This window comes from Pseudoalteromonas sp. AWM4_233, from assembly GCF_056158285.1.
On sequence record NZ_JBSWSZ010000001.1, the window covers coordinates 2,592,938 to 2,708,280 of the forward strand.

The 115,343-nt window shown below is 41.5% G+C and carries 95 protein-coding genes and 11 tRNA genes (1 of these 106 cut by a window edge); 36 read left to right on the forward strand and 70 right to left on the reverse strand.

The window, feature by feature from the left end:
- Positions 1–8: 8 nt before the first annotated feature.
- From pyrH to rpsB, 3 genes are all read right to left on the reverse strand, one after another.
- A complete protein-coding gene (pyrH, locus tag ACXAC4_RS11585; RefSeq protein WP_421963076.1) occupies positions 9–746 on the reverse strand; it encodes a UMP kinase in 738 nt (245 codons plus the stop codon).
- 149 nt (positions 747–895) lie between these two features.
- Complete coding sequence (gene tsf, locus ACXAC4_RS11590; RefSeq protein WP_058030521.1) at positions 896–1,747, reverse strand: translation elongation factor Ts; 852 nt, start codon at positions 1,745–1,747, stop codon at positions 896–898.
- 103 nt (positions 1,748–1,850) lie between these two features.
- Positions 1,851–2,579: a 30S ribosomal protein S2 gene (rpsB, locus tag ACXAC4_RS11595; RefSeq protein ID WP_349286406.1), complete on the reverse strand. Its 729-nt coding sequence runs from the start codon at positions 2,577–2,579 to the stop codon at positions 1,851–1,853.
- A 264-nt stretch (positions 2,580–2,843) separates the two neighbouring features.
- Here rpsB and map point away from each other — a divergent pair, with 264 nt between their 5' ends.
- The gene (gene map / locus ACXAC4_RS11600) at positions 2,844–3,632 is read left to right on the forward strand and encodes a type I methionyl aminopeptidase (RefSeq protein WP_349286407.1); all 789 of its coding nucleotides are present in this window, start codon (positions 2,844–2,846) and stop codon (positions 3,630–3,632) included.
- Positions 3,633–3,689: 57 nt separating this feature from the next.
- On the opposite strand, the gene ACXAC4_RS11605 is transcribed toward map, so the two are convergent.
- Complete coding sequence (locus tag ACXAC4_RS11605; RefSeq protein ID WP_475161732.1) at positions 3,690–3,899, reverse strand: hypothetical protein; 210 nt, start codon at positions 3,897–3,899, stop codon at positions 3,690–3,692.
- A gap of 241 nt (positions 3,900–4,140) precedes the next feature.
- On the opposite strand from ACXAC4_RS11605, the gene glnD reads away from it, so the two are divergent.
- Together glnD and dapD are read left to right on the forward strand one after the other, a co-directional pair.
- Positions 4,141–6,759 (forward strand): [protein-PII] uridylyltransferase, encoded by a 2,619-nt coding sequence (glnD, locus tag ACXAC4_RS11610; protein WP_475161735.1) that lies wholly within the window; start codon positions 4,141–4,143, stop codon positions 6,757–6,759.
- Between the two features lie 8 nt (positions 6,760–6,767).
- Positions 6,768–7,595 carry a 2,3,4,5-tetrahydropyridine-2,6-dicarboxylate N-succinyltransferase gene (gene dapD / locus ACXAC4_RS11615; protein ID WP_138481242.1) on the forward strand — a complete coding sequence of 276 codons (828 nt, stop codon included), beginning with the start codon at positions 6,768–6,770 and terminating at the stop codon, positions 7,593–7,595.
- A gap of 71 nt (positions 7,596–7,666) precedes the next feature.
- Here dapD and ACXAC4_RS11620 read toward each other — a convergent pair whose 3' ends face one another.
- The 4 genes from ACXAC4_RS11620 to ACXAC4_RS11635 are packed head-to-tail and all read right to left on the reverse strand — an operon-like array spanning position 7,667 to position 9,772.
- Complete coding sequence (locus tag ACXAC4_RS11620) at positions 7,667–8,254, reverse strand: hypothetical protein (protein ID WP_475161738.1); 588 nt, start codon at positions 8,252–8,254, stop codon at positions 7,667–7,669.
- A 1-nt stretch (position 8,255) separates the two neighbouring features.
- Positions 8,256–8,696 (reverse strand): flavodoxin, encoded by a 441-nt coding sequence (locus tag ACXAC4_RS11625; protein ID WP_475161740.1) that lies wholly within the window; start codon positions 8,694–8,696, stop codon positions 8,256–8,258.
- Positions 8,696–9,430: a tRNA pseudouridine(65) synthase TruC gene (gene truC, locus ACXAC4_RS11630; RefSeq protein ID WP_404393955.1), complete on the reverse strand. Its 735-nt coding sequence runs from the start codon at positions 9,428–9,430 to the stop codon at positions 8,696–8,698. The genes ACXAC4_RS11625 and truC overlap by 1 nt, the downstream gene beginning before the upstream one ends.
- A gap of 12 nt (positions 9,431–9,442) precedes the next feature.
- Positions 9,443–9,772 carry a YqcC family protein gene (locus ACXAC4_RS11635; RefSeq protein ID WP_475161742.1) on the reverse strand — a complete coding sequence of 110 codons (330 nt, stop codon included), beginning with the start codon at positions 9,770–9,772 and terminating at the stop codon, positions 9,443–9,445.
- A 137-nt stretch (positions 9,773–9,909) separates the two neighbouring features.
- Between ACXAC4_RS11635 and ACXAC4_RS11640 the strand changes: the two genes are divergently transcribed.
- The 3 genes from ACXAC4_RS11640 (at position 9,910) to ACXAC4_RS11650 (ending at position 12,490) form a co-directional block, all read left to right on the forward strand.
- A complete protein-coding gene (locus ACXAC4_RS11640) occupies positions 9,910–10,938 on the forward strand; it encodes a DUF3549 family protein (RefSeq protein WP_475161744.1) in 1,029 nt (342 codons plus the stop codon).
- On the forward strand, positions 10,938–11,240 hold the full coding sequence (locus ACXAC4_RS11645) for a DUF3301 domain-containing protein (RefSeq protein ID WP_058030532.1): 303 nt from the start codon (positions 10,938–10,940) through the stop codon (positions 11,238–11,240). The genes ACXAC4_RS11640 and ACXAC4_RS11645 overlap by 1 nt, the downstream gene beginning before the upstream one ends.
- 800 nt (positions 11,241–12,040) lie before the next feature.
- On the forward strand, positions 12,041–12,490 hold the full coding sequence (locus tag ACXAC4_RS11650) for a hypothetical protein (RefSeq protein WP_475161746.1): 450 nt from the start codon (positions 12,041–12,043) through the stop codon (positions 12,488–12,490).
- Between the two features lie 793 nt (positions 12,491–13,283).
- On the opposite strand, the gene ACXAC4_RS11655 is transcribed toward ACXAC4_RS11650, so the two are convergent.
- On the reverse strand, positions 13,284–13,934 hold the full coding sequence (locus ACXAC4_RS11655; protein WP_475161747.1) for a GNAT family N-acetyltransferase: 651 nt from the start codon (positions 13,932–13,934) through the stop codon (positions 13,284–13,286).
- Between the two features lie 245 nt (positions 13,935–14,179).
- Here ACXAC4_RS11655 and ACXAC4_RS11660 point away from each other — a divergent pair, with 245 nt between their 5' ends.
- Both ACXAC4_RS11660 and ACXAC4_RS11665 read left to right on the forward strand, forming a co-directional pair.
- Positions 14,180–14,443, forward strand: a complete 264-nt coding sequence (locus ACXAC4_RS11660; RefSeq protein ID WP_475161748.1) for a hypothetical protein — start codon at positions 14,180–14,182, stop codon at positions 14,441–14,443.
- 2 nt (positions 14,444–14,445) lie between these two features.
- Entirely contained in the window at positions 14,446–15,219 is a 774-nt protein-coding gene (locus ACXAC4_RS11665) for a Zn-ribbon-containing protein (protein WP_138481257.1), read from the forward strand.
- A 71-nt stretch (positions 15,220–15,290) separates the two neighbouring features.
- On the opposite strand, the gene syd is transcribed toward ACXAC4_RS11665, so the two are convergent.
- Positions 15,291–15,830 carry a SecY-interacting protein gene (syd, locus tag ACXAC4_RS11670; RefSeq protein WP_475164107.1) on the reverse strand — a complete coding sequence of 180 codons (540 nt, stop codon included), beginning with the start codon at positions 15,828–15,830 and terminating at the stop codon, positions 15,291–15,293.
- A gap of 60 nt (positions 15,831–15,890) precedes the next feature.
- On the opposite strand from syd, the gene queF reads away from it, so the two are divergent.
- Positions 15,891–16,736: an NADPH-dependent 7-cyano-7-deazaguanine reductase QueF gene (gene queF, locus ACXAC4_RS11675; protein ID WP_475161752.1), complete on the forward strand. Its 846-nt coding sequence runs from the start codon at positions 15,891–15,893 to the stop codon at positions 16,734–16,736.
- Positions 16,737–16,813: 77 nt separating this feature from the next.
- On the opposite strand, the gene ACXAC4_RS11680 is transcribed toward queF, so the two are convergent.
- Genes ACXAC4_RS11680 through ACXAC4_RS11695 form a run of 4 tightly spaced genes read right to left on the reverse strand, consistent with a single transcriptional unit; the run spans position 16,814 to position 24,003 of the window.
- On the reverse strand, positions 16,814–17,698 hold the full coding sequence (locus ACXAC4_RS11680) for a peptidylprolyl isomerase (RefSeq protein ID WP_475161754.1): 885 nt from the start codon (positions 17,696–17,698) through the stop codon (positions 16,814–16,816).
- A 4-nt stretch (positions 17,699–17,702) separates the two neighbouring features.
- A complete protein-coding gene (locus ACXAC4_RS11685; protein WP_475161757.1) occupies positions 17,703–18,533 on the reverse strand; it encodes a substrate-binding periplasmic protein in 831 nt (276 codons plus the stop codon).
- Positions 18,530–22,282 carry a translocation/assembly module TamB domain-containing protein gene (locus tag ACXAC4_RS11690; RefSeq protein ID WP_475161759.1) on the reverse strand — a complete coding sequence of 1,251 codons (3,753 nt, stop codon included), beginning with the start codon at positions 22,280–22,282 and terminating at the stop codon, positions 18,530–18,532. The genes ACXAC4_RS11685 and ACXAC4_RS11690 overlap by 4 nt, the downstream gene beginning before the upstream one ends.
- Positions 22,282–24,003 carry an autotransporter assembly complex protein TamA gene (locus ACXAC4_RS11695; RefSeq protein WP_475161761.1) on the reverse strand — a complete coding sequence of 574 codons (1,722 nt, stop codon included), beginning with the start codon at positions 24,001–24,003 and terminating at the stop codon, positions 22,282–22,284. Before ACXAC4_RS11695 ends, ACXAC4_RS11690 begins: the two co-directional genes overlap by 1 nt.
- Positions 24,004–24,141: 138 nt before the next feature.
- On the opposite strand from ACXAC4_RS11695, the gene ACXAC4_RS11700 reads away from it, so the two are divergent.
- Positions 24,142–24,474 (forward strand): ribonuclease E inhibitor RraB, encoded by a 333-nt coding sequence (locus tag ACXAC4_RS11700; RefSeq protein WP_421963105.1) that lies wholly within the window; start codon positions 24,142–24,144, stop codon positions 24,472–24,474.
- A gap of 200 nt (positions 24,475–24,674) precedes the next feature.
- Here ACXAC4_RS11700 and ACXAC4_RS11705 read toward each other — a convergent pair.
- From ACXAC4_RS11705 to ACXAC4_RS11775, 15 genes are all read right to left on the reverse strand, one after another.
- Positions 24,675–24,761, reverse strand: a tRNA-Leu gene (locus tag ACXAC4_RS11705).
- Between the two features lie 40 nt (positions 24,762–24,801).
- A tRNA-Cys gene (locus ACXAC4_RS11710) sits at positions 24,802–24,875 on the reverse strand.
- Between the two features lie 18 nt (positions 24,876–24,893).
- Positions 24,894–24,969 (reverse strand) — tRNA-Gly (locus ACXAC4_RS11715).
- Positions 24,970–24,997: 28 nt separating this feature from the next.
- A tRNA-Gly gene (locus ACXAC4_RS11720) sits at positions 24,998–25,073 on the reverse strand.
- 33 nt (positions 25,074–25,106) lie between these two features.
- Positions 25,107–25,182: transfer RNA gene (locus ACXAC4_RS11725), tRNA-Gly, on the reverse strand.
- 31 nt (positions 25,183–25,213) lie between these two features.
- A tRNA-Gly gene (locus ACXAC4_RS11730) sits at positions 25,214–25,289 on the reverse strand.
- A 22-nt stretch (positions 25,290–25,311) separates the two neighbouring features.
- Positions 25,312–25,398, reverse strand: a tRNA-Leu gene (locus tag ACXAC4_RS11735).
- 31 nt (positions 25,399–25,429) lie between these two features.
- Positions 25,430–25,505: transfer RNA gene (locus ACXAC4_RS11740), tRNA-Gly, on the reverse strand.
- A 98-nt stretch (positions 25,506–25,603) separates the two neighbouring features.
- Positions 25,604–25,690 (reverse strand) — tRNA-Leu (locus ACXAC4_RS11745).
- A gap of 34 nt (positions 25,691–25,724) precedes the next feature.
- Positions 25,725–25,798 (reverse strand) — tRNA-Cys (locus tag ACXAC4_RS11750).
- A 14-nt stretch (positions 25,799–25,812) separates the two neighbouring features.
- A tRNA-Gly gene (locus tag ACXAC4_RS11755) sits at positions 25,813–25,888 on the reverse strand.
- A 168-nt stretch (positions 25,889–26,056) separates the two neighbouring features.
- Complete coding sequence (pgsA, locus tag ACXAC4_RS11760) at positions 26,057–26,602, reverse strand: CDP-diacylglycerol--glycerol-3-phosphate 3-phosphatidyltransferase (RefSeq protein ID WP_404393913.1); 546 nt, start codon at positions 26,600–26,602, stop codon at positions 26,057–26,059.
- A gap of 41 nt (positions 26,603–26,643) precedes the next feature.
- Positions 26,644–28,467 (reverse strand): excinuclease ABC subunit UvrC, encoded by a 1,824-nt coding sequence (gene uvrC, locus ACXAC4_RS11765; RefSeq protein ID WP_475161768.1) that lies wholly within the window; start codon positions 28,465–28,467, stop codon positions 26,644–26,646.
- A 9-nt stretch (positions 28,468–28,476) separates the two neighbouring features.
- Positions 28,477–29,127 (reverse strand): UvrY/SirA/GacA family response regulator transcription factor, encoded by a 651-nt coding sequence (uvrY, locus tag ACXAC4_RS11770; protein ID WP_058030543.1) that lies wholly within the window; start codon positions 29,125–29,127, stop codon positions 28,477–28,479.
- 184 nt (positions 29,128–29,311) lie between these two features.
- Positions 29,312–30,460 (reverse strand): dicarboxylate/amino acid:cation symporter, encoded by a 1,149-nt coding sequence (locus ACXAC4_RS11775; protein ID WP_138478035.1) that lies wholly within the window; start codon positions 30,458–30,460, stop codon positions 29,312–29,314.
- A gap of 210 nt (positions 30,461–30,670) precedes the next feature.
- On the opposite strand from ACXAC4_RS11775, the gene ACXAC4_RS11780 reads away from it, so the two are divergent.
- The 4 genes from ACXAC4_RS11780 to ACXAC4_RS11795 all read left to right on the forward strand — a co-directional run bounded on the left by ACXAC4_RS11780 (position 30,671) and on the right by ACXAC4_RS11795 (position 36,109).
- Positions 30,671–33,010, forward strand: a complete 2,340-nt coding sequence (locus tag ACXAC4_RS11780) for a DUF5916 domain-containing protein (RefSeq protein WP_475161774.1) — start codon at positions 30,671–30,673, stop codon at positions 33,008–33,010.
- Between the two features lie 141 nt (positions 33,011–33,151).
- Positions 33,152–34,120, forward strand: a complete 969-nt coding sequence (gene cysK / locus ACXAC4_RS11785) for a cysteine synthase A (RefSeq protein ID WP_130256988.1) — start codon at positions 33,152–33,154, stop codon at positions 34,118–34,120.
- A 123-nt stretch (positions 34,121–34,243) separates the two neighbouring features.
- Entirely contained in the window at positions 34,244–35,131 is an 888-nt protein-coding gene (locus ACXAC4_RS11790; protein WP_475161780.1) for a substrate-binding periplasmic protein, read from the forward strand.
- 123 nt (positions 35,132–35,254) lie between these two features.
- Positions 35,255–36,109 carry a Tim44 domain-containing protein gene (locus ACXAC4_RS11795; RefSeq protein WP_475161781.1) on the forward strand — a complete coding sequence of 285 codons (855 nt, stop codon included), beginning with the start codon at positions 35,255–35,257 and terminating at the stop codon, positions 36,107–36,109.
- A gap of 188 nt (positions 36,110–36,297) precedes the next feature.
- On the opposite strand, the gene ihfA is transcribed toward ACXAC4_RS11795, so the two are convergent.
- The 6 genes from ihfA to ACXAC4_RS11825 form a co-directional block, all read right to left on the reverse strand.
- Positions 36,298–36,594: an integration host factor subunit alpha gene (ihfA, locus tag ACXAC4_RS11800; RefSeq protein WP_058030549.1), complete on the reverse strand. Its 297-nt coding sequence runs from the start codon at positions 36,592–36,594 to the stop codon at positions 36,298–36,300.
- A 2-nt stretch (positions 36,595–36,596) separates the two neighbouring features.
- Complete coding sequence (pheT, locus tag ACXAC4_RS11805) at positions 36,597–38,984, reverse strand: phenylalanine--tRNA ligase subunit beta (RefSeq protein WP_475161784.1); 2,388 nt, start codon at positions 38,982–38,984, stop codon at positions 36,597–36,599.
- Between the two features lie 13 nt (positions 38,985–38,997).
- The gene (gene pheS / locus ACXAC4_RS11810; RefSeq protein WP_058030551.1) at positions 38,998–39,978 is read right to left on the reverse strand and encodes a phenylalanine--tRNA ligase subunit alpha; all 981 of its coding nucleotides are present in this window, start codon (positions 39,976–39,978) and stop codon (positions 38,998–39,000) included.
- A gap of 83 nt (positions 39,979–40,061) precedes the next feature.
- Complete coding sequence (gene hda, locus ACXAC4_RS11815) at positions 40,062–40,772, reverse strand: DnaA inactivator Hda (protein ID WP_349286470.1); 711 nt, start codon at positions 40,770–40,772, stop codon at positions 40,062–40,064.
- On the reverse strand, positions 40,769–41,824 hold the full coding sequence (locus tag ACXAC4_RS11820; RefSeq protein ID WP_475161789.1) for a DUF2066 domain-containing protein: 1,056 nt from the start codon (positions 41,822–41,824) through the stop codon (positions 40,769–40,771). The genes hda and ACXAC4_RS11820 overlap by 4 nt, the downstream gene beginning before the upstream one ends.
- Positions 41,825–41,889: 65 nt before the next feature.
- A complete protein-coding gene (locus tag ACXAC4_RS11825; RefSeq protein ID WP_138478047.1) occupies positions 41,890–43,083 on the reverse strand; it encodes a sensor domain-containing diguanylate cyclase in 1,194 nt (397 codons plus the stop codon).
- Positions 43,084–43,244: 161 nt separating this feature from the next.
- Here ACXAC4_RS11825 and ACXAC4_RS11830 point away from each other — a divergent pair, with 161 nt between their 5' ends.
- Positions 43,245–43,685, forward strand: coding sequence for a VOC family protein (locus tag ACXAC4_RS11830; protein WP_475164113.1), 441 nt, complete (start codon positions 43,245–43,247; stop codon positions 43,683–43,685).
- Positions 43,686–43,705: 20 nt separating this feature from the next.
- On the opposite strand, the gene ACXAC4_RS11835 is transcribed toward ACXAC4_RS11830, so the two are convergent.
- The 14 genes from ACXAC4_RS11835 to sbnA form a co-directional block, all read right to left on the reverse strand.
- Positions 43,706–44,959: a hypothetical protein gene (locus ACXAC4_RS11835; RefSeq protein ID WP_475161794.1), complete on the reverse strand. Its 1,254-nt coding sequence runs from the start codon at positions 44,957–44,959 to the stop codon at positions 43,706–43,708.
- Between the two features lie 327 nt (positions 44,960–45,286).
- A complete protein-coding gene (greA, locus tag ACXAC4_RS11840; protein WP_130256981.1) occupies positions 45,287–45,763 on the reverse strand; it encodes a transcription elongation factor GreA in 477 nt (158 codons plus the stop codon).
- 114 nt (positions 45,764–45,877) lie between these two features.
- Complete coding sequence (gene carB / locus ACXAC4_RS11845; RefSeq protein WP_475161797.1) at positions 45,878–49,096, reverse strand: carbamoyl-phosphate synthase large subunit; 3,219 nt, start codon at positions 49,094–49,096, stop codon at positions 45,878–45,880.
- A gap of 16 nt (positions 49,097–49,112) precedes the next feature.
- Entirely contained in the window at positions 49,113–50,246 is a 1,134-nt protein-coding gene (gene carA / locus ACXAC4_RS11850) for a glutamine-hydrolyzing carbamoyl-phosphate synthase small subunit (RefSeq protein WP_138568079.1), read from the reverse strand.
- A 211-nt stretch (positions 50,247–50,457) separates the two neighbouring features.
- A complete protein-coding gene (gene dapB / locus ACXAC4_RS11855) occupies positions 50,458–51,264 on the reverse strand; it encodes a 4-hydroxy-tetrahydrodipicolinate reductase (protein WP_475164115.1) in 807 nt (268 codons plus the stop codon).
- Between the two features lie 325 nt (positions 51,265–51,589).
- Positions 51,590–53,689, reverse strand: a complete 2,100-nt coding sequence (locus tag ACXAC4_RS11860; RefSeq protein ID WP_475161799.1) for a TonB-dependent receptor — start codon at positions 53,687–53,689, stop codon at positions 51,590–51,592.
- A gap of 49 nt (positions 53,690–53,738) precedes the next feature.
- Positions 53,739–54,152: a hypothetical protein gene (locus ACXAC4_RS11865; protein ID WP_475161802.1), complete on the reverse strand. Its 414-nt coding sequence runs from the start codon at positions 54,150–54,152 to the stop codon at positions 53,739–53,741.
- A gap of 71 nt (positions 54,153–54,223) precedes the next feature.
- Positions 54,224–55,402, reverse strand: a complete 1,179-nt coding sequence (locus tag ACXAC4_RS11870; protein ID WP_475161804.1) for a type III PLP-dependent enzyme — start codon at positions 55,400–55,402, stop codon at positions 54,224–54,226.
- Complete coding sequence (locus ACXAC4_RS11875) at positions 55,399–56,172, reverse strand: HpcH/HpaI aldolase family protein (RefSeq protein ID WP_475161807.1); 774 nt, start codon at positions 56,170–56,172, stop codon at positions 55,399–55,401. Before ACXAC4_RS11875 ends, ACXAC4_RS11870 begins: the two co-directional genes overlap by 4 nt.
- Positions 56,165–59,581: an IucA/IucC family protein gene (locus tag ACXAC4_RS11880; protein ID WP_475161809.1), complete on the reverse strand. Its 3,417-nt coding sequence runs from the start codon at positions 59,579–59,581 to the stop codon at positions 56,165–56,167. The genes ACXAC4_RS11875 and ACXAC4_RS11880 overlap by 8 nt, the downstream gene beginning before the upstream one ends.
- Entirely contained in the window at positions 59,578–60,771 is a 1,194-nt protein-coding gene (locus tag ACXAC4_RS11885) for an MFS transporter (protein WP_475161810.1), read from the reverse strand. The genes ACXAC4_RS11880 and ACXAC4_RS11885 overlap by 4 nt, the downstream gene beginning before the upstream one ends.
- Positions 60,758–62,431: an IucA/IucC family protein gene (locus ACXAC4_RS11890; RefSeq protein WP_475161811.1), complete on the reverse strand. Its 1,674-nt coding sequence runs from the start codon at positions 62,429–62,431 to the stop codon at positions 60,758–60,760. Before ACXAC4_RS11890 ends, ACXAC4_RS11885 begins: the two co-directional genes overlap by 14 nt.
- 229 nt (positions 62,432–62,660) lie before the next feature.
- Positions 62,661–63,674, reverse strand: a complete 1,014-nt coding sequence (gene sbnB / locus ACXAC4_RS11895) for a 2,3-diaminopropionate biosynthesis protein SbnB (protein WP_475161813.1) — start codon at positions 63,672–63,674, stop codon at positions 62,661–62,663.
- A gap of 14 nt (positions 63,675–63,688) precedes the next feature.
- Positions 63,689–64,672, reverse strand: a complete 984-nt coding sequence (gene sbnA / locus ACXAC4_RS11900) for a 2,3-diaminopropionate biosynthesis protein SbnA (RefSeq protein WP_475161814.1) — start codon at positions 64,670–64,672, stop codon at positions 63,689–63,691.
- 419 nt (positions 64,673–65,091) lie between these two features.
- Here sbnA and ACXAC4_RS11905 point away from each other — a divergent pair, with 419 nt between their 5' ends.
- On the forward strand, positions 65,092–66,405 hold the full coding sequence (locus ACXAC4_RS11905) for a Na+/H+ antiporter NhaC family protein (RefSeq protein ID WP_475161817.1): 1,314 nt from the start codon (positions 65,092–65,094) through the stop codon (positions 66,403–66,405).
- Positions 66,406–66,718: 313 nt separating this feature from the next.
- Positions 66,719–67,498: a nucleoside-binding protein gene (locus tag ACXAC4_RS11910; RefSeq protein WP_475161818.1), complete on the forward strand. Its 780-nt coding sequence runs from the start codon at positions 66,719–66,721 to the stop codon at positions 67,496–67,498.
- On the opposite strand, the gene ACXAC4_RS11915 is transcribed toward ACXAC4_RS11910, so the two are convergent.
- Positions 67,495–68,178: a hypothetical protein gene (locus ACXAC4_RS11915; protein ID WP_475161821.1), complete on the reverse strand. Its 684-nt coding sequence runs from the start codon at positions 68,176–68,178 to the stop codon at positions 67,495–67,497. The two genes, ACXAC4_RS11910 and ACXAC4_RS11915, sit on opposite strands and share 4 nt — an antisense overlap.
- A 106-nt stretch (positions 68,179–68,284) precedes the next feature.
- Positions 68,285–69,835 (reverse strand): AbgT family transporter, encoded by a 1,551-nt coding sequence (locus tag ACXAC4_RS11920; RefSeq protein ID WP_421963124.1) that lies wholly within the window; start codon positions 69,833–69,835, stop codon positions 68,285–68,287.
- A 190-nt stretch (positions 69,836–70,025) separates the two neighbouring features.
- Here ACXAC4_RS11920 and ACXAC4_RS11925 point away from each other — a divergent pair, with 190 nt between their 5' ends.
- Positions 70,026–70,880: an HDOD domain-containing protein gene (locus ACXAC4_RS11925; protein ID WP_475161822.1), complete on the forward strand. Its 855-nt coding sequence runs from the start codon at positions 70,026–70,028 to the stop codon at positions 70,878–70,880.
- Positions 70,881–71,057: 177 nt separating this feature from the next.
- On the forward strand, positions 71,058–73,031 hold the full coding sequence (locus ACXAC4_RS11930) for a collagenase (RefSeq protein ID WP_475161825.1): 1,974 nt from the start codon (positions 71,058–71,060) through the stop codon (positions 73,029–73,031).
- A gap of 78 nt (positions 73,032–73,109) precedes the next feature.
- On the opposite strand, the gene ACXAC4_RS11935 is transcribed toward ACXAC4_RS11930, so the two are convergent.
- The 6 genes from ACXAC4_RS11935 to fadI form a co-directional block, all read right to left on the reverse strand.
- The gene (locus tag ACXAC4_RS11935) at positions 73,110–73,559 is read right to left on the reverse strand and encodes an MBOAT family O-acyltransferase (RefSeq protein ID WP_475161828.1); all 450 of its coding nucleotides are present in this window, start codon (positions 73,557–73,559) and stop codon (positions 73,110–73,112) included.
- Positions 73,560–73,663: 104 nt separating this feature from the next.
- The gene (locus ACXAC4_RS11940) at positions 73,664–73,939 is read right to left on the reverse strand and encodes a YfcL family protein (RefSeq protein WP_138562204.1); all 276 of its coding nucleotides are present in this window, start codon (positions 73,937–73,939) and stop codon (positions 73,664–73,666) included.
- An 8-nt stretch (positions 73,940–73,947) separates the two neighbouring features.
- A complete protein-coding gene (locus ACXAC4_RS11945) occupies positions 73,948–75,075 on the reverse strand; it encodes an ATP-NAD kinase family protein (protein ID WP_475161831.1) in 1,128 nt (375 codons plus the stop codon).
- A complete protein-coding gene (locus ACXAC4_RS11950; protein WP_475161833.1) occupies positions 75,065–75,634 on the reverse strand; it encodes an elongation factor P hydroxylase in 570 nt (189 codons plus the stop codon). The genes ACXAC4_RS11945 and ACXAC4_RS11950 overlap by 11 nt, the downstream gene beginning before the upstream one ends.
- A 192-nt stretch (positions 75,635–75,826) precedes the next feature.
- Positions 75,827–78,064 carry a fatty acid oxidation complex subunit alpha FadJ gene (gene fadJ, locus ACXAC4_RS11955; protein WP_475161835.1) on the reverse strand — a complete coding sequence of 746 codons (2,238 nt, stop codon included), beginning with the start codon at positions 78,062–78,064 and terminating at the stop codon, positions 75,827–75,829.
- Positions 78,064–79,374 carry an acetyl-CoA C-acyltransferase FadI gene (fadI, locus tag ACXAC4_RS11960; protein ID WP_138562208.1) on the reverse strand — a complete coding sequence of 437 codons (1,311 nt, stop codon included), beginning with the start codon at positions 79,372–79,374 and terminating at the stop codon, positions 78,064–78,066. Before fadI ends, fadJ begins: the two co-directional genes overlap by 1 nt.
- A 302-nt stretch (positions 79,375–79,676) precedes the next feature.
- Between fadI and ACXAC4_RS11965 the strand changes: the two genes are divergently transcribed.
- From ACXAC4_RS11965 to ACXAC4_RS12000, 8 genes are read left to right on the forward strand one after another with little or no spacing between them, the layout of a single operon-like run.
- Positions 79,677–80,633 (forward strand): AAA family ATPase, encoded by a 957-nt coding sequence (locus tag ACXAC4_RS11965; RefSeq protein WP_475161839.1) that lies wholly within the window; start codon positions 79,677–79,679, stop codon positions 80,631–80,633.
- A gap of 2 nt (positions 80,634–80,635) precedes the next feature.
- Positions 80,636–81,583 (forward strand): DUF58 domain-containing protein, encoded by a 948-nt coding sequence (locus tag ACXAC4_RS11970; RefSeq protein ID WP_349286472.1) that lies wholly within the window; start codon positions 80,636–80,638, stop codon positions 81,581–81,583.
- Positions 81,584–81,586: 3 nt separating this feature from the next.
- Positions 81,587–82,021 carry a DUF4381 domain-containing protein gene (locus ACXAC4_RS11975; RefSeq protein ID WP_475161841.1) on the forward strand — a complete coding sequence of 145 codons (435 nt, stop codon included), beginning with the start codon at positions 81,587–81,589 and terminating at the stop codon, positions 82,019–82,021.
- On the forward strand, positions 82,014–83,012 hold the full coding sequence (locus ACXAC4_RS11980; RefSeq protein WP_475161842.1) for a vWA domain-containing protein: 999 nt from the start codon (positions 82,014–82,016) through the stop codon (positions 83,010–83,012). Before ACXAC4_RS11975 ends, ACXAC4_RS11980 begins: the two co-directional genes overlap by 8 nt.
- A 2-nt stretch (positions 83,013–83,014) precedes the next feature.
- Positions 83,015–84,901: a vWA domain-containing protein gene (locus ACXAC4_RS11985; protein ID WP_475164116.1), complete on the forward strand. Its 1,887-nt coding sequence runs from the start codon at positions 83,015–83,017 to the stop codon at positions 84,899–84,901.
- Positions 84,895–86,526 carry a BatD family protein gene (locus ACXAC4_RS11990; RefSeq protein WP_475161844.1) on the forward strand — a complete coding sequence of 544 codons (1,632 nt, stop codon included), beginning with the start codon at positions 84,895–84,897 and terminating at the stop codon, positions 86,524–86,526. Before ACXAC4_RS11985 ends, ACXAC4_RS11990 begins: the two co-directional genes overlap by 7 nt.
- 53 nt (positions 86,527–86,579) lie before the next feature.
- Positions 86,580–87,095, forward strand: a complete 516-nt coding sequence (locus tag ACXAC4_RS11995) for a sigma-70 family RNA polymerase sigma factor (protein ID WP_475161848.1) — start codon at positions 86,580–86,582, stop codon at positions 87,093–87,095.
- Positions 87,095–87,808, forward strand: a complete 714-nt coding sequence (locus tag ACXAC4_RS12000) for a DUF3379 family protein (protein ID WP_475161850.1) — start codon at positions 87,095–87,097, stop codon at positions 87,806–87,808. Before ACXAC4_RS11995 ends, ACXAC4_RS12000 begins: the two co-directional genes overlap by 1 nt.
- Before the next feature lie 54 nt (positions 87,809–87,862).
- On the opposite strand, the gene ACXAC4_RS12005 is transcribed toward ACXAC4_RS12000, so the two are convergent.
- Positions 87,863–89,395 carry a M17 family metallopeptidase gene (locus ACXAC4_RS12005; protein WP_475161851.1) on the reverse strand — a complete coding sequence of 511 codons (1,533 nt, stop codon included), beginning with the start codon at positions 89,393–89,395 and terminating at the stop codon, positions 87,863–87,865.
- Between the two features lie 73 nt (positions 89,396–89,468).
- On the reverse strand, positions 89,469–91,160 hold the full coding sequence (locus ACXAC4_RS12010) for a carbon starvation CstA family protein (RefSeq protein ID WP_475161853.1): 1,692 nt from the start codon (positions 91,158–91,160) through the stop codon (positions 89,469–89,471).
- Positions 91,161–91,468: 308 nt separating this feature from the next.
- Here ACXAC4_RS12010 and ACXAC4_RS12015 point away from each other — a divergent pair, with 308 nt between their 5' ends.
- Together ACXAC4_RS12015 and ACXAC4_RS12020 are read left to right on the forward strand one after the other, a co-directional pair.
- Positions 91,469–92,842, forward strand: coding sequence for a dihydroorotase (locus tag ACXAC4_RS12015; RefSeq protein WP_475161855.1), 1,374 nt, complete (start codon positions 91,469–91,471; stop codon positions 92,840–92,842).
- A 124-nt stretch (positions 92,843–92,966) separates the two neighbouring features.
- Positions 92,967–93,344 carry a hypothetical protein gene (locus ACXAC4_RS12020; protein ID WP_475161857.1) on the forward strand — a complete coding sequence of 126 codons (378 nt, stop codon included), beginning with the start codon at positions 92,967–92,969 and terminating at the stop codon, positions 93,342–93,344.
- A gap of 49 nt (positions 93,345–93,393) precedes the next feature.
- On the opposite strand, the gene dinB is transcribed toward ACXAC4_RS12020, so the two are convergent.
- Together dinB and ACXAC4_RS12030 are read right to left on the reverse strand one after the other, a co-directional pair.
- Positions 93,394–94,464 carry a DNA polymerase IV gene (gene dinB / locus ACXAC4_RS12025; protein ID WP_475161858.1) on the reverse strand — a complete coding sequence of 357 codons (1,071 nt, stop codon included), beginning with the start codon at positions 94,462–94,464 and terminating at the stop codon, positions 93,394–93,396.
- A 182-nt stretch (positions 94,465–94,646) separates the two neighbouring features.
- The gene (locus tag ACXAC4_RS12030) at positions 94,647–95,636 is read right to left on the reverse strand and encodes an alpha/beta hydrolase family protein (protein ID WP_475161863.1); all 990 of its coding nucleotides are present in this window, start codon (positions 95,634–95,636) and stop codon (positions 94,647–94,649) included.
- Between the two features lie 130 nt (positions 95,637–95,766).
- On the opposite strand from ACXAC4_RS12030, the gene ACXAC4_RS12035 reads away from it, so the two are divergent.
- The 4 genes from ACXAC4_RS12035 to ACXAC4_RS12050 all read left to right on the forward strand — a co-directional run bounded on the left by ACXAC4_RS12035 (position 95,767) and on the right by ACXAC4_RS12050 (position 99,274).
- Positions 95,767–96,816, forward strand: a complete 1,050-nt coding sequence (locus ACXAC4_RS12035; RefSeq protein ID WP_475161866.1) for a sensor histidine kinase — start codon at positions 95,767–95,769, stop codon at positions 96,814–96,816.
- Positions 96,807–97,496 carry a LytR/AlgR family response regulator transcription factor gene (locus ACXAC4_RS12040; RefSeq protein ID WP_475161870.1) on the forward strand — a complete coding sequence of 230 codons (690 nt, stop codon included), beginning with the start codon at positions 96,807–96,809 and terminating at the stop codon, positions 97,494–97,496. Before ACXAC4_RS12035 ends, ACXAC4_RS12040 begins: the two co-directional genes overlap by 10 nt.
- A 90-nt stretch (positions 97,497–97,586) precedes the next feature.
- Positions 97,587–98,639, forward strand: a complete 1,053-nt coding sequence (locus ACXAC4_RS12045; RefSeq protein WP_475161872.1) for an aldo/keto reductase — start codon at positions 97,587–97,589, stop codon at positions 98,637–98,639.
- A gap of 128 nt (positions 98,640–98,767) precedes the next feature.
- A complete protein-coding gene (locus ACXAC4_RS12050; protein ID WP_475161874.1) occupies positions 98,768–99,274 on the forward strand; it encodes an NUDIX hydrolase in 507 nt (168 codons plus the stop codon).
- A gap of 66 nt (positions 99,275–99,340) precedes the next feature.
- Here the strand turns inward: ACXAC4_RS12050 and ACXAC4_RS12055 are convergent, their stop codons facing one another.
- Together ACXAC4_RS12055 and ACXAC4_RS12060 are read right to left on the reverse strand one after the other, a co-directional pair.
- Entirely contained in the window at positions 99,341–99,523 is a 183-nt protein-coding gene (locus tag ACXAC4_RS12055) for a hypothetical protein (protein ID WP_475161876.1), read from the reverse strand.
- Positions 99,524–99,726: 203 nt separating this feature from the next.
- On the reverse strand, positions 99,727–102,645 hold the full coding sequence (locus ACXAC4_RS12060; RefSeq protein ID WP_475161877.1) for a M14 family metallopeptidase: 2,919 nt from the start codon (positions 102,643–102,645) through the stop codon (positions 99,727–99,729).
- Between the two features lie 323 nt (positions 102,646–102,968).
- Between ACXAC4_RS12060 and ACXAC4_RS12065 the strand changes: the two genes are divergently transcribed.
- Complete coding sequence (locus ACXAC4_RS12065; protein WP_475161879.1) at positions 102,969–103,715, forward strand: hypothetical protein; 747 nt, start codon at positions 102,969–102,971, stop codon at positions 103,713–103,715.
- Positions 103,716–103,950: 235 nt separating this feature from the next.
- Here ACXAC4_RS12065 and ACXAC4_RS12070 read toward each other — a convergent pair whose 3' ends face one another.
- The 4 genes from ACXAC4_RS12070 to ACXAC4_RS12085 all read right to left on the reverse strand — a co-directional run bounded on the left by ACXAC4_RS12070 (position 103,951) and on the right by ACXAC4_RS12085 (position 105,758).
- A complete protein-coding gene (locus tag ACXAC4_RS12070; RefSeq protein WP_475161881.1) occupies positions 103,951–104,283 on the reverse strand; it encodes a hypothetical protein in 333 nt (110 codons plus the stop codon).
- A gap of 52 nt (positions 104,284–104,335) precedes the next feature.
- Positions 104,336–104,692, reverse strand: coding sequence for a hypothetical protein (locus ACXAC4_RS12075; protein WP_475161882.1), 357 nt, complete (start codon positions 104,690–104,692; stop codon positions 104,336–104,338).
- Positions 104,693–104,796: 104 nt separating this feature from the next.
- Entirely contained in the window at positions 104,797–105,135 is a 339-nt protein-coding gene (locus tag ACXAC4_RS12080; RefSeq protein ID WP_475161884.1) for a hypothetical protein, read from the reverse strand.
- Between the two features lie 278 nt (positions 105,136–105,413).
- Positions 105,414–105,758, reverse strand: a complete 345-nt coding sequence (locus ACXAC4_RS12085; protein WP_475161886.1) for a DUF5992 family protein — start codon at positions 105,756–105,758, stop codon at positions 105,414–105,416.
- 680 nt (positions 105,759–106,438) lie between these two features.
- Here ACXAC4_RS12085 and ACXAC4_RS12090 point away from each other — a divergent pair.
- Together ACXAC4_RS12090 and ACXAC4_RS12095 are read left to right on the forward strand one after the other, a co-directional pair.
- The gene (locus tag ACXAC4_RS12090) at positions 106,439–107,350 is read left to right on the forward strand and encodes a formylglycine-generating enzyme family protein (protein ID WP_475161888.1); all 912 of its coding nucleotides are present in this window, start codon (positions 106,439–106,441) and stop codon (positions 107,348–107,350) included.
- The gene (locus tag ACXAC4_RS12095; RefSeq protein WP_475161891.1) at positions 107,350–107,691 is read left to right on the forward strand and encodes a hypothetical protein; all 342 of its coding nucleotides are present in this window, start codon (positions 107,350–107,352) and stop codon (positions 107,689–107,691) included. Before ACXAC4_RS12090 ends, ACXAC4_RS12095 begins: the two co-directional genes overlap by 1 nt.
- An 18-nt stretch (positions 107,692–107,709) precedes the next feature.
- Here the strand turns inward: ACXAC4_RS12095 and ACXAC4_RS12100 are convergent, their stop codons facing one another.
- From ACXAC4_RS12100 to ACXAC4_RS12110, 3 genes are all read right to left on the reverse strand, one after another.
- On the reverse strand, positions 107,710–108,576 hold the full coding sequence (locus tag ACXAC4_RS12100; protein ID WP_475161896.1) for an immunity 49 family protein: 867 nt from the start codon (positions 108,574–108,576) through the stop codon (positions 107,710–107,712).
- Positions 108,577–108,715: 139 nt separating this feature from the next.
- Positions 108,716–113,575: a DUF637 domain-containing protein gene (locus ACXAC4_RS12105; protein ID WP_475161898.1), complete on the reverse strand. Its 4,860-nt coding sequence runs from the start codon at positions 113,573–113,575 to the stop codon at positions 108,716–108,718.
- Positions 113,572–115,343 carry the 3' portion of a hypothetical protein gene (locus ACXAC4_RS12110; protein ID WP_475161901.1) on the reverse strand. It continues 1,249 nt past the right edge of the window, so only the last 1,772 of its 3,021 coding nucleotides appear in the window; the start codon falls outside the window, past its right edge; its stop codon occupies positions 113,572–113,574. Before ACXAC4_RS12110 ends, ACXAC4_RS12105 begins: the two co-directional genes overlap by 4 nt.

A 115,343-nucleotide genomic window follows, 5' to 3' on the forward strand; every position in this document is an offset into this window, starting at 1 on the left:
TTTGTAGATTATTCAGCTACTTGTGAAGAAATAAGGGTACCCTCTTCTTCACCCATGATAACGCGTTTAAGCGCACCAGGTTTATTCATGTTGAATACACTTAAAGGCATATTGTGGTCACGAGCTAGCGTAAATGCAGCTAAGTCCATAACCTTTAATTCTTTGTCGATCACTTCATTATAAGATAAATGACGGTGAAGTGTCGCATCTGGATTCTTCACCGGGTCGTCGCTGAATACACCGTCAACTTTTGTTGCTTTGATTACTGTATCCGCTTCAATTTCGATACCGCGTAAACACGCTGCAGAATCTGTTGTGAAGAATGGGTTACCTGTACCAGCAGAGAAGATCACTACGCGGCCAGACTTTAGTAAGCTAATTGCTTCAGCCCAGTTGTATGCATCACATACACCATTAAGTGGAATAGCAGACATAAGACGTGCGTTTACAAATGCACGATGAAGTGCGTCACGCATTGCTAAACCATTCATTACAGTTGCTAGCATACCCATGTGGTCGCCAACTACGCGGTTCATGCCCGCTTCAGCTAATGAGCCACCACGTAAGAAGTTACCGCCACCGATAACTAAACCTACTTCTACGTCGAGTTCTACAAGCTCTTTGATTTCTTGCGCCATACGATCCAATACTTTTGGATCAATACCAAAGCCTTCGTCTCCCATTAAAGCTTCACCGCTTAATTTAAGAAGAACGCGTCTAAAAACAGGTTTTCTATTCGTAGTCATAATCTCAGGGCCATATGTAAAAGTGGGGATAAAAAATAACCGCGCTTATGAAACTCATAAATGCGCGGTTATTCTAAAGAATTTTCAGCATTGAAGCAAAAGCAAATGCTGCCTAAATGTGGCTTTTTGCCTCTGCTTCATGAGTAAAATTACTCGCCTTTAGCTGCTGCGATTTGCGCTGCAACTTCTGCTGCGAAATCTTCTTCTTTCTTCTCGATACCTTCACCAACTTCTAAACGGATGAAGTTAGAAACTGAAGCGCCTTTCTCTTTAAGGAATTCGCCAACAGATTTCTTAGGTTCCATGATGAACGCTTGACCAGTAAGAGAGATCTCACCAGTGAACTTCTTCATACGACCTACAACCATCTTCTCAGCGATTTCTGCAGGCTTACCTTCGTTCATAGCGATTTCAACTTGAACTGCTTTTTCTTTTTCAACAACTTCAGCTGGAACGTCTTCAGGGTTAACGAAGTCAGGCTTAGAAGCAGCAACGTGCATAGCAACGTGCTTAAGTGTTTCTTCGTCAGCATCACCAGTAACAACAACACCGATACGGTCGCCGTGACGGTACGCAGAAAGTTTGTCACCATCGATGTACTCAACGCGACGAACGTTGATGTTTTCACCGATTTTAGCAACTAGAGCAACACGAGTTTCTTCGAACTGAGCTTTAAGAGCTTCGATATCACCTTTTGACTCAACAGCAGCGTCAAGTACAGTGTTAGCGAAACCTAGGAAGTTTTCGTCTTTAGCAACGAAGTCAGTCTGACAGTTAACTTCTAGAAGTGCAGCAAAACCTTCGCCTTGCTTGATTAAGATTGTACCTTCTGCAGCGATGTTACCCGCTTTCTTAGCAGCTTTAGCAGCACCACTCTTACGCATGTTTTCGATCGCTAGCTCGATATCACCGTTAGTTTCAGTTAGTGCTTTTTTACAATCCATCATGCCAGCGCCAGTACGCTCGCGTAATTCTTTAACTAGGGCAGCAGTTACAGCCATTAGTATATCCTCAAATATGAAGTTTTTTTCGGGGTGCGGAATGACCGCTCTTCAAGAATATCAAGCCTTCATCTTATTTTGATGAAGGCTTGATGACAGCTAATTACTCAGCTTCTACGAAATCGTCGTTTTCAGCTTGTGCAACGATGTTGCTTTCACGACCTTCAGTGATAGCAGTTGCAACAGCACCAGTGTAAAGCTGGATAGCGCGGATCGCGTCATCGTTACCTGGTACGATGAAGTCAACACCGTCTGGGTTTGAGTTAGTATCAACTACAGATACTACTGGAATACCTAGGTTGTTTGCTTCACGGATAGCGATGTGCTCGTGGTCAGCGTCGATTACAAAGATAGCGTCAGGAAGACCGCCCATGTCTTTGATACCACCAAGGCTCTTCTCAAGCTTTTCCATTTCACGCGTCTTCATTAGCGCTTCTTTCTTAGTAAGCTTTTCGAAAGTACCGTCTTGGCTTTGAGCTTCAAGGTCTTTAAGACGCTTGATTGATTGACGAACTGTTTTCCAGTTAGTCAACATACCACCTAACCAACGGTGATTTACGTAGAACTGCTCACTTTGAAGAGCTGCTTCTTTAACTGCTTCGCTTGCAGCGCGCTTAGTACCTACGAAAAGGATTTTGCCTTTGTTAGATGCAACGTTCTGTAAGAACTTAAGTGCATCGTTGAACATAGGAACAGTTTTTTCTAGGTTGATGATATGAACGCGGTTACGTGCACCGAAGATGAACGGCTTCATCTTAGGGTTCCAGTAACGTGCTTGGTGACCGAAGTGAACACCAGCTTGAAGCATATCGCGCATTGAAACGTTTGCCATTTTAATTTCCTCTATTATTTAGGGTTAGGCCTCCACATATCCCATAGCACCAACACGTAATATATAATTACCTGCACCCAAGTGTATGTGTCGATATGTGTGTGTGTTAATATAAAAAGTATGTTTGTCTTAACTACAAACTATCTTGAAAGATAAATTTGTAAAAAGACGGCGCGCTTTATACCATATTAAAGCGCCAGATTCAACGATACGACTAAAATTTGTGCGTTATTGCAAAGTGAAAAATTAACGATTGGAGCCTCAATGAGTGCAGTGATTAAAACCCCTGAAGAAATCGAAAAAATGCGTGTTGCCGGTCGCTTAGCGGCTGAAGTCTTAGAGATGATTGAACCTCATGTTAAGCCTGGGGTAACAACTGAAGAGCTAAACACCATTTGTCACAATTATATTGTTGACGTTCAAGATGCGGTGCCTGCACCTCTAAACTATCATGGTTTTCCAAAATCAATTTGTACTTCAGTAAACCATGTAATTTGTCACGGTATCCCAAATGACAAGCCTCTAAAAGACGGCGATATCATCAATATCGACATTACCGTGATCAAAGATGGCTACCACGGCGATACCTCGAAAATGTTTCATGTTGGTACGCCAAATATTCAAGGCAAACGCTTAGCCCAGATCACACAAGAAAGCTTATACCTTGCAATTAAAATGGTTAAGCCAGGTGTGCGTTTGGGTGATATCGGCGCTGCGATTCAAAAATATGCTGAAGGCTTTAGCTATTCTATTGTTCGTGAATATTGCGGCCACGGTATTGGTGCTGAATTTCACGAAGAGCCACAGGTTATGCACTATGGTAAACCTGGTACGGGCGAAACACTTAAAGCTGGTATGTGTTTAACAATTGAACCTATGGTGAATGCCGGTAAGCGTCAATGTAAACTACTTAAAGACGGTTGGACGGTTGTCACTAAAGACCGTAGCTTGTCAGCTCAGTGGGAGCATACTTTGCTTGTTACTGACAATGGTGTTGAAATTTTAACACTCCGTAATGATGAGACGATAGATCGTGTAATAGAACACAATTAAGATTTATTGTTCTAATACTATAAATGCCAACTTAAAAAGTTGGCATTTTTTAGGATTTTATAAATCTAAGAAGCCTGTTCCTTCACATTTTCCTGAGACTCGGATCCTTTTAAATTCACCGCCTTCAAAATAAACATAATAAAGCACTGATCTATCACAAATATAAGAACCACCACTTGGTAAAGCAATAGACTCACCAATAGGCGCAAGTGATGCAGAAATAAATGTTATTGAGGCAATTAAGCAAGTTTTAAATGTATTTTTCATGTCTTTTCCTTGTTGTTCATTAAAACCAATCTAATAAAAACATATAAAAAACAAACTATCAACAATCTGTAAACAATAACACCCCAAACTAAAATCGCTTTATCGCTTTTGAATTTAAGGCCGTTTAAGAACTAAACGTTCAGTATTGTTCTAAGCTACATAACTCGCAATTCACAGCAACTTAGTGTAAAACTTACAAAGCGCTCATCAATTCATTTGATAAAAAAATCAGGGATTTTCCGTGGCATTACCCAATAAATTAAAAACGCTTCTTGATTCAGCTAGCACGCTCGACGATTTTAAAGATTGCTCCGCTTTTTTCTATAAATGGCTCGGCAATGAATTCTCAAAGCAACCTGTAAAACACCTCATTCGCGCCCGTGCCGAATTTGTCGATTTACTGCTGCAAAAGCTTTATGTCATTACCAGCTTAAACAAACATGATGATATCGCGCTAATCGCGGTTGGCGGATATGGTCGAGGTGAGCTGCACCCTTATTCGGATATCGACTTTTTATTACTGGTTCGTTCAGAGCCCAATGAAGAGTTAAAAGAGTCGCTTGGTCAGTTTGTTACCCATTTATGGGATCTGGGTTTAGAGATAGGCCACAGTGTTCGTACACATGAACAAGTATTAGAACAAAAAAAGCAAGACGTACACTTCACCACCAGCTTACTTGAGTGCCGCTTAATTAGCGGTAATGAGTTAGAGTTTGAACGCCTCAAAAGCCACATTATTGAAACACCTATCTGGCGATCAGAAGAGTTCTTTATCGCCAAAGTAGATGAGCAAAAAATTCGTCGTAAAAAATGTCATGGTACGGCGTACAACCTCGAGCCCAATGTAAAAGAAAACCCGGGTGGTTTGCGTGACCTGCAAACCATTTTTTGGGTAGCAAAAAAACACTTCCATGCAGAGACACTTCGAGAACTCATCAGCCACGGTTATCTAACCCATGAAGAATATCAAGAGCTACTCGAATGTATCGAAAACCTCTGGAATATTCGTTTTGCACTACACCTTGCAGCTGGCAGAAACGAAAACCGCTTATTGTTTGACTACCAACCTCATGCAGCAGAATTATTAGGCTTTGGCTCTGAGGGTAAAGCGTCTGTTGAACGCATGATGAAGCGTTTATTTCGAATCATGAGCCGTGTTCGCGAAATGAATCAAATGCTACTGTCATATTTTGAACAAAGTATCTTGGTTGACCAAGTTAACCACCAACCTCAACCGCTCGATAAAAACTTTGAGCGCGTGGGTAATCGCATCCAAGTCACCGACCCTTCAGTATTCTTTAAACGTGAGCATATTTTTGTGTTATTTGAGCATATTGCTGATAACCCTGAAATCACTGATATTGAGCCCAACACACTAAGAACCATGCGCCAAGTCCGCCGTCGTCTACTTGGTGATTTACAAGATTACGCAGGGTGTAGAGATGCCTTCTTACGCTTAATCAAACACCCTAATGGCATGGGTCGAGCGTTCACCCTGATGCACAAGCACGGCATTATTGCGGCCTATTTGCCTCAGTGGCGTAATATCTTTGGGCAGATGCAATTCGACTTATTTCATGCCTACACCGTAGATGAGCATACTCATAAACTAATAAATAATATTTATAAGTATTTCGATAAAAGTAAGCAAAAAGATTTTCCTATTTGCTCAGCAATTGTCACTGGCATGGACAAACCTGAGCTACTTTACCTTGCTGGTATTTTCCATGATATTGCCAAAGGCCGCGGTGGCGACCACTCAGAGCTAGGCGCTGTTGATGCAAGTACCTTTTGTAAAGTACATGGCTTTAGTAATTCAGAGGCGCGTTTAGTCGCTTGGCTGGTTGAAAATCACTTATTAATGTCGGTCACGGCGCAACGAAAAGACATTAATGACCCTGATGTGATTGCAGAGTTTGCATCTCGCGTTAAAAATGAACGCCAACTAGATTATTTATATTGCTTAACTGTTGCCGATATTCGGGCCACCAATGACAACCTTTGGAATGATTGGAAAAATACCCTGCTACGTGAACTGTATTTGCATACACAACGCGCTTTGAGAGCAGGTCTTGAAAACCCAATGGACATGCGTGACCAAATTCGCGATAAAAAGCAACAAGCCAAGCAGCGCCTCATTGAACTTGGTTTTGAAGAGAGCCAGATTGACTTTATTTGGTCTCGTTTTAAAGCGAACTACTTTACTGGATTCAGTGAGCAGCAAATTTCATGGCAATCTGAGCACTTACTCAAAGTAAAAGACCTCAATGACTTTAGCGTGATTGTTGGCGAGAAGCCGCTTCATGGTGGCACGCAGGTGTTTGTTTATAGCCCTTACGAAGCCAGTTTATTTGCCAAATTAGTCAGTGTTATTGGCTCTAAAAAAGCACAAATTCAACACGCACAAGTCATGACGACTAAAGATGGCTTTGTAGTCTTTAACTTCGTAATACTCGAACAAGACGGCGATCCTGTTTCAGTGAATCGTGCCCGCTCTATCCGTAAAGGCATTGAGTCTTTACTTCAAGATCCGAAGAAAAAGATCAGAGTGAAGAAGAACCGCTCTCACCGATTTAAAGATTTTAATATCAAGCCCAAGGTGATTGTGCGCCCGCATGCGCGTGAAAATCGTAGCCTCATTGAAATTCAAGCCATCGATATTCCGGGGCTTTTAACTAAAATAGCCGAAGTATTTCAGGCTAATTCACTGCATATTCATGCCGCACGTATTACAACGGTCGGCGAGCGTGCAGAAGACTTTTTTGTTATTTCAAATAAAGATTATCAAGCCCTCGATGAAGAACACAAAGCTGCGCTTCAACGAGACTTAATGAAAAAATTAAACGCAGAAACAAATTAGAGGAAACTATGTCAGATTTAAAAACCATCATTGAACAAGCATGGGAGCAACGTGATGGCATTACTCCTACACAAGTAAGCGACGAAGTTAAAGATGCAATCATTCAATCTCTTTCATTGCTAGATTCTGGTGCTGCGCGAGTTGCAGAAAAAATCAGTGGTGAATGGGTTGTGCATCAGTGGCTTAAAAAAGCGGTACTGCTGTCTTTCCGTATTCGTGATAACCAACCAATGAACGATGGCGTAAACCAGTTTTATGACAAGGTGCCACTTAAATTTTCTGACTACACGCCAGAGCAATTCCAACAAGGCGGTATGCGCGTAGTACCAAACGCTGTAGCACGTCAGGGCAGCTTTGTAGGTAAGAACGTGGTACTTATGCCTTCTTATGTGAATATTGGTGCATACGTTGATGAAGGCACCATGGTTGATACATGGGCTACTGTTGGTTCATGTGCACAAATTGGTAAAAACGTGCACCTTTCTGGTGGTGTTGGCATTGGTGGTGTATTAGAGCCATTACAAGCAAACCCAACCATCATCGAAGATAACTGTTTTATCGGTGCACGCTCTGAAATCGTTGAAGGCGTCATTGTTGAAGAAGGCGCAGTAATTTCAATGGGCGTATACATTTCTCAAAGTACGCGTATTTACGACCGTGAAACAGGCGAAATCCACTATGGTCGCGTACCAGCAGGAGCAGTAGTTGTACCAGGTTCATTACCTAGCAAAGATGGCTCACACAGCCTTTACGCAGCAATTATCGTGAAGAAAGTTGACCAGCAAACACGTGAAAAAGTAGGTATTAACGCACTACTTCGCTCTGTAGATGAGTAGTCAATAAAGAATTTAAAAGGCCGCAAATCAATGACGATTTGCGGCCTTTTTTATTCGATTTTATGGAGTGATTAGTTACAACTTAAACCTTGAAGATCATACTGCTTAAACTGTCTTTGGTTGTCTGCTGTAAAGCTGATGGTGAGTTGCTCTAACGGCTCATAACTTTCAATGGCTAATGCTTTACCAAGCCAAGGCTCTTTTATAACCGATAACAACTCGTAAAACCCAAGCCCTCTATCGCACATAATATTAATATCGTGATATGCAGTCAGTAACTTACCCGGTGCTTGGCTTTGGATACTGATATTGGCTTGCTCAATGTAGTTATCTGCTTTGGTGCCATTAAAAACATAATAAACCGATGTGATACTGAGCATAATGACTTGTACAGAGGCAACAAACATCAAAGGCAATACTGCCAGTTTCACCTTGCTACTCACTTCATTATATTTCACAAAGTAAATCAGCAGCCAACAACCAGCAATGACCATGGCTAATTTCAGCGGCACTAAAAACACGCTGAGATAGTACATGAGCTTTTCACTGCCCCACTTTAAGCCAAATGCATTTTCAAACCAGCTACTCTCAATTGCTGGCAGCACAATTAAAATACTGCTGAGTAATAATACCCATTTAAATTGTTGTAACTTCGACATATTAAAGGGTTTTCTGCCACTCTGTTAGCCAAGTTTCAACCACTTCCCATGGTTCAAAATACTCACACGCATCGACATCTAAACGCGGTGAAGTTTGCTCAGCATTCAATTCTTTTAACAGGGCATCGACCTGCTTGCCCGCACCACAATAGGTATCACCGTAGCTTGAGTCGCCCAAGGAGATCACTCCCGCTTTTTTGCCTGTTAACATTGGCGACTGACTCCTCAGCTGCATAATCAATGGCTCAATGTTATCAGGCAGATCGCCAGAGCCTGTGGTCGAGGTAATAAACAAAGCCACTTCAGCGGCTTTTACATCATCGATGCTTGCGCTTTCAAACAAGCTCACTTGATGTGACGCTGACAAAACAGTTTGCACCTGTTCAGCTAAATTCTGTGCATTGCCATACACACTGCCTACAAAAATTGAAATTAATGCCATTATTGATAATCCTGTTCGCTGCTGGGCCACCCCAACTGCGCACAGATATTTAGCATCTCTTCGCCTAGGTTAGCCCGAATGGTAATTTCTTGTTTTGTATAAGGATGAACAAACTTTAACCGAGTTGCAAATAACATTAAGCGCTGCAAGCCAAAATGCTCATAAAAAAAGTGATTATGCTTGTTATCACCATGGTTCACATCACCCAAAATCGGATGTGCTAAATGCTTTAAATGACGGCGAATTTGATGTTTTCGGCCGGTTTTAGGAAAACACTCCACCAGCGAATAGCGAATGCTCGGGAACTTACCGAACGGAATAGGCAAACTTGCCTGATATAAACAGTTAAACTCTGTTTGCGCTTCTTGCGGTGCTTTATCTTGATCGGCAAATTTGTCAGCTATTTTATCTAAATGTTCTTTTAATGGTCTGTCTAAATAAACATGCTCCGGCGCAAAGCCCCTCACCAGTGCCAAATAGCGCTTTTCGATTTTGCCCTCAATGAATACTTGATTCATGTCTCTGGCTGCTTCTGAGCTCAATGCAAACAACAAAATACCACTGGTAGGTCGGTCTAATCGATGCACCGGAAATACGTGCTGACCGAGCTGATCACGCAACATTTGCATGGCAAATTGGGTTTCGCGTTTATCTAAAAATGAACGATGCACCAATAAGCCCGAGGGCTTATTAATCGCCACATAGTTTTCGTCTTGATAGACAATCTCAAGCATGATCTTTCTCTTTTAATTCTGTTGTAAGCTTTCGTCTAACTTGGTCAGTAGACTTAAAATCTGCGGATATTGCGGGTGAGAGGCAAAGCTCATTTCAGCCATGGGTGCAATCGACATATTTTCCGGTAGCGGCATGCCTTGCTCTATCATCAAGGTCATTTTAGGAATAAGCACAAACTGCAACCACTGCTCAAATGTCATCACATCACAACAAAATGGCGCGGTAGAATTTAGTTTCTCAGACTCAATGCTTTCACTTTGCCAAAGCTTGGCGATGCGTAATACCGCTTCGAGCTCTTTCAATAAGGTGTAAACTGTTTGGTATTGGGCGTGACTCATCATACCGACTCTTAATAGACTAGTTCAAACCCGCGAATTATAGCCCAGCTAACTTCTTTACAGTAGCTTTACGGCTTCGCTTATCAAGTGCCGATAAAATCCGTATAATTCGGCTAATTTAAAATTTGCATGAGCGAACTATGACTGCGCATATTTCTACTTTAGGTGATCTTCTTAACACAGCTGGCACACAGTGGCGTGTTTACGACATGGGTCGAAAAATCACTAAAATTGATAAAGCCCTATTCAATCAACTTGAAAATGGTCAGGTACCTTACCCTTACCCGCTTGCTGGTCATGCCCTGATCGCCATTCAATTTTGGGATAACCAAGCCACCGCTGATCCGTATGTGTGGTTTTTAAAAATGCCCCTTGATGAACAAAGTAAGTTAGTGCTTGCAAGCCGTGACCACTTCGCAAATATGGTACTTGAAGCATTAGGCACTGAGTTAACAGGCGAACAAGCCGATGGTAAGCTAGACAACAACCCATATGTATTTACACCGAATGCCAATAAACTTGCTGCGTTCAATGCACTATTAAAAACTGAATTAAAGCGCCCTGCTTCTCAGTATTATGAATTTACCGAACAGTTTTTTGCTGGCAACTTAACTGACGATGCGTGGCAAAGTATTGCGGTGCAAGGGCTAGCTGATTTTGCGTTTAGACTCGATCACGGGCATAACAACGCAAACCTCGCTAAAGTGTGGACAAACTTACCGCAAGAAGTTCAGCAGCCTTTAAGTGCGATGCTCGAACATGTTGAAATTAACACCCAACTTGCTGAATTGTTCTTTGCGCAATGTGAGCAAGCCATTGCAGAAAATAATTTAAACCTATTAATTAACAACATGCGTGCGCTTTCAGGTAGCAAAGCACAAGGGTTAAAGTCTCAGTTAGTCGAGCAAGTACTAGCAAGCGAGTTAGGCAACCAACCAGACGTGTTATTGACTTTAGCTGGCCGTTATTGGTTATGCTTTGAAAAACCAGAAGCCCTATTCAAGCTACTTGATTTAGCAGCTAATAATGAGCAAATGCCTGAGTTATTCCCAAGTATTTTTGCGGACTTAGTTGCAATTCCGTCACTTCGCCCACACGTACTAGGTATTCTTCGAGCAGAAAATCGCAGCGACACACTATCTCGTGCGATAGGTAGGTTATTCTCTTAATGGCAACTCTCTGGCTTTTTATTGTTATCGGCAGTGTTATCGGCTTTTTTTGGTATAGTCGTAAAATCGCAGAAGCCGCAAACGAACATGCGCAAAGACAAGCAAAGCAATTGCAAGTGCAGTTGCTCAGTGTCGCCTGTAAAAAAGTGCTACCCGGCATTTTAAAAAGTGGTCGTTTGGGAATAAAAAGTCAGTTTTTGTTTGAATTTAGCTCCGACGGCGAGAGCTTATATCAAGGTTATCTATATCTTGAAAATGAGAAGCTGGTGCAAGCTGATATTCCACCACATCGTTTGGGATAATAAAACACAGGTTCCAGAAAAAACTAAGGCGCAACGTAAGTCGCGCCTAAAGTTGACAACATCCATGATAGCTTCCAAAGCCTGTAATCCTGTTTTATCTTCCGCTGAATGGCCGTCTTCCATAGACAACCAAAAATCCGTTTAAAATCCTATACACGTCCTGTGTTCCTAATATCCTAAATCCACTTCGCAAAACCCTATGCGCTCCTAGTACACCCTGTACTCCATCCTCATCCTAGATGTTATCCTAACACCTGTAACCTTCCTGGTTTCCGCTTCACCCATCTTTGGGCAGTCCTCACACTCCTGTGTGCATCCTATTTCCTTTGTGCAACTCCGTTACACGCCTCATCCAGAGGATCCTGTTGAGCTTCTTGCCCTAGCATTAGTCCTTTATCCTTATGCTATATTCCTTTTTCCTATCCCTTTGCCTTCCTGACATGATTAAGTTTACGGTAATCTGCCGAGTGAAAAAGTGACTTACAGCAATTTATTTAATGTCATATTATTTTAAAAATAGGATATTTCTTATTTTTCATTAACTTAAAAACAAATCACAGCCAAAGCAAAGTGTTTAAAACACCAAAGCCCACAACCATGTGGGAAATGTCTCACAACTAATTTTCCGATCTGTCAGGTTCGGAGATTGCTGATTTAGTTACGACAGTTAAAATTGCTTATTTCACCTTGCGCAAAAGTAACCTTGCTTCGCAACGTATATTTTGCACATTGCAGCCCTATGCACAAAACCAACAGGCAACACCTTTTCCCTTTTATCACACCCTGAAAAGAATTAATTGATGAGTAATGCGCTCGCATGGATACGAGCCAAGCCATGCTTGTACATGGATGGACTATTCAGCCGTTTACTTTCACATCAATTGCGTATTTTAAGAAACAGCGAGATAGAGGGGCGCCGTGGGGTGACGAGTGACCGAAACGAAGTTTCGCAGCGCGAGGAAGTGGAGGCATGGATGCCGACAGGCAGAAGCTTCATGGATGAATTTCTGCTCAGTATAAAATTGAAATGCTTAGCCGCCCTTTGGTTGCCGTCGCCAACGCGACAAAGAGTAAAATTGAAGGCAGCTTTTAAACCTGTCGCGCTAAAGCACGACCTACAAAATGAGCTCTTCAAAATATTGGCAAGAATGCCGACATACGTAAGCTTCAGGGATGAATTTCTGGTTCAATATAAAATTGAAATGCTTAGCCGCCCATCGGTTGCCGTCGCCAACGTGATAAAAGGTTAAATTGAAGGCAAATTTCAAAATGTCGCCATAAATAACGACCTACAAGAGCGGTTAAAATTGCTCATTTCACCTTGCGCAAAAGTAACCTTGCTTCGCAACGTGTATTTTGCACGATAAGTCGGTACGACCGAAAAGTCATTTGAGGTGAGAAACCCGACACAATTGAAAAGTTAAGAAAAGAAAAACCAAACGCCAGAAAGAACTAAGGCGCAACATAAGTCGCGCCTAAAGTTGACAACATCCATGATAGCTTCCGAAGCCTATAATCCTGTTTTATCTTCCGCTGAATGGCCGTCTTCCATCGACGACCAAAAATCCATTTAAAATCCTATACACGTACTGTGTTCATAATATCCTAAATCCACTTCGCAAAAACCCTATGCGCTCCTAGTACACCCTGTACTCCATCCTCATCCTAGGTGTTTTCCTAACACCTCTTACAATCCTAGTTTCCGCTTCACCCATCTTTGGGCAGTCCTCACACTCCTGTGTGTTTCCTATTCCTGTGTGCAACTCCGTTACACCTCATCCTGAGTTTCCTGTTGAGCTTCTTGCCCTAGCACCTATCCATAACCTTGTGCTTATTCCGTTTTTCCTATCCCTTTGCCTTCCTGACATGATTAAGTTTACGGTAATTTGCCGTGTGCAAAAGCGACTTACAGCAATTTATTTAATGTCATATTATTTTAAAAATAAGATATTTGTTATTTTTCATAAACTTAAAAACAAACCACAGCCAAAACAAAGTGTTTAAAACACCAAAACCCACAACCATGTGGGAAATATCTCACAGCTAATTTTCCGATCCGTCCACATCTAACTTTTTATACATCAGCTCACCCGACACTTCACCGAAGGTCATTTGCTCAATCACCTCATATTGGTGCTTTAAGAAGAAGGCTTTTTGCGCTGTTTGTGTAATGAATACAGCCACGCCAGTGATCTCTTCTTCGGCTAAATGAAGTTGTTCAACCCCGTTCAATAAATAATGACCAAGGCCTTGCCCCTGCGCATTCGGATGAATGGCAATTAACGATAAATAAAAGCACTCGCCATATTGCTCTAAGGCCGCTCTAATCGCTTGCTCTTTAGCAACCAGTTGCTTGGTTTGAACATACCCGGCGCTGAGCATCAGTTTTAAACGCCAATGCCAAAAACGTTGTGCAGACAAAGGTCCATTGGTCGCGATTGCACACGCAACCCCCACCAGCTGTTCGTCTATAAACGCGCCTAACATGGCTTGACCACTTTGCGAAAAAGTCTGTAACTCTTCGCGAATAAGTGCGCGTAACTTTTTAGCAAAGTCGTCATCAGAATCTGCATTTAACACCTGCTTTAATAATTCATCACTCTGATAAGCTTGAAAGAGCAGGCTTGCTGCAATGTTTATTTCTTCCGGCTCCAAATACTTTAGGCTCAGTTGATCTGCTTCTACTATTTTCATTATTTTTCCTGTTACCTAATTTTTACTAGAAAACTTAGTCAACTATAGTTACTGAGTGTTTTTTAATCAAAAAGACAAGTTGATGTCATCAGTAAAATATAGCCCCTCGTTATCTACATAGGCATTAAGAGAGCGAACCGAACACTACGCATTATGCAAAACAAACCTTTTAGGATGGTTACGAGCTCAGCTATGCGCTTTAAAGATTTATGCTAGAATGCGTTTTATTTTGTTGAGTAAAACGCATGCATCCCGCTGTTCATTCTGCTATTGCAGCCTTAGTCGCTGAAAACAAAACACCCACTGTTGCTTTAACTAAATCTAAATTATCAGAGCCAGTGCCTATGCCTTTGGTTATTGCTGGGTTAACCGCCTACAAAAATGATCCAAATTGCATCAACACTCAGCCTGCAGCAGCCCCAAAAGCCAAGGCTACAGAGCAAAGCCAGCTTGACCGCATTGAACAAAAACTTGACCGCTTACTCGTGCTATTAGAAAAAGATAACTAATTATGTTCGTTGTAGATTTAACTTTTGATTGTTACCAAGACACCACCCTAGATGATGCTGAGCGTGCCATTAATCGCGTGGTGAATGCCCTACGTTTTAACGGACAGATCATCGGGGATGAGTTTCCGACCGTATTAAAAGACGGCTACTTTATTACCCGTGTTATGTGCCCGCTTGAGGATGCGCTGCACCCACTTAATCACAGCCCGTTTGTAAAAAAAGCCATTGAGCTTTTACAAGATGCAGGCTTGCTGGCACCGAAAGTAAAGGTGATCGGTCAGGATATTCACGCCAATGGCGCCGACCTTTGCGACGCTCCGTCTTCTTATATTTTATATACCACTTATGTACATACATGCAGCCCGCTTTATTGTGGCGATGACTTTCAGCCTGTGCCACTTTATAAAATTCCTGCCATTGCCAATGGCGATTACAAAGCTTTAATTAAGTGGCAAGAGGATTGGCAAGCATGCGATCAAATACAGATCAACGGTGCCACCCGCTGTGAGTTTGCGGCGTTAGAAGAAATTTCTAGCACAGAAAGTGATTTGTTCCGTCGCGGTATGGATTTGTCTAAACGTATTCGCTATCTCACTAAGAAGCCGGTGTATTACTATTTATATCGCGTAGGCGGTGAAAGCCTTGAAGCAGAAAAAGCACGTAAATGCCCAAGTTGTGGCGGTGATTGGAAGTTAGACGAGCCTTGGTTTGGCTTATTTGATTTTCGCTGTGACAGCTGTGAGCTGGTTTCGAATATCTCTTGGGATTTTCAGTGATCGTTCGCTAAAAATAAAAAAGCGCTCAGAATGTTTAAATGAGCGCTTTTTTATTGATTAAGGTATGAGTATTAAAACTCAACCGATTGCAAAAATGCTTCTAGGCTATCAGCCAAAACATGGTGTGGCCTTTTGCCGACATACTCTAACCAAACTTTGCCAGTCTCAAGTTCAACGGTGATCAACAAATCATCTTGCTCGGTTAACCCAATAAACACCGTATCAGCATGTTTAAGCTTACGCTTCATCAATACATGACCTGTGATATTTTGCTGTAAACGCACAAAGTCATCTTCATTCCACGCTTGTAATAACTCGATTTGATGACCTTCTACGTTGCCAATGATATTACCCGCGTAAAAGCTGCTGTAGAACTCATTCAACGCATCAGGAAAAGTGCACTCTAACGCGCTTGCTAAATCATTTAGGCTATTTTTTGATGGCTGTGGCACAGCTTGCCACTGAATTTGTTGCTCGCTGAGCACCTCACCAACTTCGCATGGGCTTGGCCAGTCAGCGTCATGATACATGCAAGGTAAAGTGCCATGTTGTTGCTGATAGTGAGATTGAAACTTGTCGTGAAGCTCTGATAAAAGCGGCTTAATTGTCATACTGTTAACCTGTGTGCGATACGCTATAATACGCGCCATTGTAACCACTATTGGTGAAACATGACAGATTACAACAATGCACCTGAGCTGAAAGAGTCAGTGTTAGGTAAAACGACCGAGTACGCGTCGCAATACGATGCAAGTTTATTATTCCCTATTGCAAGAAAGCTAAACCGTGACCAAATCGCGGTAGATGAGCAGAACTTACCATTTAAAGGGGAAGATACTTGGACTGGCTATGAGCTATCTTGGCTGAATGCCAAAGGTAAACCTCAAGTGGCTGTGGCGACGTTTGTGTTCCCATGCCAAAGCTCACATATTATTGAGTCTAAGTCGTTCAAGCTGTATTTAAATAGTTTTAACCAAACTAAGTTTGCCAGCTTTGACGAAGTACAAACTATTTTAACCAATGATTTAAGCAAAGCAGCACAGACTGACGTCGCAGTGACGTTATTCAAAGCTGAAGACTATGCCTGTATTCCATTCACGGCCATGCCGGGCGAATGTATTGATGAGCTAGATATCGAAGTTGATACCTACAGCCCGCAAGAAGGCTTGATCGTGGTAAAAGATGGTAATGAAGTGACCGAAACACTGCATAGTCACTTACTTAAATCGAACTGCTTAATTACATCTCAGCCTGACTGGGCGAGTATTGTGATAAGTTACACAGGCAAGCCTGTGTGCAAAGAGTCACTGCTTAAGTATCTGATTTCTTTTAGAGATCACAATGAGTTTCATGAGCAGTGTGTGGAACGAATCTACTGTGACTTAATGCGTGAATTAAACCCGAGCAAGTTAGAGGTGTATGCGCGCTATACAAGACGTGGTGGATTAGACATTAACCCTTACCGCAGCAGTGAAAGCGATAAGACGGCTTATCACATTCGTACAAACCGTCAGTAAGCTTGCACATTATTTCAAAGCTCATTGAAGTTGCAGCTAAAAAGTAAACCCGCTGCAACTTTTAGAACGAGAAATAATTAAAGGCGTTTGGTCGGGATAGATACCGAGCAAACGTCGGTATGATTTGGCTTATCGATAAACCACTCGCTTGGGCGGTTTTTACGAGAGGCTATCAACTCTTTAAAGTCCTCAGAGCTGGTATCAAATACCGTAAAAGCACTGTTATCTTCACTCGCAATATCACTTAACACACGCACTTGGCTGATTGGGTTAAACGGCTGACCTTCTACAGGTGTACGTAATAAACGCTGTGCATGCTCCATGCCCTCAAGCACCCGGCCAAATACCGTGGTGTTCTTATCAAGATAACGCTGTGGCGCTAGCGTGATATAAAACTCTGTGCCGCCGCTGTCGATTTCGTTGCCGCGCGCCATAGCAAACGTGCCTGTACAATGGGTCATCCAAGTCTTTTTACCCTCGCTATTTTGCGCTACTGCAAAACCATTTAAAAAGCCGGTTTTATCAGCATAGCCGTCAACCGCATTAATTGGGCTGATCTCAAGTGGGTTTTCTGTGGTTAAAAACATCTCACCTGCAATGCCTTTACTGCCTTGCGTTGGCTGTTTTTCACCTGACTGATCTCCGCCTTGTGCCACAAAGCTTTCAACAAAACGGTACACATTCAAGCCATCATAAAAACCTTCACGCGCGAGTTTTTTAATATTATCGACATGCCCAGGTGCAAGTTGCGGGTTAAGCTGCACGTAAACGCGGCCTGTTGGTAAATCAATTCTTAACACATCATCGTTGTTTACTTGCTGCCACACATCGGCTGACGCTGAGCCAATGATGGTACTTGGTGAGCGAACTTCAGGTTTGTTCGTTGCAGAGTCTGTATTTTGCGTGCTGCTGCAACCAGCTAGCAATACACAAGCTGTTAGGCCAAAAGCGCGTAAAAGCATGTTTTTATTTTCCTTGATTTTGGTTATACCAGTATTTTTTTGTATGAATAGGAGCACTGGCAGGGAGTAAAGTATTTACGAGGGTAATTTTTTGTCGTTTATCTAATGCTAATTCTGTCAACTCGCTCTCGAAGTAGTGATTAAATAAAGTATCAAACGAACCATCTTCGATGGCTTTGTCTAAGCCAGACTTAAGCTTTTGATATAAAGCTTTATTGTTTTTATTAACGAAGAAGTAAACTGCTGAAGGGTAATAGAAAACATGCGCCGGATCGATTGTTAAGTCTGTCATATTAGAAATGTCGTTGGCATATAAGGCATCGATGGGCAAAACATCAATACGTGAGGCTTCTAGTAACTCATAGCCTGCATTTTCTTGGGAATACTCTAAAACATTGAAATCATTGTCTTTGAAAATAACCGTATCTGGCCAGTCCGCTCTAAGACCGTACCTTAACCCCCGAAGCTCACCATCCGTTTTTAATTTTGCAAAATAGTCTAAACGAGACTTTTTAATTACCCCAAGACGATACCCAAGTAGCCCTTTAACTATAGGCACTCTAACAGCTAACGCTTGCTTTTCTCTCTCATCAGAGGTGACTGACCAGAATACGTCAATGCCATTTTTGTCACCTAATAAACGGATCGCGCGATTTTGAGTCGGGATATTTTCAACAAAGTCTAGCGTATGCACTTCTCTTTGATAGCTTAAAGCATGCTTCAAAAGTTCAATGACATAAGGATCAGCCCCAAAAGTAATGCGCACTGTTTGTTCCGCACATGCAGAGTAACAAAAACAGGCATTTAAACAGAGGGCAATAATCCAAGACTTCATTCAGGATCCCAATCAAATTGATATAGCAAGTCTATACTATCGTATAAACCACTTGTTGCTTCAATATATAATTTTGTGAACACCCTGTAACGAATGGCAATTTCATTCATGGCTTCGAACACCCCTACGCGATAACTTACTTGCACGCTAGGCGTTATATAGCCTGATAATTCAACTTGCGTGTCATCACCACTGCCTTTCGCGCTAACGCTGACATCTTCGATGCCGAGCTTTTTGCCCGCTTTATTAATAAAGTTTTCACTAAAATTAATACTCTGCGCCAGCAATATCTGAGACAGTAGAGCGTTGTTATTGTTTTCACTTTTATCGAGTGGCTGGCCGTTTAATAAATACGATAACGCATGGGCTTGGTCCATAGATGGTTGTGAGAATATGTTAAGACTTGGGTTACTCGCACTACCCGTTAATTCTATTCCCGCAATAACATCATCGGCGGTTACTTCAGGGTTACGTATTGCTTTTACATTCAGATAAGGACGTGATAGCGGCCCATTAAAGCCAATTTGGCCTTGTTGAATGAGTAAGTCTTGACCTAACGCTTGATAAACGCCTTCTCGCAAGCCAAACTCACCACTGGCAAGTAAAGGGGTATCAGGGGTTTTATCTAAACTTATCTGGCCAAATACATAGCTATCGAGGCCGAAAGCATACACTCTAAAATCGTCTTTAAGCGCGACATCTAAATCAAGAGTATAGGAAAACGGAAGACTACCCTGCTCTTGAACTTGTGCATCAACAATAACCTGATCATCCGAAACCGTAGTCACTTGTTTAGGCAGTTGCGAAATTTTAATGCGACCTTGTGGTATATCGACACGCCCCGTTAACGACAAGTGCGTATCTTTAAACTTTAAAGACAAGTCTGGAGAGATGGCGAAGCTCATATCTTGTTGCGGACTGACTCTTATTTGCTCGCCAGACACAGATACATCAGCACTTAATTGCTGTTGCCAATCGAGCTTACCTACAAGATTGAGTACGCCATTTTCATTGGTATTTAATGCGCCATTTAAACTGGCTGTTTGGCCATTCAAATCGAGTTTCAGTGAAGAGTCGACAAAACTGACTGGCAGCGCTGACTGTTCTACGCCAAATGAAGATAAGTTTATCTCACCCACGACATTGGGTTGTTTTATATCACCCGATAAGGCCAGTTTTGAAGATAACTGCCCGTCAAGACTAATTGATTGCGGTAAAAAGCGATTTGCCAATTCGCCAATTGGTTTTAAAGCCAGTGCATGCAGTTCAACTTTTGCAGTTGGTGAATGCAATTGATTGTCTTGCACTTGTGCAGCCACTTCACCAGACACATCACCTAATAATGACGAGACGAGTTGCCAGCGCCCTAAAATAGCTTGGCTGTCTCCACTAAGGTTAATCTCGATTTGTTCTATCGGGACTATTGCTTCACCTTGAAAATCGCTATTGGCTTCAGAATTAACTTCAGTTAGGGCGACAGCAACGTTTTGCAAACTCGCTTTTGCATTGATCGCATTGAGCTTTTTACCACGCCATGACAGTGCTGAATTGATGCTGGTTTTACCATCTAGTTTCAGCTGCTCAGGTAAAAAGGTTTGTAGTGATGCTAAATCAAAGCCTTGGATGTTCATATCGAACTGCCCTTGCTTATCTTTTTGCTCGGCTTGCAAGCACCAAGGTGACTGATTTAACTCACCACATATTTTACCGGTTTGCCATTGCTGCGCACTGGCATATTTCAGCTTTGAATGATGCTTTAAACTTGTCTCAAGTTGCTTATAAATAATTTGCCCTGATGCGATTTCGCCCTGCCAGGCTTGTGCGTTTATACCACCTAGAATATCTAGCTCTAAGTTTACGTCTCCGCGACTTGATAACTGAGCGCGATGTGAAGTTTGATTGCCCGTGAAACGCAACTCGATATGATTTAGTTGATGTTTTAGGACTGCGAGTTGCTCAATGGATAATAAAGTCTCTGTTTGCCAGTTATTGGCCAAATCAACGCTGGTATCGAGCTTGCCCCCTTTGAGGCTAATGTCGTTATTTTCGAACTTTGAAATCGTTGAGTTAAAGCTGATTTTAGGTTGATGATGGTCGCCTTTAATCTGCAACTCGCCTCGCGCATCAACATCAAAAGGCAGTAAAGCCTTGGTGTTATGTGAAAGGCTGTTATGTGCAATAGCAAAGCGCCCAGATAAATCTAGCTCTTGTTGTAGTGAGCCCGATAACTGCAAATTGCTCGAACCGAGTTGTATTTTTAGCTTATCGACTTGACCAAACAGCTGTTCGTTCAGTCTAAAACTAGCATCGAGTGCTAAAGGAAGCTCTGAAAGTTTGCCATCGACATCAACATCGGGGATATCAATTTGCCACCCCTCAGTTTGCTGTTTAGCCAACACACTCATTGAGCCGTTTAACACCGACTGCTGATCGATAAAAAACAGCGGCAACGCGTCCATCACTAAGCGTAATTGCGCATCAACGCCCTCGGCCCACGCCAGCTTGCCGGTCAAATTGGCGCTGCCTTCTGACGCGTTCAAACGACCAGCAAGCTCTGAAATTGCCGTTAAACTGCCTTTTCCCGACACTTTTGCACTAAGCTCTGTAAGCTCTTTTTGCTCGGCAATGACATCAAGCTTCAACTGATAATCATCGGCATTACCTATGAGCTGAACTCGAGCCTGTTCCATCAAGGCATCGTAGTCTTGTCCGCGAATTTTGTACGAAAAAGGAAGATTGTTGACCTGCGCCGATACATCAAACGGCCAGTTTGTTTGGTTAAGATTTAGATTACCTAACACGGCAGCCTGATGCTGACCTTCGGCCTTTAAATCAATATTTAAATCTGAAAAGTTGCCACTTAAATGTAACCTAACGAGTTCTTCTTCTGTGGTCAGCGTAGTAATTGATTTTATTGACGCTAACGGCTGCTTGATAGCTTCGGCTTTCAGCTCACCAAAACTGCGTAAAACGAACTGCTGATATTCTAAGTATAAATTTTGCCACTCAAGTTGTTGAGAGGTAATGTTTGCCGCGACATTAAAGTGTTTAATATGTTGCGAGCCAGTTGGCGTTTCGTACTCAAAAGACCCCAGAGCCAGTTGTGATACTCGAACATCGAGACCGTCTGGCAAAACAATAGCTGGCAAGGCCGCCAACTCAGTAAACGCTTGGCTTTTTTGTTCTTTTTCTCTTTTATCAATAATATGAATGCGCTTTATTGAAGTCTCATGCAACCTTGCTGCAGCGTCGATTAATTGAGCTGATGATTTTATGTCCGATATTTGAACTGTCAAATCGCCTTGCTGAAACTTGATATTAGCCACATTTAACTTAGCGATGGCGACATTCAAAGGTAATGCAAAGCCAGTTTCTGGCTCTTCGCTTTGCTCTGTTTTTGTTTCTACTGCAATTTCTTCAGTGGCTTTATCTGTAGGCGAGTTAGCAAGTTTTACATCTATTATGTCAGCGGTTATTTCTACACACACTGTGGCACAAGTAAACCAATTGAGCTGTGGCCTAAAATTGCTCAGCGATAAATTAAGCCCCTCGCTGCGCCAAGTGACATCGAGTCTTTCACTTGCAAATAAACGGCCCTGCTCAAGTTTAATATTTAAGCCATCGACCGACTTATTCAAAACCCATAAAAGGCTTTGATGTCCAACACTGGTAAACACTAAGCAAAATAAAAAAAACAGCGTGCCTAAACCAATATTTAAAATTCTTTTTGTTATAGGGTGTAAGCGCATTAAATCTCCGGCCCAATAATAATACTTAGACGTGTGCTTTTACTTTCTTTACTGAGCCCCCAAGCGTGATCTAACCGAATAGGCCCTACAGGTGTAATATAGCGTAAACCAAAACCCGCACCCACGGCCCATGACTCTGAGAAGTCATTTGTTGCCGTGCCCGAATCAACAAATAAAGCCAGTCGCCAATTTGGCATAAATTGATAGTTATATTCTACCGAAGCAGTTGCAAGGTATTTACCACCGACAATTTTGCCCGCTTCATAAGGCGCGACAGATTGATAGGCAAAACCTCGAATACTCTGATCGCCCCCGGCAAAAAATCGTAAGTTAAATGGCACTTCGTTAATGTCGTCAGTGACAATGGCACCCGCATCTAGCCGGGCAATAAACCAATGCTTAAGTGCAAACTTTCTTAGCCATGCTTGCTCCCAGTGTGCTTTAAACAAAGTTGTGGAAGAAATTAAATCATCGCTGGCAAACTCTAACGAGATCAAGGTTTGTTGCCCCCAAGAAGGCGTGACACCACCTACCGCTTGCTTTTTAGCATAACTAATACCTGGAATTAACATCTCTGTTTTATCGGTTTTGCCATCTTGGGTTGTGGTTTCATGTTCTCTTTTAATGAAAGCAGTGCGTACCCAATTACTACTCGTTAACCATTGACGTTGTAACTGTACGTTCCAAATTTTGCTATTAACCCCATCAGTTAACTCATCCTCAAGGGCATAACCTGTTGTCACTCGCCATAAATCATCATTGGGGTTACTCACGGGAATGCTATAACTGCCTGTGATACGCTGCTGTTTTTCAGCAACAAATAAATTGCCATCAAAAAAGTGGCCACCTTCGGTGATCCAAGGCTTTGACCACTTAAATCGTGCTTTTGCTCCTATCTCAGTACTAAAACCGCCCCCCACTTCGAATGTATTGGCTGGCTTATCAACCACCTCAATGCGAATAGGCACTAGATTATTCTTGCGGTTTTGTAACTGTGGATACACTTTAATGGCGCTAAAATACGGTGTTTTATTGAGTGCTAGGTTATATTCAGACAGTAAAGTTTCATCATATAAGGTGTTTTCATCAAATGGTGCGAGAGATTGAATATATTTTTTCGCCAGACTTTGCTTGCTAACTTCCACTTTGCCAAAACGATAACGATTGCCAGAGTCTAGTTTTAGCTTAGCTACCGCAAAGTTTTTTTGTTTATAAATTTCTAGGCGATGACTAAGCCATTTAAAGTCAAAATACCCTTTCGAGATCAGGTTTGATTCAAGAACACTTTTTGTCTGCTCATAATTGTCATGATTAACGATATCATTGGCTTTAATAGGAATGCCAGACAATACTTTTTGCAAAAATGAGTCTTTATTGGCCTCGCCTTTTATTTCAATTTGGATCGATTTCCAACGAATAGGTTCGCCAATCTCTGCATCGATTTTGAGGGTACTGCTTTGCTCTACACGTGATAAGGTAATATTTGCTTGGTAATAACCAAGCGCCTGTAAAGCTCGCTCGGTCTGAGAAAGTAATTTGTTTTCTAACGACTGTGAAAAAGGCTGATTGAGTAACGGTTTTAACGTGCCATTGATATTTTTACTCAACTCATCGGGCATTTCGCCAAATTCAATGGCCTCAACTTGCCATTGCGCCTCAGCCTGTGTTGATAAAGAAAAAGTTAAACACCAACAAATAACAACAATCGCAAACAGTTTCAAATACTTCCCTCCTATACCGAAGCGCCAGTGTAGCATATTTCAAATCAACATTAGATGAACAATAAATCTCACTATAAAGCTTTTTATTTTTGCTAATTTCACCGACAATACACCCAGTTAAAAATACTGGGTAACACTATGCAATTTCCTGATGACGATAACGGCCAATTATTAGCTGAAATGGCTGCTGAAGGCATTAACTTAAACCAAATGCACATGGTCGACTTTTTCATTTTATTTGAGCAAAAAGATCAAGCTGAATCTTTTGCTAAAGCAATTTCTGAAGATGAGCTTGCGCCAAAGACCGAGCTACAAAAGTGTAAAGACACAGGCGTATGGGAAGTTGTAACAACGGTTGAAATGGTGCCAGATCATCAGCTGTTAAGCCAAACTGAACAATACCTAGAAAGCATTGCCAATTCACATGAAGGCTATGGTGATGGTTGGGGCATTATGGCTGATGCCGAATAATTGATAACTTTGAAAAAGTTTTAAAAGGTGCGTTAAGCGCCTTTTTTATTGTCTAAAATGCGATAGAGATTAAGTTAGAAAATTAGAAAATTAGAAAATTAGAAAATTAGAAAATTAGAAAATTAGAAAATTAGAAAATTAGAAAATTAGAAAATAATAGTTTTTATAAGAATTAAAAAGAAAAGCTTTGAGAGAATAAATGGTGCCCGGGGCCGGACTTGAACCGGCACGTCATTACTGACGAGGGATTTTAAATCCCTTGTGTCTACCAATTCCACCACCCGGGCATCGGGCTGCTTTCGCATGTGGAGAGTTATCTTTCGATAATGGAGGCGGAACCCGGAGTCGAACCGAGGTAGACGGATTTGCAATCCGCTGCATGGCCACTCTGCCATTCCGCCTAAATGTTCCAAATAAATTGGAGCGAGTAACGAGGTTCGAACTCGTGACCTCGACCTTGGCAAGGTCGCGCTCTACCAGCTGAGCTATACTCGCGTTAAATTATTTAGAGTAAATGTTAAGTTGGAGCGAGTAACGAGGTTCGAACTCGTGACCTCGACCTTGGCAAGGTCGCGCTCTACCAGCTGAGCTATACTCGCGTTCCGTTTAACATTTTTAAGTTAAAGATAAGTTGGAGCGAGTAACGAGGTTCGAACTCGTGACCTCGACCTTGGCAAGGTCGCGCTCTACCAGCTGAGCTATACTCGCGTTCCATAAATCTTTAACATTAAAACCAATTTGGAGCGAGTAACGAGGTTCGAACTCGTGACCTCGACCTTGGCAAGGTCGCGCTCTACCAGCTGAGCTATACTCGCATCAAATTGATTCTAAAATCAATGGTGCCCGGGGCCGGACTTGAACCGGCACGTCATTACTGACGAGGGATTTTAAATCCCTTGTGTCTACCAATTCCACCACCCGGGCATCGGGTTTTGCGTTGCAGATAAAATCAAATTGGAGCGAGTAACGAGGTTCGAACTCGTGACCTCGACCTTGGCAAGGTCGCGCTCTACCAGCTGAGCTATACTCGCGTTCCATGTTGCTTTTTAATTCAACTGAAAGAAATAAAGGTCGCGCCTTTAAGTTTTATCAGCTGAGTTATACTCGCATCAATTGATTCTAAAACCAATGGTGCCCGGGGCCGGACTTGAACCGGCACGTCATTACTGACGAGGGATTTTAAATCCCTTGTGTCTACCAATTCCACCACCCGGGCATCGGGCTGCTTACGCATGTGGAGTGTTGAGAAATGGAGGCGGAACCCGGAGTCGAACCGAGGTAGACGGATTTGCAATCCGCTGCATGGCCACTCTGCCATTCCGCCGACGTATAAAAGATTGGAGCGAGTAACGAGGTTCGAACTCGTGACCTCGACCTTGGCAAGGTCGCGCTCTACCAGCTGAGCTATACTCGCATTCCAAAGTAAGCTATTCACTCACTTCTTTTATCGTTTTGAGGCATACTGCCCTCTCAACACGGACGCATTCTACAGATCTTTAATAATGCGTCAATATAAAAAATGAATGTTTTTAATCGTTTGCTCAATTTTTATCTAAACTGCTGCCTATATAGCCGTAAAATATCAAGATTTAATCAATTCAGACTTTGCCGCATTCAAATATGCCAGCATTGACGTCACAGTTAATAGCGTTGCAATTGCCAAAAGGGCATAACTTAACATGGTCATCCAAGGCGCATATTGCCAAATCAAACCAATAATGGCTAACATTTGTGCAGCGGTTTTAAACTTACCCATATTACTCACTGCCACATTGCCTCGCTTGCCTTGCTCGGCCATCCATTCTCTCAGTGCAGATATCACAATTTCGCGGCTTATAATGATAAGCGAAGCCAAAGTAATAAAGATGTTTTGATAGTGAGTGGCTAAAACAACCAGAGCCACACTGACCATAACTTTATCTGCAACAGGATCTAAGAACGCCCCAAAAGGCGTTGATTGATCGAGTTTTCGTGCCAAGTAGCCATCAAGAATATCGGTTACCGATGCTAGCCAGAAAATAAAGGCGGCAGCAAAAAAAGCCCATGAGTAAGGCAAATAAAACACCACTGCAAAAACAGGGATAAGTAACAATCTAAATGTTGTTAAGGTATTAGGAATATTCCACATAACTACTTTGTGTATCTTTTTATATAGTGTTGCATGATCAATTAGGCTTTGTCATGCAAATGATTAAATATCTTTTCAGCCATATCTTGGCTGATCCCAGGCACTTGATTTAACTGCGCTATAGTAGCCGATTTTACACCTTGCATACCACCTAAGTATTTTAACAAGGCTTGTCGACGTTTCTGCCCTACTCCTTCTATTTCTTCTAACAAAGATTGAGTTCGCTGTTTTTGTCGTTTGTTTCTATGTCCTGCTATGGCAAAACGGTGTGACTCGTCACGTATGTGCTGAATTAAATGCAAAGCAGGTGAATCAGAATCCAAATTTACGGTTCGTCTGCCGCCATCTATTAGTAAAGTCTCAAGACCGGGCTTTCGGCTTGTGCCTTTCGCAACACCAACTAATAATGGCATTTTGCTGTGCGGCCAATCTTCAAAAAATGCTTCTGCTTTGTTGAGCTGCCCCTTACCGCCATCTATAAAGATAACGTCCGGAATTTTTTCTTCATCTTTTAACTTGCCATAGCGCTTATTCAAGGCAAATGCCATTGCAGCATAGTCATCACCAGGTGTGATCCCCGTGACGTTGTAGCGACGATATTCTTTATTATTTGGTCCACTGCCATCAAATACCACACATGAAGCAATGGTGTTTTCACCCATAGTATGACTGATATCGAAACACTCCATACGGTTGATATCGCTCAGCTGTAATGCTTCTTTTAAAAGTGCATAGCGTTTAGTTATCGAATCTTGCGCGTTTTGTTTTACAACAATGCTGTTGAGTGCATTTTTATTTGCAAGTGCGAGGTATTGTGCACGTTCAGAACGCACCGATGCCTTTAGCTCCACTTTTTTATCTGCCAGTTGCGATAGCGCATTGATGAGTTCGTTTTGCTCTTGTAGTTCAAAAGGCAACACTATTTCTTTTGGGATCTGTCGTTGCGTGCCCGCGCCTACATAATATTGTCCAATAAATGACGTGACAATTTCGTCTTGTTGAGAGTCTTTAGGCACTTTAGGAAAGTAGCTCTTGCTCCCCAGTACTTTATGGTCTCGCACCATTAATAAATGAATGGCACAAATGCCGTTTTGCTGCTGGAAACCAATAATGTCTATTTCACCTAGGTTACCCGCCACAAACTGCTGTTCTTGCATCTGCCTTAGAATCGCAATTTGATCTCGCACTTTTGCCGCGAGCTCAAAGTTCAAGGCCATGCTGGCCTGTTCCATCTTTTCAACTAAAGTCGCGATAACTTGGTGTGATTTGCCTGACAAGAACTGTTTTACCAGTTCAACCTGCTCTGTATATTCACCATCAGAGACTTTACCCACACAAGGCGCAGAACAACGCTTTAATTGGTATTGCAGACACGGACGACTGCGGGCTCGATAATAAGCGTCTTCACATTGACGCACAGGGAAAATCTTTTGCATTAAGCGCAAACTTTCAGACACGGCTGCGCTGCTCGGGTAAGGGCCAAAGTAATCCCCTTTTTGTTTTCTGCTTCCTCGGTGAAAAGCTAATCTGGGGTGCTTATGCCCGCTTAAGAAAATATAAGGATAAGACTTATCATCTCTTAATAAGATGTTGTATCTGGGTTGATACTGTTTAATGAGGTTATTTTCTAGAAGCAGTGCTTCGGTTTCAGTATTAGTGAGCGTTACCTCTATATTGGCAATGTTGCTTACCAGTACTCGGGTCTTAGCGTCGGGAATGTTGCTACGAAAGTAACTCGAAACACGTTTTTTTAAGTTTTTCGCCTTTCCAACATAAATAACCTGATGCTGCGCATCGTACATACGATAAACACCAGGTTCTGTAGATAATGTTTTTAAAAAGGCTTTTGAATCAAATACTGCCATTAAAAATGATTAGTTCGATGTGTCTATATCGATCATTTTATGGCGAATGGCCAAATGTGTCAGCTCTACATCACCGCCAACATTTAATTTTTCAAACATTCGATAACGATAGCTGTTCACTGTTTTCGAACTTAAGTTAAGTCTGTCTGCAATATCTTGTGCTTTTTCACCTTTGGTGATCATCAGCATGATTTGCAGTTCACGCTCAGACAAAGACTGAAATGGGTTCTCATCATTACGACCGCTAAACTGCGCAAGCGCAATTTGTTGAGCAATTTCAGGCGCAATATATCGCTGCCCTGAATTTACAGCACGAATAGCATTGATCATTTCGTCAGAGCCCGTCCCTTTGGTCAAGTAGCCCTGTGCACCCACTTGCATCACTTTGCTTGGGAACGGATCTTCACAATGAACCGTTAATACAATTACCTTAATATCAGGGTTGTATCGACAAATCTTTTTCGTCGCCTCAAGACCGCCAATCCCCGGCATATTCATGTCCATTAATACAATATCAGGGTTATTGTCACGACAGAATTTAACTGCCTCTTCACCCGTTTTAGCTTCGCCGATGACTTTAAAGCCACGAACATCATCGAGAATTCGTTTGATGCCGGTTCTAACTAACTCATGATCATCAACTAATAACACATTAATCAATGGCACACCCTCACAGAAAATTTGGTAATCGCAATCACTAAAATAGCAATTCGAGGTTAACACATAATTATGTAAAAAATAACGATTAAACTTTTGTATTAGTTAAAAAACCATACTAAAGAACCAAAAAAGGCCAGAATGTGACTCCTGACCTTTTGGTGTTCAAAAACAAATAATTGTTAGATTATTTACTCTGCTCTGAGAACTTATTTACCCATAAGGCAATCACACCATCGCCGGTGACATTACAAGCCGTACCAAAGCTATCTTGAGCAAGGTAGAGTGCAATCATAAGTGCAACTGCTCCCTCTGAGAAACCAAGCATTGAAGTCAGTAAACCCAGAGCCGACATTACCGCGCCGCCCGGTGCACCAGGCGCTGCGATCATCACCACACCTAACATAAAGATAAATGGCAAAATACTGGTAATGCTTGGCATTGACATCTCTGGTGACAATAACATCACCGCCATCGCACAAGTCACGATCGTAATCGTTGAACCAGAAAGGTGAATAGTTGCACATAAAGGCACAGAGAAGTTAGCGACTTCATCTTTTACGCCATTGGCCTTACTCGCTCGTAAAGATACAGGAATTGTCGCCGCACTAGACATAGTACCTATCGCAGTAAAGTAAGCCGGTAACATGTTCTTGACTAATTCAATTGGGCTGCGCTTTAACAAAATACCCGAACCAATGAATAAAACAGATAACCACAACCAATGCATTACTACCGCTGCAACTAAAACAATACCAAACGTGCTTAACGTATCAGCCACTGTGCCTGCAACAGCCATTTCAGCAAATACACCCGCAATATAAAAAGGAAGAGCTGGAATAATCACTTTCGCAAGTAAGGCATCAATAACATCACGGCCTTGATCAACCACATTCTGTAAGTCTTTCAATGCCAGTTGACTGATACCAATACCAAAGATGAATGCAGCTGCCAGTGCAGTCATAACGCCCATCAAAGGAGGGATTTCAATATTAATAAAGCTTTTCAGCTCAGTTGCCTGAACGGCTTGATACGTCGTTGTACCTTCGAAAAATGGCACAAATGCGTTTACCAACAAAAAGGCTAATGTGCCCGCTAAAATAGTTGAGCCATAGGCAAAGCCGACTGTCTTACCTAATAGGTGCCCTGCACCTTTAGGTAAACCTGCAATACCTGAGGCAATGAAAAACAAGATAATTAAAGGAATGGTAAAACTAATTAATTGACCGACAATCACTTTAAATGTGTAAAGTAGCTCTACTAGCGGTAAAGGTAGATATGAGCCCACCACAATACCTGCGGCGATACCGGCAAGTAACTTCAAAATTAACGACATAAATTATCCCTGATAAAAACGATGCGCCGTTTTAACATGTTTTACAGAGAATTTGTTATAAATTCGTTATTCTTCATCAGAATTACTACAAAGGGTACACGCCGAGACACTTAACTTAAAAAAAGGTGCCTCTAACGATTATGCATTGTTAACAAACCTCGAGTGCTATTTAATTTATGCTAATTTCTGGTGCTACAAATTACCGCAATAATGTTAAAAACTTCTCTGTCGATTATCTGTGCAGCAATACTCGCTGCTTCTGGTCAATCAATTGCCTCTGAATCACTGCCTTTTATTGACGCTACGGCTGAAATAGATGGCAAACTTAACGAAGCTGTTTGGCAACAAGCTAAAAGAATAACCATTAACAATGTTACATGGCCGCAAGAAAACATTGCGAGTCCAATTGAAACAACGGCTTACGTATTTGAAAATGGCACATCCTTATTCATTGCTTTCGATGCAAAAGACCCAAACCCTGAACTTATCCGCGCCTTCTATCGAGACCGTGACAGTGCATGGAATGATGACCTTGTTGGTATCAAAATTGATTCATTTAACAACAGCTTGAGTGCTTATCAATTATTTATTAACCCGCTCGGCGTACAACAAGACTCTATCGAAAATGAACTAACGAAAAGCGAAAATAGCTCTTGGAATGGTATTTGGGATAGCGCTGGCACCATCCATAAGGGTGGTTATTACGTGGAGGTTGAAATTCCCTTAAGGGTTTTGAACTTTGATGACAGTATAGATACAAAAACCATGGCGATGGAGTTTTTAAGGTTCTACCCACGAGACCAACGTCTTCGTATTTCGAGTATGCAAATTGAACATGCCAATAATTGTTGGATTTGCCAAATGCCTGAATACACAGGTTTTAAGCAAGCCAAACAAGGCAACAATTTTGCACTTATTCCATCACTGGTTGCAGGTAAAGAACAAACACGTGATATTGATGGCAATGAAGCTGGCGAATGGGTTGATGAGGATAACGTCGAGCCAAGCTTAGATGTAAAGTGGGCTATCACCCCAGATATGACACTTAACGCGACTCTGAATCCTGATTTTTCTCAAGTGGAAGCCGATACAGGCCAGTTGAGTGTTAACAATAGCTTTAGTTTATTCTTCCCTGAGAAGCGCGCTTTCTTCTTAGATAACGCAGACTACTTCTCGTCACATTTAAACCTGATCCACACTAGAAACATTGCTGCACCTGATTATGGCATGAAGTTTACCAGTAATAAGCAAGGTCATACTGTCGGTGCCTTCATCGCTAACGATGAAAAGCTAAATGTGATGATCCCGGGTAACTTAGGCTCTCGCGTTGTTTCATTTGACCAAAAAAGCGAGAACTTAGCATTAAGGTACCGCTATGACTTTAATAATGCGTTATCTGTCGGTACCACAACAACGGCAAGGCAAAGTGATGATTATAGTAACCAAGTTGTTAGCTTAGACAGCAAGTATAAGCTTACCAATAACGATATTTTCAAAGCTCAAGTGTTACTTTCTGATACCGACTATACGCAAGCTTTTGTTGATGAACTGTGTAATGGTGAACAAGGTGACTGTCAAAAGCCATCTCAACCAGAATGCAAAATCAATTCTGATTGTGACTTAAATGAAAGTACATTGCGTGTTCTTAATAAAGAAGATACTAAAGGGCTGGGTTACTTATTAAATTATGAGCATAACGAAAAGCATTGGCGTGCTTTTACCAGCTATCAATACCGAGATAAAGGCCTGCGTTCTGATTTAGGTTTTATGTCACAAATCGACTTCAATAAGTTTTTGGTCGGTTATGAGTATCGTTGGTATGGCGATGAGAACACTTGGTGGAACCGTGCTAATTGGTATACGGATTGGGACATTACGCATAACGACAATGACGAGTTGTTAGAGAAAGAAGTACAAACTAACTTCTCTATAAATGGTCCACTGCAAAGTCATATTAATACAGGTGTAGAACACAGAAAACGCACAGGTCTTCGCCATAATGAAGCGAGTCTTGCCATTGACGGAAACACAGACTTGTTCACCGAAAACAACCTGTGGACCTATATGGAAATGAAGCCGGTATCTGGTGTGTTTACCAGCCTTAATATTAGCACTGGTAACAAAGTTGACCTTGCTAACAACCGTCTAGGAGAACAGTTCAGAGTACGCCCTGTCATTAATCTGAATTTAGGCAAGCATTTTGAACTACGATTCAGACATACTTATCAAACATTAGAAGCAGATGGCGCTGATGTATTCACTGCCAATTTGACTGATGTACGAATGACCTATCAGTTTAATTTAAATAGCTATTTAAGATTAGCTGTGATTAAAACAGACATTGAACGCAACCCAAGTAATTACATTGACTCAGTTGATGCCACTTATAAAGGATTAAGCACACAGCTACTTTATTCTTATAAGTTAAACCCTCAAACCGTGTTCTTTGCTGGCTTCTCTGATAGTGGCTATCAAGATGATGAATTAGAAGAAATTACAAAGGATTCAAAGACTTTCTTTATGAAGTTTAGCTATGCTTGGTTAATGTAATGTAAAGCATATAAAACAAACTTTTTATACTTTTCGGCTATAAGCATATTTGATATATCTTATAGCCAATCTTTCCTTCTGTTTTTGTCCGACCTCAGTAAAGTGAACACTAATTAAATCTAGATCATGAAAGAGAACACAATGTCTAAAATCTTTGCAGATAATAGCCTAACTATTGGCAACACTCCGATCGTTAAATTAAACCGTGTAACGGGTGGTAACGTTTTCGCTAAAGTTGAAGCACGTAACCCAAGCTTCAGTGTTAAGTGTCGTATTGGCGCTTCAATGATCTGGGAAGCTGAAAAAGCAGGTACTTTAACTGAAGGCAAAGAAATCATCGAGCCAACATCTGGTAATACAGGTATCGCACTTGCGTTTGTTGCTGCATCTCGTGGTTATAAACTAACGCTAACTATGCCAAACACAATGAGCCTTGAGCGCCGTAAGCTGCTTAAAGCGTTAGGCGCTAACTTAGTTTTAACTGAAGGTGCTAAAGGCATGAAAGGCGCTATCGAAAAAGCAAACGAGATCCTAGCGAGCGATCCAGAAAAGTACGTATTACTTCAGCAATTCGAGAATCCAGCTAACCCGAAAATTCACTTCGAAACAACGGGTCCTGAAATTTTTGAAGCGATGGAAGGTAAAGTTGACTTCTTCGTAGCGGGTGTTGGTACAGGTGGTACTATTTCTGGTACTACACGTTACCTTAAGCAAGAGAAAGGTCTTGATGTAAAAGCTATCGCGGTTGAGCCAGTTGATTCTCCAGTTATCACGCAAACACTTGCAGGTGAAGAAGTTAAGCCAGGTCCTCACAAAATTCAAGGTATTGGTGCGGGCTTCATTCCAGGTAACCTTGACTTAGAACTTATCGACGGTACTGAGCTAGTTTCAAATGAAGATGCAATTGAAATGGCACACCAACTAATGCGTGACGAAGGTATCCTAGTAGGTATTTCTTCAGGTGCTGCTGTTGTTGCAGCTAAACGCCTTGCTGAGAAGCCTGAGAACGCTGATAAGAATATTGTTGTTATTTTACCAAGTGCAACAGAGCGTTACCTATCAAGCCCTCTATTTGCAGACAAGTTCAGCGATCAAGAATTAGTTCAGTAATTCAATTACTGACTTTTTACACATAAGAAAGCCGACAATTGTCGGCTTTCTTCGTTTTTGCCTTTGCGTTTTCATCTGGGCTTCCTAAACTTAGAGTTAAGTTTTTATCAAACTAACGCCTTCATGCGACTATTTATTTTTATACTTCTCCTTTTTAGCGCCAATGCTGTTGCCGGCATGAATGTTGGCTATTTCAAAGATAACATCTATCAAGTTGTTCAAGGCAAAACATACAAAAATGGCTTGTTGTTTAATGCTAATGACTCAGAACCTGTTCACATCGTAACACTTGACTGGCCGCCTTATATTGGTAACCAACTATGTAATAAAGGCTGGGTGTTTCAATTTACCGTCGCTTTACTTATTGAGAGAGGTTACAGTGTTTATATCGAATTTTTACCTTGGGCGAGGGCTGTAAGAGCCACTGAGCTCGGCAAAGCTGATATTCTCATGCCTGAGTACTACATTGAAGATTCAGCCCCTTCAGACACTGTTGAGGGCAAAACCAGGCGAGAACTTCTCGCGCTTTCAAACCCCTTCCCCGGCGGGGAGATTGGTTTTTTAAAACGCAAAGGCGATGCTGATAGGTTTACCGGAAACTTACTGTCACTTAAAGGGCAAAAAATTGGAGTTGTCAGAGGGTATCAAAATACCCCTGAATTTGATGCCATGATGGACAACAATGAGTTTACTATAATTGAAGCTGTCGACGACTTGCAATTGGTCAAACTATTAGTTGGCAAACGTGTTGACCTCATCATTGGCGACCCCAAAGTGCTTAAATTTACCGTCAGTTACTCTGAACTGCCACGACCAGAAAAAGCAACCCTGTTAAGGAATATAGAACGTGAAACCCATTCGCTTCAGTACAATAACCTCTATTTTGCATTGAGCAAGCAATCTTCTCGCTGGCGAACATTGCTGGGCGACATCAATAAAAGCCTATATCAATTCAACAACAGTGGTGAAACAGATCGGATCGTCGATATGGGGATCACTGAGTGTTACTAAATTCCATATTTGCTGACATTTAGTTCGATTAAAACTGTCTTTAAGCACTTTTTTATAAAATTTTATTTAACTTTAACTATTCATTATTTAAACTAAACAAAATTTCAGTTTAATAGGAATAGTATGAAAAACTTTCTCGTTATTTTTTCACTGATCTCACTTTTATTCGCAACTAGCTTCGATGCTGAAGCCCGTAAGAAGTTCGGTAAAAAGAAATCAGGAAAAACGCACAGCACTTCAACTACTCAGCAAAAACAACAAGTTGATACAAAAAGCTTACCTGCAAAAACAGCTGGTAAATCAAGTAAAAAAGGCATAATGGCCGGTGTACTTGGTGGCTTATTAGCAGGTGGTTTAATTGCAGCCATGATGGGTGATGATTTTGAAGGCTTCCAGTTCTTAGAAATGATCCTACTAGCGATTGCCGCATTTGTTATTTTCAAGCTGATCAAAGGCATGATGGCAAAGCGCCAGCAGCCACAAATAGCAGGTGGACCTCAATTTGGTCAGCAGCAACAATTCCAACAGCAGCCGCAGCAGTTCCAATCGCAGCAGCCTCTACAGTCTTCAGGTGGTTTCGGACAGCAAAATGATGTGCCATTTAACCTGCCTAAAGATTTCGATGTTAACGGCTTCTTACAAGGCGCACGTGACCACTACCACACAGTTCAACAAGCGTGGAATGACAAAGACTACAACAAAATGGCTGAGTACCTAAGCCCAGCATTAGTTGAAGAATTTAAAGCTGAGCGTGAACAACATGACAGTGTTGCAACTGAAGTAATGTTTGTTGATGCACAACTTGTTCGTGCAGACACGCACCCACATGTTTGGGAAGTGAGCATTATGTTTAAAGGTAAATACCGTGACCTTGGTGACAATCAAGAAGAACCAATTCATGAGATTTGGCACTTAGAGCGCCAAACTCAAGGTGATGCACCTTGGTTAATCGTTGGTGTTGAAGACCTGATTGATTAATTTATCAAAAATACTAAAACGCCTCTAAATGAGGCGTTTTTTATGCCTGAGTTTTAGTCCCACTCATAATACGCTTTACTTTAGTTTGCATTTTAACTTCTAGCTTCTATTCAAAATAAAGCGCCAGAAAATAAAAAACCCCAGCTTACGCTAGGGTTTTATTTATAAATCAGGTGAGACTAGATCAGCTATTCTTTGCTTGTTCCTACTTCTACACGTGTCTTTAACTTCTGCCCAGGGCGGAAAGTTACAACACGACGCGCAGAGATTGGAATATCTTCTCCAGTTTTAGGATTACGTCCTGGTCTCTCTTTTTTGTCTCTTAGATCAAAGTTGCCAAAACCAGAAAGCTTTACCTGCTCTCCTTTTTCCAGCGCTGAGCGGATTTCTTCAAAAAACGCTTCAACTATGTCTTTGGCATCCTTTTTGTTCATCCCCAATTTTTCAAATAGGTGTTCAGCTATGTCTGCTTTAGTAAGCGCCATATCTAGTCCCTCAACGATGCATTAAATTTGTTGGCAAGTTCTGCCACCACGTTTTCTACAAGCGTATTGATATCATTCTCTTCGAGCGTTTTATCAGCTGCTTGCAATGTAAGAGCTATCGCTAGGCTCTTAAAGCCCGGCTCAATACCTTTGCCCTTGTACACATCGAATAAGTTTAGGTCAACTAATTGATTTCCGCCAACTTTCTCAATGCTATTTAAAATATCGCCTATTTTTACGTCATCCGCAACTAAAATAGCAATATCTCTGCGATTTGATGGGAATTTTGACACGCTAACCGCTTCTGGCAGCTTACGAGCAACTAATGCATCTGCTTCAATTTCAAATACAAACGCTGCATTGTTTAAACCAAGAGACTTTTGAAGCTGAGGGTGAACAGCACCAATAAAACCAACTTTCTTGTCATCAAGGTAAATTGCAGCAGATTGACCTGGGTGAAGGCCATCATTTGCTTCGGCTTTGAATGAGAAACGGCTTACGTCATTTGTTAAAGCGATAAGTGCTTCTACATCACCTTTAGCGTCGAAGAAATCAACTGGCTTTGACTCAATTGACCAATGCTCGTTATGGGTATTACCGTAAATGATACCGCCAAGAACCGCGATTTGGCTCACACCATTTTCTGCAGTTTCATCTTTTAAGAACTTTAAGCCATGTTCAAAGAAACGTAAACGTGATTGCTGACGGTTTTGGTTATATACAACCGTATTGATTAAACCTGTCAGTAAGCTTACACGCATTGCCGACATTTCAATCGAAATTGGGTGCGGTAAGACTAGCGCGTCACTTTGCGGGTGAAGTTGCTGCTGTACTTTAGGGTCAACGAAGCTGTAAGTAATCGCTTCTTGGTAGCCACGCGCAACGAGCTCATTTCTGAATTTAGCAACCGGAAGCTTAGCTTCTTGGTGAGTCGTCATCTTAAGCGCTGCAGTCGGTGCTACATTTGGAATGTTGTTATAACCAAATACACGCGCCACTTCTTCGATTAGGTCTTCTTCGATGCTGATATCGAAACGGTAGCTTGGCACTTTTGCGTTCCAAGTGTCGTTTGCAAATTCAACCGTTAGACCTAAGCGAGTTAGGATATCTGTTACCTTAGCATCTTCAATGTGATAACCGATAACACGGTCTAAACGCTCACGACGAAGTGTTACTGACTTCTCAGCAGGCAAGTCTGCTTCAGATACTGCTTCAACAACTGGACCCGCTTCACCACCTACAATCTCAAGAAGTAATGCTGTTGCGCGTTCCATAGCATCGCGTTGCAGTTTAGGGTCAACACCACGTTCATAACGGTGTGATGCATCTGTGTGTAAGCCATAGCTACGCGCTTGACCTGCAATCGCCAGTGGTGCGAAGAATGCACTTTCAAGTAAGATGTCTTGCGTACCTTCTTTAACACCTGAGCCTTCGCCACCAAAAATACCTGCCATTGCTAGCGCTTTGTTATCATCCGCGATAAGTAACGTTGAAGGGTTAAGTTTTGCCGTATTACCGTCAAGTAACACTAGCTCTTCATTTTCGTTTGCGTTACGAACCTTAATACCACCTTCAATAGCTGCTAAATCAAATGCATGCATTGGGTGACCAAGCTCAAGTAACACATAGTTTGTAACGTCAACAACTGGGTCGATTGAACGTACGCCTGAACGACGAAGCTTTTCAACCATCCAAAGTGGAGTTGTCGCTTCTAGATTAATACCTTTAATGATACGGCCTAAGTAACGAGGACAAGCTTGGCTGTTCACAAGCTCAATCTTAATCGTGTCTTCAATCGTTGGCTCAACGGCTGCAATTGAAACTTCTGTTACGTCTTGGCTATTCAATACACCAACTTCACGTGCAAGACCTTTAATACCTAAACAGTCACTGCGGTTCGCTGTTAGGTCAACGTCGATTGTCACGTCATCAAGGTTAAAGTATTCACGAATACATTGACCAATTGGTGCATCTGCTGGAAGTTCTAAAATACCGTCAGAGCTATCAGCCATGCCTAGTTCTTCAAACGCACATAACATGCCGTGAGAGGGTTGGCCACGAAGCTTGGCCTTTTTAATTTTGAAGTCGCCCGGTAATACCGCACCAACTTTAGCAACTGCAACTTTTAGGCCTTGGCGACAGTTTGCTGCACCACACACGATGTCTAGCAGCTCGTCTTCACCTACATTGATTTTTGTCACGCGTAATTTGTCAGCATCAGGGTGTTGACCACACTCAACCACTTCACCAATCACAACGCCACTGAAGTCACCGGCAACGGCATCCACACCATCAACTTCAAGGCCAGCCATTGAAAGTTGTTCAGAAAGAGCCTCGGTATCGATAGCTGGATTTACCCACTCACGTAACCACTTTTCACTAAATTTCATATTTCTTTCGCTCTTATCTGAATTGGTTTAGGAATTTCATGTCATTTTCGAAGAACGCACGTAAGTCGTTCACACCGTAGCGAAGCATAGTTAAACGCTCAACGCCCATGCCGAATGCAAAGCCAGTGTATTTTTCTGGGTCGATGCCAACAGACTTGAGTACGTTTGGATGCACCATGCCGCAACCTAATACTTCTAACCATTTACCGTTTTTACCTTTTACATCTACTTCAGCTGAAGGCTCTGTAAATGGGAAGTAAGACGGACGGAAACGGATTTCCATGTCTTCTTCAAAGAAGTTGCGCAAGAAGTCGTGCAAAATACCTTTCAGTTCAGTAAAGCTCACGTCAGTATCAACCATTAGGCCTTCAACTTGGTGGAACATTGGCGTGTGTGTTTGGTCGTAGTCGTTACGGTAAACACGGCCAGGAGAGATAATACGAAGCGGTGGCTGTTCAGTTTCCATAGTACGGATCTGTACACCACTTGTTTGCGTTCGTAAAACTAACTTAGGATTAAAGTAGAAAGTATCGTGATCAGCTCGTGCTGGGTGATGCTCAGGAATATTTAGTGCATCAAAGTTGTGGAAGTCGTCTTCAACTTCAGGACCAGATTTAACAGCAAAACCTAACTCGCCAAAGAAAGTTTCAATTCTTTCAATTGTACGAGTTACTGGGTGAATGCCACCTGTCGGCATTACTCGACCTGGTAAAGTCACATCAATTGTTTCTGCAGCCAGTTTCTTTTCAAGCTCAGCAGCAACCAGTGCTTCTCTCTTTTCGTTGATTGCGTCTTGTACTTGCGTTTTAGCTTTGTTGATCACTGCACCCGCGTCTTTACGCTCTTCTGGTGCTAATTTACCTAAAGTCTTTAAAAGACCTGTGATCTCACCTTTTTTACCAAGGTATTTTACGCGTACATCTTCAAGATGCGCAATTTCGCTCGCGCTCGAAACGGCTTCAAGCGCTTCGGCTAAGATATTCTCTAAGTTCATTTTCTACCTGATCTTTATTGAGGTAATTTGCTGTTTATTAATCGACAATGATAACTGAAAGCAAGGGCTGGATTCTAGCCCTTCTACAGTTTTAAAGTGGCTTTTATGAAAGGAATTGTGAGTTTTCTTTGTGCAGCCATGGATGCATGATCGAGTCTGTCTAAAATATCGAGTAAAGTGCGCATATCACGGCTTAATCTGGTTAGTAAAAAGCGCGCACATTCATCGGTTAACTCAAGACCGCGCATGTTAGCGCGTTTAACTAATGCTTCTGCTTTATCATCATCACTCATAGAGCGAATTTGGAAAGTTGTGCCCCACTTTAGACGAGACTCTAAATCAGGTAAATTGATATGTAGCATGTCTGGCAGTAAATCTGCCGTGACCACTAAGCACTTACCTTTTTCATTAAAACGATTGAAAAAGTTAAATAGCGCTTTTTCCCACACATCAACACCAGCAACTAAGTGCACGTCATCTATACACAGTACATCTAAAGACTCTAAACCATCGAGTACTTCTGGGCCAAAACTGATCACTTCTCTAAGACTCAACAACATAGTCGATAAGCCTAACTCTTGTGCCGCAATGCAAGTAGCATAGAGTAAGTGAGATTTTCCTGAATCAGCTAAGCCACATAAATAAGTAAACTGAAAATCTTCATTGCGATTTTCTAATGTCGCCTTTAAGTGGTTCACCTCAAGAGACTCTTCCCCACCAAAATAGGCACTGAATGTTTCATCATCAGGTAAAGTTACTGGCAAAGCCATTTGCATTGGCTCTAGTTGCATTATTCGCCTACCCATGAATACTTGAGGTTGTGGCTATCTTCAAGTTGATAAAAAGCTCTTGGGTCTACAAACGGTGTAAAGCTTCGCTCGAGTTTTATCGCTTTAACTAAGTCTGTGACATCAGAGGTGTGCTCAACTAAAAACTTTACCGCATCGTTCGTGCGTTCGATGACGTCCACTTCAACAACAGTACTGATACTAATAAGCTGCCTTCTCGCCTGCTCTATGGTCACAAAGTCAGAGAGTTTATCGACTGTCAGTACTGAGCTTGCTGATGCGTAAGTTTTATTTGGATCAATAGCAAACTGCTTAACCAAAGCATCAGAAAAATTATTAACCATTTGAATCAGTACCTGCTGCTTGTCGCCTACCAATTGATTCGATTCAAATAATTCAGCATCGGTATAGCGCCACTCAAGTTGCCAGAAATCACTGGCTTCTGGTTTGAACATTCTTGCTGTGATCACGCGCTCAGCTTGATAACGCATCGACGCAATTTCAACTGGTTCTGAAAAATTGCCCCACACTTCAGCTATACCGACTTTGCTTCTATCTTCTAAATCCATTAGTGGCACAACCACTGGGACGCCCCAATCCTGGGCCGTATCATAAATAAGACGTTCTAACTGAGGGTAGCTTTCTTGGGTCACGAAGTCTCTACGAAAACCATCTTCAATCGCAAGCCAAATGGCAATTTTAGGTCGCCTATTACCCCATAAAGGTAGATTTGCATCTTGAACTAACTCTTCGACTTTTTGCGCTTCGAATTTTACTTTTATCTGTAATTCACCATCACGCGTTTCTAGATACTCATACTTCAACATATAGTCAGAAATAGAGCGCATCGCTTGGCGGATTAAAGGGTGAGAGTTTACTTCAGACTTACCTGTAAGCTTTTTGATCACATTAGTAAGCGCCGCTTTACTGGCATCAACGCGACTGGCACGCGTTTTATCATCGATGTAGAGCGTACTCTCATAAAGGTCTAATACCTCTATCGCCTTAACTAGGCTTGGAGTGAGTAAACAACATAGAAGTAACAGTCTTAGGATCATATCAAGGTATTTAAAAAACGTTTGAGTTTGATCCTAAAGCAACTAAAAGATAAAGCAAGTTAAACCTATTGCTCATGACTCATGGCAAAGTGAACTTGGTTTTTGCCTTTGTTTTTAGCTGCATACAAAGACTGATCAGCTTGATGAAGTAAATTTTCAGCGGTAAATTGTTGAGTATAATTCCCTGCCACACCAATGCTACAGCCACAATTAACGACTTGTTCAGACTCTAATTGTATCGGCTGTTGAATACTACGTAGTAATCGTTGGCAAAGCTGTTCAAGCACACCAAAGTGTAACGGCTCCATCAGTAAGACCACAAATTCATCACCACCAATTCTGGCAACCAAATCATACCCTCTCACTTCACTGGTCAGCCTTTGTGCAACAGTTCTTAAAACCAAATCACCACTTTTATGACCAAACTCATCGTTTATCGGTTTAAAATCATCTAAGTCTAGATACAACACATACACTTCTATTTTGTTTCGTTCAGATTTAGAGGCTAACCGTGACAGCTCTTTGAATAGGTATTTCCGATTCGCCAAGTTTGTGAGGTTGTCATGAAGAGATTCATATTCTAGTTGTGATTGCAGCTTTTCGCTTTTCTCGACCTCATGCTGCAAGTCTTCTAAGCTTTGCTGAAGCTCTTGTGTTCTGGCTGCAACATGCTTTTCTAATTCGGCTTGGTAATCTTGCAAGGTTTGATTGGCTTCGAGCAACGCTTGTTGGTTATTAAATGCATCTAGCGCAGAAGATATGACATGACTAATGGTGTAAAGTACATCAACAATAACGCCAGAGTATTCATCATTACGACGGTAGGATTGAATTATGAAGGCGCCGAGAAAGTGATTTCGATTTTTCAGAGGAAAGCAAAGCCACTGCTGAGGAATTGTGCCTAGCACTTGTAATGTGCCAGCATCAATTAACTGCTGTATTTCTACATCAGTAAAATTACAGATTGTCTTTTGCTCTAACGCATAGGCTGTAAGTGTCTTTTTAATTTGTTCAAACTTAATATCTTCTAAATCTTCTGCCCGAATATCGTCTTTGACATCATGAAAGTACGGAAAAGACAGCTCACCATTATTTTTGAATAACACCACATAGAAATTATCGGCGTAAGTCACTTTTTGTAAAATACAATGGATGTCGAGTAGAAATCTCTGAATTGAGTCACTGGTATTTAAGCATGCAACAATATCAGTCATGCTATCTATGACATTGTTATCACTGGTAATGGTTAATTTGGCCATTTATATCCCTTGCATACTCATCTGGGCTACCCTAGATAAGTATAGTCCGTTAAGCTACGCTTCGTATTTAATTTAACTTAGAACATTTAACTGATTTTTCAAACCAACCTGAGACTTTATTCGTTTAATGAAGTCTGTCATAAAGTTGATTAGGAGCAATGATGGAATTTTTACATACTATGGTGCGCGTAAAAGACCTAGACGCATCACTCGCATTCTACTGTGATCTATTAGGCCTTCATGAAGTGAAACGTTATGACAGCGAAGCTGGCAGGTTTACGTTAGTTTATTTAGCGGCACCTGGCCAGCTTGAAACGGCGAAACAAACTTTTAGCCCAACGATTGAGCTAACTTATAATTGGGATTCTGAAGAATATACAGGCGGCAAGAATTTCGGACATTTAGCATTTTCAGTTGAGAATATTTATGAGCTTTGTCAAAAACTCATGGATGCTGGTGTCACAATAAATCGACCACCTCGTTGCGGCCATATGGCATTTGTTAAATCACCAGATGGTATTTCTATCGAGCTTTTACAAAAAGGTGACTATTTACCACCTCAACAGCCATGGGTAGATATGGAAAATACAGGTACCTGGTAACGTCAACACACTTGAAGGGGTTAACTGATCCCTTCAATTGTATCTGTCTTACCTAGTACCTGAATTGACAGTAAATCTTCTTTATAGGCATCAAGTGGGTCTTCATTCAAAACAAGGTAACTTTGAAAATCTCCCTCACTCTCTGAAGCCGCAGTACAAAAGGCTTGCATACTACTGCGTTGCTCTTTATTCCATCCTTTGCCTTTCATTACCGAGAACAGTTCTCTAAAAGGGGATAAAGGCTCAATTGGATACTCAGGGGCCATTTTAACCTTATAGTTGTCGCTATCAGTTGCTGGCTCAACACGCACTATTTTTACAGGCAATGAGTCGTCTTGGTAATAATCAATAATCGCTCTAGAGAATGTGTGTGTGTCATTCACCAATATCGAACTGAACCCTGCTTCTTCACTTTTACACAAGGTATCATCTATGGTGGAGAGCAAATGAGATACTTGCTGCTGTAACTGCTCTTCTGGAAAAACATCAATCAGCCACAGTAATTCCTTATCAAACAGCCCCCCTTGCTCATCTAATTGGTTCTTAAACGCAGTGAAATCTGTATAGGGTGAATCCCCTTTCTTTTTTAGCTCATTAAAAACCAGAGCTGCTGTGATGTCATTAATATAAGCTATCGGTAAATGCGCATCCAAAATACAAACTGGTCGGCATATGTCTAAGCTGTTCATGATTTGGTGGATTGCAGGCTGATTGCCTGAAATAGGCATTATGTTCGAATGTAGCCCATAACCAAGTAACCATTCTTTTTCAGATAAGCTTTTATCTAGATAAAGTAATGCCCTAGTAATATAACTGCCATTATAGTTCGGCATTTCTTTAAGCCATTCAATATGAAAACCAAATGGACCAAAGTTAAACCATTGCAACAGCAAAGAAGCTGTCACTAAATTCATATTCGTTTTTTGAAAACTTGGTATCACCGTTTGGTTTGGTGCAAGCTCAATAAAAGTGGCATTCATATTATGCTGATTTAAAAAAGACTTTATTTCATCAAGCGAAGCAAACCAATGTTCAGTTTGATCGCTTATCAATAAAGCCTCATATGACTCATCAGCACTATGCAATGTTTTATAAAACTTCCCGCCATGAAGTACCCTACTACTACAGCCATTTTTGTCTTGGCGTTGATTAATGAATCTATTTTGATGAGGGTGAGTAAGGGATTCGAATGAAATCAAACTAGATATTTTGTCGAGCAGCTTATCAAAAAACTGATGTTGTAGTGTAAATCGAAGATGAGTATTCGCAACCATAACTAACGCTCCCTGTTACGCAAATTGTTTTAATCAAGTGAGCAGTACATAGCAAAGAAAACCAATTTTTAGCAAAGTACAATTTTGCTATTTCGTTGTTCTCGGCAAATACTGCTACATTGCTCTATCTTCTGTATCCATACAGTCTTTAATAGGCAATTCCGACACTATAAGTGACAGCTTTAATCCCTAAAGTGATTGAACCTTTCTTTTGTACTTTAACTTTAAATTATCATGCAAATTTTGCAATTACACGATATTACAGGCGTAAAAAAACCAAGCGAATGCTTGGCTTTTTAAAGTATGTAGAGCAAGAAGTAACTGAAGTTAGATATACTCAACTTCAATAATTTCAAATTCAACGTCACCGTTTGGTGTTTTGATAGTTACTGCATCATCTAATTCTTTACCAATTAAGCCACGCGCAATCGGTGAATTGAACGAGATAAGATTGCTCTTGATGTCTGCTTCATCATCACCAACAATTCTGTAAGTTGTCTCTTCGTCTGTATCACAATTCACGATTGTCACTGTTGAGCCGAAAATAACTTTGCCGTTATTTTGCATCTTAGTAACGTCAATGATTTGTACAGTCGACAGTTTTGCTTCAATTTCTTGAATACGACCTTCACAGAACCCCTGCTCTTCACGTGCAGCATGGTATTCAGCATTTTCTTTTAAGTCACCGTGTTCACGGGCTTCCGCAATGTCAGCCACGATCTTAGGACGACGAACTGTTTTTAATTCGTTTAGCTCTTCACGTAGTAGTTGCTCACCACGTACTGTCATCGGAGTTTGTTGCATTGTCATTCTTTCCCAGAAGTACAGAAGTAAAAGCCCGGTAAAACCGGGCTTTAATATTTCAATTAATTGACTAAGTCTATATCACGATGCATAGACTAGGCAATGCTTCGACAATTAATTTACGCGCTTGTGTAGCTCTTGTACTGAAGAAACCGTTGCACGGTCATCTGCAGAGTTTGCTTTACAGTTAGCAAATGCAGCATTAAGCGTTGTTGTGTAGTTCACTTTGCCCTGTAGTGCACCACGACGAAGTACTTTAGAGTCTTCGATTGCTTGACGACCTTCAGTGGTGTTTACAATGTAGCTGTATTCACCATTTTTGATACGGTCAAGAATATGAGGACGACCTTCAAATACTTTGTTTACGCGACGTGCTTCAATACCTGCATCTTCTAATGCTTTCGCAGTACCGCCAGTTGCGTCTAGTTCAAAGCCTAATTCACGCATCGTACGAGCAAGCTCAACGATACGCTTCTTATCGCTGTTACGAACTGAAAGTAGCGCACGACCACCACGTGGCATTACGTTACCTGCACCAAGCTGTGCTTTAGCGAATGCTTCTGCGAATGTGTCACCCACACCCATTACTTCACCTGTTGAGCGCATTTCAGGACCACGCATTGGGTCAACGCCAGGGAACTTAGCGAATGGAAGTACCACTTCTTTTACGCTGTAGTAAGGAGGAATGATTTCTTTCGTTACACCTTGGCTTGCAAGTGACTGACCCGCCATACAACGCGCAGCTACTTTAGCAAGTGCAACACCCGTTGCCTTAGATACAAATGGTACAGTACGCGCTGCACGAGGGTTAACCTCGATTAGGTATACTTCGCCATCTTTAACAGCAAACTGGGTATTCATTAGACCCACAACGCCAAGCTCTAGTGCCATACGTGTTACTTGGTCACGCATGCGGTCTTGGATTTCAGGGCTTAATGAGTAAGCTGGTAGTGAACATGCTGAGTCACCTGAGTGAACACCTGCTTGCTCGATGTGCTCCATGATACCACCGATGATAACTTGCTCACCGTCACAGATAGCATCTACGTCGATTTCAATCGCGTCATCTAGGAAGCGGTCAAGTAGTACTGGCGCTTCGTTTGAAGCTTGTACTGCTTCTGTCATATAACGGCGTAAATCGTCTTCGTCATATACGATTTCCATCGCACGACCACCAAGTACGTATGAAGGACGTACAACAAGTGGGAAGCCGATTTCTTGAGACTTAGCGACCGCTTCTTCTAGTGAAGTTACAGTTGCATTCTCTGGCTGAAGTAGGTCTAAACGCTCAACCATTTGCTGGAAACGCTCACGGTCTTCAGCACGGTCGATTGCATCTGGAGAAGTACCAATGATTGGCACACCATTCGCCTCTAGCTCACGCGCAAGTTTAAGTGGCGTTTGACCACCGTACTGCACGATAACACCTTTTGGCTTTTCAACACGTACGATTTCTAATACGTCTTCTAGCGTGATTGGCTCGAAGAATAAACGGTCTGATGTGTCGTAGTCAGTAGAAACTGTCTCAGGGTTACAGTTAACCATGATAGTCTCATAACCATCTTCACGCATCGCAAGCGCCGCGTGTACACAACAGTAATCGAATTCAATACCTTGACCGATACGGTTAGGGCCACCGCCGATAACCATGATTTTGTCTTTGTCAGACGGGTTTGCTTCACACTCTTCATCGTATGATGAGTACATGTAAGCTGTGTCTGAGCTAAATTCTGCCGCACACGTATCTACTCGCTTGTATACAGGCAATACTTCTAAAGTATGACGCTTCTTACGAACTTCAGACTCGCTTACGCCTAGTAGTTCTGCGATACGCGCATCAGCAAAGCCTTTACGCTTTAAGCGACGTAAGAAATCTTTGTTAAGGCCAGCCATGCCGCCTTCAACTATTTTCGCTTCGTCTTTGATGATGTCTTCGATTTGCACTAAGTACCAACGGTCAATCTTAGTCAGTTCGAATACATCTTCAACGCTCATACCGTGACGCATTGCATCAGCAACATACCAAATACGCTCTGCACCTGGCTCACGTAATTCACGGACGATTTTTTCTTTCGCGCTAGGGTCATCTAATGCAACAACAGGATTGAAACCAGTCGCGCCAACTTCTAGGCCACGAAGTGCTTTTTGAAGAGACTCTTGCTGGTTACGGCCGATTGCCATAACTTCACCTACCGACTTCATCTGAGTCGTTAGACGGTCGTTAGAACCTGCGAATTTTTCGAAGTTGAAACGAGGGATCTTAGTTACAACGTAGTCGATTGACGGCTCGAACGAAGCAGGTGTTGCGCCACCTGTGATGTCGTTTTGAAGCTCATCTAGCGTGTAACCTACTGCTAATTTTGCAGCGATTTTCGCAATTGGGAAACCCGTTGCTTTTGAAGCAAGTGCAGATGAACGAGATACACGTGGGTTCATCTCAATGATAACCATACGGCCATCATTTGGATTTACACCAAACTGTACGTTTGAACCACCTGTTTCAACACCGATCTCACGAAGAACCGCCATCGATGCATTACGCATTAGCTGGTATTCTTTGTCAGTTAGTGTTTGTGCTGGTGCGACTGTGATTGAGTCACCTGTGTGAACACCCATAGGGTCGAAGTTCTCAATAGAACATACGATGATACAGTTGTCGTTTTTGTCACGAACAACTTCCATCTCGTACTCTTTCCAACCTAGTAAGCTTTCATCGATAAGAAGCTCGCTTGTAGGTGACAGATCAAGACCACGAGTACAGATTTCTTCGAATTCTTCCATGTTGTAAGCAACACCACCACCGGTACCACCCATAGTGAAAGAAGGACGAATAATACATGGGAAGCCGATACGCGTTAACGTGTCACGTGCTTCATCCATAGAGTGTGCGATCTCTGCGCGAGGACACTCAAGGCCAATGGCCTTCATCGCTGCATCAAAACGCTCACGGTTTTCTGCTTTGTCGATAGCATCTGCTGTTGCACCGATTAGCTCAACGCCGTGCTTTGCAAGTACGCCGTGCTTGTCTAGGTCAAGTGCACAGTTAAGCGCAGTCTGACCACCCATAGTAGGTAGTACAGCATCTGGCTTTTCTTTTTCAATGATACGTTCAACAACTTCCCAGTGAATTGGCTCGATATAAGTCGCATCAGCCATTTCTGGGTCAGTCATGATAGTTGCAGGGTTTGAGTTAACTAGGATAACTCGGTAACCCTCTTCTCTAAGTGCTTTACAAGCTTGCGCGCCTGAGTAGTCAAACTCACACGCCTGACCGATAACGATCGGGCCTGCACCTAAAATTAGAATACTTTGTATGTCGGTACGTTTTGGCATGGTTACTCCGCTCTAATTACGCTTTACGTGCTTGCATTAGTTCAATGAAATGGTCGAACAGTGGCGCAGCGTCGTGAGGACCTGGGCTCGCTTCTGGGTGACCTTGGAAGCTAAATGCTGGCTTATCAGTACGGTGAATACCTTGTAATGTGCCATCGAATAACGATACGTGCGTCGCACGTAAGTTTTCTGGTAGGCTTGCTTCATCAGCTGCGAAACCGTGGTTTTGTGCAGTGATCATAACAACATTACGGTCTAGGTCTTTAACCGGGTGGTTACCACCGTGGTGACCAAACTTCATTTTCACCGTTTGCGCGCCTGAAGCTAGTGCTAAAAGCTGGTGACCTAAACAGATACCAAAAATTGGCGTGTCTGTTTCAAGGAAAGTTTTGATTGCTTCGATTGCGTAAGTACACGGCGCTGGATCACCAGGGCCATTTGAAAGGAAGATACCATCTGGGTTTAGTGCTAACACGTCTGCAGCGGAGGTTTCTGCAGGAACAACTGTTAGTTTACAACCACGGTCTACTAGCATACGAAGGATGTTTTTCTTCACACCGAAGTCATAAGCAACAACGTGGAATTTTGCATCTTCATCAGCAAGTGTTTTAAAGCCCTCGCCAAGCGTCCAGCTTGTCTCGTTCCATGTGTACTGCTCTTTTGTACACACAACTTTGGCTAAATCCATACCTTTTAGGCCCGGGAAAGCTTGTGCAGCTTCTAGTGCCTTTTGCTCGTCAATATCACCAGCGATGATACAACCGTTTTGCGCGCCTTTATCACGTAAAATACGCGTTAACTTACGTGTATCGATATCTGCGATACCTAAAATATTGCGCTGCTTTAAGTAATCATCTAGTGATTGCTCGTTACGGAAGTTACTAGCAAGCAAAGGTAAGTCACGAATTACTAAGCCTTTAGCCCAGATTTTGTTCGCTTCTTCATCTTCGCTATTAGTACCCGTATTACCGATATGTGGGTAAGTCAGAGTTACGATCTGTTCTGCGTACGATGGATCAGTCAAAATTTCCTGATAACCAGTCATCGAAGTGTTGAATACAACTTCACCAACTGACATACCGTCAGCACCGATAGCTGTACCGCGGAACACTGTGCCGTCTTCTAGGACTAACAGAGCGGATTTAGTCAAGTTAACCTCCTAATGGTAAAAAACGGGACCCAGCCAACAAAGCCGGAATACCCGTTTAAAAAGCGCTTGGTAACACGCCACTTATAAAAATTTGGCAAATTCCAAGTATTTTAGATGAAAACTTGAGAAAGGTCTATGAGAAAACATTAAAAAATTAAAAATATCCCCTTTAACTGTTTTTTTACTTGAAACGGTTAAAAAAGTAACTTTTCTATCTAAATCCTAGCACATCTTGCATGGTATAAAGTCCAACAGGCTTGTCCTTTAACCAGGCTGCAGCCCTTACAGCGCCTTTAGCAAAGGTCATTTTAGAGCTTGCTTTGTGGGTTAATTCAAGTCTTTCGCCTTCTGCAGCAAAATAAGCCGTATGTTCACCTACTATGTCACCGCCACGCATGACAGAATAGCCAATCTCTTTTTGAGATTTTTCATGCTCATCTTGACTACGATCAAAGATAGCAACTTCATCATGATCCCAGCCTTTAGCCTCAGCTATCGCTTCACCAATCATTAAAGCAGTCCCCGATGGGGCATCGATTTTATGTCTGTGGTGCAACTCGAACACTTCAATGTCTACATCATCGCTCAGCGTTTTTGCAGCTTGTTTTACAAGGTTTTCTAATAAGTTGATACCCACAGAGAAATTACGAGAGAACACGATTGGAATATGTTTCGCCGCTTGTTCAAGCTCTGTCATATCTTCAGCGGTTAAACCTGTTGTGCCAATCACTAAGGGCGTTTTACGCGCTAGCGCTGTTGCTAAGTGCTTTTTCATACCCGCAGGTAAAGTGAAATCAATGGCTACATCGACGTCTTCGGCAATCACAGCTTCTGTTGAGAAAGCAACGTCCGTTTCACCCTGATTAATAAAATGCTGCACTTTAGTGCCAATTAAATCATGTTGGTCACGTACATAAGCCGCCGCGAGTGAAGTATTACCTGAAATAAGCGCTGCTTCACACAACACTTTGCCCATTCGGCCATTGGCGCCAAAAATTGCGATGTTAGTCATATTCATCCCCATTCAAATTTTCTGTGTTTATACAGAGTTTGTAGTCATAAATCATCTTTAAAAATTTCATATATTATGTTTTCTCCGAAACTAAAGTTAACCTTTTAACCTTCATCACAATGTAGAACTGAACTTCGATACTGAAGAGTTGCTTTAAGTAACTTATTTATTTTGATGGACTGAATTTATAGAAGTGGCAATATAATCGGTGCGTTTTTTAAATAAAAAAGCAAGCTTTACAACGAAGTAAAGCTTGCTTCTAACTATGCTATTGCTTTTACAAAAACCTTAAAGTTCAAGAAACATCAAAGTTATTCAGCATAAATAGCAATTACCAGTTATAGGTGTACTTCATCGAGAAAGTGCGGCCTCTACCCGGGATCGAGCTGGTATTGTTACCATTTCTTTGTAGCTGACTATAAACAGGGAAATACTGTTTATTGAACACATTTTCAATACCAAAAGTCAGCACGCCTTGCTCTAACTCTAGCTGGGAATTGAAATCAACAATGGTGTAACTTGTTACTTCTCTGCGACCAAATGCATTTTTCGCATCAATTCGATAGTCTTTCTCACCACTGCGCATCACTGTTAAGTTAGCTCGCCACACACTAGAAATGTCATAATTTAGCTGTGCGGTGAATTTACTTGGTGGAATACTAAAACCGTTCATTTGTTGAAATGCATCGGCATTTTGTGCTTTTTCGTCACCATTTATTTTGCTGTAGCTAAACTCTGCGCTTAAATCTTGATTGATGTCCCAAGTAGAAGTTAATTCAACGCCATCAATTTCAACCTCGTTTCGGCTGACTGACAATCCCATACCTTCACTTTTCACTCGGCCTAGATCAGACTCAGAAATAAAGTAAGCGGCACTAAAATCGAATGCACCTATTTCACCTCGCCAACCAATTTCTCTATCTGAAGACTCTATTGGTTTTAGTGAGGATTGGCTCAAATCAAACTGACTTGAAGCATAACGAATTTGCAGACCTATATCAGGCAACTCATAACCTTCATTAAATGCAGCATAAACGGTGTGGCTGTCATTGATGTCATAGGTTAGACCTAAGTTATAAACGGTTGAGTCATATTCATAACTACTGCCTGAGATAGCGATATTTTTGCCAAGTGTATTGAAGCTATCAAAGCTTGCATCTATTCGCTCAGTTCTTACACCACCTTCTAGACCAAATTCAGATGTCAACTCAGCTCTAACCTGAACAAAGGCAGCAGATGTCTGGTGACTAATTTCTGGTACGAATGCTTTGTCACCCGTTTCTTTGAACACCAAGAAACCACTATTGTCATATACCTCACCATCATATGTGGTGACAGGCATCTCACTGCGCTCATCTTGAAGATCAACACCCCAATCAAGTTCAATCGTATCGCTTAATTTAGAATTAACCGTTAATTTTGCACCGAAGTTTGAGCTTTCAAGATAGGTTTGTGCCAAATGGTTCCACGTTGCAAATGGTCGACCATCGAATGGCGCAAAGCGCGCATCATAATCTCGATAATACAGATTTGCTGAAAGTGCATGTTGCTCAGTGAGTTGGTTTTGATAACCGATGTTAAAAACCAAGTTATTAATTTGGTTTTGCTTGTCTAACTGTAAACCTTTAATCGATTGAGCCTTGTTGATATAAGGCAGACTTTTAATACTTGGATCTGAAGCAAAATCAGTATCTTGCTCCAGCACATAACTCAGTAAAGACATTGATAGTTGTTGCTGATCCCACGACTTACTGACCTTGATATCGAAACTATAAATATCGCTATCGAAGGTATCACCCTGACTCGGTTCAACGGCCAACCTATCACCTTCAGCATCCGAGAAGCTATCTACTTTTTCATAACTCCCCGCGACACGATATAACCAGTCGTTAACTTGTCCTGACAGTGATTGAGAAAGCATAAATGCGCCATTTTTAAGCTCTACACTTGATGTTGCCGCAGTCTCTTCTTGGCCACTTTTTGTGTAAATGTAGATTACGCCACCTGTCGCACCACTTCCATATAGTGCATTTCCACCGCGGAAGATTTCGACTCTTTCTACTTGCGAAGGGTGAAGATTATGAAGATCTCGAGAAATATTGCGGTTGGTATTCATCGGCACGCCATCGATCAATACCAACGCATTGCGACCTCTCAGCGTTGTACCAAAATTGGTCAATGCTGGAGTAGGAGGTGCCATTCCCGGCACCGTTTTAGCCAACACTTCTGCTATGTTTTGCGCACTTGAAAACTGCGTATTTAGCATTTCTTCATCAATCACAGATACATTTCGTGCTATCGAATTAAGATCTGAAGCCATACGTTCAGCTCGAATTTCGATATGCTCAATGTCATCTGCATAAACACGTTCTGATGCACTTGCTAGTAATAAAGAGATGCTGATACATAGCAGAGATTTTTGGTAAATCATTTTAGTCCTTAAAAATAAAAAAGATTATTATTTATATTTCGGGGACATACTATTCTAAATAAGAAGCATTATCAACTAATAGGTTAAGAGAAATATTGCAATTCGGTAAAGGGCGCGAAAATTGGTGACGCGTACTTTTAGGCGGTAATCGCTTCCCTGCATTCGCATGTTCAATGACACATTTAGGCGTTAATGCTCGACTTGGGTGAGTGCTAATAAACTCCACTTCATCATAATCTAATAAGATGCATGGCACTTTCGCTAACCCCAATCGGCATGCAACTAAGTGGCGATGGTGACCATCCATAATTGAATTGGTCTTTCTGTCTACTGTAATTGGCACTCTCCATAACTGTTCTTGTTCTACCTTTTGTTGCAACCAAACTGCTCGTTCTGGTAACACTTCTTCGTTAGGCTTTAGATCATGTGGAGATAAGAAATGAATTGATTTATTCAACGGCATACGTTTTTCCTTAAAATTTATATTTCCGGTGAAAGAGCTACCACTAAAAAAAGCGGTAGCGCCATATATAACTACAAATAAATACGCTCAGGATGAGGATGTGATAAAAAGTCATGATGAGAAATATGCCAACCATAAGCGCCAGCCTTTTCGAACATGACAACATCACCTGCCCTAATTTTTTCTACTTGCACTTGTTTTGCTAAAACATCTTTTGGCGTACATAACTCACCGCATAAAGTGATAGGTGAATCAGATTGCTCTGGTCTAGCAAATGAGAAAGGCCAAGCTTCTCGAGGAATTATTTTGAATGGATGATTGTGTTGCCACGAGGATGGCAGCCTAAAATGGTGGTTTCCTCCCCTAAGAACAGCAAACGCTTCACCATGATTACTTTTAATATCAGTAACTTCAGTTAAGTAAACACCACAATAAGCGCTTACAAAGCGACCACACTCCATAGCAATATTTATAGACGGATAGTTCTTTAACAAGCTACTCAGTTGCTCACAGTAATGAGACCAATCAAAAGCTCTTTGTTCAGGCTGGTAGGCTACGCCTATTCCCCCGCCTACATTGATGGTTCTCAACGATAAATTAAACTGCTGCTGCCATTGCAAAGCGGTGTCAATATACTTTTCAACAGCTTTAATATGGGTTATTTCATTCAGATTGTTAGAAATACAGTGAAAATGAAAACCGATAATATTCAAGTGTTCAAAGTCTGCTACCTTTTCGAGAAGTAGTTCTAACTCAGGTTGCTCAATACCAAATTGTGTTGCCTTACCTGCCATTTGCAATGTGGCATCTGGCAATGAAAAGCTAGGGTTGACTCTTAACAGAACATCAATAACTTTACCTTGCTGTTGAGCTAACCAATTTAGCCTATCAAGCTGAAGCTGACTTTCTAGATGAAAGAGCGATACATTATGTTCTAGCGCTGTTTTGAGTTCAGTCAAAGTTTTACCTGGCCCCCCGAACGCGATGGGGACATCTTTACTTATAGATCTAACTTTTATGATCTCCCCCATAGAAGCGACTTCGAATCCATATACATGCGGTAGTAAAGCTTGAAGCATTTGCTCATCACTATTGGCCTTAATTGCGTAATAAAACTGCACGCTTTCTGGTAATGGATTAAGCAACGATGAAATATGCTTATTTAAGCCCTCTAAGTCGTAGATAAAAGCGCATACCTCTTCTGATTGCGCTGCAATATAGCGCTCTACTTTTTCTATATTAATAGTCACTTGTTAAGTTCCTTTTTGAATTCAGCGATATGGGCTTTATGGGCGTTGCGTAAAATTGAGCGGTCATCCCCTAGCACAAAATTACTTACTTGCTTTGCTTGCCAAAAAGCCATCATTTGAGTTGTTCTAGGGATAGCCAGAAATGCGCACTGCTGTGCTTCACAAGCGTCTGCTATTTGCGTCACAGCATGACGAACATCTTCATGCTGTGTTTGCCAAGGCATACCTAATGACTGAGAGAGATCTGCAGCACCTTCTAATAGCGCGTCTACCCCAGGTGTCGCAGCAATCAACGCTGTATTCTCAACACCGAGTGTTGTCTCTATCATTGCTACCACAACGACCCTTTCATTCGCTTCGATTAAACTTTGCGATAAATCACGTGTGGCATATTCATTAAGTCTTGTTGAGTTAAGCCCTCGTTTACCATAAGGATGGTAATAACAACGTTCTACCAAAGCTTGAGCTTCTGACTGCGTTTCCAACATTGGCGCAACTATGCCTGTTGCGCCAGCATCAAGTAGTGGCGCAATTAAGTCGAGTCGACCTGGTGGTATTCTTACTAAAACATCGAGTGAAGCAGAGCTTGCAGCCAGGAGTACACTTTCAACATCCCGCATATCATGCAAAGTATGCTCTAAGTCGAAAATGATAAAGTCGTACCCTGCCAATGCTAACTGTTCGATAGCAACTGTACTGGGTATTGAACTAAATACTCCAAAACACTTTGAAGAACTCTTTAAGCGTGATTTCAAAGATGTTTTAGTCATTCTTGCCCCCAGTTCGTGCTAATGGATTTGCAACCGACATGACTCTCAAACGCTGCTCGGGTAAAAAGCGACGACTCGCTAACTGCTCAACATCTATTTTTGAAGCAAAGAAATCAAATACTTCAAACCTTTCACTTAAATGAGTATGGATGCTCTGATAGTTTTCTATTCGGCTTTTCACCAGAGACCAAAATGCAATACCATCTAGTTCAAAATAACGCTCTAAGAACCATCCCAACTCAGCCAAATTCACAAAACATAATGCATCTTGCGTGAAGTCTCTTAATTCATCTTTGCAATCGGTTTGTAAGAACGAGTTTGGATTTACTCTGGCATGCTCTTTGGGTGATTCAATTAAGTTTGGTAAGAGTTCAGGCTTGTCTAATAAACCAACACTAAACCTCACGCCATCATGAAAGTCTTTTAGTGCAACTTGTACAGGCAGACCTTGCTTATGGATCAGCAACATATTTTGCGCATGAGATTCCATAGCAATACCGTGTTGCCAAAGCATATGCATTACTGGGATATATACTTTATCGACGAGCTCACTCAACCAAGGAATTAAGCCATATTGCTCTACCCAAGGAGATATTAGAGGCTGTCCATCCACATCAACTTGCATCAGCCCTGTGACCGGCACAGCAGATTCGTCATTACTAATGTACTTAAAAATACTCTCACGCCAAATACAACCTAGTGCACCATATTGGGCCCGGAGTAATGGATTCGATTTAACACTTACCCCTGCAACTTCTCTGAGAATAATCGGCTTTGTGACCGACAACCAAGCATCACTTTGCGCCACTAAATTACATAACCAATCGCTTATCATGCCAGCATTAGCAATGGTATGAGGTGCAAGTACGCGAGAGGTAGATGTATTTGTAATACTTAATGCCAGCTTCACCGATAAAGCTTTCTCATCACTAAAGTCACTTAAAGTACGAATTGATTGCTGTGGTAAATAACGATGTCCCTCTACATCAAGCGGATAAACACCTTTATTACCAACGAAATAAAGTTGTGCAATATGCTGCCATTGCCAAGGGTGAATAGGTAAGAGCATGACTTTTTCAAGGCTCGTGTTGTAACCTTGAAGTTGAGATTCAATCTGTAATAGCTGTCCATCATTAAAGTGGTTTTTTGCTAATGCGTAAGGGTTATACCCCTCCCCGAAATTGGCACTCAATTCAGTAAGCTCAATCGCTACCCATTTCAAATTAAAAGGCTTGGCAAGCTCAGGGCCATATAGTGCGTTATCTTCTAATGTAAAGCCAAGTCGCGATTTAAAGCTTGGGTGGTATAAGTGACCATTCGTTATTTTAGCTTCGCAATGTGCGTAATCCATTTCCCTTAAAGGCGTAGTTTGGTTTTCTGTAGCAGCCAATACTTGCGCATGCTTTTGCATTGTATGGTGTAACTCATCATAGAATCTGAGCCATACATCATTTTCAGCCAGTTCCAGTTCAGCTAAATCTGTCATAACTTGCTTTAAAGAGACAACCTGCGTTTGCCCTGCTTGATGGCGAGTTAACGTATCTGATTCAATACGAATTCGATCAAAATGTGCGGTTTTTTTGGCGCACATTTCATATTTAAGCTGTTCACTTAATTCAATTATGAGTTTTTCACCTTGCCATTCTTGAACAAGCACTTTTTCATAAATGAGTGCCTCAATTAATTGCGTGACGACGCGTCCTTCTGACTCAGCAACCGCTCTTGAAACTCTACATTCTTCTAGCTGTAAAGGGTTCTTAATTTCAATCCACTTAGGTGTTTCTCCGCATCCATGTAACGTACTAAGCAAATTGCCTTTGGCCGGTAATGTGTCACTATTTAGTAGCGCAACCGCCAATGATTTTGCTTCATCATGACTATCAACTCTCTCTAAGAAATGACGAGTTGCTGACCATAAGGTTTGCTCTGTAATAGCATGATTACGCGCTAATGCAGATAAAACATGTGCAATATGGTTAATAACTACATAATATTTAAACCGGAACCAAGACTCTTCTTCCGAATAACTTGCTGCACTATTTACGCTTAAATTTGGTTGCTTGCCTTGTGAGATACTGCATCCTTCCATGTCCCTTACAACCAACATACTCGGCCACCCATTCTCAAAGCACATCAACGCATTTTGCAAATGCGCTTCTAAACTCACGCCTGAACGAGCAAATAATCTTAATGTCGGTAATAAAGACGCCTCTAAATAAGCGCTCCACCATTGGCTTAGAAAAGATGTATTAAGCGTAGTGTTTCGGGCCAAAGCCGCTTCTTTTAGGAAGTCAGTTAAAGGCATTTGCCCATCAATTGGAGACTCTTCAACTAGCGCACCAAGTATTTGGGTTTGTGAGCGTAAAGTGTCATTAAGGCCCTGACGATAAAGCACGGCAAAAGAGGCAGCCAATGCGTCATTCTCAATTGTTTGATATGCCAGTTCTGGCAATAACTTCAATCGTGAGATCCCATCTTCAAGACTTTGTTGAACAATGATCTCACTGGCATCTAAAGCCCTTTCTAGATGGCTAGGCGGGTTATTTCTAATAAAGTTTGTGATCCGAACATCTAAAGCCAGTTTAATGAATAACCCTTGCTCAGGTGCAAATACTGTTCTCACAGAAGATGTTGGCCAAACGGTTTCACCCATCGGCCCAAGAGAGATCATAAGGCCATCATTCAGGAAAGATTTTACCTGCTCATTTTCTAACAAATAATTAGCCTGCCAAGGGTGACAAGGCAGCAAATGATACTTTTCAAACTGCTTACCGAGTAAGGCCTTAGACTCTTCTAACATGATTGGATCGAGAGGTATTTCGTACGACTCAATCACTCTTTGCTTTAAAAACTGTGGCGCCACTGCGAAGTAATGTAACTTAAACGATGCGCCCATTTCAGGGCTGTATCGAGTCAGGTCATCAGCATCAAACCCCTGACAAGCTTTTGAAGTCACATGAAATGGATGACCAAGCAACATTCCTTGCTCTGCGGCAATAAACGCCTCTCTTGTTTGCTGAGTGTTCAGCTCTGTTTTTGTTCCCTTAACATATTGCTGGCAGTGGTACACACTATTACTCACCTTTTCATAAAATTGACTCGCTTTCTCAGGTGAACTGATAACAGCAAGTGACTGACAAAGGTGTTTGATTAAGACATCAATCTCTTCAATTACTGTCGACTTTTTTGAGTCAAGAATAGCAATTGGCATGCTGTAACTGTGGTAACCCGTTAACGAAAAATGCTGAAGATCAAATAGTACGCATATATTGTCGTGGGCAAGCCCTATAGCATATTGATAAGGACCTTCATAAGTAGATTGATGAAGGTCAATTTCTAATTCCCTGATATAAGTATTTAGATACTGTTCAACCAGTTTTGTTTCAAGTAGTGTCCATTGAGTGTTCATTGAGTTTTTACCTTAAAATTTACTTGTAGTGACCATAATAAAAAAGCCACTAGAGCAGCTGCGGCTATAAAAAAGCCAGCGGTTATCCATAAGGCGCTTTCGGCGCCGAAATAAGAAAAGCAAAGCGCTACAGCAAAGGGGCCTAAGAGCTGCCCGACGACTTGTGCGCTTTTAGCAAAACCTAACGCTTTTCCTTGTTGAGCTTGAGAGCTCATTTCATTAATTTGTGCGATAAAGCATTGAGTTTGGGACGCGAAAAAGCAGCCTTGAAGTATTCTTAAAACAGCGATTATCCAAAGCGCAGGCGCAATACCGATAAGAATGATGCACAAACCACATCCTAATGCCCCTAAAGCAAAACTTTGAGCACTTAACTTTTGCTCTATTTTGCGCCCCCAATACCCTGCTAATGAGAAAGTGCCACACCATGAAAGTGCATGGATCAAGCCTATTTGACTCGCCGTATCAACGCTTTGCCAGTTTTGTGTCATAAACAATGCAAATCCGACAACCAACGCAAATGCACCAGCATGAGATAAAGCACCCGCGATTAACCAAACCCAGATCTGCGAAGATAAAGGTGCTTTTTTTGCAACTTCAGTCTCAACTTTCTGGTCTTCATGGTTATAAGACGAAGCCCTACTTTTCAGCAGAAATATTGATATCGTTAGGCATATCAAAGATAAATAAGCGACACCCCATAACACAGTTCCCATTCCAACAGACTGCAAGCTAAATCCACCGACAATAGGACCTGTTAAACAGGCCAATGCAATGGCCTGTTGCTGTAGCGCTAATTGACGACCCTGGCTAAGTGCCAGTTCCCGGCTGAAATAAAGAGTGAGTATTAAGCCGACACCAGACAACCCCAATAAAAATCGTGCAGCAATAAAAAGCGCGATAGAATCGGACCAAGCCATGGTAAATAAAGACACCAAATAAGCAGTGAGTGAATACATAAATACAGGCTTGTATGGAAATTTATCAGCAAACATGCCAATTAAAGGGGCACTGAGTAACGCACCGATAGCTGGCGCTGATAATGCCATTGCTGACGCAAAGCCCGATACCGAATTAGATTGCGAGAGCTGCTCCAAATATATTGGCATCACAGGAATTAGTACCATTAGAGAAAAGGTCACTAAGAACTGAGTTGCCAGTACGACATAAAGTTGCTCAGTGCGCTTCACAACTTTGCTCCGGTTTCACCGTGTTTAGCTCGTATAACGGGTTCGCAATGGTAGCCATTGAACTGGGCATACCTGTTACGTCATCTGAAGCACTAAACAATGGCGCTAAAATTTCTTTAAATGGCCAACTAGGTTGTTTAATAAAATTAGACTCGGCCCAGTTACTAAACACAGCATTATTAAGCTCTGATAGCGCTTCTTGAATATCTTCAGATAATTGCTGCCAAAACTGCGATTCTTTTTCGTAAGGAGAAAACGCTTGCGACAACGCATATAAGTTTACTTGCAGCCCAAGTGTGATGAAATATTTAGATAACTCAGTTAAATTTGGTAACACCAGCGTGTTTGGTGTTTGCCAATTAATTTGATAGTCAGGCAAAGTAAGCTGATGAACAGCTAACTGGTCTGGACAAATTCTTAAAGAATCATGATCACGTAAGACAAAAACAAAATCATCTTCACTATTAATGGCGATTGACACATTTTGCCCATGACATTCAGGCGCTACCCCAAAATATAAAAACTCCAGCCCCATTTTTACAAAGTATCGACACACGTTTTTGAAAAGCGTTGTTCGACAAATTCCTTCTTGCTCAATGATATGCCAAGACTCTGGATGATTTAATGCCGCCATTGAAAGCGTGAATTTCTTACCACTTTTTGGAAAGCGCCTTATCTGGAAGCCAATCTCACCTTTGCATTGCAGCATGTCAGCATTTTCGCCTAGGCTCCACCAGGCCTGTTCATCACATAAAACAACTCGATCCGATAAAAATGTCGATCGGCTTACAATTTGCTGTAATAACTGAAAAGCACAATCTCCATTATATAAATAACGAGGAGGCATGGTTCTCATTGCCCCTAAAGGAGTGGCAATGCTCGCTAATTTTATGTGAACTGAAGGGTCATCTTGATGACAAAAGGTTCTTAGTGAACTTGTTGCATATCCGAGCTGTGTTACTAAACACAGGTCATGGGCATCTTCAATTTTTAATGCGTAGGCTGTCTGACTTGGCAAAAGAGGAAGTGCAATATAATCCCCTTGTAATTCAGCTAACTTGTGATTGATTGCCACAGCGTCATACTGACCAAGTAAGGTTTGAACAGTATCTTCATCGTTGCGAGTGAAAACTCTGGCCTTGGGAAAAGCCCACCAGTGAATATTCTGGCCTTGCCAATGCGTTAAAATGTCCTGGAGGCTTGCTTTGGCATGTGCGAAGGGGTGATTGGGTCTATCAACAACTATCGCAAACCATTCGAGTAATTCTGCATGACTTTGAACTGGTGCAGGCTGAGCCAAAATATTTACAGTTGATAAAACTTCTTGCCACTTTGATATGATCCTTTGACTATCTGAGTTTGGCCACCAATCTGCACTGATAAAATGGCTCATTAGCGAATCAAGCTCAATGGCTGTAGCTGGATGAGCTTCACTCTGTAACAAGATCTCATTACCAACAACCTTAAATGGCACCATCTGCTCTTTGTGCTCAATGCAATTAAACAATAGGCTATTTGTTTTGTTCAGACTTACTTTTAGGTAATGATTATTAATAGAGCTATGGCTTCGAAAATCTCCATAGTTTTCTAAAAAAAGTGCACTAACTAGCTTTTGAATTAAAGCCTCATGAGGGTCATACCGTTTAACCGATATAGTCATTTCTACTCCTTTATATAGCAAAGCGTTTTAACGCTTTGCTAATAAATGCATCCTAGTACTTATACTTTTTGTACTCGCATTCGCAGCTGTCTCCCTGACAATCAATACTCCCTATTACATAGCGTTTCTATGCATAAAAAACGTCTATTTATTCCGCTTAACTACAAGTATGTTGGCGTTTATTAAAAGGACTTATCTTTCATAGACAAGTCCAAACTTTCTGTGTGATTTAAAATAGAGGTAACTTTGTACCAACATCTTTAGAAATAGCAGCTTGGTAGAACCAACGCGCACAAACTATGTCATCAATAGCCATACCCATCGGATTTAAAAGAATAATTTCATCGTCATTCTCTCTACCACAAACTTGCCCGAGAATAATTTCACCTAATTCAGCATGTAACTGTTCACGACTGAACTTACCCTCTTCTACGAGCTGATTGATGACTTTTTTCTCGCGATTCGATTGATCCCAATCATCAACAATCACCTTGTCTGCTTTAACAAAAACGTCTTTTTCAATATCCATAATCGAAATATTAGAAACAAAGCACCCTTTCTTTAACCACTCATAAGGAATATAAGGTGCATCCGACACAGTACATGTCACGAGCACATCCGCTTTTTCTACCGCGGCTTGTGCAGAAGGATGAATTTCAAATTTTACTTGAGGATATTCTGGCGCAAACTGTGTGATTAATTTATCAGCAGCAATAGCAGATAAGTCGTATAAATGAATTGTCTTAATTGATTGATATTGCTCAAGTAGCGTTTTCACTTGCATTTGAGCAATCGGACCACACCCAATAATCGATACATCACTAAAATCTTTCTTTGCAAGATATTTAGTCGCAACGCCTGTTATTGCTGCTGTACGCATAGCACTGATCAGGCTGGCTTCCATAATTGCGACAGGATAATTTGTTTGCGCATCATTTAGGACAATCACCGCACTGGCTCTTGGGATCTCATATTTCGTCGGGTTGTGTTGTCTTGAACCTATCCATTTGATCCCAGCAATTGGGTTGTCACCTCCTAGGTAACAAGGCATCGCAATAATGCGATCTGCAATATGTGGGGCATCAGGCCACCTTAAGTAAGGTTTAAGGGGTTGCACAAACTCATGATTTGCATGGAGTTTAAGCCCTTCTTCAATGGCTTCAACAAATGCATTACTGTGATCTGCGCCCAACAGCTTAAGGTCTGATTGACTTAAATATCTTAACTCAGCTTGAATTGTCATTATGTTTTCCTTAATTAGACGATTGATTGTAAAGAGGGAGTTGATAAGTGGCGTTGCTTTACCATATCGAACCAAGCTTGGTCATAGACCAAATCTAAGTATCGGTCGCCTCTATCGGCAAAAAGGGTTAATACAACGCTATGTTTTGGAATGTGAGGTAATAATTTCTTTATGGCTGCTATTGCTGAACCACTTGAGCCACCAGCAAAAATGCTTTCTTCTTTTACTAACTGGCGGCATGCTAATGCTGATTCATAATCGTCGACGTAAATCACCTCATCGACTTCACTTGCATCTAATAATTCAGGGACTCTGCTTGCTCCAATTCCAGGCAACTCTCTTGGGCCAGAATGGCCGCCAAATAAAACAGAGCCTTTAATATCTACAGCTACAACTTTTAGGTTTGGATTTGTCTCTTTTAGCCTGCGGGCTACACCCATCAAGGTACCTGAGGTACTCGCGCCAACGACCAAGTAATCGATATTACTTTCCATACTGTTGACGATCTCTTCAGCCTCACCGTAATAATGGCTGCGCCAATTATCGGGATTAGCGTATTGGTTAATCCAAACAGCATTAGGGGTTTCTTTAACTAAACGCTTAACAGTATCGATACGTGTAGCTAAATACCCATTGTTTTCATCTTTCTTTGTGACTTGAACAATATTCGCACCGTAAATCTCTAATAACTTTAAATTTGTTGGCGAGATCTTTGGATCGACAACGGCTGTAAATGGCAGTGAGTGCTGTTGACAAATCATGGCTAGCGCAATAGCTAAATTACCAGATGAACTTTCAATTATATGGCTGTAGGGTGTTATCTCCCCTCTTTTCATACCTTGCTCAACCATAAACTTGGCAGGTCTGTCTTTAATACTGCCGCCAGGGTTTAACATTTCTAGCTTCGCTAAAACCGTGTGCTCTTGCTGGGGGAATAACTTTTTAAGTTTCACAGTTGGTGTATTTCCAACACATGAAAGTATGCTGTCGTAAATCATTTTCCTTTGTCTCAACAGTGATATATGAGGCGGCAAGAATACACCAAACACAAATAAGATCAATTATTATTTGCATTATCATTTAATGTAAATAATACAATAATCTTCTCCTAATAAAGTCTTGACTCATTGCAATTTAAGCTCTGATTACGAAGATATTCCTACAGATAAAAGCAAGAAAAACAGCCTTTTTAAATTCAGTTAAATCAATTCTTTTGTTTATGACAGTAATACATATAAACAATACGTCTTTTTTTAAAAAAAAATTTAATCAAACAACATAATTCTTGGATTAAGTTTGACAAAACATCTAGCCATCTATACATTCACACATCCCTTTTTATCGCTTGAATTATGCACGTAATTGTGTGAACAATGGTTGCATAATAAAAATAACTATTTCTTAATATGAGGTTTACATGCAGGCGTCTGTAAACAAGGTAGCAGCCAAGTTGTCGCTACTGCCTTTACTAACCTTTGTGGCACTCTTTTTAGGTGCAGGCTTATACCTACAATCGCAAGGCGTAGATTATGCGTTCTACCAGTTGCCTGCGCCTGTAGCAATTTTACCTGCAATCGTTATCGCATTTTGGGTTAACCGCAAACCAATCAATGACAGTGTTGAAACCTTTATAAAAGGTGCAGGTAACTCAAACATCATCACCATGTGTTTAATTTACCTACTAGCAGGTGCGTTTTCTGCTGTTGCTGGCGCAACCGGTGGTGTTGATGCGGTTGTAAATGCCGGTTTATCGCTTATTCCACCTTCAATGTTACTACCCGGTCTATTTTTAATTGCTGCCGTAGTTTCAACGGCGATGGGCACATCAATGGGTACCATAGGTGCTATCGGTCCGATTGCGTATGCCGTATCACTGAAAACAGGTATCGACCCAGCGCTTATGGCGGGTACCATAGTTTCAGGTGCAATGTTTGGTGATAACTTATCGATTATTTCTGACACTACCATTGCTGCAACGCGCACGCAGGGCTGTGAAATGAAAGATAAGTTTAAAGAAAACTTAAAGATTGCCATCCCTGCAGCTATTTTGACTATCGCTCTACTGACTTTCTTAACTCCTGAACCACAGGCTGTAGAAACCAAAGACTTTGATTGGTTGTTAGTGCTACCTTATGCGTTTATTTTAGTGCTGGCTGTTGCGGGTCTAAATGTATTCGTGGTGCTATTTAGTGGCATTATTTTCGCCGCAGCGATGGGCTTTACAGCCAATTATGAAGTCGGCAGTTTCGCGAAAGACGTTTATAAAGGCTTTAGTGATATGCAAGAGATTTTCTTGCTATCTATGTTCATTGGCGGTCTGTCTGAGTTTATCCGTGTAAATGGCGGTCTTGATTATCTGGCACATAAGATCCAAGGTTTAACGGCGTTTATCGCGAAGTTTCACCGTAAAGTAGCTGATCAATTAGGCATTGCAGCACTGGTACTGACCTCTAACCTGTGTATCGCTAACAATACAGTAAGTATCATTGTTGCAGGTCCAGTTGCTAAGAAGCTAGCTGAAGACGGAAAAATCTCAGCGAAACGCTCAGCAAGCTTGCTGGATATTTTTGCCTGCGTGATGCAAGGCTCGTTACCTTATGGTGCGCAAGCATTATTACTCGGCGCGACCTTCAAGATCAGCCCGTGGGATGTCTCAACATCATCTTTCTACTGCTTCATTTTGGCATTCACAGCAGTAGCTGTTATCTGCTTGCGCAGAAATAAAGCATAAAAACCACTTTTCTTGATTTATAGCCCCAATTTCTTTGGGGCTATATGTATACCCAAAATACCTCAAAAACAATGTTCAGAGCGCTTCTTATTAGCTCTAGAAATTGCAATGCCTCTCTACTTTCAATACTCTTTTTATACTTAACATAAGTGAATAAGCGCTTCTTTGGACGAGTTTGATTGACTTTCATACTGCGTCATCTATTTTCGATTGAGAACCATGTCTTAAAGCCAATCAATTCTCGCTGAACCTCGTCACTTGAAGTAATTTGGGTATATAATTCACATCATCTACCCTCTGCGAATAATTTATTATGAATCAAAACACCCGCTTATTAGCCTCACTCGCACTATGTAGTTCTTTTTCTGCTACTGCGGCGAATTGGAGCGACACGCAATTTCACTTTAACTCTGGCGATGTAAAAAACCCATTTAGTCAGCAAAGTGCGCAAACACAAATTTATTCTGTGCAGCATGCATCTGGATATGACTATGGTGATAACTTCTTTTTTATCGATTTTACTAAAGATGATTTAGATGACGGCTTTAATAACAATGACTTTTATGGCGAGTGGTATTCAAGCTTCTTAATGCCAAAAGCGTGGCAACCAAATGTGAATTCAGCAATGCAAAGTGCCAGCTTTGTGGCGGGTATTAATGTGTCTGGCGATGCCAAAGTCATTAAGTATTTACCGGGCGTAAAGTTAAACTGGAAGGCATCAGGATTTGATTTTCTTTCAACGACTTTTACGGCGTATATTGATGACAGTGAAGGCGTTGCAAAAGGCGGCGCGCCTACTCAAAGTGACAGCTGGATGTTCGATGTTGCTTGGGGCATGCCATTTAATATCGCAGAACATAAGTTTTACTTTACCGGTCATGTGGAATACATTGCCAGTCGTGAAGATGAATTTGGCAATGATGTAAAAGGTTGGATCTTAGCTCAGCCTGCTGTGCGCTGGGATATAGGCCATGCTTTGATGGGCAAAGAAAAACAGCTTATGCTTGGCGTTGAGTGGCAATGGTGGCGTAACAAACTTGGCACAGATATCACTGAGTCTTCACCGCAACTCCATGTTGTTTGGCATTTCTAATTTTTGATTTCTAATTTACGAAGATGTGGGGCAAGTAGCCCCGCATATTTACATTGAGTATTGAAATACACGCCTAATTGCACTTCTAGCAAGGCCGTTTTTGCAAAAACGAGCTGAGCATATTCTTTATTGGTTTTTTGCTTTTCCAAAAAACTCATATTGTCTGTAAACGCAAAATCAACACGTCCCTTTAGCAACAAATTAATGCCCTGCTCGACTGTCTCTACTGGCACAATAATCCCACCAGCTTGCTTTAATTGCCCTTGTATACCTTCGGTAATCGTTGCTCGTAACATGGCTAAACGTTTGTGATTAAAGTATTTGAAATCTTGCCAAGCAACCTGCTGTAGTTTGCTAATAAAACCGAGCAAAACTTTATCTTCACTGAGGGGAATGCGTTCAATAAATTCGCTCGGTGCCGGCGGGTAAAAACTTAGACACCAATCCGATTTAGTCAGCTGAGTTTGCGCTCTTGCAGGTGGTAGAAATCGAGGACGTAACTTAATAAGTTTTAGGTTTGCTAATTTTCTTTCTAAAAGCTCATAGGTGATACCATAGCTTTGCTCTGACTGCGTAATAAAGGGTGGGTAATCAATCGCTATTACATCTACTTTATGGGTACTTGCAAAGCTCTTAAAAGACAATGCGCAGCAAATAACAATTAAAATCCAATAAAACATACACCTTCCTTTATTCTCTGCTTAACCATAGCATAGCCCTGAAACTTTCTAAGTATTATTGCCACAAAAAACGCGCCTATTGGCGCGTTTTTTTATCTCTTAAACTTTAACCTGGGTAGGTGTAGCTTGATTGCAGACCTAGTGGAATACCTAGACCCCAATAAGCCAGTAAGAACAAGCTCCAACCGATTAAGAAAGCAATTGAGTAAGGTAGCATCATCGCAATCAATGTACCGATACCTGTGTCTTTCACATACTTCTGACAGTATACAACCACTAGCGGGAAGTAAGGCATAAGCGGTGTAATGATGTTTGAGCTTGAGTCACCAACACGGTAAGCCGCTTGGCTTAAGTCTGGTGAAATACCAAGTTGCATTAGCATAGGCACAAAGATTGGACCTAGTAACGCCCACTTTGCAGAGCTTGAGCCAACAAATAAGTTAACAAATGCAGTTAAGAAAATGATACCAATCACAGTGATGTAACTTGGTAAAGCAAGTGCTTTAAGTACTTCCGCACCTTCAATTGCCAATAATGCACCAAGGTTTGACTGGCTGAACGCAGAGATAAACAAGGCACAGAAGAACGCCATAACAATGTAGTAAGCCATACTGCCCATTGCTTTACTCATGGCATCAATCATGTCTTTCGATGACTTAAAAGTACCAACCATGAAACCAAAGATGGCACCAGGGATCCAAAATAGTAAGAAGATAAGTGGCACAATTGATTGCATAAGCGGTGCACTAAAATCAGTCAGTGACCCATTCGGACTGCGAAGAGCTGAGTCTTCACCGCTTGATGCATAAGCTAATAATGCAAGACCTGCAATCATCACTGAAGATGCAACCAAGAATGCTTTACGCTCTTTAGAAGTGACTTCATCAAAAGAAGGTAGGTTGTCAGTATCGCCATCTACTTTTGTTGATTGTAAACGTGGCTCAATGATTTTATCAGTGATGTACCAACCTAGTAGGATGATAAATACGCTCGACGCAGAGGTGAAGAACCAGTTGTTTAACGGGTTAACCGCAATTGTTGGGTCAATGATTTGTGCAGAGCTTTGTGTGAAGCTTTGTAGTAATGGGTCAATACCAGATGGTACGAAGTTGGCACTAAAGCCACCACTTACGCCTGCAAATGCCGCAGCAATACCCGCTAGAGGGTGACGGCCCATGGCATAGTAAATTACACCCGCAATTGGAATAACCAATACATAACCTGCATCAGTGGCTGTGTGGCTCACGATCGCGATTAAAATAATTGACGGTGTTAGTAATGCCTGCGGCGTGCGCTTAAGCATCATTTTTAAGCCAGCATTGATATAACCTGAGTGCTCAGCAACACCCACACCTAACATAGCTACTAGTACTACACCTAATGGTGCGAAGCCTGTGAAAGTTTTAACCATTGAGGCTAAGAAACCTGCCAGTGCATCACCGCTTAACAGATTGTGTACAACGATTGCTTCGCCAGTACGTGGATCGATTGCATCGAAAGTCGTACTTGAAAATAACCAAGAAAGTAACCATATTAATAACATGGCAGATAAAAAGATAATGGCTGGATCAGGTAGTTTATTGCCTACCCGTTCGATACCATTAAGAAACTTGGCCACAGCACCGGTTGGCTGAGCCGTATTCGCTTGTTGAGTCATGCTTTCTTCCAATAAAACAAAATTACTTAACCTTAACTTAGATTGCTACTATCAAGCAAGATAACGTCCCCAAAGGCAATACGATCCGCTTAGTTAATAACCATAAAATTATTTTTTTGCGTTATCGCAATAATTAGGAATTAAAATTCCACTACAATATGCACAAATCATTAAAGGGATCCGACTTACCATGATAGATATTGATGATTCAGTGCTTAAAGACATTAAATCTGGTTTTAATCTTCCACCTAAACCAGAACTGCTGACTCAGCTTCAGCAAACGCTCAAAGATCCAGAGCCTGATTTGAATGACATCGCAAATTTAATCTCAACCGACGTTGCGACTTCAGCAGCCGTATTAAAAGTCATTAACTCACCAAGCTATGGCCTTGCAAGAACCATTACTGATATTCGCCAAGCGGTGATGTTTTTAGGTTTAAACAGTATCGCCACACTTGTGACGGGTTTCTTGCTAAAACAAGCGTTCGACCAAAAAAGTTGTTGTATCAAACTTGAGCGCTTTTGGGATACAGCGACAGAAATTGCTGATGTCGCAACGTTAATTGGCAAGAAAATAAAATCTAAAGTGCCTACCGAAAACCTGCATATGTTAGGTTTATTCCATGACGCAGGTATTCCAGCGCTTGCAGTAAAATATAACAACTATGTAAAAGTGCTCGGTGCAGCAAACCGAGATTATGATAAAAACTTAGTTCAACACGAAGAAGAAGCCTATAAAACCAACCATGCGGTGATCGGGTACTTCTTAGCGAGCAGTTGGCACCTACCAAAGAGTACTTGTCAGCTTATTTTACGCCATCACGATGCCGAGTATTTCACTGAAAAGCACACAGACGAAGAGCACATGACCCTCGCGACATTAAAAATGGCCGAAAACCTTGTGCATACTCAAAAACGTTTTATTGCCGACCCTGACTGGCCATTTATCAAAGACAAAGTGCTAAATGCGCTCGAATTGGAAGAAGATGATTACCAAGACATCAAAGAAGATGTTGAAGATTATTTTCAAGAGAAGTTTGGTTAGTTTTTAAAAGCTAATTATTTTAACGTTTAGAGCTAACAACTCAGTTAGCTCTACTCTTATCCTTCCCGTATATTAAATTCATTTAACCAGAACTTTAGTTGTTTTATCCCAACAAGGTTTCCTACTACCACAAAAATATGTATATTGTATTCAATATTTATTATTGAGCAGATAACAATGAAAATAAGAGCATTTGCATTAGCGACCAGTGTCGCACTTGGCCTTGTTGGCTGTAATACCCTTGATACCAAAAACACATCAGATGAATCAAAAGCGTCTATTGTCGTCGTAAGTGATGAAGCCCAAATTGCGGTGCAAAACATTGTTAACGCAGAGCTTGATACTTTATGGAGCACTCAATTTGATCATCACCAAGCAGGTTTGTTGCTTGCTGTCTCAGAAGCCATTCGTGAAGAAGTAAAACTATATGGCTTAACAGGCCAAAAATTAGAGCGCTTAACCTATTACCTTCGCATTTTTAGTAGCTTTGGTCCTGCTAAAGACTGGCAAGCAGGCACTGCTGAGTCATTAAACCAAGCCTTACTTGCCATTGCTGAGCATAATGACTTTTACACCATCGACGAGACGATTGCTCGCATTCATGAAAACTACGCCACTGCACTATTTCGTTTATACTTCAATGAGGCGCTACAAGGTAAAACTGCCGAGCACATTCAACCACTCAGCCAATTAATTGCGCTTTACGGTGAAAGCGCATTGCCTCAAAGTAATACCTCTAAGGGCAAAGCCGTCGATTACGCGATGTGGGAAGTACTAAGAGCCGGCGCAGTCCTGCTTTATGAAGCAAGGCGTAAAAATAAAGAAGCATTTTCGGATGCCGTTCAACAACAAAGCCTTTTACAAACCACATTAGTTAATTTTATTAGCAGCAAAAATTCAGTACGAGAGGGAGATGACTGGCCTAAGCAACACGCACTATGGGCGCTAGCTCAGCATTACAACTTATACGTCACGCAGTATTGGAACGAATACTACACCTTAGACGAAGAAGCCCAAAAGAGTCTAAACGACGATAAAAGCAGTTTGCCAGTTGAAGCTGAACTAGAAAAGCTCGACAACCAAGTTTGGCAAGCGCTTGGCAAAGACAGTACGCTTACAGAGCTTGAAAAGCAGACTCTGTACAGCATTCCTTATGTGGTGACGTCATTTAGAGGTAAGTCAGAGTGTAGTGAAGCACCGTTAGAAGGTCGTTGTATTGAACCTAAAATTGCCGATGTATTACCGATTAAACATGAGTGCTCAAAAAGTGCTTACATCTTAGCGCAAGCGATGAGCAACAAAGAGCTCAATAATTCATGTCAGCGTCTAAATGAGCAAGTTGATACCTTCCATGAGAAACTCGCAACGCAACGCCAACCTGTAGCGAATGATTTCAACGACCAACTTCGTATCGTGATCTTTGACAACCACGCCGAGTACAACCGCTGGGGCCAACTTATCTTTGATATTCACACTGACAATGGCGGCATGTATATCGAAGGTACAACCCAAGACCCAGATAACATCGCAACCTTCTATACTTTCGAGCACTTTTGGGTGCGCCCTAAGTTTGCGGTATGGAATCTAAATCACGAGTTTGTGCATTATTTAGATGGCCGCTTCAATAAGTACGACACGTTTAACCATTTCCCAAGCAACATGGTTTGGTGGTCTGAGGGCTTAGCCGAATATATTGCTGAAGGCGACAATAATCCGCGCGCATTTAAAAAAGCGTTTGAGCTTGATGAGAAAGACTGGCCGAGCCTACAAGAGGTGTTCGACACTGAATATAAAGATGGGCAAGACCGCGTGTATAAATGGGGTTATTTAGCGGTGCGCTTTATGTTTGAAAAGCACCGTGACGATTATTTAAAGCTGGCGCACTTCTTACGCACCGACTTCTTCGATGGCTATAAAAAGCTGCTAGATGAGTCTGGTAAAAAATATGGCGCTGAATTCAAAACTTGGTTGCAAGCACATAAAGCAGATCAAACAAAAGACGAAGCTAAAACAGATCCGAAAAAGCCGCGTCAGTTTTATCGCTATACGTACAAAGACTACTTACAACCTAAACATTTAGTTGAAGACAAAGCACATATGCATTGGCAGTACTGGCATGAAAATGCGCTAAAAGCTAAGCAACAAGATTAACAATTTCCCTTTGAGTTAACATTGTTCATTACAGTGTATTCAAGGCCATCTTCGCAAGTAGATGGCCTTTTTTACTTTTTAAAGCACCCAACTCAATAATTGCTTAGCGACATAAAAACTAGCACCTATAAAGCCTGCATTTATTAGGGCTCTGACAAACCAAGGTAATGCGCCATATCTCAGTTTTACGGCTTCACTCAGAACTACAGTGAGTCCCATGAAAGCAAACCACGCAGTCAGCAAAATACTGCTTTGCTGCTTTACCAGCATAATGGCTAAATCGTGTAAAAAACCACTGACGAAGAAAGTCGCAACGACCGCAATTGACTTGCCAAAGAAACGTTTAATTGGCTGATAAACAAATTGGGATAAGTAGTAGCCCCACACTGGATTCCAATATTGCCAGAACTGAGCAAAAGAGCTTGCACCTAGAGAGCGAGATAACATGTTTTTTAAAGAGTCAGCATGGCCTAAGGGCACGCCATTACGTAGCTTTACGAACTGCGCCAAAGTGATTTTAGTTGCCATTTAGTCTCCTACTAAGCTCAACTACTGATTCTACCCTATCGCAAAAACAAAAAACCGCGAAATAATCGCGGTTTTTTATTTTAATTTGACAGTTAAAACTCAGGTCAAGCTAAGCCTTTAACTTGCTCCCAGATATTAACAACGTGAGTTTTGTCATCTTCTGTGAGTTCGCCATTGCGATACGCTTTGACCAAACTTTTTTCGATTTGCTCGTTTAGCTCTTCAGGTGTTAAATCTTCACCCTCAACCTGTGCGTAACCGACAGCCAAGTCAAAGTGACCACGCAGGTAACCACCAGCGAATAGTTCATCGTCACTGGCTCTATCTACTAAATCATCAAAAAACTGCTGCGCTGACTCTACGTATTGTTGAAATAACATTTTATCTCCTAGTTTAATTCTTCGTGGCCAACGGCATACATCACGTGGTCGTTATAGCCTGTGATCACTTTGATGTAACCACTTAATTCTTTATCTAATGCTTCATCACCAGTATCGGCGATGAGCGGTCTGCCATTCAGCGCTTGCAGCTTGGTCTTTGTAGCAATGACCAAAATATTCTCTTTGCCAATTTTGCGAATGAGCGCTGGGCTTAATTGTTGGTTACCACGGCCAAAGATGTGGCCTTGCCCACCAATTAAAGTTATCACTAATTTGGTTGACATTTTTTCAGCCGCAGCCAATAAATCTGCAGCAATCATGTCTTGACCTATCAACTCATGATCACAGATAAGGTCTACGCCTAATAAGGTGTTCTGAAGGCCAAGCTCTTCCATAACAGCTGCAACTGTTGAGCCTGAGCCCATGATATATTGCTCATCATCTTCCATCTCACTGATCACGTAAGCAGCAATATCCGCAAGCACCAATTCATCGCTCTCTTTACCGCCATTTTTAACGCTTTGCACATAGCGTAACTCGCTTGGTACTTGCATTTCGCCGTAGCGTTTCGCTTTTACCGTACCTTGACGAAATGCCTCTTCGTCAATGTCCATCACGTCGGCTTCACCTAAAGTGACAAGCTCACCTTTTACCAGCATATCGACGACTCGGCCCGCAGCCTTTGGTGTAATTGCATATACGCCAGAGTGAATTTTACAGCCAGCAGGTACACCTAAAACAGGAATTGAGTCATCAACGGCAGCACAAATATTACGCGCAGTGCCATCGCCCCCTGCGAATAGGATCATATCAACACCTTCGGCTAACAGCGCTTTTGCTGCTGCTTCAGTGTCTTCAGGGGTTGTCGGAGTGGCACTTTGATAAGCCACATACGTCTCAAAGCCCATTTCTTTAGCCAGTCGCTCGCCCATTTCACCATTGACGGTATAAACATGGATGTTTGCTTGGTTTTCTTTTAGTTGTTCAAGGGCTAATGCCGTTCGAGCATTGGCTTTTGGCTCAGCACCTAATGCCATCGCTTTGGCTGCGGTGTCACTGCCATCACTGCCTTTTAGTGCTACACTTCCACCCAAGCCTGCAACTGGGTTAATGATCAATCCTAGTTTAAACTGCATCTAAAAACTCCTCTGGGCACTGCCAATCAAACTGTGCTTCAGTTAACGGCCATGGGGTTTTATAAAAGTCACTCAGTGCTTTTAATAACTCTTCGGTGCGAATGTTAAAGCCCTTTTCTAATAGCTCGAACACTTGTGCCTGTACGCGCTTTTGAAAGCTAAAACGACAGGTTTGCTCACCATTTAAATTGTCGACCGACACATTAAATTCAAACCCAGCCGCTGCGCTTAACGCCCACTCAATCGCCTGCGGTTTGATTTCGACTTTTTCAAACTCATGTTGTTGCTCTGCACTTCGACCGTCAGGACAATACCAATACCCATAATCTTCAAGCTCGCGACGACGCTCTCCTGCCACTAACCAATGGGCGATTTCGTGCAGCGCACTGGCATAAAAGCCATGGGCAAAAACCACTTGGTTGTATGGGATGTCGGCATTTTCAGGGAGGTAAATCGGCTCATGCTCACCTTTTATCAAGCGCGTGTTGTACGCTTCAGAGAATAGGCCATCAAAGATTTGCGTCAGTTCTGAAATGTGATGCGATATTGGGTTTGTCATTGGGTGTATCAAAGGGGCTAAAGATCCTAAATGATAGTGTCGATAATTGCGCCGCATTGTAAGGTTTTTTACCGTGAAAGTAAAAATGAGCCTCATCCATTTCTGTTGATATGAAAAAAGGCGTCTGACGACGCCTTTAGATTCAAAACAATGTAGGGAAATAACTGTTTGTATAACTTAGTTATCTTGTTATTAAGCTGGCTTTTCTGTCGCCTTTAAGTTGTCATCAGCGCTAGATTCATCCGCTTTTACAGCCTCTGGCTCCACTGCAACTTTTTCTTCTTCAGTCTTAACTTCTTCAGTTAGCGTTTCGATAACGTCTTCTGCTTCAGCAACCACTTCAAGTTCAGGCTTAACAGTCTCTGCTGGCATTAAGCACTCAGCAGGCGTGAAAACAGGATTGTCGTTCGCGAACGTTGCTAACTGTGAACACAGGTTTTCAATCCCCATCTTGTTCATGTAAGTGAAAGGACCGCCTAAGAATGGTGGGAAACCGATACCAAAGATTGCGCCGATATCACCATCGCGTTCGTTAGCAATAATGCCTTCATCTAAACAGCGTGCTGCTTCATTTAGCATTAAAGACACACAGCGATCTGCGATTTCTTTCTTATTCAAGCGTGGACTTGGTGTTACACCAAGTAACTCGTATACAGACTCATCGACTTTCTTGCCTTTTTTGTCGTACTTGTAGAAACCACGACCTGTCTTACGACCTAAACGTTTGCTGTCGATTAAACGGTTAAACGCATCGGGTGCTTTGAAGCGATCGCCCAGCTCTTTTTCAAGAATTGGTGCAATCTTAGAGCCGATGTCGATACCTACTTCATCAAGTAATGCCAGTGGGCCAACTGGGAAACCAAATTCAACCAGTGCGGCATCAATCTTCTCAATTGGCTCACCTGCTAGCAATAGATTTGCCGCTTCGTTCACGTAAGGCGCTAAAATACGGTTTACGTAGAAACCTGCTCTGTCTTTTACCACGATAGGCGTTTTGCCTTGCTTACGGGCAAATTGTACCGTACGCGCAATGGTTTGCTCAGAAGTGCCATCGTGAGGAATGATCTCAACCAATGGCATTTTTTCTACTGGTGAGAAGTAATGTAAGCCAATGATGTTCTCTGGGCGTTCTGCTTTTTCAGCAATTTGCGCAATCGGCAGTGACGACGTGTTACTAGCAAAAATAGTTTCTGCTGAACAGTTTTGTTCAATTTCAGCCACCATACTTTGCTTAAGGTTTAAGTCTTCAAACACCGCTTCAATCACCATATCAACGTGCTTAAAGCCCGAATAATCGGTTGTGCCCGTAATGCGGTTCATAGTTTGCTGCACATCGGCATGAGACATGATGCGACGCTTCTGACGCTTAGATAAAATCTTGTAGCTGTAGTTTAGTGCATTGCTCACACCTTGCTGCGCCACGTCTTTTACGCGCACTAAGGCTTTCGCTTTAACCGCACTTACATGGGCAATACCTGCGCCCATTAAACCACCACCAAGTACCGCTGTACGCTTCACTTTTGCAACATCGTCTTGGTAGTCTTTTTTCATTTCAGTGGTCGCGAAGAAAATACCACGAAGTGACTTTGACACCTCGGTCATTACTAAGTCAGCAAACCCTTCTGCTTCCGTTTTGTAGGCTTTCATTGGATCAAGCTCAACAGAGGCACGCACAGCTTTAATGATGTTAATTGGTGCAGGATAATGGCCGCCGGTTTTCTTTAGTACACCTTCTTCTGCTTTTTTGAAGATGATATTACGACCAAATGGGTTTGACTCAAGCGCCCAGCTTAACTTATCTAACTTAGGCTGAGATGGTTTTGCTTTGCCTTTTGTAGCAAACTTGGTTGCCACATCAAGCAGGATACTTTGTGGTACACAATCATTCACAAGGCCTGTTTTTTTAGCTTGCTTAGCACGTACTTGCTTACCTGTAAGCATCCACTCTAGCGACTTTTGAATACCCACTAGTTTTGGTAAACGTTGTGTACCGCCGCCACCAGGTAATAAACCTAGCTGTACTTCTGGTAAACCTAGTTTCGTGATGTCGCTGTCTGTACATACACGGTAATCACAGGCAAGGGCAAACTCTAGGCCGCCGCCTAATGCTGCACCATGGATTGCAGCAACCGTCGGGTATGCTTGATTTGCCATAGTGAAGAAAGCTTGCTGACACATTTCTGATAGCTCTAACGCATCATTACGCGTTTTTGCACTATCTAGCATTTTGATATCAGCACCTGCGATAAAGTTATCTTTTTTACCACTGATGAACACCATACCTGTAATGTTATCATCACGGCCCTGCTTTAAGATTGCCGATAGGTCATCAGCAAAACTTGCACGCAAGGTATTCATTTTCTCATCGGCAACATCAATGGTTACAACTGCAACCTTGCTATCCGTTAGCTCATAACTAAATACTGACATTATGCACTCTCCAATACGAAGGCCGCACCAAGACCACCTGCAGCACATGCAGTTGTCAGTGCCAACCCGCCACCACGGCGTTTTAATTCATTTAAGCTCTGTGTGATAAGACGTGCGCCAGTCGCTGCAAATGGGTGACCATAAGCCAGTGAACCACCGTTAACGTTAAACTTATCCATATCAATTTCACCGATCGCTTTCGAGCGACCCAGTTTTTCTTGCGCAAACTTATCACTGCCAAACATCTTCATGTTCGCAAGTGCTTGCGCAGCAAATGCTTCGTGCATTTCAATTAAATCTAAATCTTGTAAGGTGATCCCCGCTCTGTCTAACGCGATAGGCGTTGAGTGCGCTGGACCCATTAGCATATCTTCGTGTACGCCAATTGCTGAGAAACCAAAACTACGAACATAACCAAGGATCTCATAACCAAGCGCCTTAGCTTTACTCTCACTCATCATCAGTACGGCTGCTGCGCCATCTGTTAATGGTGTGGCGTTTGCAGCAGTTACAGAGCCATGTTGTCTATCAAACACAGGACGAGGCTTTGCATAACCTTCAATGGTTGAGTTATGACGAATGTTGTTATCTTGTTCGATGAAAGACTTATAAGGTGGTACATGTGCCGCCATCACTTCGTCAGCTAGTAGCCCATCGTTCCAAGCTTTACTTGCTAATGAATGTGAACGGTGTGCTAATGCGTCTTGATCCGCGCGGCTAATACCATGGGTTTTAGCCATCTGTTCAGCCGTTTGGCCCATAGATAAACCAGTTGAATACTCAGCCACAGCTGGCGGTACAGGTAATAAATCTTTAAGACGAAGTTTGCTGAAGATTTTCAAGCGCTGGCCTAATGTACGCGCTTTGTTTAAATCAACTAAGCTACCAGCTAGCTTTTTACTTACACCAATTGGCAATACAGAAGAAGAATCAGCACCACCTGCAATACCAACATGGGCGTTACCCGCCACAATTGACTCAGCAACGTTGGCAATGGCTTGGAAGCTGGTCGCACACGCTCTAGATACTGAGTAGGCATCGACCGATACTGGCATACCTGTGCCTAATACAATTTCACGCGCGATGTTTGGCGCTTCAGGCATTTGTACTACTTGACCAAAAACCAGTTGATCAATTTCATTTTTATCAAAGTTAAGACGCTCAAGCATCTCATTAACGACAAGTTTGCCTAGGTCTAGCGCTGGAACATGGTGAAATGCTGTTGCCTGCTTGGCAAATGGGGTACGAAGACCGCTGACAATCGCGATTCTATCGCCTTTTCTTGTTTTTAGTATGTTTTGTTCAGACATTGAATTTGCTCTCCCGCTGACAGGTCTGACCTGTTGAATTTACATCGATTCTAAACAACCAACAAAAATATGCCAATAAAAATTTTAATTCGGCTATAAATTGAGCACCAAACTCAACCCTAGATGTTTTTTTAACCAGACGCAAAATATCTTTACAAAACAAGGGAACTATTTGATATGACGCAGTCTAATCAATATCGTAATCTTCCTTTAAATTTCGTGTTTATTGATAGCAAACACTTGAGAAGTAACGATAGAATCCTTATAAATTAAGCAAAAATTTTGTCAGCAAAGGACAAACCATGGCAGTAAATGAATTCTCAGCTCTGAAAAAATATTTAGATACGCAGATTATTGGTCAACCAGAACTGACCCAAGCGCTACTTATTGCGATGCTTGCAGACGGCCACCTATTGGTTGAAGGCCCGCCGGGACTTGCAAAAACCCGTGCTGTTAACGCCCTAGCTAAAGGCATAGAAGGCACCTTCCAACGTGTGCAATTTACCCCAGACTTATTACCTGCGGATGTCACAGGTACTGACATTTATCGTCAGCAAACCAATGAATTCGTTTTTGAAAGCGGCCCGCTATTTCACAACCTGATCTTGGCCGACGAAATTAACCGTGCACCAGCCAAAGTGCAATCAGCGCTGTTAGAAGCGATGGCTGAACGACAAGTGACGGTTGGTAAGAACACTTATCCGCTGTCAGATCTGTTCATGGTTATGGCAACGCAAAACCCGCTGGAACAAGAAGGGACATATCCACTGCCGGAAGCACAATTAGACCGCTTCTTATTACATTTAAACATCGACTACCCGGGCGCTGAGAACGAACTTGCCATCCTTCGTTTAACTCGAGGCGAAGCCCTAGAAGAGCATCAAGCTGATTTCACCGCCATTCGTCAAAACACCTTGTTTGAAGCACGTAAGAAAGTGTTATCGATGCATCTTGCTGAGCCGCTAGAGCAGTATCTTGTTCAACTGATCATAGCAACTCGTGAAGCTGCAAAACTTGATGAGCAACTGGGTCGCTGGATTGAGTTTGGCGCCAGCCCGCGTGCCACTATCGCCCTTGATAAATGTGCCCGCGCACACGCATGGTTACATGAACGTGATTTTGTGACGCCAGATGATATTCAAGCAGTACTGCATAATGTATTGCGTCACCGCATTATTTTAAGTTACGAAGCGCAGGCTGATGGTATCAGTAAAGATCAAGTGATCAGCCGTATTCTTGAACTAGTCCCAGTGCCATAATGATGCAACAAGCCGTATTCGATACCGCACAGTGGTTAACTCAGTGCCACAGTAATGGCGCCGAGCTCGACTTAAAAGAATTGCTTTACTACAAATCTAAAGCACACCTTTTGTCGTTAAAGCCGAAAAAGCGCATTCAAAGCAGCCAAGCAGGCCAATACCTTGCGCCACATAAAGGTCGCGGGATGGAGTTTGCTGAAGTTCGCCAATATCAATATGGTGACGACATTCGTGCCATCGACTGGCGTGTCACAGCCCGTACAGGCATCACTCACACTAAGCTCTATCAAGAAGAAAAAGAGCGACCAGTGTTTGTGTTTACCGATTTATCAAACAGTATGTTGTTCGGCTCGCAGCTGTTACTGAAATCTGTGCAAGCCGCACATTTAAGTGCGCTTGTGGCTTGGTCAGCATGTCAACGTGGTGACCGTTTAGGCGGTATTGTCTTTAGTGAATACGCCCACCATGAATTAAAACCCACTGCACGCGACAAAGGCGTGCTGTCATTAAGTCATCAATTGGTCGACATTCACAAACAAGCCTTTTCTAATCGTGAACAAAACGCTGAGAATCGGTTTTCCGATAACTTAAAACGCCTAACGCACTTAGCCAAACCGGGTAGTTTAATTTATCTCATCTCTGACTTTAATCACCTGCAAGAGGCCGATTTCAAACAGCTTGAACGTCTGGCGCGCCACTGTGAACTGATTGGTTGTCAGATAAGTGATCCGTTCGAACATCAGTTGCCTGCCTACCAAGATGCCATCAAGGTCGATGCCGAAGGCCAATCTTGGACGCTGCCACTGATGAATAAACAATTTAGAGACAAGTTTGCCGAGCAAACTGCGCAAGTGTTTAACCAACGCTTTCAACGATTACAACGCACGGGCATGAGCATGTTGAACTTTTCGGCAGCCCATCCTATTGAACAGCAAGTAGTGAGACTTTAACCGATGCAAGCTTCACCTCTCGACGCACTTCATGATGTTTTACCGCCAGAGCAGGTGGCTTGGTGGCCATTGTCGCTGCCAACTTGGGCAGTGATAATCACTTCACTTATTTTGCTTATCACACTTGGCATGTGGCTTTATAAGCGCCAACAATTTTTAAAAGCCAAAAAAGCCGCCATTGAGCTGGCTAAGCAGCAAAGTGATGATGTGCAGCAACTGCATATAATCTTAAAACGCCTCGTAAAACATTATTACGGTGCGCCATTGACTTCATTGCCTACTAAAAAGTGGCAAAGCATTTTAAATAAACTCAGTGGTGAAGATATCTCTGAGCATGCTTTACACAGCTTATATGGCCCAAACAACAACCCTGAATTAGCCAAGCAACTCTTTAACGCCATCAAAAATCTAAAACTCAAGGAGGCCATTGATGTTTGAATTTAGCTGGCCTTGGGCGTTTTTACTGTTACCCCTACCTTGGATTTTAAGGCGTTTTACCATTAGTACAGAGCAAGCTAAACAAAGGCTGCGTATGCCTGTGTTTGCCCAGTTTTCTAAACTGGCGCCTAGCCTCAAAGAGTCAAAGCAAAAAACCAACTGGTTCGAAGCCCTAGTTTGGTTATGTTTGGTCATTGCTGCAGCTAACCCACAATACTTAGACGACCCTGTTACTTTACCTAATGAAGGTCGCGATATCATGCTGGCCGTGGATTTATCGGGTTCGATGACAGAGCAAGATATGGAGTACCAAGGTCGTTATGTTGATAGGCTATCGGTGGTGAAAGCTGTTTTAGGTGACTTTATCGAGCAGCGTCAGGGCGATCGCCTGGGTCTGATTTTATTCGCCGATACTGCCTTTTTACAAACCCCCCTTACCCGTGACTTAGATACGGTGAGTCAAATGCTCAGCGAATCACAAATAGGCCTAGTAGGTCGTGCCACTGCAATTGGTGACGCTTTGGGTCTAGCCGTAAAACGCTTCAGCCAAAAGCAAGACAGTAACCGTATTCTCATATTGCTGACCGATGGTCAAAATACCGCGGGTAACTTGGAGCCTGATGAAGCGCTTATTTTAGCTCGCGAAGAAGGCATTAAAGTTTACACCGTTGGCGTTGGCTCGGATGGTCGAGGCGGCTTTAGTCTATTTGGCATGGGCGGGATTGGCGGCAGCAGCATTGACGAAACCACGTTAAATAAAATTGCCACCGAAACTGGCGGTTTATATTTTAGAGCAAAAGATGTCGCAGGGCTTCAGCAAATCTATCAAGAGCTAGATAAACTAGAACCAATCAGTGACGAAAATGAAACCTTCAGACCGCAAATCGCCTTGTTCTTCTGGCCTCTAGCAGCGGCGCTGGCATTACTGATGCTTAATCAACTGTACGTTAATATTACACGACTGTTTTCACGTTCGGGTAAGGAGGCTTAATGATGGAATTTGAATTTTTAAGACCCCTACTGTTACTTTTGATTATCCCTTGGGCCATTTTAACCATGGTACAAGTGCTCAATAAAAGCCGTAACAATAAATCTGGATTAATTGCGCCGCATTTAGCCCATGCAATGCTAACCGAAGGTAAAGCAAGCAAAAAAGCAAACCCATGGCTGCTGGCGCTATTTACCTTGCTATGCATTATTTTTATTGCAGGCCCCAGTTTTGAAAAACAAGAAGTGCCGGTATTTAAGTCAAAACAAGCGCGTGTGGTTGTGATGGACATGTCTTATTCGATGTACTCCACCGACATTAAACCTGACAGACTCACCCAAGCGCGTTTCAAAGCACTCGACATGGTCGAGCTGTTTAAAGAAGGCGAAACCGCGTTGGTTGCCTACGCGGGTGATGCGTTTACCGTATCTCCACTGACTTCTGACGCCAGTACATTAAGTAATTTAATTCCAAGCCTTAGCCCTGAGATTATGCCTAGCAAAGGCTCAAATGTGTATGCAGGTATTGACCAAGCTATGCAACTGTTGTCTCAAGCGGGGTACATACAAGGCGAGATTATTTTAATTACTGATGGGCTTGATCAAAGTGATGTCGACGAAGTTCGAGAAGCCATGCAAAGCAGTAAGTTTACATTAAGCATCTATGCCATCGGCACCGCGCAAGGTGCGCCGATTGCCTTGCCTGAAGGCGGATTTATGAAAGGTCGCAGCGGTGAAATAGTCATTCCAAGGTTGAATGTGGCGCCCCTTAGAAACCTTGCTGCTATCAGTGGTGGTCAGTTTTCGGCTTACACACCTGGGGCTGAAGATATTCAAGTATTTGCGCCAACGGCAAGCACCAACGAAGCTGATCAAAACGATGAGGAAAACAAAATACTTTGGCGCATTGATGCGGGTAAATATGGCTTAATTTTATTGATCCCATTGGCATTGTTACTCCTGCGTAAATCGGCCTTGGTATTATGTGCAATGTACTTTATGCTGCCTCTGTCTCAACCTGTTTATGCTGCAGATTGGCAGACATGGTTTAAAAATACCGACCAAAATGCCTTATCTGCATATCAATCTAAAGAGTTTGAAAAAGCAGCTTCTGCTGATAACACTGATTTAAAAGGTGCTGCACTTTATAAACAAGGTCAGTATGAGCAAGCCGCTGCGGCATTGAAAAACAGCCCCTCGGCGATTGGTCAATACAATTATGGTAATGCCCTTGCCCAACTTGGCAAACTGGATGAAGCCATTGCCGCCTATGAGCAAGCACTTAAGCAAAACCCTGACTTTGACCAAGCCAAAGAAAACAAGGCCCTGTTAGAGCAAATGAAGCAACAACAAGAGCAGCAACAACAGAATCAATCTCAAGATGGAGAGAGTGATCAAGAACAGCAATCAGGTGAGCAATCAGATCAACAAGGTCAATCAAACAAGTCTGAGCAAGGTCAACAAGACCAGCAGCAAGGCGAGTCTGGCGAGCAATCTGACCAGCAACAAGGCGAACAATCAGATCAAGATGCCGAACAACAAAACTCGGGTCAGCAAAACTCTGATCAGCAAAACAAGCCTGATATGCAAGCCGATGCACAACAGCAGCAAGATCAAACCGAGCAAAAAGACGGTGAGCAATCTGAGCAACAAGCCCAACCTCAGCCGCAACAAGCCACTGAAAATAATGAACAACAAGGTCAGCAGCAAATGATGCAATCGGCTCAAGCTAAGCCAATGACCCCTGAAGAAAAAGAAAAAGCGCAGCAGTTAAACCAGCTACTCAGGAAAGTACCTGATGACCCTGCCATTCTATTACGAAACAAAATGCGCTTAGAGGCCCAAAAAAGAGCCCAACAACGTCGCCTTGGAGGATCTAAACAATCATGGTAACCCGTTTTTATATTGTCTGTGTATTTTTACTGTTCAGCACAGCGAGCGTCGCTTTTGACAAGTTAACCGCATCGGTCGACAGAAACCCTGTTTTAGTGGGTGAATATTTTACACTAACTATTTCAGCCGATGGCCGTGTATCAGGTCAGCAGCCAGATACCAGCGCTTTAGCGAGACAATTTGTGATGGGCCCAATCAATACCGGCTCCAGCACCCGTATCATCAATGGTCAGGCGAGTAGTGAAACCACATGGCAAATGCAACTCATGTCGCGTAAAGCGGGCGACATTACGATTCCAGCTTTTACTGTTTCAGGTAAAGGTAGCGACCCAATCAAACTAAAAGTGGTTGCACGCAGTAACGATGCCAATGAACAAAAAGACATCTTTATCAAAACCGAGTTAAAGCCAAGCAAGCTGTTTGTTCAACAAGCAGGTCTTTACACGGTTAAACTTTATTTAGGTAAAGACTTATTAGACGGGCAACTATCTGCGCCTGCAATGGAAGACGCGCAAGTCACACTTCTTGGTAAGCAAAAAGAAGACTATGAAGTGGTTGATGGCCGCCGTTATATGGTCATTAGCCGAGAGTATCTACTTCAACCTCAAAAAAGTGGTGAATATACTATCGAGCCGCCAATTTTTAATGGTCAAGTTAGAGAGAATTATCGCCGTATGTCGGTCTCGGCGATGGGCAAAGCTGAATCAATTGATGTGCAACCTGTACCTGAAACCTACAATGGCGCATGGTTACCCAGTGAGTTAGTCAATTTAAGTGAAGAGTTTCAGCCTATCTCTGATGAAGTGGTGGTTGGCACACCAATCACGCGTACTATCACCCTGACCGCATTAGGCGTGACCAAAGAGCAGTTGCCTGAAATTCGCCTGCCAGAAGTTGACGGCTTTAGAAGTTACCCTGATGAGAGCGAGCGTAACCAACTTGCACGTGATGGTCGGGTGATCTCGCAACTTGTCAGCTCGTATGCGTTGGTGCCACAAACACCAGGCACTTACACCCTACCTGAAGTAAAACTGCCTTGGTTCAATACTGTGATTAACCGTGTGCAATATGCGACCTTGCCAGCTCGTACACTGACCGTTATTGTTGATCCGAATCAAACTACTCCGGTTATACCAAACATGACAGCACCATTGCAAAATCAACAGGTAATCGAGCCAACAATTGTTGAAGTTCCCGTTGAAAAGACATTGCTTGATTGGGGCATTTTGGTATCGGGCTATGTGCTTTGGATTTTTACTTTGATTTTTGTTTGGCTTGGTTTTATCGGTCGAAAAAAACCAGAGATTGAAACTGAAACCAATGACACATTTAAACCAAGAATGAGTTTGAGCTTGTTAACACAAGCGGCTAAAGCGAACGATAAAACGCGTTTTTATCAGTTAATAAGTGAGTTTGTTACTACGGAGCTCACTTCAACCTCTTTTAGCCAGTGGCTAAAAGAGTTAGATAATGCTGAGCTAAAAGCAGAAATTGTAAACTTACAAGCAGCCCTTTATAGTGAAGGGACGGCTTCTGCAAATCTTGAGAAAATTGCTAAGCTCATATCTCAAATTGAGAAAAACCAAGCAGATCAGAAACGTAGCTCGCTACAACCTCTGTACTGAAAATTTTTATGAAAAGTGTGTAAGAAAAACTTACTTACTAAGGTCTATTGGGTATGACCAAAAAACAACAACGCTACGAAGAGTTGGTTAAGCTGTATCAGACGGAGCTTTATCGCTTTGCCTACTGGCTTAGCAAAGATCCGACTGTAGCAGAAGACTTAGTACAAGAGACGTTTTTGCGTGCGTGGCGAGCTTTAGATTCTTTACAAGATGAGAAAGCGGTAAAACCTTGGTTATTAACCATAGTACGTCGCGAAAATGCAAGACGATTTGAACGTAAACAATTCGATTATGCCGATGTCGACAACGACACCATAGTCGATAACCAAAGCACCACATTAGATTCAGAGATGGAACAAACGGTGATCCAAAGACAAATAAGTCAGCTCTCGATTGAATATAGAGAGCCGTTACTTTTGCAAGTTGTTATGGGGTGCTCTGGTGATGAAATAGCTGAGATTTTAGAGCTGAACAAGAACACTGTAATGACGCGTCTTTATCGCGCACGCAACCAATTGAAAGAGGCATTGATGTCTCAACCACAGACCATGACGGGGGCCACAAACTGATGGATGAATTAGAATTTCGTCGTCGCGCATTTGCCGATCCCAACGATCCAGAAGTCATTGCGTTTGCACAGCAAAACCCTGAACATCAAAAGCTGTTAGATGAGCTGTTGTTGTTAGACGACAAAATAAACCTAGCACTTGATATACCTGTGCCACCAGATCTCACTGAAAAGCTGATGACGCAAACCAAAGACACGCCTGCAAGTAATGTGACGCAGGGCTGGTTTGGCCGTTTTAACAAACCTTTTGCCACCGCGGCATCAATCACGTTAGCAGTCAGCTTATACTTCTTAAGTGTGGGCGGTTCAAATGACCTTCAGGCTGGTGAACATGCATTGGCGCATGTTTATTATGAAGTAAAAGCGCTAGAGCGTGACAAAGAGGTTGGTCTACAAGCGGTCAATGAGAAACTTGCCATGTTAGGTGCTAAATTTGAGTCCTTACCTGGCAAAGTGACCTATGCGACTTTTTGTCATTTTAAAGGGCAGCGCAGTTTACACCTAATATTCCAGTCAGATCACGGTCCTATCACTGTGTTTGTTGTACCGCACTCAGGTGACATTCAAGACAAGCAATTGGGTGATTTTAACGATGCGCGTTTTGCAGGTGTGATCTCAAGTGAAGATAAAGCCAACATGATCTTGGTTGCTGACAGAAATTCACCGGTCAACGACTATCAAGAGGACGTACAACAAGCGCTCCGCTGGTTATAGGCTTTATACAAAAACAAAAAAAGGCGCATAATGCGCCTTTTTACTTTTATCAATTTATAAACAGTATCTAGCAAATAAACTCGCAACTGTTGCAGCCGTTGGCTTGCCATGCTGCCAATCACCGCCTTCAACACCAGAACCTGCAATGTCCATGTGCACATAAGGTAATGGTTGCTCTGAGTCTAAGCCGTGCTTGTCTAGACCACCCACTAGCGCTAAGAACGCCATTGGGAATTGGTGACCACGTGCTGTAACCGCTGATGGCGCATTGTTACTTGAAAGTACATCATCGGCTAGCGTGCGTGGCTGAACGAAGTCGTAGTCTTCTCGACGGCTGCGATTTACTTCGGCTGCATCTGCCCATAAGTCACCTAAGTCAGCAATCTGGCGAGATACATTCGCTGAACGTGCAGGACCATTCTCAACGTACGCACTGTAAGGACCCACAGCACGAGCAGCGTGACCGGTTAATGTTGCCACCGTAAATAGCTCAGGATTTACTTCATTCTTCGCAAGGTCTTTCACTTCACTCAGTAGATCACCCATTGCCAGACGGCCTTCTGCATCTGTGTTACCAATACGAACACGTAACCCTTCACGACATGTGATGATTTCATCTGGTACGAAACAATCAGAGCCAATTGAATTACGAACCACTGCTAAATAAGCGATTACCTTAACACCTTTAGGCTGATAATCAGCTACTGCTTTCATGAAGCCTGCCACCGATGCAGCACCGCCTTTGTCACGGCTCATACCTGCCATGAAACCACCGACTTTAAGGTCTGCACCACCTGTGTCATACACTAAGCCTTTACCTACGAACAGTAAAGTTCTTTCAACGTTTCCTTCAGGCTCGTAGGTCATTTTCACAACGCGAGGATGATGGCGCTCTACCGCATAAGATGCGCGCGCAACTGTTGCAAGCATTGGGTAGTCTTTGTTAATTGTGTCAATGCTATCGATCACTTCAACATCAACAACAGAGTCTTTTAACAGCTCAACACAGTAATCAGCAAATTTAGGTGGTGCCATACGCTCAGGCTCAGTACCACATAAATCTCTTGCCGCATACTGACCTGCCGCAATGGCATTTAGCTGCTTAACTTGCTCTTCGCTAGCACCCGCTAAAAATACCTGCTTAACTGGCTCAATACTTTCACCGTGATATTCTCTTGCTTCAAGAGGCTGCCATAACGCTTGGCACATGCCTAAAAATGCAACTTCTAAAGCTTGCGTGTAGCGTGCATCATCAGCAATAGACGCAAGCTGTAACACAGGCTGAGTAACACCAGCTGCTTTGGCTTCGCTGATAGCACTTTTAGCTGCTTCGAAGATACGACGTACGTCATCATAATCACGTGTTAATGGCCCAGTTGGTGCCACAATAAGACGTTTGCCCGGTAAGTTCTCTGCAAATAGTAATGATGCTTTTTGTCTAATGCGTGCATCAATTACCAGTGCAGGTGCAACAATTTCATTTAGTTCTGCTTGACCTAAATCTTCAACATTGCCGGTGATCACAATGACAGCATCTGCGTCAGTTGGAAGATTACCGTTAAAAGCAATCGCGAGAGGGAAAGACATAAAAAAGGCCCTTATTGTTATTCAATTAGGGCCAATTATCGGTTATTTACTTTGCTATTTCTAGCAATTGAGATTAATTCGCAGTTTCGCCTTCGTCGCTGGTTTTCTTCTGCTTGTGCTTGCCTATCACTGACCAGGCTTCAAGCATCACCAAGACACTGACTACTAAAACAATTAAATCTAAAACCACCAACAGCCAGTTACCTTTCTCGTAGTATTCTACCAGCTTAATTAAGCCCGCGAAGAAAGCCATCAAGATCACAAAGACCATAGGGATAAGCGTATATTTAGCTGGTCGACCTAGTTTGATTAAGTACACAGACAGCACGAGTAAAGTTAGGCTTGCTAAGATCTGGTTAGTCGAGCCAAATAGCGGCCATAACACCATGCCGCCCGTACCCGATGCGCCACCAGCACCAAATGCAAGCAGTAAACAACATGCTACCGCAACAAAGGTTGCGACTAGACCATTCTTAAGCACGCTAATGTTATAAATATCGCCCCACTCTTGGATGATATATCGCTGCAAACGCACACCCGAATCCATGGTTGTACCGGCAAACAACACCACCATTACTGCCAGTAAGGTCGCTGCAATTTCAGCAGAAAATCCCCAGCCTTCACTGATAAGGTTTGAACCGCCAGTAATAAAGGCGCTGACGCTTCCCGCCCCTAAATGGCTATATATTTCGTGCCACTCTTCTGGTGACACCGCTAACATAACACCACTAACCGCAACTAACGTGATCAGTGCTAAACACCCTTCACCTACCGCACCTAAGTAACCAACAAAGCGGCCATCTGTTTCTTTATCAAGCTGTTTAGAACTCGTACCCGACGACACAATACCGTGGAAGCCAGATACCGCACCACAGGCGATGGTGACGAATAACAGCGGAATAATACTTGGCGTATCAATGGCGGTTTGTGTATTGAATGCAGGTGCGGTGATATCTGGCATCACCACAAATACGGCGCCATAAAGTAACACTAAACCCACTAACAACTGCATGCCATTAATAAAGTCACGTGGTTGTAATAGCATCCAAACTGGCAGCAGTGAGGCAACCGCTGCATAGATAAATAAAATGACTATCCAGTTCGCTTTGTCGGTTAAGCCGAACATTTCTGTTGGTAATGACACCGGCATTTCTGCGCCCATAAAAATCGTTGCATAAAGTACTGCAACACCAATCACGCACAGTGGAATGAGCGGGATCTGACGTTTTAATAATTGGCCGATAATGAGTGCAACAACAATGGCCGCCCAAGCAGGTACCACTGCACTCGGGTTTGCAACTAATGAGTTGGCGATAACCACACCAAATACCGCGTTAACCATAAGCAGCAACAAGAACACCACAATCATGAACAATACGCGTGTACGTTTACCTATCACGCTTTCAGATAGCGCCCCCATAGACTTACCTTTGTGACGCGTACTGGCCCACAGTGCGCCCATGTCATGCACACCTGCAAAGAAAATCGTACCAAATACGACCCAAAGTACGGCTGGCACCCAGCCCCAGTACACAGCAATGGCTGGCCCAACAATCGGTGCAGCCCCTGCTACTGACGTGAAATGGTGCCCCCAAAGTACCAGTTTATTGGTTGGCACATAATCAACCCCATCGTTAAGCTCGTGGGCTGGGGTAACAAAGTTATCGTCCATTTTAAAAATCTTCGTGGCGATGAACTTAGAATAGACAAACCAGCCAAATAGCATGCCGACAATACCAAATAATACAATCAGAATAGACTGCATCAGATACTCCTTTTCTCAGTTTTAGTTATACGCTCACTTCACCTTAACACGAAATTTACAATTTCAAATTAAGATTTTAGTCACCCCATAAGTCCTAGGGTTATTATGTTTCAAACATCGAATTAATCACTCAAGGGAGTAACAACTTTTACGTCAGAGTGAAATTGTTCATTACCGCTTAAAAAACCTTATTCATTGAAGATAGATACAAATTAAAATGTTACGATATAACAAAACCACCAAACCAAAGTATGCAGAGAGCTACTCGCTTTCTTATCAACTATTATTACCAAGAAAAGTGAAATATTATGGCGATTACTATCATCACAAATGCTGTGATTATTAATGAAGGAAAAACATTCAACGGCAGCGTAGCTATTGAGCAAGACCGTTTTATTTACATTGGTGAAACCATGCCTGAATACACCGATGCACTCATTATTGATGCGAAAGGTAAGTACTTAATACCCGGTGTGATTGACGGTCAAGTTCACTTTAGAGATCCTGGTGTAACACACAAAGCCGATATGGAAAGCGAATCAAAAGCCGCTGTAGCAGGTGGTGTTACTTCCTATATTGATATGCCAAACTCTCGTCCAAACGTATTAAACCATGAAGTGTGGCAAGCTAAAAACGCACTGGCTGCAACCAAATCTCTGGCGAATTATGACTTTTATATGGGCCTAAATAACGATAATGTTGACGCGCTACTAGACACAGATACCACGGGATACTCTTGTTTATCTGACGACGGCTTATACTTCGCAGGCCCAGGAAACCTGCTTGCAGATAGTGAAGAAACCTTAGATAAGATTTTTTCAAAGAGTAAGAACATCATTGCTATTCATGCTGAAATCGAAGGCATCATTCACGAGAACGAGCAAAAGTTTAAAGCTGAATATGGCGAAGATGTACCTGTTAAATTTCACCCTATTATTCGCTCAGAAGAAGCCTGTGTTAAAGCAACCGAACGTGCAATTCGCTTAGCCACGAAACACAATGCACGTTTACACGTTTTACACCTGACCACAGCGAAAGAAGCGGCGATGTTCCGCAATGATATTCCACTTGAAGAAAAGCGCATCACAACTGAAGCCAGTGTGCATCATTTGTGGTTTAACGACAGCGATTACGAGGAAAAAGGAACCTTAATTAAGTGGAACCCAGCAATCAAAACCGAGCAAGACCGTTTAGGGCTCATTGCTGCGATTAACGATGACCGCATCGATATCATTACCACTGATCATGCACCACATACTTTAGAAGAAAAACAAAATACTTACTTCAAAGCAATGTCGGGCGGCCCATTTGTGCAGCACTCATTGGTTGCCATGATTGAGCTTCATCTACAAGGTTATCTTACTCTTGAAAAGATAGTTGAAAAGATGTGTCATAACCCTGCACTGCTTTATGGTTTTAAAGATCGAGGCTATATTCGTCCAGGTTATAAAGCCGATTTTACACTTGTAGATATGGACTCGCCTTGGACTGTGTCTAAAGACAATATCTTATATAAATGTGGTTGGAGTCCAGTTGAAGGCCAAACTTTTAAAGCGCAAGTGAAACAAACTTATGTGAACGGCCATAAGGTATTTGATAACGGCGAATTTGATACCAGTAAAAAAGGGGAACAACTAGAACTCCTGCCATGGGAAGAGCGCATTTACGTAAAAAATGCTTAAGGTATTCGTTTTTTAAAAACCTAACTATTGCCGCCAAAGCTGATATTATCCTTGGCGGCAATTTTTTTGCTTCACGCCACTCACCTGTTTAAACTGACCAAAGCCAAATCACATTTAAACTAATATGAAATTTTACCTGGATGTTCACTTATTCGGCGCACTAGCCCTAACAAAAAATAAAGGGAAACCCAATAAAACAGAGTACAGAAAATGCTTTAACAGCGGCTATTCTCTCACTCTAGAAGACAATAATTTTACCCGCCTATTTTTAAATTTTGCTGATGGCTTTCATGCTTTTAAGCCATACACTAGTGGTATTTTTTTCCGCGAACACACTTTTTATTTTGATGAAGACACAAGAGTGGAAGACATAGAAGCAATTTTCGGAAAAGCAGTAGATGGCTTTAAAGATGCCATAGAGATCAGCCGCACATTTATTGTTAGCGGTCTAGAAATAGAGTTTAGTTGGTACCATGACAACGAGGGTACAGCTTTAACCTAAATGATAATTCAACACGACAACGGTTTTTTTCATGGTAGCTGCCCTGCTGCTAACTAGAAAATAAGTGCATTTGGTTATGGCTTGTTTCTTTAGCCGATAACCCCACCTGAATGCCAATCAATCGAACAGCTTTGTGACCTTGATTCCGTTCAAGTAAATCTGTTAATAACTGGCAGAATAACGCACTGTCTAACTTATCAAACTGACACTCTTTACTGACCAGTTGAAAGTCAAAGTACTTCACTTTTACACCTAACTTTATGATGTGTTGCTCGTCTAGATATTTACTGGCTCGAATTTTGAGCTCAGGTAATAATTGTTTGATAATACGCATTTTCAATAAATCAATATCAGCGGTGTCTTGTTCAAAAGTGGTTTCAACCCCCACAGACTTACGCACTCTGTCAGTTTCAACGCGGCGCTCATCAACACCATGACAACGACGCCATAACATATCGCCTAGTTTGCCGAACTTTTGTTTTAATAGTGTTTCATCGGCTTTTTTGATATCGCGACCAAACTCAAAGCCATGGGCAAGCAATTTTTGCATTGTCACTTTACCTACACCGGGGATTTTTTTAAGTGGTAGATCTTCAATAAATGCATCCACTTTATCAGGAGTGATCACAAATTGGCCGTTTGGCTTATTTTCATCGCTGGCAATTTTCGCCAAGAACTTAATCGGCGCCACCCCAGCTGAGGCCGTTAAACCCGTTTCTTTAAAGATATCATCACGAATCTGTTGTGCAATTAAAGTCGCGCTACCTTTGCATTGAGTGCAATCAGTCACATCTAGGTAAGCTTCATCTAAAGACAAAGGTTCAATTAAATTGGTATAACGGGCAAAAATGGCTCTGATCTGCTGCGAGATTTCTTTATAGAGTGACATTCTCCCCGGCACGATGCGTAAATGCGGGCACAGCTTTTTTGCCTGATAATTAGACATAGCAGCTCGCACCCCATATTTACGAGCAATATAGTTTGATGTCGCTAAAACCCCACGGTTGCTATTGCCGCCAATCGCCATTGGTACTTTAGCCAACTCAGGATTGTCGCGCATTTCTACCGCGGCATAAAAGCAATCCATGTCTATGTGGATGAATTTGTTATATTTCGCCATTAGATTTACAACAGACAGCCCAAGTAAAAAAACACTGTATATATATACATTATCGTTATATAAATTAGAATGTCTATCTTATTTACAATCTAAAGCATATTTCCTTCTAAGTGCTTTATTTTTATGGAATTCAGATAGGTAGCACTTAAAGCTCTGAACTTTCATATTCCTAACTTTTTAAGTTAAAACAACCAATTAGAAATCTCTTTGTTTACTTTTCTTTTTTCTTTTTTGAGTGAATGACCACCACCAGGATAAATAACTAACTTGTGCTTTCTGTTTAGACTCGCCAATTTACTTGCCATATTTGACGCATTTTTTACATCTACTCGCTTATCTGCATCGCCATGTAGCAATAAGATTTCTACTCTTTCATTTATCTCATCAACCCAATTGATTGCTGAGCGAGCATGCAGTGCAGCATTTGGCGATTCAGAATAATTAGGGATCCGCGCTTCATAAACTGCCTTAAACCCTGGTCGCTCCCTCATGCTAAGCGCTAAGTCCGACATGCCTGCTTGTATTACTAATTTTTTAATATCATCTCTTTGCTTAGCAACAAGATAGCTCATCATGCCGCCGCGGCTAACGCCTATCATATTGATGTCGTCTTTTTTTACGCTTGCTAAGCTTTTGCCGATTTCAATTAAAGCGTGTACATCTTTCACATCTGCCCCACCAAATTCATCCTTTGCTCTGTATTGGCTTCCCATCACTATTGCACCCTCTTTCAGTAAGGGCATATGCGACAACATGCTTAAAATGGTTGATTTACCATACTCACCGTTTCCACCACGATTATGAATCACTAAAGGTAAAACCTCGTTATTGTCCTTTTCTGTGACAAGATAACCATCGACGACAGCTCCTTCAGACTGATATTGAATTAAATAACAATCAATATTGCGCTTAAACTTTTCATAAAAACCGGCTTTAAATCGTTCTTTAAATATCTCGTCTGTTAAGCTACTAAAGGCTTTACCACCAGACGCTTTGAATTCATTTACGCTATATGAAACAAAGCCATCATAGGTTGCACGTTCATGGTCAAAACAAGACTCAACGTGTAAAACATCATCCGCCTTGTATAGTTGAGACTCTATTGATGGAAGCTGTTCACCTGAGCTAAAAGGATTTAACAAGCTAAGTAATAACATTGATTTAATAAACATTTTTCAGTTCCTAAAAGGTTACTTAATTAGCAAACATGGTATATTTACCGTTCAAAAGGGGGTGTAGTAATCTACGAAAGTATTAAAAGACTCGTTAAACACCCCATCTAGACTCGATAAAAGAATAATAATGAAAAAAAGGATACACATTTTTCACTCAAAGCTTGCGCTAGTCATTCATTGCGCAGTGGTCTTGCTATTGCTGCTCGCTTCGGTGTTTGTTAGTTCGGCAACCACAGGCCAACACATTCCGCCTAAGTTCTTTTTCCAAGGGGTATGGCTTGGGTTTGCCATTAACCTAGGCGTTTTTTATTTAACTTATTTCGCTCTGGTGTTTTCTGCGAGCCAACCTTATTTACAAAAGGTCGGGGTTATCCTGCTATTAATGGTGTTAGCGGTTTGCCTTAGTACATGGGGTGATTTAAACCGCTTAGCAACCACAAGTGAATTGCTTGAGTATCAGCATCGCAGTTACTTTTTATTGGTTAACTCATTCGTTAAAACAGTTTTCACATTCAGTGCAATATTTACCTATTCAATCATTAACTTAATTGAACAAAAGCAGCACTTTAATAAAATTAAACTTAATGCTTTGCAAACAGAGTTAGAGCTACTTAAAAGCCAAACTAACCCTCACTTTTTATTTAACACACTGAACGCCTTGTATAGTAAAGCTTATGTAAGTCATCAGCATGAGCTTGCTGAGCACATTGGGCAATTATCGTCGCTGATGCAATACACCATATCCCAGTCGAATAAATCATTTGTTAAATTAGAAGACGAAATAGACCATATCGAAGCGTATTTAGGGCTACAAAAATTAAGACTTGGCGAACACGCCAATATTAGATTTGAGTACGCACCCATTTCAAATCACCAGCAGATCCCCCCCATGCTACTAAACCCTTTAGTAGAAAACGCCTGTAAATATGGGCTGTTAAATGAGCCTAATAGTTTTGTAGAGATCAAACTCAACATTGAAGCCGAAAAAATGGTCATTGCTGTGAGCAATTCCAATTTGAGTGTTCTTGTAAAGCAAAGTAGCGCCTATCATGCCAGTGGCTCTGGGCTAAATAACCTATTAAAAAGACTAACTATTCTATTTGATGATAACTTCTCTTATGAAGTGAACAATCAGCCTGACATATACACTGTAAGGTTAACTATTCCATGCAATTAAATGTAGTTTTACTTGACGATGAGCATCATGTTATTGAGTTACTGCAAGCGTACTGTGCAAGCATTGACTCTGTTAATGTGGTAAGAAGTTTCACCAATGTAATTGAGGCACTCAGCTTCATTAATGCCAACCCAATAGATTTATTGATCAGTGACATTAATATGCCTCAAATTTCAGGAATTGAAATGGCGCAATCATTAACACAACAAACCCGTGTGATTTTTATCACAGCTCACAGCCACTATGCTGTCGATGCGTTTGAATTAGATGTGATTGACTATATTGTAAAACCGGTTTTATTACCGCGCTTTCTTAAAGCCATTTCAAAAGCACACGCTGCAATAAACCCTAGAGGTGCTTTGTCTTCTACTGCCCCTTCTCGCTATATTTTTGTTAAAGACGGAGGGGCAAAAAAGCGTTTGGTTTTAGACGAAATACTGTTTTTACAGGCTCAAGGTGATTACACCGAAGTGACTATGCAAGAAAAAAGTTTATTACTTTTAGGGAGTTTATCGAGCTTTCTACAGAGTTTACCAAATGATGACTTCATTCGAATCCATCGCTCTTATGTAGTGAATAAGTCTAAAGTAGATTCTGTAGATAAAGATCACCTTATTATTCATGGTCATGATTTAACCATTGGTAAAACCTACAGACATATTATAGAAAATGCCTTTTAACCTAGTAGCCATGAAACGCTGCTACTTTTACTCATACTAATTATCCACTACACTTATTCAGCAAAATTTAAATAACAACAAGGAATACCCATGCAATTTAGTCGTTTAGGCAGCAGTCAAATAGATGTTTCTCGTATTTGTCTTGGTAGTATGACATGGGGCTTACAAAACAATCAGCATGATGCCGATGAACAAATCAATTATGCCCTCAGTCATGGAATCAACTTTATTGATACCGCTGAAATGTACGCAGTTCCACCTTCACCTGAAACCTACGGTAAAACTGAGGCCATAATTGGTAATTGGCTTGCACGTCATAAAGAAAAGCGTGAGCAAGTGGTGATTGCCACCAAAATTGCAGGCCCGGGCTTGAGCTGGGTTAGAAATGGTGGGCCTATCACGCCCGACGCAATTTACAAGGCCATTGATGATTCTCTTGAAAGGTTAAATACCGATTACATCGACCTTTACCAATTGCATTGGCCAAATCGTCAATCTCCGCATTTTGCACAGCACAAACCTAATGGGCACAACTTTGTAGATGTCGATACGCAAGCTGAAATCGCCAGTATGGAAGCTATTCTTGAAGCGTTAACAAAGAGTATTAAAGCGGGAAAAATCCGACATTGGGGTTTATCTGACGACACGACATGGGGCATAAATACGTATTTGCGCCTTGCTGAGCAGCATAACTTAGTAAAGCCTGTATCAATTCAAAATGAATTCAGCTTATTGCATGCCAAAGACTGGCCATATTTAATTGAAAACTGCTGGCATGAAGACATTGCTTATTTGCCTTGGTCACCGCTAGCCGCTGGCATGCTAACCGGTAAATACTTAAATGGTGCTCGTCCAGAGGGCAGTCGCTGGACACTGGTTCAGCGCCAAGGTTTATTCAGAGACACTGAACAAGCAGGCCTTGCCACTGCCGAATACGTGGCTTTAGCGCAAAAACTGAATATGACGCCCGCGCAATTAGCCCTTGCATGGTGCGATCAAGTAAAAGGCGTGACATCAACCATTATTGGCGCAACCAATATGAGTCAATTAAAAGAGAACATCGCCGCATTTGATATGTCTCTTTCTGAGGAAGCATTAAATGACGTAGCTGACATATTCAGTCGCTACCCTGCACCTTTTTAATCCGAATTTAGATTATTTTAAGGGCTCTTTCTGAGCCCTTTTGTTATTCCCAAATATTGCCTCAATAGCTGTAATCACTCGTTCTAATCGTTATACTGACAGCCGAAATTTTAAAGGTCAGTTTTCCAATGCAGTTACTCAATACACCACCTCTCAAACCCGAAGGTTCAATTTTCACTCGTCATACCGCACGCGCCATTGTTTTAAACGGCAACGACATTCTATTACTCTTCACAGAGCGTTATGACGATTACACGCTGCCTGGTGGTGGTGTTGACGAAAACGAAGCCATTGAAGCTGCTTTGCTACGTGAACTACAAGAAGAAACCGGCGTTAAAAGCATTACCCAATGCACTGCATTTGGTCGATTTGAAGAAGTTCGAGCTTGGTACAAAGACGATTTCGACTATGTGCATATCGTGTCTGATTGTTATGTGTGTGAGATTTGTGGAGAGTTTGATAAACCGCAAATGGAACACTACGAAGTAGCCAACGGCATGCGCCCTGTTTGGGTCAATATTGATGAGGCCATTGCGCATAACAAACAAACTTTGGCACAAAGTGAAAAGAAGGGCTTATCGATTCAAAGAGAGATTTTTTTGTTGGAGAAAATTAAAGTCTTTTTAGAATCTTAAAAAGTCGATTCGTACTATTTACGCTAATAAAGCCGAGGATCAAATCACCTCGGCTATCTTACAGTCTTATTGTGGTTTACACATTACTGCACCGCCATTACTAAACAGCCAGTCACACACGGCTCCATTTGTATAATCAACACTACCTACCGATGTACCGCCAGCGACTTGGTTGGTTTGGGCAATAGGTAAAGTTTGTGAATTTGGAGAAAGCGTTTTAATTTTCTTCTTCTGTAGTTTTAATTTCATGCTTATTTTTTCCTTAAAAATATTATTTGTTCCGTACTCAACTAAGCTGAGCACAATTAGACATTAACAACTTAGAGTAAAAAAACCAACAAAGAAAATAAAAAAATTAACATTTTCATTAAGTTCAGAATGCTCCCCCCTCCCTGGTTTTGATTGGATAGGTCGCTAAAAGTATTGCTTTATCAACCTATCCTATGCCTCTCTTATAAGTTAGTGACAGCTTGACGTGCACCAAGGCCAGGGCCATACACTAATGCGTTTAGCAGTAAGCGATTTGTCGCTAATGTCGACCCTCTAAATACTGGTTGCCCTGCAAATAAAATGATTTGCCCATTACCTTTTCGCTCTTGTGTTAAATAAGCAGAGTTCGCGATGCGTTTGCTCGCCTCAGGCCAAAGCAAACCGCTCATACGCAACTTTAACTCTTGTTTATCAGGCAGGCTTGACCAACCTACTTTACGATCTAACTCTTTATCTTTTGCTTGCTTAACCGCTTTGCTCCATTCGCTTTTGCTCATTTCTTGATAAGCCCCAAGCCTGACAGCAGAACGAACGCCCTCTTTTGCCATCAGAACAGGATTTCGAGAAATTAAAACAGGGATCACCTCTGGTGAACCAAAAGTAAGCCAATGTTTCTGGTCAGTTCGCGCAGCTACAATTGCGCCTGAAGGTCTAAATTTAGCTAACCAGTTATATTGCTTCTTAAGCTCATTTTCGCTTTTTTGTTTTGCTCCGCTCTTCCAAGGGTAATTAATATCTTCCGCAGCATCATGCGACCAGATATTCTCAATTTCAGCGTAGCTGTTTTGCTGAGCAAGCCACTCTCTTTGTAATGAAATATCGTACTGCTCAACCTCTTTTAAAGTATCTTGGATCTGTCTTACTCGACTTAAACCAGCATCTTTACCTGTAAATGGCGCAGCAGAGCCATCGATTGCCACTAACGTACCACCAGCTTCTACCCAAGTTTTAATCGCTGATAATTCACCTTTGCTCAACTGGCTATACCAAGTTGCAGGTATCACCAAGGTGTTATAGCGCCTCAAGTCAGTGTAACTCAGTCGGTTGCTATCTAAATGAGAATGCCTGATCCCTAAGTTACTATCGATTGAGTGCCAAATCGTGCCAAAGTCGAGTGAGTTAATGCCGTTACCACTTAAAATAGCAATTCTAGGTTGAGTTAATACCCTAAAATGCGCACCGCCAATGTCGGGTAAGTCTCTATTACCTAAACCAGAACGAACAGCCTTTGCTGTGACTTTAACTTCAGTTGCGGTCTGTTCTACAACTTGGTCTAAATCACCCTCAAAAAATTCATTGTCATAACGCGAAACAACAATTGAGCCTCGGCTCAAGGTCACCCCATCTAACACTGTACTTTTGTCAATTACTCTCGTAGTTACACCGCGCTCCATAAGACGTGCAGCAAAACCAACAGATGCATCATTATTGCCATCTACGACATAAGCAATTGAGCCCGCTTTTTTGATGATAAATGGCTCTTCATCAGACGGCTCATAGAGGCGAATATGCTTAGTGATATGTTGTGGTATTGTCAAAGCTTCTAGGCCATGCATCATGGTGATATTCCAAGCTGTGGCATCGTACATGAGGCTTGAGCCATCACGTAGCACCCTTTGGCGCTCTTCAACTAATACGTCATTGCTAATTTTAGCGTCGAACTCGAGCATAGTAGAGATGAGTCGTCCTTGTGGCTGTCGGTTACGAATAATTAAAGTGCCTTCAGGCAGTTCTGAAGTAATAACGTCACCAAGCTGTGTCTTCGCTTTTTTAACTTTTATTGCTTTGGTTGTTTGATGAATTTCAAATCCTTGGAGCTGCATCAAGTCAATAAACTTCGCTAAACGCTGTTTATTTTTCGTAGGTAAAATTGCGAAGCTCTGATCTGCATACGGGCTGTCATCTGAGATTAACCGTCGCTTATCTTTAACAAAATCTCGATAGATTGCTTTAGAGTGTTTCGCCAGAGTCTTTAAATTTTCAATGCTGCTGACATATTGTTTATCTACCGACTCTGCATAGCTCACAATTCTGCCATTATGCTGCATTACTCCGTCTTCTTTAATGCGGGCTTGCTCATACAGAATATGAATCGTGCCTCTAAAAGCAGCATAACTTGAGTAACCTGGATAGAGGTTTTCTAACCACTCACCGGTGTAATAAGGCCATTTTTGATCATCAAATGCTTGTGCCTGATCAGCTTCAAAGACTTCTCCCCATTTGCGAGAAGACTCAGATAAATTTTTATTAACTGGCTGTCGAGCCAAGCCAAACAGATAAGAGTCCATCGGCCCCATTTCATGGGCGTCTATCATCAGCTGTGGATTCCATTCATTGATAGACCGAACAATGCCTCGAGTTTCAGGGTGAACGCCTAAAATAAAGTCACGGTTTAAATCAAAGAAGTAATGATTACTGCGTCCAGTTGCCCATGCATCTGTGTGTAATTTTGACTGAGTATCAACATTCGGAGAGGTCCCTCTTCGTTGCTGAAGCTCTTTCGTAAAACGAGCGCGACCATCAGGGTTCATAAGCGGATCTACGATAACCACAGTATCCGAAAGTAATGACTGAATATCTTGATCTTTCGAGGCAATAAGCTTGTAAATTGTTGCTAGCGCAGCATCACTGCCAGACCCTTCATTACCATGAATTGAGTATGCCATCCATGCAACCGCTGGTAAGCGCTCAATAATGCTCTGCTCTGCTTGCTTTGATAAGTTAACTGGGTTTGCCAACTTACCTAAGTCAGCTTTAATGCTATCTACTTTCGCTAGGTTTTCAGGTGCAGAAATAACTAAATAATGTAAGGGTCGGCCCTCATGTGAGCGTGCATATTCTACTAGCTGAATTTTGTCGCTCGCCTTTTGCCACACTTTGAGTGCTTCGGTGATTTGCTCAGGCGTTGCAGCTCTTTGGCCAACAGGAAACCCTAGAATACTTTCAGGCGTAGGTATCTTGGCGTCTAATGCGCCAGTGACAAGTGACTTATTGTAATTTAACCCTTGCAGTTCAGTCGGTGCAAGGCTCATATTTGCAGAAGCGTGCGAACTTATTACTAAAGTACTCGCTATAGCTACTGAAAGCAGTTTATTGCGCATTGTTGAAACCTTTTTGTTATTTTACTTTGAATAGCAATGAAAATTTGCCACCATCAAAATGTTACATTATCACACACAAAAATACCGCTCAATTACTGTGCGATAAACGGGCTATTCCTAAATAAATTAAGTTTTTCAAGCTATTGCAAGATGCAATACTCAAATTATTCCAATGATGGCTAACACGTCATTGCTAACCTGCCGCTAATCGGCTAATTACAAACTTAGCCTAGGAAGCCCATTTTTATCATTGTCTCTAAAAAATGAACTTTTTCACCTGTTCCTACTCAAATCAGGCTGTTATGAACAATCGGAGTAAGTTCTTGCTAAAGGGATTACCAAAAGCACTCGCCATATCTGTGTTATTTCATATATTGATTGTGTACTTTCTTCACAAGCAATTTGTGCTGCCTATACCGCCAAAACCACAACCTACGATGAAAACGTACCTAGTGATTGAGGAGCCTGAAGCCGAGGTAGAAGTTGAAGCTAAAGTAGTGCCCGAACAAGCCGAACAAGCCGAACAAGCCGAACAAGCCGAACAAGCCGAACAAGCCGAACAAGCCGATGAAAACGCGGTAGCAGAGCAAACGCAAATTACTTCACAACCCGCTGTCGTACAAACCGAAGAGATAGAGACTCAGCAAGCGACAGAAGAAATTCAAGTGAATGACACAAATAAAAACAACCTAGAGAAGCCGAGGATAGATCCGTTCAAAGCACTTGATAACATTCGCTCAGGTGAGCATGACTATTTCTCTACGCAGCAATCAAATAACACAACTCAATCGGTTGACCGTTTTGGCAATGGCCGGATCTCAACCCCAAAAAAGCACAAAGAAGCGCGCGAAAATAAAGACTTGCCGAAACTGGTTTATCAAGGACCAACCTATAGACTATATCAAAAAGGCGCATATTGTTTTAAAGACAACCAAATGGACCCAAACAATCGCTCTATCGATTCAAGTCTGCCGACCACTTGGCAAGGCCTGCCTTATAAGTGCGAGAAAGATAAGATTGAGAAAGCCTTTGAAGCTGCGATGGAAAAGTGGTTGCCAAAAAAGCAGTAGGGTTAAAATATAACAACTAATATAAGTTGTTTTAATCTCGAAAACCTCAGAACTAGTTTGTATTTTGGTTATCAAAATTAACATTTAAATTATATAAAGGCTTGATGACAGTTAATTTATCTATCAATTAATAAGAGGGTATCCAAAAATGTATGCCTTAAACACCCTCAATAAAATAATATCTAGAGGTAAAATGAATATGCCATAATGTTATTAATTTAAGTCTGACAATTAACTATATGATGGATATATTATAAATGTAATATTTTGGACCCAATGGGGCTGAGTTTGGCTGGCTATCTAACGATTGACACAACCCTGTTTTCCAATAACCCAATTCAATGTTACTTTGAGCATGAAAGGCTGATAGTGCTACCGAAAGTTTATGGTTTGCTGTTAACTTGTCCATTGGTAATACAAACACATGATCACTCCCAATCATTTTTATAACAGTACACTCTTCAAAAATCGAAATTGATTGTATTTTGCTTTTAAATTTTATGGTGTCGGCATCAGCTCGAAAAGTAATAATCGTCAATAAAATAGAAAAGCTTATTAAGTACTTCATATTATGTTCCTCATAACTATTAAAACACACATAATCAAAAAAAATTGATACCTTATAACACTCGCATGTCTAAACGGTACATTAGAGGTCTTTTTTCGTAACAACCGCTAACTCCAAAACCTACATTTTTTCCACTTAGTGCTGCGCTTAAAGCAAGTGAGTAGATCTCTTTACCTTTCCCTTCAGATATATCTATAACCAACACGGTATCATTGTTGGTGATTTGACAGCCTTGTGTTGTTTTAAAAGCAGGTGAATAAGACACAAAAACCATATTGTTATATGTTTGGATATCAGTAATTTTTCTAGTTTTAGGAATCTGATCACTCAAAGCATAAGCTGAAACGCAGAAGCAAAGACTTGAACATAAAAATAGCGTTTTAAAAGTTTTATTAATACCATACTTCATATAGCATATTTCCTTATCATTTTTTAATAAAACAACAGAAGCCGGAAAGCTTCTGTTTAATTTTCCACCTATAATGGATACTCTCGTCGGTTTATAATTAATTACTAAAATGATTTAAACCAATTATCACCTATCTGAACCTCGTCTATTTTGGCATAAGAGCCATTACACTCAGATACATTGAAAGATACTTTCTGTTTTGATGCTTGAGCCGCCAAAATCATCGAAAAAGTTCTCCCTGTCATATCATTTAAAACATAAATTCCTGCATCTATTGTTGATCTGCAACCAGCATTTACAGTATTGGAATTAAACTTTATATAATGCGTATTACCATCAGGATAAGCCCTTACAGCTAACACTTCTGACGAAGGTGTCCAAGCCGCAACACTCTGCTGACTGAATACAGTAAATAAAAATGAACCTATTAATATCTTTTTCACTATAAAACGCCTAAAAAATGGTGATTTGGATTTTTAATATAAAACATACTTCTTTAACATTAAAAACTTACCCAAATGCTTACAATTCGAGGGTACTTTTTCCTTGGCCCGAACTCCCAGAAACATAAAAGCGAACTGACTTGCCCGCCATTTGAGCAGCAAGTAGAGTTCCATGCATGGCAGAATAATTCGGTTCTGAAGGGACTATTGCATAATAAGTAATAGAAGAGCCCAATAAAACTTACCTCTTATCCATCGAATAAATCTGGCTTTTCCAATTATTTCACAAGTCTAACTTGGCTACCTAAGTCACAGTTACTATTATTATAAGCACCGACAATTGCTACTTTTTTTCCTGAAAAATAGGCCGCGGTTAACATAGCAAAGCTTCTGTTTAGAGATTCTGGTGAATTTACATTGGTCTGAAACTTTATGTACTTTCCTGAACAAAAGCCGCTACCTGCAATTTTAACAGTAAATGACTTGTCTGGAGTTGTATTTCCTGGGACAACAAGGTTGGAAACTGAAAACAGCTCTAATACTTCACCGCCATTAGCTAAAGGATCTGCTAATACTTGTGAAGATAAAATAAGAGATGAAAGAGTGAATATAATTTTCTTCAAAAGAATCCCTTTTAAATTTTTATGTAAATAGAGTAATTTTATTAAATCTTTCGATAATCGACTATACTTTGCAACAACCCAGACACTACAAAGTCACCAATCAAAAATAAATTTTCGCAAATCTATTATTAATAAGCAGTTCACTCTGCCCAAGCTTTGCAAAAAAAGCTAAGACTATCATTTCTATTACATGAGACCAATTTTTTGTAGTTAACCAAACAGAAATAAATAGCTATAAGTTGTTAGTCTCTGCAACCTGACGCTAAAACATCCATAAATATTGCAAAGTCTTGTTCATCTCTGAAAATGGCTTTTCGTTCATTACCACGTGAAGTGACATGATAAAGTGCACCCGAAAACTCTAAACGTCATGGTCTACTCTTAACTTTTGAATAAACAAAAGAAAAGGTTAACTAAAAATAGTTAACCTTTCTGAAATTGCACAATGCAAGACCTGACCTCGTTAGTTCTTTTTGACGTATGAAATTGTGTATTTACCCTAATCACACGACTTCTTCACAGATGTATTCTCTCTTCTAAGGGTAATATGTCGTCCGCACCAGTCAACTAACGCTAAATAAGCTAGCAGTTTAGCTAGTTGTGATTTTTATACTGTTAGTCAGCTTAATTTAGCGTAATATAAAAAGTTGTTATGAAATCTATTTTCTTTGAGTAAGTTTATGTATTTAATTAATAACCTCAGTGATTGGCAACAGGCCAGTAAAGACGAACAGCTTCAAGAAATCACCCATTTACTTGCTTCAGGTGTCGCTGAGCAGTTTGAGTTTATTGGTCTCAATACATTTTCCTGTGCAAACCTATCATATAACATAGCCCGTTTTAGACACCTAAAAACCAATATGGTGTTTCATTTAATCCCTGGCTGTGCGGAGTATAAAGTTGGGTTATCTCCTGAGCGATATCAACTGGTTGTTAAGGAGTTTGGCCGTTCGTGTATGCCTTTAGATGAAAATGATTATGAACAGAGCTACCCCATTAAGCTCGCCCCTTTTTTTATGGCTGAGTTTGTCATCACTCAATCGCAATGGGACGATGTAGGCGGACGAAAAGCCCATCGTAATAATGCACCTTCTGCTGGTATCGACGTAATAAAAAAAGAAGAAGTAACGGCGCTTTTTACACCATTTAATTTACGCCTTCCCTGTGAGATGGAATGGGAATATGCTTGCAAAGCCGGCTCTAATACGATTTATTACTGGGGGGATGAAACTGACCTTAGCAAAGCTTGGGTGAGTGACAATATTCCATTTAAAGCGGGTGAATATCGGAATTTAACACGTGAAGAGCAAAAACCTGCCAATGCGTTTGGCCTAGTGGGTATGATTGGTAATTTGGCAGAGTGGGTCGAGGATGATGCCTATGAATACAACACAGGGGTACCCTCACAAATACCTCACAGAACTGGCTTGCAGTCTCCCGATGGCATTTTACGTGGGGGCTGGTTAGAGTACGATTGGAGCCTTAATCGCTCAACATCACGCATCCCATGCAGTACAAACACCGCCGATACTGGAATGGGGGCCCGTTTAGCGGTGAGCTTACATGACCTTATTCATGCAAAGCAGTCGTAATGTACTGGCTGCGTTTACTCCTCGTTGGGTGTTTAACCTTACTGATATCAGGGTGTGTTAATCGCTATTTTGCAGCAAGTTGCGATAAACCAACGCATCCAGCTAATCAAACACACTCATTTATTATGTTGTGCTGTTCTGAGCGCCCCGATTTACTCAACATTGGCAGTGAATACGATGCAAAACAATTTTGCCAAGGCGCCGTGAAAATTCGGGTACTCGAAGAAGGCACCCGTATAAAAACCATCAACACACCTGTCGCAGGTCAAAACTTAGCCTTATCAAGGCTCGAACATTGGCAAAAAATACACGTAGAGTGTTTAGCTCAAAATATACCTTAATACTCCCCCAGAAAAAGCCTATAGTTGCCATTGGTTGTATATCCACATGGGGGGTAAATAATCGTTTTTATGTTGTAAGGTCCAACCGTGTTTATCAAAAGCCAAACTGGCTGCGCCGAGCAACTCAGGCGGATAGTCTTTAATACTAAAATGTATAACTGAGTTGGCACGTTGGGCCATCTTTTTATGGGTTTGGGTGGCCGTTATCATGGCTTGTTCGAAGCCTTTTTCATCTCCGATGGCAATGTAATAATACGGCATGTATGGGTCGACGTAAAAAGCATCTATGGCATCTCTACGCGGAAAAGCATTGACAAAATTACGCCATAAGCGTTCATGAGGGGCGGTGTCATCTAACATGCCTTTGAGATAGTCAACCTTTAAACGCGTAAAGATATTGGAACTATCGTCATCAACAATCATGGCTTTTTCACTGGTGTGTTGCAGTAATAAAGCCACCATGTCGTGGTCACGAAAGCTCAAAGCCTGTGTTAAACTCTCGAGCCACCTGCGAAGCGGGATAAAAGTGTTATATTGCAATGGGCCTGCAAACTCACTGACCTCCACTTCAACGGGGTTAGGGCTGGCCATATAAGCTTTGGCTTTTGCATCGGTGGCATTTTTACTTAGCCGTAACATGGTCAGTGCATAGTCTAAATCACTGTCTGCTTGTGTCTCTTTATAGACTTCAAAGCTTCTGGTAAACGCTATTCGCGCTTGTTCTTCAACGCAACCAATTAGCCTTGAAAGTTGATTATCTAGCGGCGGGGCATTTTTAATTAAATTAACTTCACGTTGGTACTTATCTCTTGCCAATTTACGTAATGTGATTATTTTTTTTTCAGGGTCTTTTTGGTATTTAGCATGGGTTTTTATGTGTTTCATATCATCACTCTAACAGAACATACGTTATGGGCTGAGCTTGTTGTACTGAATTTATTTTTTAACGCACTCAGCGACTATTTATGGCCAAAATATGACATAAAAAAGCGCACAGTGGCGCTTTTTTAGGGTGTGTTAGCTATTATGTCCCAGGTGTTTTTGGCTTATAGGTTTTTAAATAGCTGGTCGAACTTATATTACCATGCACATCCATTAAACCTTCATGAATGGTAAAGTAATTCACGGTACGAGTTTTAAGAATATCCAAGGTATATTGCATCGATGTCGGAATATCAATCCCATCATTTTCCATCCTCACAGCTTTTTCTGACATTTCACGAAGCAAACTGGTGTGGTATTCCTGCGTACCTTGTTGTGCATACTCTTTGACTTTAGCATTTTTATCAACAATCCGCTTACCCATGCCACTGCTGCCCCCTTTACCATCGACCACGGCGTATTTAACGCTACCATTTTCTGTGTATTTAACTAACAAATCGATATTGAGACTACCCGCTTGAACAGCATTCTCATCCCATTTTGGCTCTATAATTTCAGCATCGTCACCAAACTTGGCTTTGATGGTGGCTTTTGCGTTCATAATGCCAATTTCTTCCGACAAAGCGCGCTGTTTATTGGTTAAGTCTTTATAAGCTTGTGAGTTTTTATCCAAAGCGCTTTTTTGCTTGATAATCTCGGCCCTTGCACTAACCACCTGATCATATGTTAAGGCTTGACCATCAATAGTAGTCTGTAAGTCTGTTGTGTGGTTCTTTCCAATTGATAATTCTTCTGTGACCAATGGCGCTTCTTTGAATTTAGCTATACGCCCTTTTATTCCACCAATGTTACTAAAGCGTTTAGTCTGTGGATCAAACTCTCTGTGAGCCATTTCAGACAAAATATCTGCATCACTTAAGCTAGAATTAGGGTTTAATGCTCTAAACTCTTCTAAGGCGTTAGGATCGTTAGGGTCAAAGACTAAATATTCACGGCCATTTTCAGCTGTGTATTTTATAGTTGACCCATTACCATAGGGTTCACCATCGCCTTTAACCACATCTCCTGACTCTAAGTTATTACGACTTTTTGACAGTTTTTCTTTGTGCTTTAAGTAGGCTAGCGGTCCTGCAGCTAAAGTGAGAAGCGTCATAGAGCCCGCAGTAGCTTGGCTGGCCTGTGTTTGGTTAAGCTCAGCTTCTACTGTTTCATGCAAGGTTCCATCTGCCACATAATGTGTGAAATTATTATGAGCCTTTCCTATTTCTTTCTCAAAGTCCTTACCCGCGTCAGTACGACTAAATATCTCCCATAGAGATGATTGTATAGGCGACATCATAAAAGAAATAAATTCAAGTGCTTTAACGGTATTTGGGTGATCTGCCTGAAGCTTTTCTTGTACCTGAGCAACTTTAATTGTCGCTGGAGATGCAGCAGACATGCCTTGTGCAACCATAATTTGTACACGGCTCATCTCATTAAGCTGCTCAGCTCCTGTGCTTTTTTGATAAGCATCTATTTTTTTGGCATTTTTTAGAACCGAACCCCAGCCATAATCACCCCTTACTGAAAGTGCCTTTTCCCAATGTTCTAATATTTTTTCATTTGAATCTTGAACTGGTCTCCAATTTCCACCGTGATGTACAAGATTTTCAGTTGCTTGAATAAGTGCTTTTTTAAACTCTTGGTAATCTATATTAGATTTAATTACTTCAGCGTCACTTGCACTAATGTTTTCCGCATCGAAATACTTTTCTACTTTTTCATCTATGAATGCATCTGCAGCTTCTGGGCTCTGATTGACAATAACATCTGCAAGAGAAGTGAACTTTACATAGCTTTCTAGAACATCGTTAAATTCATCATCAGGTACTTCTGGTAAATCAGAGTCATAATCTATTTGGCCTGAGTTTACTTTTAATTTGTATGACCCAATGACTTGATTAAGCAAATATGCACCCATAACGCTGTAACGCCTTTGAGCCTGATCTTGTGCGGCATCTGCAGCAAAATTTATGGCATCTGCATCTGCTTTAGACAAAAATAAGGTTAAGGCGACGCCTAAGCGTGCATAGTCACCACCTGCTTTAGCAAATTGATGGACTTTAGGTTCTAGATATTTTTTGGTATAGCCCGTTTGCTCCAAAATAGCTAAAATCTGCTTGTCTGTAATCTTAGGGTCAACACCTTTTAAGTGAACAAACTTACCTTTAAGAGCAAGTTCAATTTCCTCATATAACTCTATAACATCATCTATATGAACACTTTTTTCATCAGCGCTTAAAGCAATATTTGCAATGGCTCTACCTGCCACATTGCCAAGTGCAGTGGATGAGCACGCAGAGGCGGCTGATGATTCACTGTCCATAACTTCATGCGTAGCAAGCCCTATTAAGCAACCCGCTGCAGCCGACGCAAAATATCCTTTTACGATATCTTCAGTGACATCACTGTCTAGTGCCCAAGTTGCGTCTATTTTATCTGCGAGTTCTTGACCGAGCTGCTCTACGGCATACATATAAATGCCATTGATGATATGCTGGTCTAACTCAGACAAACTACCGCCTTTAATTGCCCAAGAAGCAACAGCTTTCATGGTACTTTGCCCGACAGCTGTTAAAGCTTGGTTTGCTATATCAGCATAATCACCTAGGGCACCACCTTCTTTGAAGAAACTAAACGAATCGCCAAATTTATCCATTAACCCTGCAGTAACCATAGCAAGTGCGACACTTCTGACACCTTCTTCTGAAATCATCGCTTTTAGAGTGCCATCAACACCTTTTCCGGCCGCTAAATTTGAAGCCGCTTGTGTTACTAGAGATACAACACCTGCTTGCAGAGCCATTTGATTGACACCCCAAGTTACAAGTTGACCACCTATAGTACCTGTACCAATAGCACCTCCACCTGTGCCTAGCAACTCAAAACCACCCGGTCCCATTGCAACACTTACTGCGATGGCAATAATGGCCATTGCCTGTGGTGTTAATGAGCGTGTTTTATCTATTTCGTTGTAGTTTTCTAATTTTTGGTAAACCACATCAAAGGTATTATTACAATCTTGAAAGGCTTCATCACGATAAATATTGTAAGCCCCATTGGCTAGATAACCACCTCTTCCTGTGACTTCTTGTTCGAATGTTGGCGTTGGGCAAGCGATATGATTATTATCATAGACTTCTTTAACCCAAGCTAGTTGCGGAATTTCATTAAGTTGGTCAAGTATCTGATCTCTTGTCTGTCCTTTGTCTTGAGCGAGCTCTAACGTAATACCCTTGGTCGCATTGACCAAAATGCCACCAGTCACGGCATTGTAAACAGCACTTTCTTGTTTATTATCTTCGGTTCGTGTTTTAATTCGCCAAAAGTTTTCTCTATGAGTGTGTTGATAATAATGGTTTTGCTCTTTCGCCAAGAGTAATTTAACTTGACCATCTTCAGCGGTGATATTCGTTCCTTCTTTGCTTTGGATATCAGTTGCCTTCATTAAAATATCACCATACTCAGTATGCATGATAACGCCTTTACCAGCATCCAATGCCGAACGTGTCACAATAGTTCGAAGTTCATTTATTGTTTCTGAATTTTTGCCCCAAGTTCGGTTAGATGTGAATTGGTAGGATGATAAATCATTAACAATACTAATGTTGTTTTGAGCCATGAATTCAATCATGCCCTCGTCCGCTACTAACTCAGCACCACTAATAGCAATTGAACCTTCGGCCATTAAAGAAATAATTTGTTGTGTATTGAGTCGAGTTTGAAAGTAACTGACTTGAGTTTCTTCGCTGCTATAACCTTTTTTATTGATCTGTGAATAGCTGGTAAGTGGGACACTGCCAATTGATATAGACCCATCAGCTAGTAATATGATACTACCTCGACCACCATTGAGCTGGGCACCTGCTAATATGACATCTCCATATGTTTGTATGCTAATCCCATTCCCTGCATTGATTGATGAAATATTACCTAGTCTTTCACCATAACCATCTCGAGTTTGATAACGATGAACTAACGTTCTTTGTATGTAATCGCCTGCAACTATATTAACGTTTCTTTGTGAGTTAATTTGACCATAATTGTACAATGTACCGGTGTTAATACCTTTAAGGTCACCATTGCTATCATAAGCAAAGCTTACTCCCGCATAAATTTTTACATCGGTGTCATCAATATTTATTGAGCTATTCTCACCAATTACGAGATCTTCAATCGTGCTGAATACAGTATCATTTTTCAGCTGAATGTCTGTATTTTCAAAATGCGCACTTTTAAATGTGGCATTTGAAGCATTGAACTCAACTGTATGGCCACCTTCAATGGTTCTATCTGCAATTATGTACGAGGGGATATGAACCACAGGAATAAGTACATCTTGTCCATTGATACTTCTAAATTCAGGCCAAATAAAGCTTTTCCTAATAACATGATCTACATCGTACTCAGAAATCTTATCTCCAAAACGATAACCATGATCAGTTCTTGCTGCAATTGCGTAAGCGTTTTGATAAAGCTTTTGAATTTGCTGTTCTGATGACGTAAATGTGTCTTCTATGAAAGCCCGACCTATCAAACGCTTTACTTGTGAACTTACAATGCGATTTTGAACAAACTTATCGCCTACTCTCTTAGCCAGTGGGTATTCAACTTTTTCCAAGGGAACGAAAAAGGTGATGCTTCCACTAATAGGAACATACAGATTATACTTATTCTCGTATAAACGATGGGGTAAGTTTGTTTCAAGTTTTTGATGAAATTGTTTAATTGTCTGATCAGACTGAATTCTCCCAGACTCAATTACATCAATAACTGGAGATTTAACGTATAACTCATTAAGGTTATTTATTCTTTTAAACTGTTTAGTTGCCTCTAACTCATATTGCACTTCATAGTCAGTAATCGCATTTCCTGCAAATACAATTGTTGGCAGCAAGGCATTTAAGATTAAAGAGTGTATAATTAGATAACTTATTAATTTTTTTATAAAAATATTCATTTATAGTTACCTTCAACAGAATTTATATAGCAATTTTCGCAAGGAGGCGGTTTACATTCATAGCCACATACTGGATCGGGGTCTTTGTAATCAACATTGAAATTGCTCCAAGTTGAGGGTAGATCACCGCATAGTTTTTGATTATTACCTTCTGTGTCTATATAGGCTGCACAGCTTCTTACTTTAAACTTTAACTCAGTGTCTTTCTTAACTGTCATATTGTGCGTGGTTACACTTCCTTTGTCTGCTTCTCCCGAAGTGGTAGTGCCAATCTGAAAATTGAGCATGTAAGTACCCATCTTATAGTAGTTCTCTTCCCATTTTAGCTCTAAAGCACCTGTTTCTCTGTTATAGCTGTGAGTTAGACCAGTGACTGCTTTTGGCTTAGTTTCTTTAAAAGTTGCATATGGTAAGGTTACTTCTTCTGTTCTTGGCTCCGAACCTGTAAAGGTGATATAAGGTATGCTATTGTGATAATGATCGTAAAAGTTTTCGATGTAATATAAGGTAATATTTGGTGTATTTTCTACAGTGTAGCCAACTACTTTTTTTATTACATAACCGTCGGCTTGCACATACTGCCTTTCACCATTTTTCATACCAGCATACACAGTTTTCTTATCTTTAAACGTAAAACCGTCAAGATAGATTTGCGCCATCTTCAATAGTTGGTTATGAGTTTGTTCTGTCCCAGGAATAATCTTGCCATCTGCATCCTCTGCTATAATGGTAGACACATAAATACTATGATCTGTTGTGTTGCATGTCCTATCAGGTGCGTTATCTTTATAGTTGTAGTAATCAAAGCAATTATACTCTGTAATAACCAATAGTTTATCTTTGTTTTGCATAGTGATTATTTCTGAATTAAACCATTGAGAACCAGAAGGTTGGTCAAAGATTGTCTTAGTATTTCTTTCTATGTAATCTTTAATATATGCATCAACAAGCGCTTGTTGGTGGGCTTCAACTTGTACTGTAGTGTTTGTTTCAAAGTTGGTGCTTAGACCGTAAACATTCCCCAAGAAAGAAGTAAACGTTGTTCTGATAACGCTATCATAAAGCTTACTTTGATTGCATTGTTGTGTTAGGCAAACTGCGGATGTCATATTACCAGAAGGCAAAGTACCTGTTGCCATCGACAGAGATAAAAATTCAGTATTGTATAAATTTGATATGCCATGTACCTGTAAGTAACTTATATGATTAAGGAAGCTAGCCTTTGAAGAGCTTGTAACAGGCGAAAAGTTGAAGTCTCCATAAGAATAAAGAATTCCCATAGGGGAAAAATTATTTACATGGGCCTCATATGTTGTACCAGTACTTGAATGTGTTTCTTTTAAACTGTCTTGTTTTTTTCTTGAGAATTTATAACCGTCAGTATTAACTCTATATCTTTCATTAATGAACTTAGGCGAATTAACTGTAAGTTCGCCTTGCTGTTCAACACCTAAAATTGCAGAGCTATTTACTACATAGTTATTTGCTTTTATTTGTAATTGCTGTTCAGCAGTTAACCTTACCTGTCTAGATATTTCATAATCAAAATCAATTAAGTCGTTCCATCTTTCTGTCGTTGGCCTAGTTCTAAAGTAAGGATTAATATTCTCTAAATATTTAGTTTTTATGAAAATGTTATTGCCAATGATACTTGCACTTGTATTAATATCGGGATCATATTCATGAGTATAAGCATTGTTGTTGTAGACGCCGTAGTCTACACCAGTAAAGTCAATACTAGGCACGTTAAGTGGCGAGTAGTTTGAAT

Bases quoted from the DNA above. Each gene is read 5' to 3' on its own strand.
- syd (WP_475164107.1), bottom strand. From the start codon at position 15,830: ATGACAATTAAGCCGCTTTTATCAGAGCTTCACGACAAGTTTCAATCT.
- ACXAC4_RS12050 (WP_475161874.1), top strand. From the start codon at position 98,768: ATGCAGTTACTCAATACACCACCTCTCAAACCCGAAGGTTCAATTTTC.
- sbnB (WP_475161813.1), bottom strand. From the start codon at position 63,674: ATGACAATTCAAGCTGAGTTAAGATATTTAAGTCAATCAGACCTTAAG.
- cysK (WP_130256988.1), top strand. From the start codon at position 33,152: ATGTCTAAAATCTTTGCAGATAATAGCCTAACTATTGGCAACACTCCG.
- ACXAC4_RS12015 (WP_475161855.1), top strand. From the start codon at position 91,469: ATGGCGATTACTATCATCACAAATGCTGTGATTATTAATGAAGGAAAA.
- ACXAC4_RS11860 (WP_475161799.1), bottom strand. From the start codon at position 53,689: ATGATTTACCAAAAATCTCTGCTATGTATCAGCATCTCTTTATTACTA.
- pgsA (WP_404393913.1), bottom strand. From the start codon at position 26,602: ATGTGGAATATTCCTAATACCTTAACAACATTTAGATTGTTACTTATC.
- ACXAC4_RS11910 (WP_475161818.1), top strand. From the start codon at position 66,719: ATGAATCAAAACACCCGCTTATTAGCCTCACTCGCACTATGTAGTTCT.
- pyrH (WP_421963076.1), bottom strand. From the start codon at position 746: ATGACTACGAATAGAAAACCTGTTTTTAGACGCGTTCTTCTTAAATTA.
- ACXAC4_RS11875 (WP_475161807.1), bottom strand. From the start codon at position 56,172: ATGACTAAAACATCTTTGAAATCACGCTTAAAGAGTTCTTCAAAGTGT.
- ACXAC4_RS12010 (WP_475161853.1), bottom strand. From the start codon at position 91,160: ATGCAGTCTATTCTGATTGTATTATTTGGTATTGTCGGCATGCTATTT.
- ACXAC4_RS11655 (WP_475161747.1), bottom strand. From the start codon at position 13,934: ATGAAAATAGTAGAAGCAGATCAACTGAGCCTAAAGTATTTGGAGCCG.
- ACXAC4_RS11905 (WP_475161817.1), top strand. From the start codon at position 65,092: ATGCAGGCGTCTGTAAACAAGGTAGCAGCCAAGTTGTCGCTACTGCCT.
- ACXAC4_RS11995 (WP_475161848.1), top strand. From the start codon at position 86,580: ATGACCAAAAAACAACAACGCTACGAAGAGTTGGTTAAGCTGTATCAG.
- ACXAC4_RS11985 (WP_475164116.1), top strand. From the start codon at position 83,015: ATGGAATTTGAATTTTTAAGACCCCTACTGTTACTTTTGATTATCCCT.
- dinB (WP_475161858.1), bottom strand. From the start codon at position 94,464: ATGGCGAAATATAACAAATTCATCCACATAGACATGGATTGCTTTTAT.
- ACXAC4_RS11605 (WP_475161732.1), bottom strand. From the start codon at position 3,899: ATGAAAAATACATTTAAAACTTGCTTAATTGCCTCAATAACATTTATT.
- fadI (WP_138562208.1), bottom strand. From the start codon at position 79,374: ATGTCTGAACAAAACATACTAAAAACAAGAAAAGGCGATAGAATCGCG.
- ACXAC4_RS11775 (WP_138478035.1), bottom strand. From the start codon at position 30,460: ATGTCGTTAATTTTGAAGTTACTTGCCGGTATCGCCGCAGGTATTGTG.
- ACXAC4_RS11685 (WP_475161757.1), bottom strand. From the start codon at position 18,533: ATGAAGTCTTGGATTATTGCCCTCTGTTTAAATGCCTGTTTTTGTTAC.
- pheT (WP_475161784.1), bottom strand. From the start codon at position 38,984: ATGAAATTTAGTGAAAAGTGGTTACGTGAGTGGGTAAATCCAGCTATC.
- ACXAC4_RS11920 (WP_421963124.1), bottom strand. From the start codon at position 69,835: ATGACTCAACAAGCGAATACGGCTCAGCCAACCGGTGCTGTGGCCAAG.
- ACXAC4_RS11940 (WP_138562204.1), bottom strand. From the start codon at position 73,939: ATGTTATTTCAACAATACGTAGAGTCAGCGCAGCAGTTTTTTGATGAT.
- truC (WP_404393955.1), bottom strand. From the start codon at position 9,430: ATGCTTGAGATTGTCTATCAAGACGAAAACTATGTGGCGATTAATAAG.
- ACXAC4_RS11820 (WP_475161789.1), bottom strand. From the start codon at position 41,824: ATGATCCTAAGACTGTTACTTCTATGTTGTTTACTCACTCCAAGCCTA.
- ACXAC4_RS11915 (WP_475161821.1), bottom strand. From the start codon at position 68,178: ATGTTTTATTGGATTTTAATTGTTATTTGCTGCGCATTGTCTTTTAAG.
- ACXAC4_RS11830 (WP_475164113.1), top strand. From the start codon at position 43,245: ATGGAATTTTTACATACTATGGTGCGCGTAAAAGACCTAGACGCATCA.
- ACXAC4_RS11660 (WP_475161748.1), top strand. From the start codon at position 14,180: ATGCATCCCGCTGTTCATTCTGCTATTGCAGCCTTAGTCGCTGAAAAC.
- dapB (WP_475164115.1), bottom strand. From the start codon at position 51,264: ATGAATATGACTAACATCGCAATTTTTGGCGCCAATGGCCGAATGGGC.
- ACXAC4_RS11795 (WP_475161781.1), top strand. From the start codon at position 35,255: ATGAAAAACTTTCTCGTTATTTTTTCACTGATCTCACTTTTATTCGCA.
- ACXAC4_RS12045 (WP_475161872.1), top strand. From the start codon at position 97,587: ATGCAATTTAGTCGTTTAGGCAGCAGTCAAATAGATGTTTCTCGTATT.
- ACXAC4_RS11890 (WP_475161811.1), bottom strand. From the start codon at position 62,431: ATGACTATATCGGTTAAACGGTATGACCCTCATGAGGCTTTAATTCAA.
- ACXAC4_RS11865 (WP_475161802.1), bottom strand. From the start codon at position 54,152: ATGCCGTTGAATAAATCAATTCATTTCTTATCTCCACATGATCTAAAG.
- uvrC (WP_475161768.1), bottom strand. From the start codon at position 28,467: ATGGCAGTATTTGATTCAAAAGCCTTTTTAAAAACATTATCTACAGAA.
- ACXAC4_RS12105 (WP_475161898.1), bottom strand. From the start codon at position 113,575: ATGAATATTTTTATAAAAAAATTAATAAGTTATCTAATTATACACTCT.
- ACXAC4_RS11665 (WP_138481257.1), top strand. From the start codon at position 14,446: ATGTTCGTTGTAGATTTAACTTTTGATTGTTACCAAGACACCACCCTA.
- ACXAC4_RS12020 (WP_475161857.1), top strand. From the start codon at position 92,967: ATGAAATTTTACCTGGATGTTCACTTATTCGGCGCACTAGCCCTAACA.
- ACXAC4_RS11930 (WP_475161825.1), top strand. From the start codon at position 71,058: ATGAAAATAAGAGCATTTGCATTAGCGACCAGTGTCGCACTTGGCCTT.
- rpsB (WP_349286406.1), bottom strand. From the start codon at position 2,579: ATGGCAAACGTTTCAATGCGCGATATGCTTCAAGCTGGTGTTCACTTC.
- fadJ (WP_475161835.1), bottom strand. From the start codon at position 78,064: ATGTCAGTATTTAGTTATGAGCTAACGGATAGCAAGGTTGCAGTTGTA.
- ACXAC4_RS12070 (WP_475161881.1), bottom strand. From the start codon at position 104,283: ATGAAGTACTTAATAAGCTTTTCTATTTTATTGACGATTATTACTTTT.
- ACXAC4_RS11780 (WP_475161774.1), top strand. From the start codon at position 30,671: ATGTTAAAAACTTCTCTGTCGATTATCTGTGCAGCAATACTCGCTGCT.
- ACXAC4_RS11990 (WP_475161844.1), top strand. From the start codon at position 84,895: ATGGTAACCCGTTTTTATATTGTCTGTGTATTTTTACTGTTCAGCACA.
- ACXAC4_RS11700 (WP_421963105.1), top strand. From the start codon at position 24,142: ATGCAATTTCCTGATGACGATAACGGCCAATTATTAGCTGAAATGGCT.
- ACXAC4_RS11980 (WP_475161842.1), top strand. From the start codon at position 82,014: ATGTTTGAATTTAGCTGGCCTTGGGCGTTTTTACTGTTACCCCTACCT.
- ACXAC4_RS11880 (WP_475161809.1), bottom strand. From the start codon at position 59,581: ATGAACACTCAATGGACACTACTTGAAACAAAACTGGTTGAACAGTAT.
- ACXAC4_RS12075 (WP_475161882.1), bottom strand. From the start codon at position 104,692: ATGAAGTATGGTATTAATAAAACTTTTAAAACGCTATTTTTATGTTCA.
- ACXAC4_RS11970 (WP_349286472.1), top strand. From the start codon at position 80,636: ATGCAACAAGCCGTATTCGATACCGCACAGTGGTTAACTCAGTGCCAC.
- ACXAC4_RS12035 (WP_475161866.1), top strand. From the start codon at position 95,767: ATGAAAAAAAGGATACACATTTTTCACTCAAAGCTTGCGCTAGTCATT.
- ACXAC4_RS11690 (WP_475161759.1), bottom strand. From the start codon at position 22,282: ATGCGCTTACACCCTATAACAAAAAGAATTTTAAATATTGGTTTAGGC.
- ACXAC4_RS12100 (WP_475161896.1), bottom strand. From the start codon at position 108,576: ATGAAACACATAAAAACCCATGCTAAATACCAAAAAGACCCTGAAAAA.
- pheS (WP_058030551.1), bottom strand. From the start codon at position 39,978: ATGAACTTAGAGAATATCTTAGCCGAAGCGCTTGAAGCCGTTTCGAGC.
- ACXAC4_RS11790 (WP_475161780.1), top strand. From the start codon at position 34,244: ATGCGACTATTTATTTTTATACTTCTCCTTTTTAGCGCCAATGCTGTT.
- ACXAC4_RS11950 (WP_475161833.1), bottom strand. From the start codon at position 75,634: ATGACAAACCCAATATCGCATCACATTTCAGAACTGACGCAAATCTTT.
- ACXAC4_RS12040 (WP_475161870.1), top strand. From the start codon at position 96,807: ATGCAATTAAATGTAGTTTTACTTGACGATGAGCATCATGTTATTGAG.
- ACXAC4_RS12055 (WP_475161876.1), bottom strand. From the start codon at position 99,523: ATGAAATTAAAACTACAGAAGAAGAAAATTAAAACGCTTTCTCCAAAT.
- ACXAC4_RS11835 (WP_475161794.1), bottom strand. From the start codon at position 44,959: ATGGTTGCGAATACTCATCTTCGATTTACACTACAACATCAGTTTTTT.
- ACXAC4_RS11645 (WP_058030532.1), top strand. From the start codon at position 10,938: ATGGCAACTCTCTGGCTTTTTATTGTTATCGGCAGTGTTATCGGCTTT.
- ACXAC4_RS12095 (WP_475161891.1), top strand. From the start codon at position 107,350: ATGTACTGGCTGCGTTTACTCCTCGTTGGGTGTTTAACCTTACTGATA.
- ACXAC4_RS11635 (WP_475161742.1), bottom strand. From the start codon at position 9,772: ATGATGAGTCACGCCCAATACCAAACAGTTTACACCTTATTGAAAGAG.
- ihfA (WP_058030549.1), bottom strand. From the start codon at position 36,594: ATGGCGCTTACTAAAGCAGACATAGCTGAACACCTATTTGAAAAATTG.
- ACXAC4_RS12030 (WP_475161863.1), bottom strand. From the start codon at position 95,636: ATGTTTATTAAATCAATGTTATTACTTAGCTTGTTAAATCCTTTTAGC.
- ACXAC4_RS12005 (WP_475161851.1), bottom strand. From the start codon at position 89,395: ATGTCTTTCCCTCTCGCGATTGCTTTTAACGGTAATCTTCCAACTGAC.
- ACXAC4_RS11975 (WP_475161841.1), top strand. From the start codon at position 81,587: ATGCAAGCTTCACCTCTCGACGCACTTCATGATGTTTTACCGCCAGAG.
- carB (WP_475161797.1), bottom strand. From the start codon at position 49,096: ATGCCAAAACGTACCGACATACAAAGTATTCTAATTTTAGGTGCAGGC.
- ACXAC4_RS11825 (WP_138478047.1), bottom strand. From the start codon at position 43,083: ATGGCCAAATTAACCATTACCAGTGATAACAATGTCATAGATAGCATG.
- ACXAC4_RS12060 (WP_475161877.1), bottom strand. From the start codon at position 102,645: ATGCGCAATAAACTGCTTTCAGTAGCTATAGCGAGTACTTTAGTAATA.
- map (WP_349286407.1), top strand. From the start codon at position 2,844: ATGAGTGCAGTGATTAAAACCCCTGAAGAAATCGAAAAAATGCGTGTT.
- ACXAC4_RS11965 (WP_475161839.1), top strand. From the start codon at position 79,677: ATGGCAGTAAATGAATTCTCAGCTCTGAAAAAATATTTAGATACGCAG.
- tsf (WP_058030521.1), bottom strand. From the start codon at position 1,747: ATGGCTGTAACTGCTGCCCTAGTTAAAGAATTACGCGAGCGTACTGGC.
- ACXAC4_RS11650 (WP_475161746.1), top strand. From the start codon at position 12,041: ATGAGTAATGCGCTCGCATGGATACGAGCCAAGCCATGCTTGTACATG.
- ACXAC4_RS11935 (WP_475161828.1), bottom strand. From the start codon at position 73,559: ATGGCAACTAAAATCACTTTGGCGCAGTTCGTAAAGCTACGTAATGGC.
- ACXAC4_RS11945 (WP_475161831.1), bottom strand. From the start codon at position 75,075: ATGCAGTTTAAACTAGGATTGATCATTAACCCAGTTGCAGGCTTGGGT.
- ACXAC4_RS11925 (WP_475161822.1), top strand. From the start codon at position 70,026: ATGATAGATATTGATGATTCAGTGCTTAAAGACATTAAATCTGGTTTT.
- ACXAC4_RS11625 (WP_475161740.1), bottom strand. From the start codon at position 8,696: ATGGCATTAATTTCAATTTTTGTAGGCAGTGTGTATGGCAATGCACAG.
- ACXAC4_RS12090 (WP_475161888.1), top strand. From the start codon at position 106,439: ATGTATTTAATTAATAACCTCAGTGATTGGCAACAGGCCAGTAAAGAC.
- greA (WP_130256981.1), bottom strand. From the start codon at position 45,763: ATGCAACAAACTCCGATGACAGTACGTGGTGAGCAACTACTACGTGAA.
- sbnA (WP_475161814.1), bottom strand. From the start codon at position 64,672: ATGATTTACGACAGCATACTTTCATGTGTTGGAAATACACCAACTGTG.
- ACXAC4_RS11680 (WP_475161754.1), bottom strand. From the start codon at position 17,698: ATGCTTTTACGCGCTTTTGGCCTAACAGCTTGTGTATTGCTAGCTGGT.
- ACXAC4_RS12000 (WP_475161850.1), top strand. From the start codon at position 87,095: ATGGATGAATTAGAATTTCGTCGTCGCGCATTTGCCGATCCCAACGAT.
- dapD (WP_138481242.1), top strand. From the start codon at position 6,768: ATGTCAGATTTAAAAACCATCATTGAACAAGCATGGGAGCAACGTGAT.
- ACXAC4_RS11640 (WP_475161744.1), top strand. From the start codon at position 9,910: ATGACTGCGCATATTTCTACTTTAGGTGATCTTCTTAACACAGCTGGC.
- ACXAC4_RS11620 (WP_475161738.1), bottom strand. From the start codon at position 8,254: ATGTCGAAGTTACAACAATTTAAATGGGTATTATTACTCAGCAGTATT.
- queF (WP_475161752.1), top strand. From the start codon at position 15,891: ATGACAGATTACAACAATGCACCTGAGCTGAAAGAGTCAGTGTTAGGT.